106 protein-coding genes are annotated in these 85,676 nt (G+C 64.6%); 30 read left to right on the top strand and 76 right to left on the bottom strand.

From position 1 onward, the window contains the following. Positions 1-414: 414 nt before the first annotated feature. Together QX070_RS31450 and QX070_RS31445 are read left to right on the top strand one after the other, a co-directional pair. Entirely contained in the window at positions 415-1,281 is an 867-nt protein-coding gene (locus tag QX070_RS31450) for a hypothetical protein (RefSeq protein ID WP_315713006.1), read from the top strand. A 218-nt stretch (positions 1,282-1,499) separates the two neighbouring features. After that, the gene (locus QX070_RS31445; protein WP_315741022.1) at positions 1,500-1,775 is read left to right on the top strand and encodes a hypothetical protein; all 276 of its coding nucleotides are present in this window, start codon (positions 1,500-1,502) and stop codon (positions 1,773-1,775) included. Positions 1,776-1,867: 92 nt separating this feature from the next. Here QX070_RS31445 and QX070_RS31440 read toward each other — a convergent pair whose 3' ends face one another. After that, positions 1,868-2,842, bottom strand: a complete 975-nt coding sequence (locus tag QX070_RS31440) for a quinone oxidoreductase (RefSeq protein WP_315741021.1) — start codon at positions 2,840-2,842, stop codon at positions 1,868-1,870. A 212-nt stretch (positions 2,843-3,054) separates the two neighbouring features. On the opposite strand from QX070_RS31440, the gene QX070_RS31435 reads away from it, so the two are divergent. The 3 genes from QX070_RS31435 to QX070_RS31425 all read left to right on the top strand — a co-directional run bounded on the left by QX070_RS31435 (position 3,055) and on the right by QX070_RS31425 (position 5,344). After that, complete coding sequence (locus QX070_RS31435) at positions 3,055-3,315, top strand: hypothetical protein (RefSeq protein ID WP_315741020.1); 261 nt, start codon at positions 3,055-3,057, stop codon at positions 3,313-3,315. 195 nt (positions 3,316-3,510) lie between these two features. Continuing rightward, positions 3,511-3,834, top strand: coding sequence for a multidrug efflux SMR transporter (locus QX070_RS31430; protein WP_315741019.1), 324 nt, complete (start codon positions 3,511-3,513; stop codon positions 3,832-3,834). A 1,288-nt stretch (positions 3,835-5,122) separates the two neighbouring features. Continuing rightward, entirely contained in the window at positions 5,123-5,344 is a 222-nt protein-coding gene (locus QX070_RS31425; RefSeq protein ID WP_315741029.1) for a hypothetical protein, read from the top strand. Positions 5,345-5,390: 46 nt separating this feature from the next. On the opposite strand, the gene QX070_RS31420 is transcribed toward QX070_RS31425, so the two are convergent. The 9 genes from QX070_RS31420 to phnG are packed head-to-tail and all read right to left on the bottom strand — an operon-like array spanning position 5,391 to position 12,349. Then, on the bottom strand, positions 5,391-6,002 hold the full coding sequence (locus tag QX070_RS31420; RefSeq protein WP_315741018.1) for a pyridoxamine 5'-phosphate oxidase family protein: 612 nt from the start codon (positions 6,000-6,002) through the stop codon (positions 5,391-5,393). Then, a complete protein-coding gene (phnN, locus tag QX070_RS31415; protein WP_315741017.1) occupies positions 5,980-6,621 on the bottom strand; it encodes a phosphonate metabolism protein/1,5-bisphosphokinase (PRPP-forming) PhnN in 642 nt (213 codons plus the stop codon). The genes QX070_RS31420 and phnN overlap by 23 nt, the downstream gene beginning before the upstream one ends. After that, a complete protein-coding gene (locus tag QX070_RS31410) occupies positions 6,618-7,775 on the bottom strand; it encodes an alpha-D-ribose 1-methylphosphonate 5-triphosphate diphosphatase (protein WP_315741016.1) in 1,158 nt (385 codons plus the stop codon). Before QX070_RS31410 ends, phnN begins: the two co-directional genes overlap by 4 nt. A 14-nt stretch (positions 7,776-7,789) precedes the next feature. Then, positions 7,790-8,488, bottom strand: a complete 699-nt coding sequence (gene phnL, locus QX070_RS31405; RefSeq protein WP_315741015.1) for a phosphonate C-P lyase system protein PhnL — start codon at positions 8,486-8,488, stop codon at positions 7,790-7,792. Positions 8,489-8,507: 19 nt separating this feature from the next. After that, complete coding sequence (gene phnK, locus QX070_RS31400; protein WP_315741014.1) at positions 8,508-9,302, bottom strand: phosphonate C-P lyase system protein PhnK; 795 nt, start codon at positions 9,300-9,302, stop codon at positions 8,508-8,510. Then, a complete protein-coding gene (locus QX070_RS31395; protein WP_315741013.1) occupies positions 9,295-10,179 on the bottom strand; it encodes an alpha-D-ribose 1-methylphosphonate 5-phosphate C-P-lyase PhnJ in 885 nt (294 codons plus the stop codon). Before QX070_RS31395 ends, phnK begins: the two co-directional genes overlap by 8 nt. Then, complete coding sequence (locus tag QX070_RS31390; RefSeq protein WP_315741012.1) at positions 10,176-11,279, bottom strand: carbon-phosphorus lyase complex subunit PhnI; 1,104 nt, start codon at positions 11,277-11,279, stop codon at positions 10,176-10,178. The genes QX070_RS31395 and QX070_RS31390 overlap by 4 nt, the downstream gene beginning before the upstream one ends. Before the next feature lie 3 nt (positions 11,280-11,282). Next, positions 11,283-11,894 carry a phosphonate C-P lyase system protein PhnH gene (gene phnH, locus QX070_RS31385; RefSeq protein ID WP_315741011.1) on the bottom strand — a complete coding sequence of 204 codons (612 nt, stop codon included), beginning with the start codon at positions 11,892-11,894 and terminating at the stop codon, positions 11,283-11,285. After that, positions 11,894-12,349, bottom strand: a complete 456-nt coding sequence (gene phnG, locus QX070_RS31380; RefSeq protein WP_315741028.1) for a phosphonate C-P lyase system protein PhnG — start codon at positions 12,347-12,349, stop codon at positions 11,894-11,896. The genes phnH and phnG overlap by 1 nt, the downstream gene beginning before the upstream one ends. A gap of 118 nt (positions 12,350-12,467) precedes the next feature. Between phnG and phnF the strand changes: the two genes are divergently transcribed. Then, positions 12,468-13,193 (top strand): phosphonate metabolism transcriptional regulator PhnF, encoded by a 726-nt coding sequence (gene phnF / locus QX070_RS31375; RefSeq protein ID WP_315741010.1) that lies wholly within the window; start codon positions 12,468-12,470, stop codon positions 13,191-13,193. Positions 13,194-13,229: 36 nt separating this feature from the next. Here phnF and QX070_RS31370 read toward each other — a convergent pair whose 3' ends face one another. The 9 genes from QX070_RS31370 to phnC all read right to left on the bottom strand — a co-directional run bounded on the left by QX070_RS31370 (position 13,230) and on the right by phnC (position 21,607). Continuing rightward, the gene (locus tag QX070_RS31370; protein ID WP_315741009.1) at positions 13,230-14,072 is read right to left on the bottom strand and encodes a phosphodiesterase; all 843 of its coding nucleotides are present in this window, start codon (positions 14,070-14,072) and stop codon (positions 13,230-13,232) included. After that, complete coding sequence (locus QX070_RS31365; protein WP_315741008.1) at positions 14,069-15,130, bottom strand: ABC transporter ATP-binding protein; 1,062 nt, start codon at positions 15,128-15,130, stop codon at positions 14,069-14,071. Before QX070_RS31365 ends, QX070_RS31370 begins: the two co-directional genes overlap by 4 nt. Before the next feature lie 5 nt (positions 15,131-15,135). Then, complete coding sequence (locus QX070_RS31360) at positions 15,136-15,921, bottom strand: ABC transporter permease (RefSeq protein ID WP_315741007.1); 786 nt, start codon at positions 15,919-15,921, stop codon at positions 15,136-15,138. A 4-nt stretch (positions 15,922-15,925) separates the two neighbouring features. Continuing rightward, on the bottom strand, positions 15,926-16,741 hold the full coding sequence (locus tag QX070_RS31355; RefSeq protein ID WP_315741006.1) for an ABC transporter permease: 816 nt from the start codon (positions 16,739-16,741) through the stop codon (positions 15,926-15,928). Between the two features lie 52 nt (positions 16,742-16,793). Beyond that, complete coding sequence (locus QX070_RS31350) at positions 16,794-17,801, bottom strand: ABC transporter substrate-binding protein (protein ID WP_315741005.1); 1,008 nt, start codon at positions 17,799-17,801, stop codon at positions 16,794-16,796. 159 nt (positions 17,802-17,960) lie between these two features. Next, on the bottom strand, positions 17,961-18,809 hold the full coding sequence (phnE, locus tag QX070_RS31345) for a phosphonate ABC transporter, permease protein PhnE (protein ID WP_315741004.1): 849 nt from the start codon (positions 18,807-18,809) through the stop codon (positions 17,961-17,963). Next, the gene (gene phnE, locus QX070_RS31340; protein WP_315741003.1) at positions 18,806-19,690 is read right to left on the bottom strand and encodes a phosphonate ABC transporter, permease protein PhnE; all 885 of its coding nucleotides are present in this window, start codon (positions 19,688-19,690) and stop codon (positions 18,806-18,808) included. Before phnE (QX070_RS31340) ends, phnE (QX070_RS31345) begins: the two co-directional genes overlap by 4 nt. A gap of 95 nt (positions 19,691-19,785) precedes the next feature. Next, positions 19,786-20,718, bottom strand: a complete 933-nt coding sequence (gene phnD, locus QX070_RS31335) for a phosphonate ABC transporter substrate-binding protein (protein ID WP_315741002.1) — start codon at positions 20,716-20,718, stop codon at positions 19,786-19,788. Positions 20,719-20,797: 79 nt separating this feature from the next. Next, positions 20,798-21,607 carry a phosphonate ABC transporter ATP-binding protein gene (gene phnC, locus QX070_RS31330; RefSeq protein WP_315741001.1) on the bottom strand — a complete coding sequence of 270 codons (810 nt, stop codon included), beginning with the start codon at positions 21,605-21,607 and terminating at the stop codon, positions 20,798-20,800. Between the two features lie 181 nt (positions 21,608-21,788). Between phnC and QX070_RS31325 the strand changes: the two genes are divergently transcribed. From QX070_RS31325 to QX070_RS31295, 7 genes are all read left to right on the top strand, one after another. Next, complete coding sequence (locus QX070_RS31325; RefSeq protein ID WP_315741000.1) at positions 21,789-22,451, top strand: chloramphenicol acetyltransferase; 663 nt, start codon at positions 21,789-21,791, stop codon at positions 22,449-22,451. Further along, positions 22,448-23,632: an alpha-D-ribose 1-methylphosphonate 5-triphosphate diphosphatase gene (locus QX070_RS31320; protein WP_315740999.1), complete on the top strand. Its 1,185-nt coding sequence runs from the start codon at positions 22,448-22,450 to the stop codon at positions 23,630-23,632. Before QX070_RS31325 ends, QX070_RS31320 begins: the two co-directional genes overlap by 4 nt. Positions 23,633-23,638: 6 nt before the next feature. Further along, complete coding sequence (locus tag QX070_RS31315; protein ID WP_315740998.1) at positions 23,639-24,349, top strand: DUF1045 domain-containing protein; 711 nt, start codon at positions 23,639-23,641, stop codon at positions 24,347-24,349. 645 nt (positions 24,350-24,994) lie between these two features. Next, positions 24,995-25,549: a peroxiredoxin gene (locus QX070_RS31310; protein ID WP_315713058.1), complete on the top strand. Its 555-nt coding sequence runs from the start codon at positions 24,995-24,997 to the stop codon at positions 25,547-25,549. Between the two features lie 2 nt (positions 25,550-25,551). Next, positions 25,552-26,097: a carboxymuconolactone decarboxylase family protein gene (locus tag QX070_RS31305; RefSeq protein ID WP_315740997.1), complete on the top strand. Its 546-nt coding sequence runs from the start codon at positions 25,552-25,554 to the stop codon at positions 26,095-26,097. A gap of 503 nt (positions 26,098-26,600) precedes the next feature. Then, complete coding sequence (locus QX070_RS31300; RefSeq protein WP_315740996.1) at positions 26,601-27,518, top strand: sel1 repeat family protein; 918 nt, start codon at positions 26,601-26,603, stop codon at positions 27,516-27,518. A 103-nt stretch (positions 27,519-27,621) separates the two neighbouring features. After that, positions 27,622-29,967 carry an ABC transporter substrate-binding protein gene (locus QX070_RS31295; RefSeq protein ID WP_315740995.1) on the top strand — a complete coding sequence of 782 codons (2,346 nt, stop codon included), beginning with the start codon at positions 27,622-27,624 and terminating at the stop codon, positions 29,965-29,967. 13 nt (positions 29,968-29,980) lie between these two features. On the opposite strand, the gene modD is transcribed toward QX070_RS31295, so the two are convergent. Further along, positions 29,981-30,856: a ModD protein gene (gene modD / locus QX070_RS31290; protein WP_315740994.1), complete on the bottom strand. Its 876-nt coding sequence runs from the start codon at positions 30,854-30,856 to the stop codon at positions 29,981-29,983. A gap of 73 nt (positions 30,857-30,929) precedes the next feature. Between modD and QX070_RS31285 the strand changes: the two genes are divergently transcribed. Then, positions 30,930-31,493 carry a DUF2478 domain-containing protein gene (locus tag QX070_RS31285; protein WP_315741027.1) on the top strand — a complete coding sequence of 188 codons (564 nt, stop codon included), beginning with the start codon at positions 30,930-30,932 and terminating at the stop codon, positions 31,491-31,493. Between the two features lie 27 nt (positions 31,494-31,520). Here QX070_RS31285 and QX070_RS31280 read toward each other — a convergent pair whose 3' ends face one another. The 11 genes from QX070_RS31280 to nifH (QX070_RS31230) form a co-directional block, all read right to left on the bottom strand. After that, positions 31,521-31,727 carry a molybdopterin-binding protein gene (locus QX070_RS31280; RefSeq protein ID WP_315741026.1) on the bottom strand — a complete coding sequence of 69 codons (207 nt, stop codon included), beginning with the start codon at positions 31,725-31,727 and terminating at the stop codon, positions 31,521-31,523. 169 nt (positions 31,728-31,896) lie between these two features. Then, on the bottom strand, positions 31,897-32,193 hold the full coding sequence (locus QX070_RS31275) for a ferredoxin family protein (RefSeq protein ID WP_172112536.1): 297 nt from the start codon (positions 32,191-32,193) through the stop codon (positions 31,897-31,899). 41 nt (positions 32,194-32,234) lie between these two features. Next, on the bottom strand, positions 32,235-33,542 hold the full coding sequence (locus QX070_RS31270) for an FAD-dependent monooxygenase (protein WP_315740993.1): 1,308 nt from the start codon (positions 33,540-33,542) through the stop codon (positions 32,235-32,237). A gap of 22 nt (positions 33,543-33,564) precedes the next feature. Then, positions 33,565-34,671: an electron transfer flavoprotein subunit alpha/FixB family protein gene (locus tag QX070_RS31265; protein WP_315740992.1), complete on the bottom strand. Its 1,107-nt coding sequence runs from the start codon at positions 34,669-34,671 to the stop codon at positions 33,565-33,567. A 36-nt stretch (positions 34,672-34,707) separates the two neighbouring features. Next, a complete protein-coding gene (locus QX070_RS31260; protein WP_315740991.1) occupies positions 34,708-35,553 on the bottom strand; it encodes an electron transfer flavoprotein subunit beta/FixA family protein in 846 nt (281 codons plus the stop codon). 262 nt (positions 35,554-35,815) lie between these two features. Beyond that, positions 35,816-36,154 (bottom strand): nitrogenase stabilizing/protective protein NifW, encoded by a 339-nt coding sequence (gene nifW, locus QX070_RS31255; protein WP_315740990.1) that lies wholly within the window; start codon positions 36,152-36,154, stop codon positions 35,816-35,818. After that, positions 36,151-36,942 (bottom strand): serine O-acetyltransferase, encoded by a 792-nt coding sequence (cysE, locus tag QX070_RS31250; protein WP_315740989.1) that lies wholly within the window; start codon positions 36,940-36,942, stop codon positions 36,151-36,153. Before cysE ends, nifW begins: the two co-directional genes overlap by 4 nt. A 2-nt stretch (positions 36,943-36,944) precedes the next feature. Beyond that, positions 36,945-38,084 (bottom strand): homocitrate synthase, encoded by a 1,140-nt coding sequence (gene nifV / locus QX070_RS31245; RefSeq protein ID WP_315740988.1) that lies wholly within the window; start codon positions 38,082-38,084, stop codon positions 36,945-36,947. 315 nt (positions 38,085-38,399) lie between these two features. Beyond that, positions 38,400-38,894, bottom strand: a complete 495-nt coding sequence (gene irr, locus QX070_RS31240) for a Fur family transcriptional regulator Irr (RefSeq protein ID WP_315740987.1) — start codon at positions 38,892-38,894, stop codon at positions 38,400-38,402. A gap of 17 nt (positions 38,895-38,911) precedes the next feature. Continuing rightward, positions 38,912-39,646 (bottom strand): nitrogen fixation protein NifQ, encoded by a 735-nt coding sequence (locus QX070_RS31235; protein WP_315740986.1) that lies wholly within the window; start codon positions 39,644-39,646, stop codon positions 38,912-38,914. Between the two features lie 83 nt (positions 39,647-39,729). After that, positions 39,730-40,617: a nitrogenase iron protein gene (gene nifH / locus QX070_RS31230; protein WP_315740985.1), complete on the bottom strand. Its 888-nt coding sequence runs from the start codon at positions 40,615-40,617 to the stop codon at positions 39,730-39,732. 417 nt (positions 40,618-41,034) lie between these two features. Between nifH (QX070_RS31230) and QX070_RS31225 the strand changes: the two genes are divergently transcribed. Both QX070_RS31225 and QX070_RS31220 read left to right on the top strand, forming a co-directional pair. Continuing rightward, complete coding sequence (locus QX070_RS31225) at positions 41,035-41,466, top strand: response regulator transcription factor (protein WP_315741025.1); 432 nt, start codon at positions 41,035-41,037, stop codon at positions 41,464-41,466. 1 nt (position 41,467) lies between these two features. Next, positions 41,468-41,887, top strand: coding sequence for an ArsC/Spx/MgsR family protein (locus QX070_RS31220; protein WP_315740984.1), 420 nt, complete (start codon positions 41,468-41,470; stop codon positions 41,885-41,887). Between the two features lie 19 nt (positions 41,888-41,906). Here the strand turns inward: QX070_RS31220 and QX070_RS31215 are convergent, their stop codons facing one another. The 3 genes from QX070_RS31215 to QX070_RS31205 are packed head-to-tail and all read right to left on the bottom strand — an operon-like array spanning position 41,907 to position 42,877. Continuing rightward, positions 41,907-42,269, bottom strand: a complete 363-nt coding sequence (locus tag QX070_RS31215) for a (2Fe-2S) ferredoxin domain-containing protein (protein ID WP_315740983.1) — start codon at positions 42,267-42,269, stop codon at positions 41,907-41,909. After that, entirely contained in the window at positions 42,266-42,595 is a 330-nt protein-coding gene (gene grxD / locus QX070_RS31210) for a Grx4 family monothiol glutaredoxin (RefSeq protein WP_315740982.1), read from the bottom strand. Before grxD ends, QX070_RS31215 begins: the two co-directional genes overlap by 4 nt. A gap of 48 nt (positions 42,596-42,643) precedes the next feature. Then, positions 42,644-42,877: a BolA family transcriptional regulator gene (locus tag QX070_RS31205; RefSeq protein WP_315740981.1), complete on the bottom strand. Its 234-nt coding sequence runs from the start codon at positions 42,875-42,877 to the stop codon at positions 42,644-42,646. A 271-nt stretch (positions 42,878-43,148) separates the two neighbouring features. Here QX070_RS31205 and QX070_RS31200 point away from each other — a divergent pair, with 271 nt between their 5' ends. From QX070_RS31200 to QX070_RS31185, 4 genes are all read left to right on the top strand, one after another. Further along, complete coding sequence (locus QX070_RS31200; RefSeq protein WP_315740980.1) at positions 43,149-43,640, top strand: hypothetical protein; 492 nt, start codon at positions 43,149-43,151, stop codon at positions 43,638-43,640. Positions 43,641-43,732: 92 nt separating this feature from the next. After that, a complete protein-coding gene (locus QX070_RS31195) occupies positions 43,733-44,095 on the top strand; it encodes an iron-sulfur cluster assembly protein (RefSeq protein WP_315741024.1) in 363 nt (120 codons plus the stop codon). Between the two features lie 37 nt (positions 44,096-44,132). Next, a complete protein-coding gene (locus QX070_RS31190) occupies positions 44,133-44,891 on the top strand; it encodes a dienelactone hydrolase family protein (RefSeq protein WP_315740979.1) in 759 nt (252 codons plus the stop codon). A 26-nt stretch (positions 44,892-44,917) separates the two neighbouring features. Next, positions 44,918-45,160 carry a hypothetical protein gene (locus tag QX070_RS31185; RefSeq protein WP_315740978.1) on the top strand — a complete coding sequence of 81 codons (243 nt, stop codon included), beginning with the start codon at positions 44,918-44,920 and terminating at the stop codon, positions 45,158-45,160. 253 nt (positions 45,161-45,413) lie between these two features. On the opposite strand, the gene QX070_RS31180 is transcribed toward QX070_RS31185, so the two are convergent. The 20 genes from QX070_RS31180 to QX070_RS31085 all read right to left on the bottom strand — a co-directional run bounded on the left by QX070_RS31180 (position 45,414) and on the right by QX070_RS31085 (position 56,133). After that, a complete protein-coding gene (locus QX070_RS31180) occupies positions 45,414-45,872 on the bottom strand; it encodes a group II truncated hemoglobin (RefSeq protein WP_315740977.1) in 459 nt (152 codons plus the stop codon). 16 nt (positions 45,873-45,888) lie between these two features. Further along, positions 45,889-46,056: a hypothetical protein gene (locus QX070_RS31175; RefSeq protein ID WP_315740976.1), complete on the bottom strand. Its 168-nt coding sequence runs from the start codon at positions 46,054-46,056 to the stop codon at positions 45,889-45,891. Between the two features lie 12 nt (positions 46,057-46,068). Beyond that, the gene (locus QX070_RS31170; RefSeq protein ID WP_315740975.1) at positions 46,069-46,383 is read right to left on the bottom strand and encodes a DUF6156 family protein; all 315 of its coding nucleotides are present in this window, start codon (positions 46,381-46,383) and stop codon (positions 46,069-46,071) included. 38 nt (positions 46,384-46,421) lie between these two features. Continuing rightward, positions 46,422-46,634, bottom strand: coding sequence for a hypothetical protein (locus QX070_RS31165; RefSeq protein ID WP_284423618.1), 213 nt, complete (start codon positions 46,632-46,634; stop codon positions 46,422-46,424). A gap of 12 nt (positions 46,635-46,646) precedes the next feature. Then, positions 46,647-46,955, bottom strand: coding sequence for a 2Fe-2S iron-sulfur cluster-binding protein (locus QX070_RS31160; protein ID WP_315740974.1), 309 nt, complete (start codon positions 46,953-46,955; stop codon positions 46,647-46,649). Positions 46,956-46,991: 36 nt separating this feature from the next. Then, positions 46,992-48,206 carry a DegT/DnrJ/EryC1/StrS family aminotransferase gene (locus tag QX070_RS31155; protein ID WP_315740973.1) on the bottom strand — a complete coding sequence of 405 codons (1,215 nt, stop codon included), beginning with the start codon at positions 48,204-48,206 and terminating at the stop codon, positions 46,992-46,994. Positions 48,207-48,208: 2 nt separating this feature from the next. Further along, positions 48,209-48,469, bottom strand: coding sequence for a hypothetical protein (locus QX070_RS31150; RefSeq protein ID WP_315740972.1), 261 nt, complete (start codon positions 48,467-48,469; stop codon positions 48,209-48,211). Positions 48,470-48,488: 19 nt separating this feature from the next. Beyond that, positions 48,489-48,845 (bottom strand): DUF3024 domain-containing protein, encoded by a 357-nt coding sequence (locus tag QX070_RS31145; RefSeq protein ID WP_315740971.1) that lies wholly within the window; start codon positions 48,843-48,845, stop codon positions 48,489-48,491. A 15-nt stretch (positions 48,846-48,860) separates the two neighbouring features. After that, complete coding sequence (locus tag QX070_RS31140; protein WP_315740970.1) at positions 48,861-49,100, bottom strand: nitrogen fixation protein NifZ; 240 nt, start codon at positions 49,098-49,100, stop codon at positions 48,861-48,863. After that, positions 49,097-49,420, bottom strand: coding sequence for a nitrogen fixation protein NifZ (locus QX070_RS31135; protein WP_315740969.1), 324 nt, complete (start codon positions 49,418-49,420; stop codon positions 49,097-49,099). The genes QX070_RS31140 and QX070_RS31135 overlap by 4 nt, the downstream gene beginning before the upstream one ends. Beyond that, positions 49,417-50,190 (bottom strand): 4Fe4S-binding leucine-rich repeat protein, encoded by a 774-nt coding sequence (locus tag QX070_RS31130; protein ID WP_315740968.1) that lies wholly within the window; start codon positions 50,188-50,190, stop codon positions 49,417-49,419. Before QX070_RS31130 ends, QX070_RS31135 begins: the two co-directional genes overlap by 4 nt. Continuing rightward, positions 50,183-50,716 carry a hypothetical protein gene (locus QX070_RS31125; protein WP_315740967.1) on the bottom strand — a complete coding sequence of 178 codons (534 nt, stop codon included), beginning with the start codon at positions 50,714-50,716 and terminating at the stop codon, positions 50,183-50,185. The genes QX070_RS31130 and QX070_RS31125 overlap by 8 nt, the downstream gene beginning before the upstream one ends. Before the next feature lie 11 nt (positions 50,717-50,727). Then, on the bottom strand, positions 50,728-51,057 hold the full coding sequence (locus QX070_RS31120) for an iron-sulfur cluster assembly accessory protein (protein WP_315740966.1): 330 nt from the start codon (positions 51,055-51,057) through the stop codon (positions 50,728-50,730). Between the two features lie 11 nt (positions 51,058-51,068). Then, the gene (locus tag QX070_RS31115) at positions 51,069-51,293 is read right to left on the bottom strand and encodes a YfhL family 4Fe-4S dicluster ferredoxin (RefSeq protein ID WP_006609676.1); all 225 of its coding nucleotides are present in this window, start codon (positions 51,291-51,293) and stop codon (positions 51,069-51,071) included. A gap of 55 nt (positions 51,294-51,348) precedes the next feature. Beyond that, positions 51,349-52,911 carry a nitrogenase cofactor biosynthesis protein NifB gene (nifB, locus tag QX070_RS31110; RefSeq protein WP_315740965.1) on the bottom strand — a complete coding sequence of 521 codons (1,563 nt, stop codon included), beginning with the start codon at positions 52,909-52,911 and terminating at the stop codon, positions 51,349-51,351. Between the two features lie 264 nt (positions 52,912-53,175). Next, positions 53,176-54,042, bottom strand: coding sequence for an SIR2 family protein (locus QX070_RS31105; protein WP_315740964.1), 867 nt, complete (start codon positions 54,040-54,042; stop codon positions 53,176-53,178). Then, entirely contained in the window at positions 54,042-54,263 is a 222-nt protein-coding gene (gene nifT / locus QX070_RS31100) for a putative nitrogen fixation protein NifT (protein WP_315713133.1), read from the bottom strand. Before nifT ends, QX070_RS31105 begins: the two co-directional genes overlap by 1 nt. Beyond that, positions 54,263-55,474 (bottom strand): cysteine desulfurase NifS, encoded by a 1,212-nt coding sequence (nifS, locus tag QX070_RS31095; protein WP_315740963.1) that lies wholly within the window; start codon positions 55,472-55,474, stop codon positions 54,263-54,265. The genes nifT and nifS overlap by 1 nt, the downstream gene beginning before the upstream one ends. A gap of 9 nt (positions 55,475-55,483) precedes the next feature. Continuing rightward, the gene (locus QX070_RS31090) at positions 55,484-55,774 is read right to left on the bottom strand and encodes a NifU family protein (RefSeq protein WP_315740962.1); all 291 of its coding nucleotides are present in this window, start codon (positions 55,772-55,774) and stop codon (positions 55,484-55,486) included. 38 nt (positions 55,775-55,812) lie between these two features. Then, on the bottom strand, positions 55,813-56,133 hold the full coding sequence (locus QX070_RS31085) for a HesB/IscA family protein (RefSeq protein WP_257170758.1): 321 nt from the start codon (positions 56,131-56,133) through the stop codon (positions 55,813-55,815). Positions 56,134-56,457: 324 nt separating this feature from the next. Here QX070_RS31085 and QX070_RS31080 point away from each other — a divergent pair, with 324 nt between their 5' ends. Continuing rightward, positions 56,458-57,066: a hypothetical protein gene (locus tag QX070_RS31080; protein WP_315740961.1), complete on the top strand. Its 609-nt coding sequence runs from the start codon at positions 56,458-56,460 to the stop codon at positions 57,064-57,066. 71 nt (positions 57,067-57,137) lie between these two features. Here QX070_RS31080 and QX070_RS31075 read toward each other — a convergent pair whose 3' ends face one another. Then, positions 57,138-57,557, bottom strand: coding sequence for a Rieske (2Fe-2S) protein (locus tag QX070_RS31075; RefSeq protein WP_315740960.1), 420 nt, complete (start codon positions 57,555-57,557; stop codon positions 57,138-57,140). Between the two features lie 197 nt (positions 57,558-57,754). Here QX070_RS31075 and QX070_RS31070 point away from each other — a divergent pair, with 197 nt between their 5' ends. The 3 genes from QX070_RS31070 (at position 57,755) to QX070_RS31060 (ending at position 59,470) form a co-directional block, all read left to right on the top strand. Further along, positions 57,755-58,213 carry a hypothetical protein gene (locus QX070_RS31070; RefSeq protein ID WP_315740959.1) on the top strand — a complete coding sequence of 153 codons (459 nt, stop codon included), beginning with the start codon at positions 57,755-57,757 and terminating at the stop codon, positions 58,211-58,213. Positions 58,214-58,279: 66 nt separating this feature from the next. Continuing rightward, entirely contained in the window at positions 58,280-59,122 is an 843-nt protein-coding gene (locus QX070_RS31065; protein WP_315740958.1) for a sulfurtransferase, read from the top strand. 30 nt (positions 59,123-59,152) lie between these two features. Beyond that, a complete protein-coding gene (locus QX070_RS31060) occupies positions 59,153-59,470 on the top strand; it encodes a hypothetical protein (RefSeq protein ID WP_315740957.1) in 318 nt (105 codons plus the stop codon). A 273-nt stretch (positions 59,471-59,743) separates the two neighbouring features. Here QX070_RS31060 and hspQ read toward each other — a convergent pair whose 3' ends face one another. From hspQ to nifH (QX070_RS31010), 10 genes are all read right to left on the bottom strand, one after another. Continuing rightward, positions 59,744-60,070 carry a heat shock protein HspQ gene (gene hspQ, locus QX070_RS31055; protein ID WP_315740956.1) on the bottom strand — a complete coding sequence of 109 codons (327 nt, stop codon included), beginning with the start codon at positions 60,068-60,070 and terminating at the stop codon, positions 59,744-59,746. Positions 60,071-60,089: 19 nt separating this feature from the next. Then, the gene (fdxB, locus tag QX070_RS31050; protein WP_015665404.1) at positions 60,090-60,377 is read right to left on the bottom strand and encodes a ferredoxin III, nif-specific; all 288 of its coding nucleotides are present in this window, start codon (positions 60,375-60,377) and stop codon (positions 60,090-60,092) included. A 23-nt stretch (positions 60,378-60,400) separates the two neighbouring features. After that, positions 60,401-60,601: a CCE_0567 family metalloprotein gene (locus QX070_RS31045; RefSeq protein ID WP_012045814.1), complete on the bottom strand. Its 201-nt coding sequence runs from the start codon at positions 60,599-60,601 to the stop codon at positions 60,401-60,403. Positions 60,602-60,618: 17 nt separating this feature from the next. Beyond that, positions 60,619-61,089 (bottom strand): NifX-associated nitrogen fixation protein, encoded by a 471-nt coding sequence (locus QX070_RS31040; protein WP_315740955.1) that lies wholly within the window; start codon positions 61,087-61,089, stop codon positions 60,619-60,621. 10 nt (positions 61,090-61,099) lie between these two features. Continuing rightward, positions 61,100-61,495 (bottom strand): nitrogen fixation protein NifX, encoded by a 396-nt coding sequence (nifX, locus tag QX070_RS31035; protein WP_315740954.1) that lies wholly within the window; start codon positions 61,493-61,495, stop codon positions 61,100-61,102. Positions 61,496-61,520: 25 nt separating this feature from the next. Beyond that, the gene (gene nifN / locus QX070_RS31030) at positions 61,521-62,918 is read right to left on the bottom strand and encodes a nitrogenase iron-molybdenum cofactor biosynthesis protein NifN (RefSeq protein WP_315740953.1); all 1,398 of its coding nucleotides are present in this window, start codon (positions 62,916-62,918) and stop codon (positions 61,521-61,523) included. A gap of 10 nt (positions 62,919-62,928) precedes the next feature. Next, the gene (nifE, locus tag QX070_RS31025; protein ID WP_315740952.1) at positions 62,929-64,602 is read right to left on the bottom strand and encodes a nitrogenase iron-molybdenum cofactor biosynthesis protein NifE; all 1,674 of its coding nucleotides are present in this window, start codon (positions 64,600-64,602) and stop codon (positions 62,929-62,931) included. A gap of 127 nt (positions 64,603-64,729) precedes the next feature. After that, complete coding sequence (gene nifK, locus QX070_RS31020) at positions 64,730-66,289, bottom strand: nitrogenase molybdenum-iron protein subunit beta (RefSeq protein ID WP_315740951.1); 1,560 nt, start codon at positions 66,287-66,289, stop codon at positions 64,730-64,732. Positions 66,290-66,372: 83 nt separating this feature from the next. Continuing rightward, positions 66,373-67,875, bottom strand: a complete 1,503-nt coding sequence (gene nifD, locus QX070_RS31015) for a nitrogenase molybdenum-iron protein alpha chain (RefSeq protein WP_315740950.1) — start codon at positions 67,873-67,875, stop codon at positions 66,373-66,375. Positions 67,876-67,949: 74 nt separating this feature from the next. Next, entirely contained in the window at positions 67,950-68,837 is an 888-nt protein-coding gene (gene nifH / locus QX070_RS31010) for a nitrogenase iron protein (protein ID WP_315740949.1), read from the bottom strand. 449 nt (positions 68,838-69,286) lie between these two features. Here nifH (QX070_RS31010) and QX070_RS31005 point away from each other — a divergent pair, with 449 nt between their 5' ends. Next, positions 69,287-69,679 carry a response regulator gene (locus tag QX070_RS31005; RefSeq protein ID WP_315740948.1) on the top strand — a complete coding sequence of 131 codons (393 nt, stop codon included), beginning with the start codon at positions 69,287-69,289 and terminating at the stop codon, positions 69,677-69,679. 46 nt (positions 69,680-69,725) lie between these two features. After that, positions 69,726-70,187 carry a SufE family protein gene (locus QX070_RS31000; RefSeq protein ID WP_315740947.1) on the top strand — a complete coding sequence of 154 codons (462 nt, stop codon included), beginning with the start codon at positions 69,726-69,728 and terminating at the stop codon, positions 70,185-70,187. A 264-nt stretch (positions 70,188-70,451) separates the two neighbouring features. Here the strand turns inward: QX070_RS31000 and QX070_RS30995 are convergent, their stop codons facing one another. The 7 genes from QX070_RS30995 to QX070_RS30965 form a co-directional block, all read right to left on the bottom strand. Beyond that, a complete protein-coding gene (locus QX070_RS30995) occupies positions 70,452-71,693 on the bottom strand; it encodes a cysteine desulfurase (RefSeq protein WP_315740946.1) in 1,242 nt (413 codons plus the stop codon). Between the two features lie 3 nt (positions 71,694-71,696). Continuing rightward, positions 71,697-73,022 carry a Fe-S cluster assembly protein SufD gene (gene sufD, locus QX070_RS30990; protein ID WP_315740945.1) on the bottom strand — a complete coding sequence of 442 codons (1,326 nt, stop codon included), beginning with the start codon at positions 73,020-73,022 and terminating at the stop codon, positions 71,697-71,699. Between the two features lie 19 nt (positions 73,023-73,041). Further along, entirely contained in the window at positions 73,042-73,803 is a 762-nt protein-coding gene (sufC, locus tag QX070_RS30985) for a Fe-S cluster assembly ATPase SufC (protein WP_315740944.1), read from the bottom strand. 37 nt (positions 73,804-73,840) lie between these two features. Continuing rightward, positions 73,841-75,358, bottom strand: coding sequence for a Fe-S cluster assembly protein SufB (gene sufB, locus QX070_RS30980; protein WP_315740943.1), 1,518 nt, complete (start codon positions 75,356-75,358; stop codon positions 73,841-73,843). A gap of 38 nt (positions 75,359-75,396) precedes the next feature. Then, on the bottom strand, positions 75,397-75,591 hold the full coding sequence (locus tag QX070_RS30975) for a 4Fe-4S dicluster domain-containing protein (protein WP_006609648.1): 195 nt from the start codon (positions 75,589-75,591) through the stop codon (positions 75,397-75,399). 535 nt (positions 75,592-76,126) lie between these two features. Next, a complete protein-coding gene (gene nifA / locus QX070_RS30970) occupies positions 76,127-77,866 on the bottom strand; it encodes a nif-specific transcriptional activator NifA (RefSeq protein WP_315740942.1) in 1,740 nt (579 codons plus the stop codon). Between the two features lie 425 nt (positions 77,867-78,291). Beyond that, on the bottom strand, positions 78,292-79,140 hold the full coding sequence (locus QX070_RS30965) for an SDR family oxidoreductase (RefSeq protein WP_315740941.1): 849 nt from the start codon (positions 79,138-79,140) through the stop codon (positions 78,292-78,294). A 396-nt stretch (positions 79,141-79,536) separates the two neighbouring features. On the opposite strand from QX070_RS30965, the gene QX070_RS30960 reads away from it, so the two are divergent. Next, complete coding sequence (locus QX070_RS30960; RefSeq protein ID WP_315740940.1) at positions 79,537-80,391, top strand: xanthine dehydrogenase; 855 nt, start codon at positions 79,537-79,539, stop codon at positions 80,389-80,391. A 65-nt stretch (positions 80,392-80,456) separates the two neighbouring features. Beyond that, entirely contained in the window at positions 80,457-80,699 is a 243-nt protein-coding gene (locus QX070_RS30955; protein ID WP_315740939.1) for a bacterioferritin-associated ferredoxin, read from the top strand. Positions 80,700-80,781: 82 nt separating this feature from the next. Here QX070_RS30955 and QX070_RS30950 read toward each other — a convergent pair whose 3' ends face one another. The 4 genes from QX070_RS30950 to QX070_RS30935 all read right to left on the bottom strand — a co-directional run bounded on the left by QX070_RS30950 (position 80,782) and on the right by QX070_RS30935 (position 83,866). Further along, a complete protein-coding gene (locus QX070_RS30950; protein WP_315740938.1) occupies positions 80,782-81,642 on the bottom strand; it encodes an SDR family oxidoreductase in 861 nt (286 codons plus the stop codon). 268 nt (positions 81,643-81,910) lie between these two features. Further along, positions 81,911-82,066, bottom strand: coding sequence for a hypothetical protein (locus QX070_RS30945; RefSeq protein WP_315740937.1), 156 nt, complete (start codon positions 82,064-82,066; stop codon positions 81,911-81,913). Between the two features lie 59 nt (positions 82,067-82,125). Continuing rightward, positions 82,126-82,314 (bottom strand): DUF2934 domain-containing protein, encoded by a 189-nt coding sequence (locus QX070_RS30940; RefSeq protein ID WP_315741023.1) that lies wholly within the window; start codon positions 82,312-82,314, stop codon positions 82,126-82,128. Between the two features lie 205 nt (positions 82,315-82,519). After that, positions 82,520-83,866, bottom strand: coding sequence for an ATP-binding protein (locus QX070_RS30935; protein WP_315740936.1), 1,347 nt, complete (start codon positions 83,864-83,866; stop codon positions 82,520-82,522). A 154-nt stretch (positions 83,867-84,020) separates the two neighbouring features. On the opposite strand from QX070_RS30935, the gene QX070_RS30930 reads away from it, so the two are divergent. Together QX070_RS30930 and fghA are read left to right on the top strand one after the other, a co-directional pair. Next, positions 84,021-84,641 carry a response regulator transcription factor gene (locus QX070_RS30930; protein ID WP_315713180.1) on the top strand — a complete coding sequence of 207 codons (621 nt, stop codon included), beginning with the start codon at positions 84,021-84,023 and terminating at the stop codon, positions 84,639-84,641. Between the two features lie 85 nt (positions 84,642-84,726). Beyond that, positions 84,727-85,572 carry an S-formylglutathione hydrolase gene (gene fghA / locus QX070_RS30925; RefSeq protein WP_315740935.1) on the top strand — a complete coding sequence of 282 codons (846 nt, stop codon included), beginning with the start codon at positions 84,727-84,729 and terminating at the stop codon, positions 85,570-85,572. The last annotated feature ends 104 nt before the right edge of the window (positions 85,573-85,676 follow it).

The following is an 85,676-nucleotide window of genomic DNA, read 5'->3' as shown; positions in this document are numbered from 1 at the left end:
CCGCTCTTGAACGGCCGATTCGTCATGCCCCCAAATCTTACCGTGAACACTGAGTTCTTGCCCAGCCTCGACGGGCATGACGCCTTGCCACCAGCCGCGCCCGGCGCCCGGATCAGTCCTCGACCCGCAGCTCATCGCCATGGACGTAGCAGTCGGCATTCGGAGGCGGCGGTGGGACAGGCTGGTCTTCCGCTATCTCGGCTCCAAGCGGGGACCCGCCCCGACGATACACGCGCCCGCCAGCGAGCCGGACCTGCTGCGCCGTCGCCTCATCGCCGATATCCGGCCGACGTTGCCGACGTCGCGCAAGCGGATTGATCCCGATCAAGGACCAGGCGCCGCGCCGGAGCAAACTCATCGTCAACCTGTGGCTGCACAGGCGGGACATGGGGAAACGCCATCATGGGAAACGCCATGCGGAGATATCTTCTTGCCTTTACCTTGGTGATCGCCGCACTCGGCTTTACGTCGTCGGCGCGTGCGGGATGCTGGCCGAACGAAAACTTCCACCTCGTGTGCTGGCTGGATACCTATGGAACGGCGTGCGAAGCGCACCACGCGCTGACCAGCGTCAGAGCCGTGCTGTATCCAGAGCCGCGCTACTCGTACTATGAATTCGAGGTTTCGCACTGGTGGACGGCCCACAAGACCGTGGCCTGTCCGCCGAATCAAAAGACGACGTTCAGCGGTGTCTGGGACCGGGAAACCGGAAAGGCGGAGGAAACGGCGACCACCGGCATTTCGTCGGTGACGAGGCGAGTCTATTGCAGCAACAATCCCTGGACGGGCCAGGGGCCGCCGACGGTGCCGATCTGCTCATATCCGGCCGATGATCCGAACGTGGGACTGCCCGTCACCTCGGCGATGCTCACGCAAAGCCAGCGAGACGATCTGCTTCGCGTTCAGGAGCCGTTGCATACCCGTTGCCAGCAGATCAAGCCACTCGAGGACGAGGTGTCGTGGCTGAACGGCCGCCCCATCGTCGAGGTGGTCGCGTCCCATCATGAATATCAGAAGCTCGAATGGCATCTGTGGTTCATGGACTTCGGCGAGTTCGGACCGTGGCATGAGGTCGCGGCACCGAAGCCGAAGGGCCCCTTGATCTGGAAGGGCACGACCTATACCGAGCGCCGCATTGCGACATCGAGGCACAGATATTGGCTGAACAAGCCCGGCCGCTGGAAGGTGGTTGCGAAGCCGAAGCCGACCGCGGCGGCGGCGCAGGGGATCCCCATCAGCGTGACCACCGAATGTCCCGGCGCGACGTTCAACGTGCAGTGATGGGCGATCACGCGGTCCTCATGGCGTGCGGGAACATGCTTCCGCACGCCACGTCACATCGCCTGGACTATTTCTGCGGCCGATGCCGGTGTGGTCATGGCCGCGCAGGCGGAGGATGGAGTCGGCTGAGGCGAGGGTGGACCGAATCAGCCTTGACAAAATTCTGATTTAAAGAAATAATGGAGCATCACAGTCAGCCGAAGGCGAACCGGCGCTCCATGCAGTATTTCGTCGTGATGATCGACTACGGCCGGCGCGGACGCGAGGCCGTGGTCGATCCTGAAATGACCCGGCGCGACGTCGTTGCGCGTATCGCGTCGGGGGAATATTCGAACGTCAGCTTCATCCACGAGATCGTCGACCGGTCGGTTGCGGACGTCACGGCCGATATCATGTCCGAAGCCGCCCTGCCCGAGATCGATGGGCGGGACGCCGACCTGCAGGCGGTCCAGTTCGATCACCTTCGCGATCTGCGCAAGCACGAGCAGGTTTGACCGGACTGCGCCGGCCCGTGCCACATGGTGCGGCGACGACGAAACAGGTGAGCCGGCACCTGCAGCAGGCCCCCCCGGAAGGGCACGTCGGATCAGACCAGAAAGACGGTCGAGCCGGTCGTCTTGCGCGCCGCGAGATCGGCGTGTGCCCGGGCCGCGTCCTTGAGCGGATAGGTCTGATTGACCTCGATCTTCACCGCGCCCGACTTGACCACGTCGAACAGCTCGTTGGCCATCGCGACCAGGCTCTCACGCTTGGCCGCGTAGGTGAACAGCGTCGGCCGGGTCACGAACAGCGAGCCCTTTTGCGCGAGCAGCCCGAGATTGAGCGGATCGACGGCGCCCGAGGACTGGCCAAACAGCACGGCGTAGCCGAGGGGCGCGAGGCAATCGAGCGACTTCAGGAAGGTGTCCTTGCCGACGGAGTCATAGACGACAGGCACCTTCTTGCCGCCGGTGATCTCGCCGACGCGCGCGACGAAGTCCTCGCGCGTATAGATGATGGTATGCTCGCAGCCATGCGCCCTGGCCAGCTGCGCCTTGTCATCGCTGGATACGGTGCCGATGACGTGAACGCCGAGATGCTTGGCCCACTGGCCGAGGATGAGGCCCACACCGCCGGCGGCGGCATGCAGCAGGATGGTCTCGCCCGCCTTGACGCGGTAGGTCTGCCGGATCAGGTACTGGGCGGTCAGGCCCTTGAGCATCATCGCCGCGGCGGTCTTGTCATCGATGTCATCGGGCAGCTTCAGCAGCAGCGCGGCCGGCATCAGCCGCGCCTCTGAATAGGCGCCGAGCGGCGACGAGCCGTAGGCGACGCGGTCGCCCACCTTCAGGTCCGTCACCCCTTCGCCCAGCTCCTCGATCACACCGGCGCCCTCGCTGCCCAGTCCGCTCGGAAGCTGGACCGGATAGAGCCCGGAGCGATTGTAGATGTCGATGAAGTTGAGCCCGACCGCCGTATGGCGGATGCGCGCCTCGCCGGGGCCGGGCTTGCCGACCTCGATCTGCTCCCAAGCGAGGACCTCGGGACCGCCGGTCTTGTGGAAACGAATGGCGTTCGTCATGGGTTGTCATCCTCCCTGTCGGATTGCGCGACGCCGCGCCGCCCGGCCGCGCCGGCGCCGTTGCGGGCCGTTCGAGCCCTTGTTCTTCCGCGGCCGAACCTCGGTCATCCGTAGCCGCTGTCGGCTCGGTTTGGCAATCGGCTTTGCCAGCCGGCACAGGAACAACGTTTGCCGTTCCAGCGTTCATGGCCATAGGCATGGAGTCCGAGCCCATGGCGCCCAAACGACGCAGCGCAGCGGTCAATCTGGCCATGCTGATCGAGCTGGCCTCCCACACCTTCATGGGCATCGCCATGGGGCTCGGCTTCGCCTTCGCGCTGATCCAACTGGATGCGTTCGGCGTCTCGACCCTGATCGCCCACAGTCTCGATCCGCATGTGACGTTCGTGATCTTCGTCGGTGTGTTGACGCTGTCCTTTGCTGTCGGCGCAACGCTGACGGGATTCGTATTCACGATGATGGAGGAGAGATAGACCCGACGCACGCCGATGACTGCGTGGCGCTCGCAGCTGTCATATGCGCGTCGCGCAAACCATGCAGATGGACGGCAGGTTCGACCGGCGCGGAGATGACGAAATGGCCGGACTGCTGGATGCAGGCGATCCGCGGCTTCGCGAGGTCGGCCTCGGATCCGTGGGTGATGCCACGCCATTGGGTGCGCGGCCCTCATGAACGGCTGGCTTGCTCTGTTCGCGGCGGGAGCTCTCGAGATCATCTGGGCGCTCGGCCTGAAGCATTCCGACGGCCTGACGCGCTTCTGGCCCAGCGTCGCCACCGTGATCGCCATTCTGCTCAGCTTCGCGATGATGTCGCTCGCGCTGCGCTCACTGCCGTTTGGCACCGCCTATGCGGTATGGACCGGGATCGGCGCGGCCGGGAGCATTCTCGCCGGCATGATCCTCTACAGCGAGCCGGCGGATCCGACGCGGCTGTTCTGCCTCACGCTGATCATCACCGGCATGATCGGGCTGAAGCTGAACTCGCCGGTCTGACACGGGCGACGATCTCCGGCAGGATCGCGAGAGTTCGACGCTGCCGAACACGGCGAGGGCGAGCACGAACGGCAGCAGATGATAGAGCGCACGGAAGATCAGCAGCGCCGCGAGCAGCCGCTCCTGATCGCCGCCCAGGCCCAGCAGGATCGTTGCATCGAACAGGCCGATGCCGGCCGGGGCATGGCTGGCAAATCCAAGCAAGGTCGCGGCAATGAAGACCGCCATCAACCGCGCGAGATCGATGCCGAGTTCCGCCGGCATGAGGACGTACATTGCCAGCGCCGCGGTGCTGAGCTCGACCAGTCCGACCAGGATCTGCAGCAGCACAGCGGGCCCGGACGGCAATCGAACGGGCCAGCGGGCGCTTCGCCGCCCCGGCCAGCTCCACACGACGAAGGCGGCAACGGCGCAAAGCAGTCCCGCGGCAACGAGACGGTTGAGCGCCGGCGGCCAATACTCCACCCATCCGAAGGCGTCCGGATCAATCATCAAGCTCAGGCCGAGCGCGGTGAGATTTCCGAGCCAGAAGGTCAGTCCGGTGAGGAAGCTGATATTGGCGATGTCGATCGCACCGAGCCGGTACGGCGCGTAGATCCGATATCGAACCAGCGGCGAGATCAACGCGACCGCGCCGATGCCGTGCGCAATCGGGTAGCTCGCGAAGCTGCCGAGCGCGGCCGCGCGATAGGGAATGTCCCGCCGGCCAATCGTCCGCAACGCGAACAGGTCGTAGAGCGTGAGGCTGGCGTAGGAGAGGACGATGAACGCCAGCGCCATCGCGATCAGATGAAGGTCCGTGGCCTCGACGATCGACAGAACATGAACGAAGTCGAGCTTCTTGACGGCGCGTGCCAGGACATACACGGCCACAGCCGCAATCGAGAGGCTCAGGGCCAGTCCGCCCAGGCTGCGCAACCAGATTCTGCGGTTCGACTGCAGCGGCGAAACGTCGGTCAGGTCAGCCATTCAACGTGTTTCGTTTCAAACATGCGCCGGCCGATTCGAGCAGGACGATGGCGCCGTTTGACACACCGATGTGACAGCGGCGTTACCGTTGTGCGCCGCCCACACACCTTAATTATCTGTTAACGCCGGACGATCGTTCACCGCTACCAACACGGCGAGCTGCAATGCAGCACCACATTCGCGATCATTCAAATTTGAATTAATCGCCGGTGGGTTCGAGCGTAATGACGTGAACCGTATCAGTACGGATGCATGAAGGTCGCATCTTCGTCACGCGGACTTTCTAAGACGGGTGCGGGACGTCAACATTCGAGGCAGCATGAACGCGGAAATCGAACACGAGCTCACGCCGGACCAATGGGAGACGCTGAAGGCGCTTCGCATTCCCGCGCGTGAACGCCGCAGGCTGAACGGCGTGATTGTCGACGAGCTCACTGCATTTGGACTCGTCGCAATCGACAATGGCGCCGCGACGCTCACCGTCGCCGGGCGCAAGGTTCTCATCAGAGGATCCTCACGCCTGCTCGACGTCGCAGCCTGATCTTTCGGAGCCCGGCCTTCCCTTTTTGAAGAGCCGCGCGCCGAATTCACCACAAGGATTTCCGCGCGCGCTCGGGCCACTCGCGATCGTACGCCGCGCTGTCGATATCGTTGGCCGTCATCGCCGCAAGAATCTGTCCCGGCGTCGGCAGTTGCCGCGGGTCGACGCGCTTGTCAGGGTTCCAGAGATCGGCACGAACGATCGCGCGGGCGCATTGGAAGTAGATCTCTTCCACCGCCATGACCAGGACGGAGCGCGGCGGCTTGCCTTCCATCCGGAACGACTCCAACAGATCGGGAGCCGTCGACAGATGACCGTGTCCGTTCACACGCAGTGTATTGCCCGATCCCGGAATCAGGAACAGCAGACCGATCCGCGGATCGCGCACGATATTGCGCAGGGAATCCACGCGATTGTTGCCGCGGCGATCCGGCATCATCAGGGTCTTGTCATCGTGGATACGGATGAAGCCGGGAAGATCGCCGCGGGGCGAACAGTCGAGACCTTCAGGACCGCAGGTCGCGAGCGCCACGAACGGCGACTTCTCGATCATGATCCGGTAGTGCGGCGTCACGCGATCAGCCACCTTCGCCGTCGATGCCAGCCCCGTCTCGCCATAGATCGCCTCGAGCTGCTCAATCGTGGTGATGATCGACATGGCCGCCTCCTCCCTCGGATCCGATCGGTTCTGCGTCGATCGGTCGCTTGATGATTTCCGCCAGCCTGTGACCGTGCGGCTCGGGATCGCCGACATTGACGATCGTGACATCCGCCACGGTGTCTTCGCTCACCGCCCGGTGAAGACGCTCACCGATATCGCCGTCACTCGGACGGTGCCGCTTGCCGAGCCGTTCGGCGAGAACATCTGCCGGCGCAGTGATGGCGACGACGATGACGTCGGCATAGTCCCGGCGCGCGGCGGGAATGATCGTTCGCGAGACGTTCACGACCACGATGCGGCCGGCCAGGATGTCATTCTTGATCGCGCGCGGCACGCCGTAGTCATGTCCGTGGGCCTCCCAATGCAGCGCGAACTCACCGGCGCTGAGCGCCTCACGAAAAGCGGACGCGCTCATCTCGAGATTATCCTCGAAAGCCGAGGCCTCGCGCGTGACGATCCGCCGCGGAAAAACGATCCGGTCATCGCTGGCGCATTCGCGGCGCGCCACGTTGAGCAAGGTGTCCTTGCCCGCGCCGCTCGGCCCGACCACCAGGATCAGGCGGCCGGGACCGAGCTTCTCGGATGTCTTCGCCGATGCAACCTCGGTTCCGCTCATGCCACCCGCTGCCCTTCCCGCCAGACGCTGCGCACGACCGACAACTGTCCCGCGACATGAACACGGATCAAGTCCGCACGCTTGCCTGCGGCGATCTCACCGCGATCATGCAGGCCGACGGCATCGGCGGGCGCCTTGGTGACGGTGCGGACGGCTGCGGCAAGATCGATGGAGGGCACCCGCTGCGGCAATTGCAGCGCGCCCATCAGCAGGCTCGACGGTACGTAGTCCGACGACAGAATGTCGAGCAGGCCCTCGCGCGCGAGGTCCACGGCGGCGATATTGCCGGAGTGAGACCCGCCGCGCACGACGTTGGGAGCGCCCATCAGAATGCTGATGCCCGCCTGGTGAAGGCCCCGCGCGGCTTCCATCGTGGTTGGAAACTCCGCGACTGCGATGCCGTCCTTGATCGCGTCCGCGACGTTCTCCTCAGTGGTGTCGTCATGACTGGCCAGGGGTACGTCATGGGTCTTCGCCAGCGCAACGATGTCGCGCATGTTCGGTGCCGCATAGGCCTGCTGATAGGCGAATCGCCGCGCGAACATCACGTCGAGCTCTGCATCGGTCTTGCCGCCGCTCTTGCCGCGATAGTAGTCGCGCAGCTTGCCTTCGTCGCGAAACTGGCGCTGCCCGGGCGTATGATCCATCAGCGACATCAGCCGCACATCCGGGCGCCCGGCCAGCTGCCGCGCCTCCTCGACCACGGTCGGCATCGGCACCTCGCAGCGCAGATGCAGAAAGTGATCGGACCGCAGCAACCCGCCGTCGCGCGCCGTCGCGATCGCATCCGCGAGCACATTGGCCTGGCCGTCGACGCCCTCGGCGCCCTCTTCGCTCCACACCCGCAGCGAATCCAGCACCGTCGTGATGCCCGCGGTCGCAAGCTGCCCGTCATAGGAAATGACGGCAGCAACGGGATCCCAGTAGACCTTCGGGCGCGGCACGAAATGCGCTTCGAGGTGATCGGTGTGCAGTTCGACCAGGCCGGGCATCAACAGGTCGCCGCCGGCATCCAGGCTGCCAACCGGCGCTGTCCCCTCGCCCAGTTCGGCGATCCGGCCTCCCGCGATCGCCACCCAGCCCTGCTCGACGACGCGGTCGGCGAGGACCAGCCTGGCATTTCCTATCACGAGATCGGACATGTTCGCGCTCATCTGCAATTGTCCCTTTACGCCGCCGCGGCGAATGTCATGACGTCGACCATGCGATCCGCAATCTGCGCGCGGATCTCGTCATCATGCACGATCGCGAGCATCGCCACTCCGTCCTTCTTCTTCGCTGCGATCAGGTCGACCACAACCGCGCGGTTCGCCGCATCGAGCGACGCGGTCGGCTCGTCGAGCAACAGCACCGGAACTTCGGAGATGAAGCCGCGCGCGATGTTGACCCGCTGCTGCTCGCCGCCCGAGAAGGTCGACGGCGGCAGCGACCACAGCCGCTCGGGAATGTTCAGCCGTCGCAGCAGCCCACCTGCCCGCACCCGCGCATCGTCGCGCGGCAAGCCGGCCGCGAGCAGCGGTTCGGCAACAACATCGAGTGCAGGGACGCGCGGCACCGCGCGCAGGAATTGGCTGACATAGCCGATGGTCTGCCGCCTCGCATTCAGGACCAGGCGCGGCTCGGCGCCGGCGAGATCGGTCATCTCGCCCTGGTGCCGGACGCCGATGCGGCCGCCATCGCAACGGTAATTGCCGAAGATCATCTTCAGGATCGACGACTTGCCAGCGCCCGACGGTCCCGACAACACGACGCATTCGCCCGCCTTGACCTGGAACGACACGCCGCGCACCACGGGCAGCGATATGCCGCCCTGCAGATGCATGGTGAAGGTCTTCTCTGCATTCTCGACATCGATCATCACGGTCATCGCATTGGGCCCAATTGCATCATGGCGGCAGGATCGAGGACACGAGGAGCTGCGTGTAAGGCTCGCGCGGATCATCGAGCACCTGGTCGGTGAGACCGGTCTCGATCACCCGCCCCTCCTTCATGACCATCACACGATGAGACAGCAACCGCGCCACGGCCAGATCGTGGGTCACGACGATGGCGGCGAGGCCAAGCTCGTTGACGAGGCTGCGCATCAGATCGAGCAGGCGCGCCTGCACGGACACGTCGAGCCCCCCAGTCGGCTCATCCATGAACACGAGCCTGGGCTCGGTCACGAGATTGCGCGCGATCTGCAGCCGCTGCCGCATGCCGCCGGAATAGGTCCGCGGCGCATCGTCGATGCGGGCGACGTCGATCTCCACGCGCGCGAGCCATGACGAGGCGGTCTGCCTGATCCGGCCATAGTTATTCCAGCCGACCGCCATCAGCCGCTCGCCAACATTGGCGCCCGCCGAAACCGCCATGCGCAGGCCTTGCGCCGGGTCCTGATGGACATAGCCCCAATCGGTGCGAAACAGAAAACGGCGTTCGGACTCCCCGAGCCCGGCAAGATCGCGCAGCACCCCGTCACGCATCCGATAGGACACGCGGCCAGCCGTCGGCGCCAGTTGCGCCGACAACATCTGCAAGAGTGTCGATTTGCCCGAGCCGGACTCGCCGACAATGGCGAGCACCTCGCCGGGATAGAGCACGAACGAGACGTCGCGGCATGCCGCCAACCGGCCGTAGCTCTTTGCAAGCCCCTCGGCGACGAGCAGCGGCTGATCGGAGGCGCTGATCATCTCAGCCATGGGCGCTCTCCCTGTGCGGGGCGGCGCTCTGCGCGCCACGATGTCCGGACGCCTGGCGGCCCTCGCAGTAATCGGTATCGGAGCACACGAACATGCGGCTGCCCTTGTCGTCGGTCACGATCTCGTCCAGATAGGAATCCTCCGCGCCGCACAGCGCGCAGGGCGCGTCGAACTTGTAGCGCGTAAACGGATGGTCCTCGAAGTCCAGCGAGACGACCGATGTAAACGGCGGAATGGCATAGATTCGCTTCTCGCGTCCCGCGCCGAACAATTGCAGCGCCGGGCAATTGTCCATCTTGGGATTGTCGAACTTCGGCGTCGGCGACGGATCCATCACGTAGCGCGCATTGACCTTGACCGGATAGGCGTAGGAGGTCGCGATGTGACCGAAGCGTGCGATGTCCTCATAGAGCTTGACGTGCATCAGTCCATACTCGGCCAGCGCATGCATGCGGCGGGTCTCGGTCTCGCGCGGCTCGAGAAAGCGCAGCGGCTCCGGGATCGGCACCTGATAGACCAGCACCTGCCCCTCGTGAAGCGGCGCCTCGGGAATTCGGTGACGGGTCTGGATCACGCTCGCCTCTTCCGTCGACGTCGTGGTCGCGACGCCCGCAGTCTTGGCGAAGAATTTGCGGATCGAGATCGCATTGGTCGTATCGTCCGAGCCCTGGTCGATGACCTTGAGCACGTCGTCGGGACCGAGAATGGCGGCGGTGACCTGCACGCCGCCGGTGCCCCAGCCATAGGGCATCGGCATCTCGCGGCTCGCGAACGGCACCTGATAGCCCGGAATCGCGATCGCCTTCAGGATCGCGCGGCGGATCATCCGCTTGGTCTGCTCGTCGAGATAAGCGAAGTTGTACGTCGGCGCGTTCATTCCGCAGCTTCCTTCAATTCAGGAGCGGCATTGGCCTCGGCGAACTCCTGGCGCAGCTTGCGCAGCAGGCCGAGCTCGGACTGGAAGTCGACATAGTGCGGCAGCTTCAGATGCTCGACGAACCCGGTCGCCTGCACATTGTCGGAGTGCGACATCACGAACTCCTCATCCTGCGCCGGTGCAACCATATCCTCGCCGAGCTCGCGCGCGCGCAAGGCTCGGTCGACGAGGGCCATCGACATCGTCTTGCGCTCGCTCTGCCCGAAGGCGAGACCGTAACCGCGCGTGAAGCACGGCGGCTCGGTGGCCGACCCCTTGAACTGGTTCACCATCTGGCATTCGGTCAGCTCGACCGATCCGAGCGGCACCGCAAAGCCGATCTCCTCGGCCAAGAACTCGACCTCGACTTCGCCGAAGCGGATCTCGCCGGCGAAGGGATGATTGCGGCCATAGCCGCGCTGGGTCGAGTAGCCGAGCGCGAGCAGAAACCCCTCGTCACCGCGTGCGAGATTCTGCAACCGCAGATCACGATCGGCGGGAAAGCCTAGGGGATCGCGGGTGAGATCGCCGACCGGCGCGCCAACCTCGGCTTGCGGCGACGGCTCGATCAAGCCGTCCTGGCCGAGAATGTCGGTGACACGTGGCGTCGGCGCATTCGGCGCCTCGGCACGGGCCGGCGGCTCCGGCTCGGCGCCTGCCGCCAACTGCGGATCGAGCAGCCGATGCGTATAGTCGAAGGTCGGCCCGAGCACCTGGCCGCCGGGAATGTCCTTGAAGGTCGAGGAGACGCGCCGCTGCACCCGCATCGCGCCGGTGTCGACCGGCTCGCTTGCGCCGAAGCGCGACAAGGTCGCGCGGAAGGCGCGCACCAGGAAGATCGCCTCGATCAGATCGCCACGCGCCTGCTTGATTGCGAGCGCCGCGAGCTCGCGGTCGTACAGCGAGCCCTCGGTCATCACGCGATCGACGGCAAGCCCCAACTGCTCGGAGATCTGCGCCAGCGACAGCTCCGGCACGTCGCGATCACCCCGGCGCTCATGCGCCAGCAGCCGGTGCGCGTTCTCGATGGCGCGCTCGCCACCTTTCACGGCGACATACATGCCTTACTCTCCTGCGGAAACGAGTCGGGTCGTCCGCGGGATGGCGACGATGGACGAGCCATCGACGAGCACCACATCGACACCACGCGGAAACAGCTTCTCATTGATCGACAGCCGCTCGAACAGGTCGGCGGGCGCGACCGTTGCACGGAACAATGTCGTCCCGTCGATGCCCGGACCGCGCAGCTTGAACGCCGGCCCTCCGGACAAGCTCGGCACCTGCAGGATCAGCGTCGTCGAGCGATCGGGGTACTCAGCACTGCCGAGCGCGAATGAATTCAAATCAGGCAGCGCTTCGGGGTCCGCCGCCACTGCAAAGCAGGCGAGCGCGGCATTGGCGACGATCGGCGCCCCGGTGTGAAACTTGAGCCAGGCGCCGACCTCGGGCGTGCCGGCGAGCGGCGCATCGAGCCAGATCGGCGTATCATGATCGAACAGCGTCAACGCGATCGCGGCAGCACCAGGCATCATGGACGAGGGCCGGCCGACATTGACCTCGACCTGCCGCACATTTCCCGGACGCGCCATGGCCTCCATGACGGTACGGAAGGTCGATTGCGCGGACAGGACATTGTCGGCGAAACCAGGCTGCAGATCGGAAGCGGCGGCAGCCATCAGCCTTCTCCTCGCACCATCGTATAGAAATCGACACGCGTGGCCGCAGCCTCCTCTGCGCGGTGCTCGCGCGAAGTGCGCATCTGCGCCTGCAGCGGCGCAACCACCTGCGTCTCGATCGATCGCGTGTGGCTTGGTGACTGGATCATCGCGTCACACAGCGCCATCAGACGCGCCTTGGCGGCGTCGCGTCCGAGCACATAGCCGAACCCGACCTCGCCGCTCTCCAGCCGTACCGCGGCGCGCGACACCGTCGCCTCGCCGACATTGAACGGCGCTCCATCACCGCCGATCCGGCCCCGCAGCATCACGAGGCCATTCTCCGCCGGGCGCAGGTCGCGATGCTCAGGCAGCGCGAGGCCATCGAGCCTGGCGCGGATGTCCGCATGCGAGGCATGCGCCAATACCCGCATCACCGCCCTGCGCCGGTCCTGCATCGCCGTCTCGCCGTCCATCTTCATCCCGATCTTGCCGATACGAAGTTGTCTATGTTAATAGACAACTTCGTATCGAAGCGCCATGACTGTTTGATGACATGGACGTGATTTCGAGGCCGGACAGCGGGGAGCCGCGATGAGCATGCAGGGCGCCGATTCGGGCGTGGCGCTGTGGCGGCGGGTGGCCGACGGCATCGAGCGCGACATCGCCGACGGCCGCTTCGCCGCCGGCACGCGCCTGCCCGGCGAGACCGAGATCGCCGAAACCTACCGCGTCAACCGTCATACGGTACGGCGCGCGCTCGCGACCTTGGCGCAGCGCGGCCTCGTGCGCGCCGAGCGCGGCAGCGGCACCTATGTCGAAGCGCCTCGTCTGTCATATCCGCTGAGATCGCGAACCAGGTTCTCCGAGATCGTGGGCGCCGGCGGGCGTGAGCCTCGTGGGCAGTTGATCGCAGCGTCCGAAGAGCCCGCAACGCGCGAACTCGCGCGCGAGCTGCGATTGAAGACGGGTGCTCCGCTGGTCCGAATCGAGGCACTGCGTCTTGCCGACAAGACCCCGATCTGCGTCAGCACGTCCTGGCTGTCGTCCGAGCGATTTCCCGAGGCCGGTCACATCTTCGCGTCGGTCCGCTCGATGACGGCGCTGCTCGCGCATTACGGCATTCGCGACTATCGCCGCGGCACGACCAGGATCACGGCAGCCATCGCCGACGCAAGCGACGCCGCACGGCTCGACCTCGCGATTGGGCGCCCGGTGCTAGTCGTCGACAGCACCGACATCGATGCCGATGCGACGCCGCTCGTCAGCAAGCGCTCGCGCTTCGCCGCGGAGCGCGTGACGTTCGAGGTCGAGAGCTAGACCAGACATCCATGGCTTTGTCGCGTCCTTGCGCGCTCAGTCGATGAGCGTGCCGTCTTGATTGAAGAACGGATGCGGCCCGTCGAAATCCCCGATCGGCACCTGATGCGTGACGACCGTTCCGAATCCCGGTCCTGGAAACCAGGCATGAAGGTGAAAGGCCGGCGGCTCGATCCGGAAGGATGGGGGTCGAAGCTCGGCCAGGTCGAGAGCGACGGCATGGTTCGGTGCCGGGCAAATCGCACAGGGAATGCCGGCAAACCGGGTCAGTGCCGCGCGGTGGACGTGACCGCATCCGATCAGTTGCACCCGCGGATGGCGCGTGAGGATGGCCGCGAGATCGTCGGCGTTGCGCAGGTTCTGCCGGTCCATGTGCCAGATGCCAGTGGCGAACGGCGGATGATGCAGAAACAGCAAGGCCGGCTTTTCGCTGGAGGCGGACAGCGCGGCGTCGAGCCATTGGAGACTCGCCTCATCGAGCTCGCCATGCGGATGGCCGGGCACGCTGGAATCGAGCAGAAGCAGATCGAGATCGGCCAACGCCACATGCCGGTTCAGCGGACCGGTAGGTCCACCATGGAGAGTGCCCGGAAACGCCGCGCGCATCAGCTCGCGTGAATCGTGATTGCCGGGCACGGCGGCGAATGGAATCTCGAGTTCGCCGAGAAGATCCTTGAGATGATCGTACTCGGCCGGCGACGGCGTATCGGCGAGATCGCCCGAGATCACCACCAGATCGAGCTTCGGCTCGAACCGGTTGAGTTCCGCGATGCTACGGGCCAGCGCACGCGCCGTATCGACCCGGCGGTAGGCGAGCCGGCCGGGCGCCTTGATGTGCAGATCGGAAATCTGTGCGATGGTGACGGGACGCCTAGTCATGCTGATCCGCCTTGCTCCGGCAGCAGACGAATGGCGCTCGGCTCAATCGACAGGCCGATCCGCTCACCCGCGCTGACCCTGATCGTATTCGGTGCGTCCACCGTCAGTGGAACGGCGGCGGCGTCGCGGACGATGATCCGCTGGCGATCACCGGCGAAGCGGACGCTGTCGACGAGGCCGGTCAGGCACGATGCCGCCGCGTCGACGATGCCGATCGTTTCCGGCCGAACCATCGCCACCGCCTTGCTGCGCGAGCCGGGCTCAGCGATCGGCTGTCTCCCTCCGGGCAGAACGAGGTGAGCGCAGTCGACCTGAGCCTCGATGATGTTGGCCGCGCCGACGAACTCCGCGACGAAGCGGTCGGCGGGCGTGAAATAGATCTCGCGCGGCGTCCCGACCTGGGCGATGGCGCCCTTGCGCATGACGACGATGCGGTCGCCGAGCTCCATGGCTTCGGCCTGGTCATGCGTGACGTAGATTGCGGTGATGCCGAGCGTACGCAACAGGCCGTTGAGCTCGCCGCGCAACCGCTCGCGGAGCGCTGCGTCCAAGGCTGTGAGCGGCTCGTCGAGCAGCAGCACGCTCGGCCGGATGGCGACCGCGCGCGCGAGCGCGACGCGCTGGCGCTGACCGCCCGAGAGCTGATCGATGCGCCGATCTTCGAGGCCGGCGAGGTTGGTCAGCGCGACCAGCTCGGCGACCCGCGCGGCGCGCTCCGGCTTGGGCACGCCGCGGATCTTGAGCCCGTAGCCGATATTGTCAGCGACGGTCATGTTGGGGAACAGCGCGTAGGATTGAAACACCATGCCGACATTGCGTTTCTCGATCGGCTGCCTCGTCAGATCCTTGCCGTCGAAAAGCACGCGCCCGCCCGCATCGGGTGTTTCGAGCCCGGCCACGATCCGCAGCAACGTGGTCTTGCCGCAGCCGGACGGCCCCAACAGCACCAGCGTCTCGCTCTGCGCGATGTCGAGCGTGGCGCGCGCGAGCGCGCAGGTCCCGTCGGCAAAGGTCTTGCCGCAATTCTCGACCTTCAGCGCGGCTCCATGCCGGGTCATCGGGCTCACCGCAGGCTCCCTCTCTCGCCGATCCATTGCATGGCCACCAGCAGAGGGATGATCATGACGAAGAAGATCAGCGTGTAGGCGGATGCGACCTCCAGCCGCATCGATGCGTAGCTGTCGGCGAGGCCGACCGGCAGCGTCTTGGTCAGCGGCGTATGCAACATCCAAGTCAAGTTGAATTCTCCGAGGGATAGCGTCACCACCATGAGGCTGCCGGCCAGGATCCCCGGCGCGGCATTGGGAACGATGACATCGATGAAGCGGCGCCATGGCGCGGCTCCGACCGACGCGGCGCCCTCATCGAGCGACTTGACGTCGATGGTCGCGAACACAGCCATCACGGAGCGCACCATGAAAGGCATCGTGAAGATCACATGGCCGGCGAGGATGAACAGCCATGAGCGACGGAAGCTGCCGAAGCCACCATAGGTGAGCAGCAGCGCCAGCGCGATGGCGAGCCCGGGAATCGCGAGCGGCAAGGTGATGATCTCCTCGACCAGCCGCGCCAGCCGTCCGCCGCGAACGTAGAGCGCGTAGGCAGCGGGAACACCGACCACGAGCGTGACCGCCAGCGTGCCCAGCGCGATCAGGATCGATGCCATGATCGTGCCCGCGTAGAGCTCCCAGACCTGGGCCACCCACTGCAGCGTCACGCCGGACTGAATGCCGCGGAAGTAGTTGACGGTCACGCCCGCGGCGATCGAAAGGCCGGCCGGCACGGCCAGGAAGGCGGCGACCAGAAGTGTGAACAGTAGTTGAAGGATGAAGATGACTCTGTCGCGCACGTGCCTACCCTGCCGCTGCCACCGAGCTGCCGGCGAAGGAGCGCGCCAATGCGAGCATCAGCCAGGTCATCAGGCCAAGGCCGACCGAGAGCGCCGCCGAGGTGGCCAGGTTTCCGGCCAGCGTGAACTCCGTGTAGATCAGCATCGGCAACACGTCGATGTTCGTGGCCAAGGTGAATGCCGTTCCGAACGCACCCATCGCCGTCGCGAACGCGATCGCGCCGGACGCGATCAGCGCCGGGGTCAGCGCCGGCAGGATCACGTCGCGCAGCACGGCCCAGGGGCTCGCGCCGAGCGATCGGGCCGCCTCCTCCAAACCGGGGTCCAGCTTCTGCGCGGCAGCCATAATCGTGAGGATCACCCGCGGAATCGAGAAATAGAGATAACCGAGGAACAGCCCGTAGATCGAATAGGCGAATACGAGCTTGTCGCCGGTGAGCCGGGACGAGACCTCCCCGATCATCCCCTGGCGGCCAGCCAGAAGGATGATCATGAAGCCGACCACGACGCCCGGGAACGCGAGCGGAAACGTCAGGATCGCGACCAGGACCGCGCGGCCCGGAAACCGGTGACGCTGCAGGAACAGGCCGGCGATCGTCGCAATGACCAGGGTCGCGATCGTGGTGGCCGCCGCCAGCGTCAGCGTGTTGAGAAGTGTCGCGCGGTAGCGCGGCTCGAGGATGATGGCGAGATATTCGGCCAGACCGTGCGGTCCCTCGGCGCCGGTGACGAGCAGCCTCGCCATCGGCAACAGGAAGAATGCAGAGGTGACGGCTCCCAGGGGCAGCAAACAGAGCCGGACGAAGGATTTGTGCGACATGTGATCAAGTGCACCTCCGCCGGATCGTCTCCGGCGGAGGCGCGGCGCTCCTTTAGCGAACCTCGGACAGGTAGCGGTCGACGAAGCCCTTTTGTGCGGCTTCCATATCGCCCCAGTTCACGCTCTTGGCGCGAGCGTAGTCGCTGTCCGGCAGGAACTTGTTCTTCACCGATTCCGGCAGCTCGATCGGGCGCGCCGGACGCAGATAGGCATTGGTCCAGATCGCCTGGCCCTTGTCGGAGAGCAGATAGTCGATGACCTTCTTCGCCTTGTCCTTGTCGGGCGCGTTCTTCACCAGGCCGACCACATAGGGGAAGACCACCGAGCCCTCGCAGGGAATGACGAACTCGAAATTGCCCTTCTCGGTATACTTCGCGCGGTAGGCGTTGAAGTCGTAGTCGAACAGGATCGGGATCTCGCCCGAGACGACGCGCGCATAGGACGTCTGCTTCGGCACGATCGGATCATTCTTGCGCAGATCCTTGAAGAACGTAAGGGCCGGCTCGAAATCGGCCTGCGAACCGCCGAGCGCGAGGTTGACGGCAACGGCGCCGACATAGCCGACGGCCGCCGAGCTCGGATCGAGATAGCCCACCATGCCCTTGTAGTCGGGCTTGAGCAGATCCTTCCAGCAGGCCGGAACAGGCTTGCCACCGAGCGCGTCCTTGTTCACGAACAGGCCGAGCGTGCCGGAGTGGATCGTAGTCCAGTAGCCATCCGCATCCTTCAAGCCGGCGGGGACCTGATCCCAGTTCGCGGGCTTGTAAGCCTCAAGCGCGTCCTGCGCCTTCGCCTTCATGCCGAAGGTGACGCCGAAATAGCCGATGTCGCCGACGGGGTTGCTCTTTTCGGCGAGGATCTGCGCCAGCGCCTGGCCGGAGTTCTTGTTGTCGTGTGGAATGTCGTAGCCGAGATCGGTCTTGATCGCCTTGAGCATCGAGGCCCAGTCGGCCCATTCCGGCGGGCAGTTGTAGCAGATGACGTCCGCGGCCTTGGCCGGCTGCCACAACGCGGCAACACACAGCGCGAGAAGAGCGAGAACGAGGCGGGTGACCTTCATGAAGACAGACTCCGTATTCCCTGGCACGGCGGCCAGTTCCGGAGCTTCCCCTAACGGCCGCACATGAAGGATTTGCGACAGAAAGTGCAGTGCACACAGCCAAAGCCGCACCTTGATCGTTCGTCAACGAACGATCGCAACCTTCAGATGCCGCGACGTTCAAGCGACGGCGCGGCGACCGATGATCGCAAAGCGCAGCTTGCCCGAGATCCAGTCGATCGCGGCCACCGCCACCAGGATCATCAGGATCAGGAACGACACCTTCTGCCATTCCAGCACGCGGATCTGCTCGGCCAGTTGTAGCCCGATGCCGCCCGCGCCGACGATGCCGATGATCGTCGCCGAGCGCGTGTTGGATTCGATGAAGTAGAGCACCTGGCCGGCAATCACCGGAAGAACCTGCGGCAGCAGGCCGAAGCGGATCTCGTGCAACGCGCTGCCGCCGGCCGCACGCACGCCCTCAACCTGCTTCCGGTCGGCGCTCTCCATCGCCTCCGAGAACAGCTTGCCGAGCGCACCGAAATCCGAAACCGCAATCGCCAGCACGCCGGCGAAGGGCCCGAGGCCGACGACGTTGATCCAGACCAGCGCCCAGATCAGCGTGTCGACGCCGCGAATGGTGTCGAACAGGCGACGCACCGGAAAGCGGAAGACGGCCGACGGGACGATATTCCTGGCCGCAAGCAGGCTGACCGGAAGCGCGAAGACGGCCGCCAAGGTGGTGCCGAGCACCGCGATCGAGAGCGTCTCGCCGAGCGCCTTGAGATAGATCGGAAGCGACGAGCCAGGATCTGGCGGCAGCATCATTCGCGCGATCCAGCCGAGCTGGCCGAGGCCGGACAGCATCCGCGACGGCGAGAAGTCGAGATCGACGAGACCAAAGACGAAGATGGCCAGAGCCGGCAGCAGCACGACCGGCGTTGCGAAACGTGCGGACAGGGACCGATTGAAAATATGCGGGTAGCGCTCGGCAAGCTGCTTCGCGTCCGGTGAGCCGGAGATGCTCATGTGCGGGCCTCCGAGCCGAACAGGCGGCCGCGTAGCCAGCCGGTGCCGATATCGATCAGGAACACCGTGACCACGATCATGACGAGTATGGCGCTGACGTCGGAATAGTAGAACTTGCGGATCGCGACCACGAGCTCCTGGCCGATGCCGCCAGCGCCGACGAAGCCCATCACGGAAGCCTCGCGCACGTTGATCTCGAAGCGCAGCAAGGTGTAGCTGGAGAAACCCGCAATAACCTGAGGGAGCACGGCAAATCGCATGCAAGACAGCCAGCTCGCGCCGGTGGCGCGCACGCCCTCGACCGGCTTCATGTCGGCATTCTCAACGACCTCGGAGAACAGCTTGCCGAGCGCACCGCTCGAATGAAGGGCGATGGCGAGCACGCCCGGGATCGGCCCAAGCCCGAAAGCAATGACGAAGATCAGGGCGAACACGACGCTCGGAACGGTGCGGGCGAATTCCAGGAGCCGGCGCACCGTGAAGCGGATCCACGGCGCGGGCGAGGTGTTCTCGGCGGCGAGGAAGTTGAGACCGAATGCGACGAGCATTCCGGCCATCGTGCCGACGTAGCTGATCAGCAGCGTCTCTGCCAGCAGCTTGATCCACTTCTTGAAGCCCCAGAACCATTCGGGCAGATTGGTCCAGACCCGCTGCCCGTCGTCGAGCGTGAAGATGCGATCGAAGTAGCTGATGAAGTTGCCGAAGTAGGTATAGAACGTCCGCAGATTGACCTCGGCACCGATGGCCGCGGCGAAGAGCACCGCCAGGAATACCATGGCGGACAGGGCAAGACGCAATCGACGGCGCGAAACGGCCCGCCGATAGGTCTCGTTCAGAGCCGCAAGCTGCTGGCTTGGGAGGATCGAAACGGCAACAGCCATCGGGCTCGTGCTGCTCTTGGTTCGGACGTGTGAGGGATTCTTCAACGGACGAGCCGGGCCCCACGGGACCCGGCTTACCATCGATGGATCGTCGATCAGGACGCCTTCTTGCGCAGGCTGTCGACGAATTTGATCAGGTCGATCGTGCCGTCCCAGTCCTTCGTCGTGGCAGGGTGGAAGCCCTTCTTCTGGCCGTCGGAGAGACGGTCGAAGGCGGCCTTGTCCTTGATCGGCGCATCGAAGAAGGCCTTGGCGATCGCCGATTTCAGATCGTCCGGCAGGTCCGTGTTGTAGGCGTAGGGGCCGTTGATGATCGGCGCCGACTTGTGAATGATGCGGAAGTCGTCCTTCTTCATCGGCGAACCGTCAGCGTTCTTCAGCATGCCCTTGGTCAGCATCTGGGCCAACGTCGAATCGTTGTCGCTCGTCCATTGGTTGGCCGCGATGTCGACAGTCCCCTGGGACAGGGCCAGCACCGCGTTCTCGTGGCTGCCGGTGAAGACAACCTTGCCAAAATACGTCTCGGCGTCGGTCACGCCCATCTTGTTGAGCTCGAAGCGGGGCACGTTGTTGCCCGACGTTGAGTTCGGATCGACGAGGCCGAGATTCTTGCCCTTGAGGTCTTCGACCTTCCGGTACGGGCTGCTCGCCTTGACGAAGAACACCGAATAATAGCCGGTGCTGCCGTCGGAGTTGATGTCGTTGGCGAAGGCATCGGTCTTGACGCCGGTGAGCCGGGCGCGGGCAAACGACGCCGAGCCATAGCTCGCGATGTGGATGTTGCCGGCGCGCTGACCTTCGATCACGGCCGCGTAATCGTTGGCGATACGCAGCGTCACCTTCACGCCCAGCTCTTTCGAGAGATAGTTCACGAAAGGCGTCCAGCGCTCGGTGACACCCGAAGCGTTCTCTGCCGGGACCACGGCGAAGGTCAGCTCAGGATACTTCGCCTTCCAGTCCTCGGCTGACGCCGAGGCCGTGAAAGCCAGCGCAGCGACGCCCGCCAGAACGATGCGACGATTGATCATAACATGCCCTCTTGTTGCAGTAAGGAACAGGTCTCGCCCCCGCGCCATGCGGAAGCTCGAGCTTGCAGAAATCCGCGTCTCAGGCCACGGCGGCTTCGCCGAGTGCCGGCACCGTTGCCGCCGGTGCCGGATGGATCGAACCCATCACCTCGTCCGCCTCGAGATCGTAGAGCTCACGTGCGATCTGCGCCGTCAGCGCCGACGGCACGTCGTCGAACACGATCCGTCCGGTCGCCATGCCGATCAGGCGATCGCAATAGCTGCGCGCCAGATCGAGCGAATGCAGGTTGCAGACGACGGTGATGCCGAAATGCTTGTTGATGCGCAGCAGCGCGTCCATCACGATCTTGGTGTTACGGGGATCGAGCGAGGCGATCGGCTCGTCTGCGAGAATGATCTCGGGGTTCTGCACCATCGCGCGCGCGATCGCGACGCGCTGCTGCTGCCCGCCCGAGAGCTGATCGGCGCGCTGCGCTGCGAGGGAGGCCATGTCGAACTGCTCGAGCGCGGACAGCGCCATGGCGACATCCTCCGCCGGCCAGAGCTGCGCCAGCGAGCGCCACGACGGGATTTCGGCGAGTCGCCCCATCAGCACGTTCGTCAGCACGTCCAATCGGCCGACCAGATTGAACTGCTGGAAGATCATCGCCGAGCGCGCACGCCACTGCCGCAGATCGCGGCCGCGCAGCGCCGTCACGTCGAGATCCTTGAAGAGGATGCGGCCGCCGCTCACCGGGCTCAGACGATTGATGGACCGCAGCAAGGTCGACTTGCCGGCGCCGGAACGCCCGATCACGCCGACGAAGCTGCCGGGTGCAACTGAGAAGGATGCATTGTCGACTGCGGCTTTCATGCCAAAACGGCACGTCAGGCCATCCACCACCAGCATTGAATTCTCCAGACGCCTCGCTCTGGCCTATCGCTAGCGTCTGGATTCTACAGTTATGTGACAGCGACACCGCAGCGCCGCACTCGTCCACACGCCGGTCGCAGTCATGCAGATGTCACGCGCCTGTCATAGGGGAGATCCGACACCTTCACAGATGTAGAGAGTAGAGTCAGGACGTGAGATGGCCGGCAAGTCGCTTTCAATTGAACCAACCGTTGACCCTTCGGCCAAGCTCCAGGACGTGACGCTTGGCGCCTATTGTGAGGTCGGCGCCCGCACCATCCTGCAGGAGGTGACGATGGGCGACTACTCCTATGTGGTCAACGATTCCCAGATCACCTACACGACGATCGGGAAGTTCTGTTCGATCGCGGCGATGACCCGGATCAATCCGGGCAACCACCCGATGCAGCGGGCGACGCAGGCCCATTTCACCTATCGCGCCAGCGCCTATTTTCCAGGAGAGCCCGACGATGTGGAGTTCTTCGCCTGGCGGAGAGAGCATCATGTCCAGATCGGACACGATGTCTGGATCGGCCATGGCGCGATCGTGCTGCCGGGCCGCAACATCGGCACCGGCGCGGTCGTGGCGGCCGGAGCCATCGTGACCAAGGACGTTCCGGCCTATACCATCGTCGCCGGCAATCCGGCGCGGCCGATCAAGCGCCGGTTTCCGCGCGAGGTCGAGCAGCGGCTGCTGGATCTGGCGTGGTGGGATTGGAATCACGAGGCGCTGCGCGCGGCGCTGCCGGATTTCCGCAAGCTCGCGATCACTGCGTTTCTCGACAAATACGAAGCTGCCCTCGACGCGCGCGTCGCGGTGCGGCAGAGTGCCGCCCCATGACCGATATCTCCATCTCGCGGGGCCGCTGCCTCGTCGATACCGACCTCGTAGACACTTCCTTGATCATATCCGGCGGCGTGATCGCAGGCATCGGGACACCGGGACGCCGGTCGGGTCTCGAACTCGATGCGGAGGGACTCACCGTGCTCCCCGGCATCGTCGACATCCACGGCGATGCGTTCGAGCGCCAGATGATGCCGCGCGCCGGGGTCGACTTCCCGACCGACGTCGCGCTGATCGACAGCGACCGCCAGGCCATCAGCAATGGCATCACCACGGTCTTTCACGCGACGACCTGGTCATGGGAGCCGGGCCTGCGCAGCGCCGACAATGCGCGGCGCCTGCTCGAATCGATCGAAGCGCTGCGCCCGCGGCTCGCGGCCGACACGCGCTTCCATCTGCGCCACGAGACCTTCAATCTCGACGATGAGGAGGAGATCGGCCGGTGGCTCGCCGACCGGCGCGTTGACCTGTTCGCCTTCAACGATCACATGGATTCGACGGTGGCGAGTCTGGACAAGCCGCACAAGCGCCAGCGCATGGTCGACCGCACCGGCCTGCCCGGCGCTGAGTTCGACCGGTTGGTCGCGCGCATCGCCGCTCGCGCCGATGCCGTTCCGGCCTCGATCGCGCGGCTGGCCGAGATCGCACGCAAGGCTGGTGTCCGCATGCTGTCGCACGACGACGACAGCCCGGCCATGCGCAAGGCGTTTCGCAGCCAGGGAGTGACCATTGCAGAATTTCCGGTCAACGAGGAGACTGCACGCGAGGCCGCTCAAGGGGGCGACGCGATCGTATTCGGCGCGCCCAACGTCGTCCGTGGCGGCAGCCATACCGGGTGGACGAAGGCCAGCGACATGATCGCCAAGGGCCTCTGCTCGGTGCTGGCCTCCGACTACTACTATCCCGCGCCGCTGCTGGCAGCGTACCGGCTTGCTGCCGACGGCGTTCTTCCGCTGGTGCGCGCCTGGGATCTGATCTCGGGCGGCCCTGCACGCGCAGCCGGGCTGGCGGACCGCGGCGTGCTCGCCGAGGGCCGCCGCGCCGATATCATTCTGGTCGACGACCGCATGCCTTTGCGCCCCCGCGTCGTCGCTGTGATCGCGTCCGGCCGGCTGGTCTATCTCACCGAGATGGACCGGCTGAACGCCCGGCCGGCGCGTGCCATGGCGGCGGAGTAGCGAACCATGGCCAATTTTCCGCGCTATGCGATCTACTATGCTCCACCAGCGACAGCCGACCTGGCGGAATTCGGCGCGAGCCTGCTCGGTTACGACGCGTGGAGCGGCGATGACCGCAGCTTTCCGAGCGAGATCGTCCGCGCGGTTCCAGACTGGGCTGAGCTGACCGCAGACCCGCGCAAATACGGCTTTCACGCGACCTTGAAGGCTCCGTTCGAGCTGGCGGATGCGGAGAGCGAAGCCGCGCTCTGCGCCGCTTGTGCTGAGTTCGCGGCCACGCCGCGAGCCGTCCCGGCCATCCGTCCGATCGTGGACGCGATCAGCGGATTCATCGCGATGATCCCTGGCGAGCTGTCCCCCATCCTGCAGCAGTTCGCGGCCGATTGTGTCCAGGCCTTCGAGCCGTTTCGCGCACCGATGACCGCCGACGACCGTGCTCGGCGCAAGCCGGATCTGCTGACACCACGGCAGCGCGATCATCTCGATCGTTGGGGTTATCCCTATGTCATGGAGGATTTCCGCTTCCACATGACGCTGACCTGCCGGCTGTCCGACGAACGGCGCCGGCCGATCCTGACGATGCTGCAGGAGAGATTCGCGGTACTGTCACTGACAGAGCTCCGGATCGACAGGATTGTGTTGTTCCGCCAGCCCAATGCCCACCAGCGTTTCCGCATCATCGGAGACTGGCCGCTCATGGCCATCCAAGGCAGCTAGCGAGCGCGGCTGAGGTCGCGAGAAATCATTGTCGATCGATCGACAGGCTCGCGCTTGAATTTGATGCCGAGACAGTTTCGCTCATGGTGATGAAAATCTGCGAGGAGACTATGGTCAGATCATCGCGCAGCAAGGCGAAATAACAGACGCGATCTGCTGAAAAGCTGACAACACTGTGCGCTGTGCCACACCTTGCATCGTGCCGCGCCGTGATCTGCCGACGGCTTGTCGCCTTGCTGCCGCTTCAGGAGTCGCCGTGGTCAAACGTGCATCGCTACTAAGGCGATAATGTCAATTTTGCCACTTCGGCCGCACAAAGAAATTGCACGTCGGCCGCCGTCGAGACCGTCAACACGAGGTCGCATGGCACTCCGACTCAGCGGGACATCAACCTCCTTTTGCCGTGGCGACGACGCGCGCGCTCCAGCTGTCGTCGCTCGATGTCCGATCGCAATGTCACGAAGCCGACGCTCTAAGCCAGCTCCATCCACAAGCTCCCCATCGCCACGACCTCGCACTTGCAGCATGTTGCCGCCAAGTGTCGGGTTTTCGACAATCCACTGCTACTAAAAACGAATGGCATATCGCTTGCAATGCACAATGAGCCTCGCTATTGCAGCGCAATAATTTTCTTGGAGTGCCCCAATGCTCGGAATCGGAAGCAAGCTGCCATCGTTTGAAATCGTCGGCGTGAAACCCGGCTTTCATCTTCAGGAAGAGAAGGGCGAGAGCGCCTTCGAGACCCTGACCGAGACCAGCTTCCCCGGAAAATGGAAGATCATCTTCTTCTATCCGAAGGACTTCACCTTCGTCTGCCCGACCGAGATCGCCGAGTTCGCGCGCCTTGCGAAGGATTTCGCGGATCGTGACGCCGTCGTGCTCGGCGGCTCGACCGACAACGAGTTCTGCAAGCTGGCTTGGCGGCGCGACCACAAGGATCTGCACAAGCTGCCGATCTGGCAATTCGCCGACACCAAGGGCGCATTGGTCGACGGCCTCGGCGTCCGCTCGCCCGACGGCGTCGCCTACCGCTACACCTTCATCGTCGATCCCGACAACACGATCCAGCACGTCTATGCGACCAACCTGAATGTCGGCCGCGCTCCGAAGGACACGCTGCGCGTGCTCGACGCGCTGCAGACCGACGAGCTCTGCCCGTGCAACCGCGAAGTCGGCGGCGAGACCCTGAAGGTCGCCTGATCATGTCGATCGAGCAACTGAAGGACCAGATCCCGGACTTCGCCAAGGACATCAGGCTCAACCTGTCGTCAATGGCCTCCGACGAGACGCTGTCGCCGCAGGCCAAATATGGCCTGTTCGTCGCGTGCGCGATTGCGACTCGCAATCCGAGCGTCGTGGCGGCGTTGGAATCGGTTGCGGCCGCGCAGCTGTCGCCCGCCGCTCTGGCGGCGGCGAAATCGGCCGCCGCGATCATGGCCATGAACAACGTCTACTACCGCTTCGTGCACCTTGCCTCGAACAAGGAGTACGCGACGATGCCGGCCCGGCTGCGGATGAACGTCATCGCCAACCCCGGCATCGACAAGGCCGATTTCGAGCTGTGGTCGCTCGCGGTGTCCGCCATCAACGGCTGCGGCACCTGCATCGATTCGCACGAGAAGGTCCTGCAGGACGCGGGCGTGCCCGCGGCCACGATCCAGACCGCCGTACGCTTTGCCGCCATCATCCAGTCGGTTGCCGTTGCGATCGAAGCCGCTTGTGTGTCCGTCGCGTTGGCGGCGGAATAAAAATCGATCGGATATGTGAATGCGGCCGGCATTGTCCGGCCGCATTTGTTTTTCGCCCTTTCTCGCCTGAGTTGCAGAGTTTCGCGGCGCGCCTGCAACTCCTCGGTCCGCTAAGCCCCTGACCTCGCGGCAAAGTCGAGATGACTGCGGCATCCTGATACTCCAGCCGATCTTTCCGCAAAGCGCAGAACTCGGCCTCGGTCTCGCGCATCGCGAGCAATCACCGATGCGGCGCGCCGGGAAATTTCCATCAAATAGCCTTACCTACTCACCCTTCCCGACAAGAACATTGATCAGCTTAGGGACCAAGCAACATCGATTGTGACCAGGGCGCGCGAAAACGATGGCGTGCATGTCGGAAGGAAACCGGACCTGTCGGTCTCGACGGAAGCGTTGATGCAATGTCCCCGATGTCGCATCATGCGCGCTTCGGTTGGACCGCGCGCGCCCGACGTCCTGAAGCTATCTCCCACGACACGTTCGTCGGAGACAGGAGGCTAGTGATGAGTGCTCCAGATCAGAACGATCCGGCGAAACCAGCGCCGCCCTGGGCGAACGAAGAGCTCCGCAGATATGCGCCGCGCCGCCGCCAGACGGAGGCCGGCCCGACGGCATTCGATCCGCCCGCCGACGGCGTCCCCCTGCCGCATCATCTGGTGTCCCGGCCAAGCTTCCTGCCGGCGCGGCCAGCGGCCCTTGACCTCGACGATGAGGAGGTGCACCGCGCCTGGAGCGCGAAGCTCGATCCCGTGGTGATGCCCCTGCCGCCGGAGGATCCGGACAAATCGTTGCGGCTGGGCAGCATCATCAAGATCGGCGCCGCCGTCGGCATCGCGGCCTCCATCGCCCTGATGGTGGTCAACATGGTCTCCTTCGAGAACGGCGGGCCGACGCCGGGCGGCAAGAGCCCGATCATGCCGACCGCCGTGCTGGAAAGCCTGGCCCAGATCGATCCCGCGGAAGCCAAGGTCGCCCAGGAAGACCCGCCGCAGACGGTCGCCGCGCTCGCGGCTCCCAGCAGTACAGAACTGACGATGCGGCCATGGCCCTCGGCGCCCACGTCGCCTGCGCCGGCCGCGGCAGCACCGACGGTCTCGCCCCCCTCCCCTGCGCTCCCGATGGCCTCGCCTCGCCCGACCGTTCCGTTGCCGCGAGACGAGGTCGATGCCCTGATGAAGCGCGGACGCGACCTGCTCGCCGCGGGCGACGTCGCCAGCGCGCGCCTGATCCTGACGCGGCTTTCCGACGCCGGGATTGCGGACGCCTCCCTCCTGCTCGCGCGCACCTATGACCCGGCCGAACTGACGAAATCGCGGTTGCTCGGTGCCGTTCCCGACGCAGCCAAGGCGCGCGCCTGGTATCTCAGGGCTGCGGAGCAAGGATCGCCGGAAGCCAGCCGACGCATCTCGGCTGCGCGCTAACGCATAAATCTCGGAGCGCTCGAGACGCGCCCCCGACCGCTCCCTGCGAGACGGTCGGCCGCGATCTGCTGCGCCCGAGAACCAAATATCGATGGGAGGACTGATGATGAACGGCATCCATGCTGCAGTTCGCGCCTGCTTGGCCGCCAGATGGAGCCGACGTCGCAGACCACGGGATGCAAAGAACAGCCCCCCTCGAGCAGCCGCATGCCTCGCGCTGGCTCTGTCCGCTCCGCTGGCGCTGACCGGACATCAAGCGGTCGCCGCGGACAACGAGATTCGCATCGGCAACACTATGCCCTACAGCGGCCCGGCTCTCGCCTATGGCGTCATCGGCAAGACGATCGCGGCCTACTTCAACAAGATCAATGCCGAAGGCGGCATTAACGGCCGGCGCGTCAACTTCATTTCCTACGACGACGGCTATGCGCCGCAGAAGACGGTCGAGATGACCCGCAAGCTCGTCGAGGAGGACAATGTCCTCCTGATGTTCGCCAGCCTGGGCACGGCTCCCAACCTGGCGGTCCGCCCTTATCTCAACGCCAACAAAGTTCCGCAATTGTTCGTGGCATCCGGCTCCTCGCAATGGGACCAGCCCCACGACTTTCCGTGGACCATGGGCTTTCAGCCGAGCTACCAGGCCGAGGCGCACGTCTATGCCCAGTACCTGCTGGAGACCCACAGCCGCGGCAAGATCGCGCTTCTCTATCAGGACGATGATTTCGGCAAGGATTACGTCAAGGGGTTGAAGGACGGCCTGGGTGGCAAGCTTCCGATCGTCGCAGAAGCGACCTACAAGGTGACGGACGCCAACGTCAATCAGCAGATCGCCACGTTGAAGGCATCCGGCGCCGACATCTTCTTCGACGTGACCACGCCCAAGTTCGCCGTGATGGCGATCCGCCGCGCGGCCGAGCTCGGCTGGCGTCCGGACCACATCATCTCGACGGTCTCGGAATCGGTCTCCGCCGTGATGCAGCCGGCCGGCCTGCAGAATGCCGAAGGCATCTTGTCCGCGGGCTATTACTACGAGGGCGAGGAGGCCGCGGCTGCGGGCGATCCATCCTACCGCGAATGGTCCGCCTTCATGGACCGCTATTTGCCCGACGTACCGAGAAGCAATGGTCTTGCGACCTTCGGCTACCTCGCGGCAAACGCGATGGTCGCAGTGCTGCGGAGTTGCGGCGACGACCTGTCGCGCGACAATATCATGAAGCAGGCGGCATCCCTGAAGAGCCTCAAATTGCCGATGCTGACGCCCGGCATCACCGTCAACACCAGCACCCATGATCACGCGCCGCTGGAGCAGATGCAGATGATGCAGTTCACCGGCGGCAAGTGGCAGCGCTTCGGTCCGGTCCGGAGCGGTATCGATCCCGGCAGCGTCAGCGATTCCTTCAAGACCATCTTCCGTTACGGCACGGCGAAGCGCGATCTGGCCAACCAGCTGAATGCCAATACCGTCACGCTGATGACCGGCTCATTCGGCAGCACCTACGCCAACATGGGCGCGGACCTCGCATCCGCGCTCGACAAGGGAACGGAGCTGCGCATCCTTCCCGTGATCGGCCGCGGCTCGGTGCAATCGGTCGCCGACATCCTGCTGCTGCGCGGCGTCGACGCCGGCATCATCCGCAAGGACACCCTGGCCTTTCTCGAGCGCAAGGACTTCGCCAACAATATCCGCGAACAACTGGTCTATGTCGCCAAGCTGTTCAACGAGGAGATGCACGTGCTGGCGCCGAGATCGATCGCCAGCCTGAACGAGCTCGACGGCAAGACCATCGCCGTCGACCTGCCCGACGGCGGCACCTTCGTCACCTCGATCAACGTGTTCGAGCGCCTCGGGATCAGGCCGCATCTGCTCTATATCGAGCCGCGGCTGGCGCTGGACATGCTGCGCAAGGGCGACATCGACGCGATCATCACGGTCGAGGGCAAGCCGGTGCAATGGCTGAGCCAGGTCAGCGATCCCAATCTGCATCTCGTGCCCGTCGACTACGACAAGGCTCTGCACGACGACTATCTGCCGGCGCAATTGTCCGCCGAGGACTATCCGAACCTCGTCGGCGCCTCGGCGTCGGTGAACACGATCGCGGCCGAGGCCGTGCTGGCGTCGTTCAACTGGCCGGCCGGCAGCGACCGTCACCGCCGGCTGTCTCTGCTCGTCGAGGCCTTCTTCAGCAACATGCAGGCGCTGCAACGGCCGCCATACCACCCGAAATGGCAGGAGGTGGCGCCGCTGGCTCCGATCGCGGGCTGGACAAGATTCAAGACGGCACAGGACTGGCTCGATCGCAATACACCGCCCGCCCAGATGCTGGGGGCGAATGCACAGGCCAACGATCTGCAGGCGAGCGGCGTTTCGGCCGATCCCCGGCTGTTCCGTGAATTCATGGAATGGCGAGCCAACCGCCAGAAGCGCGCCACTCCGCGGCACCCACAGTAGGCGGGTCGCGCGGTCAAGCCGTGGCCGAGGCAGGGCTGATCCGCACCTGCACGTCGCAGGGACGCGCGAGATAGGGCGCCGAGGTGACCAGCACGTCTGCCCCCGCCGCAGCATAGGCAGCGGCGTTCTGCGCATTCACGCCACCCGCGGCCGCAATGATCGGCCGCCGCGGCAGCGCCGCGCTGATGGCGATTCGCTCCGTCAGCGCAGCGATGTCGGCAGGCGAAAATTTCTCGGCCTGGATGACGTCGAAGCCGGCCACGGCGGCGGCGACGGCCTGCTCGACCGTGGTGACCTCGATCACGAGCCGCTTCTCCGGCGCACTCCGCCGCAACCGCTCGGCGACATCGGCAAGCGGCGCATCGCCGAGAAACGCCCGGTGTTCCGGAAACACCAGCACCGTCTCCGACAGGCCGAGCCGATGCATCACCGCGCCACCCGCCTTCACCGCGGCAACGGCGAACGGCTTGGCTCCGGGGACGCTCTTGCGCGTGCAGGCGACCGCAATGCCAGGCTTGATCGCGCGCGCCACGCCGACGATCGCAGCCGCCCCGGTGGCGACGCCGGACCAGATCTCGATGAGCGTCTGCGCCACCTTCCAGCTCCGCAACAGGCCAGCCGCCGCGCCCTCTGCACGGAGGATCGGGGCCCCCTCCTCCAGCACCGTTCCGCTGCCGGCAAACAGTTCGACATGGCAGCCCGTGAGCTCGATCAAGGCCGCCGCATCCTCGGCCAGGGCCAATACCATGCGGTCGCGCGCAGCGAAGTGCATCAGGCCCGGCTCGGCGCCGATCCCTAGCGTCTCCGTCGTCAGGTCGCCATAGGGGACATCGTCGCGGAGCAGCGCTTCCAGATCATGGTGCGTAGCGGTGGTCGGCGCGCGCGACATCTGCTCTTTCTCCACAGGCTGCATTCTCTATATAAACCCTGGTCGCCGCCCGCCCCCGATCGCCAGGCCCCGTATGATCCCGCACGATCTTCCTACTTCCGCTGAGCCCAATCAGCCCCGTCTCGCCGCCATTCTCTACGGACCGGGCGACGATGCCGATGCCTTGCTGGACGCCTTTGCCCAGGAGCTGCTGCAACGGGGCGTCCGCGTCGGCGGCATCGTTCAGCGCAATACGAGAGACGAAGTCGGCAAGAAAAGCGGAATGGACGTGATCGATCTCGCCAATGGCGACACGATCTCGATCTGTCAGGACCTCGGCACCGGATCGACCGCCTGCAAGCTCGACACTGCAGGCCTTGCCGAAGCCGGCATGGCCGTTCACCGCGCCATCGCGGCCCACGCCGACCTCATCGTAATCAACAAGTTCTCCAAGCAGGAGGCCTCGGGAAGCGGGTTGCGTGGCGAGCTGGCCGACGCAATCACGTCGGGGATTCCGGTGCTAACGGCCGTGCCGCAGAAATGCATCGACGACTGGCGGACCTTTGCGGGCGACTTCGGCACGCTGCTGCAGCCGTCACGTTCCGCGATGGAAACCTGGTGGCTCGACCTGCGCGCGCGCCACGCGTCGACCGGCTGATCGGCGCAGCGATTCGGCACCACGTTCCTATTTTCCGATCATCACATCCGACGACTTGATGACGGCGGAGACGCTGTCGCCGACGGCAAGCGCGAGCTCCTCCACCGCCTCGTTGGTGATCGCCGAGAAGACCGTGAGTCCAGGGGCGAGCTCCACCTTGACGTGGGCCGTGGTCGCGCCCTTCTCAACAGAGATGATTTTTCCCGGCAAGACGTTTCGTGCACTCAGCTTCACGTGCTGTTCCTCATCCATTGCAGCGTCGTTGCTGCAACGAGATGTAAACAGAAAGCCCGACCGAACTCAATGACCTATATCAGTCACGATATAGCATTGACGACCGGCGGCACGTTTGTCGCATTTGCGACAGCACGCCGCCCCGGGGGCGCTCTCAGGCGGCCGGACATCAGCCGAACTTGAACAGCACCCCGTAGCCACCGCGCGGATAGCTCCACTCGATATCGCCGCTGGCCTCGCCGATGACCCGGCAGGTGCCGCATTCGATGCAGCCGTCCACCGTGATCTCGACCTGGCCCTTGTCGTTGAGCTCGTAGCAACGTGCCGGGCAGGCCTTGAGAAGCGCCTTTAACTGCGGCGTCGGCGTCGTATGCGGACGGACCTTGATATGGGCCCGGCCGGGATCGACCTGATAGCGATTGTAGAACAGCTTGTCTTCGACCCTGACTGCGACGTCCGTGCTCATGTCTGATCTCCCTCGCCTAAGCTGTTTCGTTCATTCACCAATCATCGCCACGCCCGAGCAAACCTGAAGGCGTCGCCGAACAGGCCGGTCCATGACCTTGCATTCACGAAGGAGCGCACGGTGCTGCTCTCCTTCTCCTTCTTCGGTGTCCCGTCGACGCGCACGAAGTTCTGCATCGCCTTGGAGACGAGCTGCGGATAGGTCAGGAAGAAGTTCTGCGACTGGTTGTGCAGCAGCGCCGGCATGTCCTTGTATTTCTTCAGATCCTTGATGACGAAGGAGTCCTCCAGCATCTTCTTGTAAAGTGAGAGGTTCTCCTTGGTCATCGGATCGCGGCGCGACTTGACCTGGAAGATCGCCTCAGCCGCGATGCGTCCGGAAGTCATCGCGAGATTGGAGCCCTCGCGGTGAACAGCATTGTTGAGCTGGGCGGCATCGCCGACCACGACCCAGCCATCGCCGCAGAGCTGCGGGATCGCATTATAGCCGCCCTCGGGAATCAGGTGCGCCGAGTACTCCTTGACCTCAGACCCCTCGATCAGCGGCGCCACCGACGGATGCTGCTTGAACCGCTCGAGCAGGCCGTATGGCGTCTCGCCGGTCTTCTGGAAGTCGGAGACGAGGCAGCCGATGCCGAGCGAAATGCACTCCTTGTTGGAATAGATGAAGCCCATGCCGGTCATGCCGCGGGAAATCGTGCCGACGGCCTCGATGACGGCGCCTTCGTCGCCCTTCAGGTTGAAGCGCGCCTCGATCGTCTCGCGCGGCAGGAAGTGCATCTCCTTCACAGCCAGCGCGACGTTCTCCGGCTTCGGCCGCTCACGCAGGCCGGCGCGAGTCCCGAGCAGGCCGTTGACCCCTTCCGCGAGCACGACCACGTCGGCATGGATCTCGCCATCGCGCCGGTCGGTCTTGACGCCGATCACCTTGCCATAGGCATCCTGCGCCAGCTCGGTCACGGTCGTCTCGCACAGCACGGTGGCGCCGGCTTCCTTGACCTTGGACGAGAACCATTTGTCGAACTGGGCACGGATGATCGTGTAACGGTTCGGCTTCTCCTCATTGAAGTCGTCCGACTTGTAGTGCAGGCCGACATGCGACTTGTCGTCGAGCATCCAGAAGCGCTGCTCGACCAGATGCCGCTCCAGCGGTGCTTCCTCGCGGAAGTCCGGAATCAGCTTCTCCAGCATGTCGGCGTAGAGGATCGCGCCCTGCACGTTCTTCGAGCCGGAATACTCGCCGCGCTCGAGTTGCAGCACCTTCATGCCGCGCTTGGCCATGGTCAGCGCAGCAGCATTGCCGGCCATACCGGCCCCCACGACGATCGCGTCGAACCGTTCCTCGATCATTGCCCTGCTCCCTCTCTGGTGCCTAGCTCGCGATGCGGTCGCGCGAATGCGGCGACAGACGTGCGCGGAATGCCTCGGTGAGCGCCGGCAGCAGCCGGATCGCATCGGTGACGATGCCGACATGCGCGAAGTCGAAGATCGGCGCGTTCTTGTCGGTGTTGATGGCAACGATCAGGTCGGCGCCCTCGACACCGACCCGATGCTGGATCGCGCCGGAGATGCCTGCGGCGATGTAGAGCTTGGGCCGGATGGTCTTGCCGGTCTGGCCTATCTGCCGATCGGAGGTCACCCAACCCTTCTGCACCAGCGGCCGCGAGCAGCCGAATTCGGCGCCGAGCACCGAAGCGAGCCCCTTGACGAGCTGGAAGTTCTCCGGCGAGCCAAGCCCGAGCCCGCCGGCCACGACGATGTCGGCATAGGCAAGATTGGACTTGGCCGAATCGCGATCCGGAATGAAGGACAGCACCTTGGTGACGATATCCTCTTCCACGAGACCGAGCTTGTGCTCGATGATGCGGCTCGCGGGCTTCTCGACGCGGTCCGGCATCGGCATCACGCGCGGGCGGACGGTCGCCATCTGTGGCCGATAGTTCAGCGTGTAGATCGTGCAGAGCAGCGAGCCGCCGAAGGTTGGCCGCGTCGCGGCCAGGGAGCCGTCGGCATCGACGTCGAGCTCGGTGCAGTCGGCGGTCAGACCGGTGAGCAGCGTCGTCGCGACGGAGCCCGCGAGGTCGCGGCCGAGCGTGGTGGCGCCGAGCAGCAGGATCTCAGGCTTGAAGGTGTTGACGACGTCGGTCAGCGCCTTGGTGTAGGCTTCGTTGCGATAGTCGGTGAGAACGCCGTCCGCGACGATGTAGGCGAGATCGGCGCCATAGCAGAACGACTCCGCGGCAGCGTGCTGCACGGCTTCTCCGGGAGGCCCGATCACGACGGCCGCGAGATCGACCTTCAGCTTGTCGGCAAGCTTGCGTCCGGCGCCCATCAGTTCCCAGGACACCGGGTGAACCTGCCCGCGCTCCTGCTCGATGAATACCCAGACGTGCTTGTAGGCCTTGAAATGCTCCGGCAGCTCCTTCTTGGTCGCGGCGCGACCGGCTGCGGCGGGCGGTGCTTTGGTGGGTTCGCTCATGATCGTCGTCCCTTGGTCCGTCAAAAGCCGTATGGATCAGAAGCCGTGCGCTGACGTCGTCAGTTCGGCTTCGAGCTTCGGCTGCCGCTTGAACAATTCCTCGATCAGGGCGTCGGCCGGCGCGCGACTCGAGAAGTCAACCATGGTTGCCTTCTCCGCCCGGGCCGACGGCGCGAAGACCCGCTTCACGATGGTCGGCGAGCCCTTCAGGCCGCACTTCGAGATGTCCTCGACGCCGGCGTCCTTGGCGCTCCAGGTGACGATCTGCGCGCGCGCTGCACGGAGCGCATCGGCCATGGCGCCGCGGCGGATCTCGTTGGTCGCCTCCAGCATCGTCACCAGGCACGGCAGCTTGGTCTTCAGCACCTGAACACCACCCTCGGAGCGACGCTCGGCTTCGATCGTGCGCGCCACCGGATCGACCTCGCTGATCTTCGCCACATAGGTGAGTTGCAGCAGGCCCAGCCGCTTGGCGATGCCCGGGCCGACCTGCGCGGTGTCGCCGTCGATCGTCTGCTTGCCGGTGAACACGATGTCGGGCGCGCCAAAGGTCTCGCTGACCTTGCGAATGGCTGTCGCCAGCGCATAGGTGGTCGCCAGCGTATCGGCGCCGGCGAAGAAGCGATCGGTCAGCAGCACGGCGCGGTCGGCCCCGTAGGTCAGCGCTCTGCGCAGCGAGTCCTCGGCGGACGGCGGTCCCATGGTCAGCACGGTCACTTCACCGCCGAACTTGTCGCGCAGTTGCAGCGCCGCCTCGAGCGCGAACAGGTCGTAGGGGTTGATGATGGTCGGCACACCCTGGCGCATGATAGTGTTGGTCACCGGATGAACGCGGATCTGCGCGGAGTCCGGAACCTGCTTGATGCAGACGACGATATGCATGCGATCACTCCGGTGTGTAGGTCTGCGATCAGGACAGCAATTGTCGTACCAGTTTCGGCCGCAATGATTATCGGCACGGATTCAACACCTTGGCGCATGAACCTGATCTCTGTTGCTGAGAACTCGCCGCCAAGGCCCGACACGTCGCAAGCAACACGCGTCGGGAATGCGACAGGAACTTGAAAGCGCACGGCTCGCCTGAAAGCAGAAGCGCCGCCAGTCGTGCTGGCGGCGCTCGTAGGAGTGATCCTCAGTTCGTCCGTTACTTGAGCGTCGTCAGTGACACGAACGGCTTTGGAGCCGGTTTCGGCGGCGCCACCGCCTCCTTGAGCACCTTGAACACCCGCTGATCGAGCGGCGTGGAGACGAGGAAGTCCTGATAGGCCTGCTCCAGGAACGACTTGCAGCGGGCTGCGACATCCTCGTTGGAAACGTCGGAGAAGTCCTCGCTGACGAGATACTGCCCCATTCGCCGGAGGATATGCAGCCGGCAGACGTTGAGCACCTTGGGATCGTAGTCGACACCGAGCAGCTTGAAGAACTCCTCGGCGGCAGAGGTCTTCTTCAGTTCGTCCAGAACGTTCGGCGATGCCGCAGTCATTGCTTTGCTCCTTGGCTCAAAATCGGATCAACCTCGCAGAAAGAGGTCGGCGCCGGAAGCGGCGGTCCCTGGCGCATCTTTTGCCTGATGTGAGCGAGCTGCGCTTCGAGGAATTCGATCCGGTCCAGCATCACGGAAAGTGCCTCACCGACCGGATCAGGCATCAAATGATGATCCAGGTCGATGCGTCCGACGGTTCGACGATGGGTGAACTCCGGCCGCACCACCTTGGCGGGGATGCCGACCACGGTGACATCGGGCGGCGTGCTCTGAATGACGACGGAGTTGGCACCGACGCGGGTGCGCGGTCCGATCGTGATCGGTCCGAGGATCTTGGCGCCGGCGCCGACGACGACGCCGCTTTCCAGCGTCGGATGCCGCTTGCCCGGCGACCACGACGTGCCACCCAGGGTGACGCCATGATAGAGCGTGACGTCGTCGCCGACCTCTGCCGTCTCGCCGATCACGACGCAGGCGCCGTGGTCGATGAAGAAGCGGCGCCCGATCTCCGCGCCCGGGTGGATATCGACATTCGACAGGAAACGTCCGAGCCACGACAACAAGCGTGCCGGAAAACGCCAGCCGCGAATCCACAGCCGATGCGCCAGGCGGTGCCAGATCAGCGCGTGAATGCCGGGATAGGTCAGCAGCGTCTCGATTTCGCTGCGCGCCGCCGGATCGCGCGAGCGGACGCACGCAATGTCCTCGCGGATCAGGCGGAGCAGCGAGGGCCGGCTCAGCTCGGCGACGATCGGCTTTGCAATGGGTGTGTCGACGATGTCGCTCATGATCAGGCAAAGCTCGCCAGCGGGTGATCGCAGACTTCGCGCCAGATGGCCGCAACGGCCTCTTTCGGCACTGGCCCCTTGTGAGTGACGGCATGCCTGCGCACGCGCGCCAGGATGCGCTGGGCCTGGTCGACGCTCGCCGGCAGGCGTAGATCCGACAGCAGCGAGGTGATCGCCGACAGCCCGGAATGCTTCCCGATCACGATCCGGTTGGAGCGGCCGAACAGTCCCGGATCGAGGGCCTGATAGGTGCGCTGATCCTTCAGCAGCCCGTCGACGTGAATGCCGGATTCATGGGTGAAGACGTGCTCGCCGACAATGGCCTTGTTGAGTGGAATGGCGCGCGCCGCGGCGGCCGCCACGACATTGGCGACGTGATCGAGTTCGGCCAGCACGATGCCGGTCTCGCGCCGGTAGAGCTGCCGCAGCGCGACCGCGACCTCCTCCAGCGGAGCATTTCCGGCGCGCTCGCCGAGGCCGATCACGGTGACCGATGCATGGGTCGCGCCCGCCTTGACCGCCGCCAGCGTGTTGGCGGTGGCAAGACCGAGATCATCATGGCCGTGAAACTCGATCTCCAGGTCCGTGGTCGCTCGCAAGGCGCCGACCAGCGCTGACGTCGCGTCGGGATCGAGCACGCTCAGGGTATCGGCGACGCGGAAGCGCCGGGCGCCGAGCGACTTCGCGGTCGCGATCACCTCGGCGAGAAAGCCGACATCGGCGCGCGACGAATCCTCACCGCCGACGGCAACGGCCAGTCCGCGGCTCCGCGCATAGCCGACCACGCGCTTGACCAGCTCCAACGCGGCGCTGCGGCTGCCGCCGAGCTTGGCAGCGATCTGCACATCGGATGTCGGGACGGAGACATTCACCATCGAGACGCCCGCCGCGATCGCCGCATCGACATCCGCCTCGCGCATCCGGCACCAGCCGATGATGGTCGCCGGCAGACCGGCCTCGACGATCGCCCTGATCGCAGCGATCTCGTCGGCCCCCATCGCCGGGGTGCCAGCCTCGATCTCGGGAACGCCGGCACGGGCAAGCGCACGGGCGATCGCGACCTTCTCTCCGAGGGCGAAGGCGACGCCCGGCGCCTGCTCGCCGTCGCGGAGCGTGGTATCGTTCAGGATGACCCGGGGCATCGGGCTCCCCGAGACCGTGCCCCCGCGGGCAGAGCCGGCCTCTCGGGCATTCCTGGGCCCGCGCTGTCCGGAGACGTCTTGCATTCACTCGCTCCGTCGCAACCTGTGTGCGGCCGCCAGAAGCACGACGCTCCATCACGGCCAGCAATTCACTCAGCAACGGCCATGCCACCGCCGGACCAGATGCCAATCAATTGAATTTACTATGCTTTTTCACTAACACGGATTGTCGGATTCGTAACAGGGTCGGGAATCAGACGTCGAGGTGAAGTGACTCGGTCGCCCAGCGCCAAGCCGCGGCGACCTGCGCTGCCGTCAGGCGTGGCGTCTGCGGCGCAGATGGATGACGATGTCAATCCGCTCCATGCGATAGCCCGGCAGCGGCTCCGGCAGCTGCTCGAACGCGACATGCTCGGGCACATCGACGAGCTCGCCTTCGTCCTCATAGAAGAAGTGCGGATGCACGGTCGTATTAGTGTCGAAGAACGATTTCGAGCCGTCCACGCCGATCTGCCGCAGTAGCCCGAGCTCCACGAACTGATTGAGCGTGTTGTAGATGGTGGCCTGCGAGATCTTCATGCCGGTGGCGACGGCGGCGCCATAGAGCGCATCGGCGGTGATGTGGCGGTCACCGCTGCCGAACAGAATCCGGCTCAGTTGCTGACGCTGCTGGGTGGGACGCAACCCGGCCCGACGCAGCGCATCCTCGCATCGACGCATCAGGATCTCGCCAGCTTCGCAGGTCCCTGCCTGGGGACAAGGTCCGCCGTCGGAGTTGCACGGGGATCGAAGCTGGCTGTCCATCAACATCGTCACGGTCCTCGAACTCACATCGCGGCGCCCGCCGCCTCCTGCAGCGCCACCTCGCGTCGCCGCTCGGCCATCCGGCTCTCGCCGCTCTCCTCGCCGAAACAGAGCGCGAAATCGTTGCACTGGGTGCAGACCGGCGTCGTGCACATGACGAAGCCGTCGTCCTCGCACAGCATGCGGTAGAAGAAGCGCTTCCAGCGCATGTTCCTGGTGTTGCGGCTTGCGAGCGGCGCGAAATGACGCGTCAGGAGCCGCGACAGCTCGGAGCGCTCGCGCAGGCCCAGGTCTTCCCAGAGATGGTTGGGCTCCATCGCGCGACGCGCCACCATGGCTGCGAGCCAGCGGCCGACCTCGCCGTCCGTGGAGCGCTGCGCGGCGAGCAGATCGCGCACCATCGCGATTTCGTCGTCGTCCGGCGCGGCCACGGCCCCGGTGATCGGCAGCCATGAGGAGTCGATCGAGGCTGCAGGAAACAGCTGCGCCAGCAGTGCGATCAGCTCGACGGTCGAAAGCCCGGCTCGCTCCGCCAGCGCGCCGTGCTCCATCGCGGAAACGGCGAGGATCGATGCGATGACGTGACGGTCGAAACCGATGTCGCTGTCGATCAGCGCATCGTCGGGATCGACGCCGGTCAGCAGGCGGTAGATCTGGCGGCCGTGGTGCCGCCTGTCCTCTTCGAAGGAGCCGTTGCGCGGCGACGGTTGCAGGCCAGCGGCAACGGACTCCGAGACGCCCACGATTGCGATGGTCATAGCGTGATCCCCTGCCGCCTGCCGGCGGGACATGCAATGAGGTACCGGCCTTCCGACGGGAGGAAGGCCGGTACCAAGACTGCTTAAGCCGTTGCGGCGAGATCGGCGGCAGTCTTTCCGATTTGGCTCTCGTCGACCGCCTTCATGATGCCGTGCTCCATCAGCATGTCTTCGAGCTCGTCCATCGTGATCGGGGTCGGGATGATACCCTTGCCGCCGTTGGCGTGGATCTTCTGCGCCAGCGAGCGATAGTGGCCGGCCTGAACCGAATCCGGCGCATATTCCAGAACGGTCATGCGGCGCAGCTCAGCGTGCTGCACGATGTTGTCGCGCGGCACGAAGTAGATCAGCTGGGTGCCGAGCTTCTTCGCCAGCGCCTCCGCCAGCTCCAGCTCCTTGTCGGTCTGGCGCTCGTTGCAGACCAGGCCGCCCAGGCGCACGCCGCCGGAGTTGGCATACTTCAGAATGCCCTTGGAGATGTTGTTGGCGGCATACATCGCCATCATCTCGCCGGACATCACGATGTAGATTTCCTGCGCCTTGTTCTCGCGGATCGGCATCGCGAAGCCGCCGCAGACCACGTCGCCGAGCACGTCGTAGGACACGTAGTCGATGTCCTCATAGGCGCCGTTCTCTTCCAGGAAGTTGATCGAGGTGATGACGCCGCGGCCGGCGCAGCCGACGCCCGGCTCCGGACCGCCGGACTCGACGCAGCGAATGTCGCGATAGCCGACCTTCATGACCTCTTCGATCTCGAGGTCCTCGACGCTGCCCGCGGCAGCGGCCAGACTCAGGATGGTGTCCTGCGCCTTGGCGTGCAGGATCAGGCGGGTCGAATCCGCCTTGGGATCGCAGCCGACGATCAGGATCCGGTGACCCATCTCGGCCAGCGCGGCCAGGGTATTTTGCGACGTCGTCGACTTGCCGATGCCGCCTTTGCCGTAGAATGCGATTTGTCGCAGTGATGACATTCTGCTCTCCATCAACCGATTGCCTATGTCGCGCCCGCTTGCAGCAGAGCGTGACCGCGTCCTCTTTGTGTCCGAACCGGCAGACGGGTTGTTGGGAAGGAGAGCATCGCTCGTCCGAAGCGTCGGCGTGCACTCAGCCCTCAACCATTGCCTGAGCGCAGTTTTGCAACCGCTGTGCCAGCACGCGCACAGCGCCAAAACGATCATGTTTCAAAGGAGATGCCGAGCAATCCGGACGCGATTGCGGCTTGTTGCAAACCCGACATCGGAATGCTTCGCAAGATGCGACGACACGCAGCCCTGTCTGAAACGACACAACGGCTGCGCCGTTTCAGCCGTGCAGGACCCGGAACGAGATTTGCTAGATCCCCTCCGCAGCCCTGCGGCACAGACGCTGACAACGTTGAGGAGGATGCAATGCAGATCGGAGTGGAAACGGCCAAGGCGGTGGACCAGCGGCGCGTGTTCGTGATCGATGACGACGAGATCACGCGCGCGGCCCTGCAGTTCATGTTGCACGATGAAATCGAGACACATGAATTGGCGACGCCAGAGGAGGCGTATGAGAAGGGCGTCGATTGGCTGGCACCGAACGTAGTGCTGCTCGGGGTTTCCTTCTTGAAGCAACGCGGCCCCGAGCTCGTCCGCGAAATCCTGGCGAAGTTCAAAGGCGTGCGGATTCTGATCGTGACCGCCAAGGCCGACGAGGCGATCGCGATCGAAGGTCTCAAGGCCGGCGCGCATGGCGCCGTGGTCAAGCCGCTTACGATCGAGTCGGTGCGCAAGAAGGTCGACACCATTCTCGGCCGCGCCGGCGGCGCGCAGCTGGTCCAGCTCGGCGGCGCCTGACGTGACGACCGTCGTCTTCTATGAGAAGCCGGGCTGCGGCACCAACGCCCGGCAGAAGCTGATGCTGGCGCGCGCCGGCCACGATGTCGTCGCCAGGAATCTCTTGACCGAGCCCTGGACCGGCGAGCGGCTGCGGGCGTATTTCGCCGGGACGCCCGTCTGGAGCTGGTTCAATCCAGCCTCGCCGCGCGTGAAATCGGGAGCGATCGAGCCAGAGACAATCGAAGCCGTCGCAGCGATCGACCTGATGCTCGAGGATCCGCTGCTGATCCGTCGGCCATTGATCGAAGCCGGCGGCCGGTGCTGCGCCGGCTTCGATCGTGAACCCGTGATCTCGCTGCTCCGGCAGGGCGACGATCTGGACGATGTCCAGGGCTGCACGCGTCCGGAGGGGTCGACACCTTGTCCGGAGCCGCGTTGAGCGGCTCCGTTCTGCAAGCTCAGCGCTTCAACACCATGACCAGGCGATCGACGCGCTTGCCCTGCTTGAAGTGGGATTCGACGATCTCGTCGATATCCTCGGGCCCGGTCGGCCGATACCAGACGCCGTCTGGATAGACCACCATCATCGGTCCCGCGCTGCAGAAGCCGAAGCAGCCGGCCGCGGTGACACCGACGTCCGTCAGCCGCTGCGCCTCGATGGTCTTGGTCAGCCGATCCCACAGCGGCTGTACGCCGAGCGCGCCGCAGCTGCCGCGCGGATGTCCGGGCGGACGCTGCGTCAGGCAGACGAAGGCGTGGTATTTGTAGAGCTGCGGAATCTCGAATGAATCATCCGCCTCGGCAACATCAGCATCGCTCATGACGCAGGCGCCTTGATACCCTTGTCGGCGAGCAGCGTCGCGAGCTCACCGGCCTGGAACATCTCGCGCACGATGTCGCAGCCGCCGACGAATTCGCCCTTCACATAGAGCTGCGGAATGGTCGGCCAGTTGGAGAACTCCTTGATGCCCTCGCGAATGAAGGGATCGGCGAGCACGTTGACGCTCTCGTAAGCCACGTCCAGCTTGGCCAGGATCTGCGCCACCGCGGCGGAGAAGCCGCATTGCGGCGCGGCCGGCACGCCCTTCATGAACAGCACGACATCATGGCTGTCGATCAGCTTCTGAATGCGTTCGGATGTCGACATAGACTGGATCCTTTCCCTGAATGCGACCGATCAGCCGGATCGCAACGATCACTTCGGCAATGACGTCTCGAGCGCCAGCGCATGCAGCACGCCGCCCATCTGGCCCTTGAGAGCCGAATAGACCATCTGATGCTGTTGCACCCGGCTCTTTCCAACGAAAGCCTGTGAGGTGACGCGCGCCGAATAATGGTCGCCATCGCCTGCCAGATCCTCGATCAGGACGACGGCATCCGGGAACGCCTCCTTGATCAGACGCTCGATATCCGTTGCTGCCATCGCCATCGCTGCCACTCCCGCTGGATTGATGAAGGCCTCATGCAAGCTCCGAACCAGTCATTTGCGGGCGGCAATCGCCGGCTCGTCGGCATCTGACGACTTGTCCAGGCCAAACCGCCCGCGTTGCGTCGTCTTTGCTACATCAGCCACGGGGCAGCGAAGAGGCCGCGTTCAAAATCCAACATCGGCCCGTTCTTCCACCCGCCTTGTACCGACTCTGGCGCCGCCGCACCCGCTCGAAAACGGTCCGCGTCTTGCAGTGATTTGATCGAGGTCAATGCAGATGCTCGAACTCGTCAGCGAACCCGACACGATCAACTTCGGCGATCTGCCGCAGGAGATCGATGCGCTGCTGCAACAGGGCGTGGCGGCGTACCGCCGCGACCACGCGCAGGCGGACCGGCTGTTTCGCCAGGCGCTGGCGACCGCTCCGCAGCAGCTGCCGACCTACTTCTGTCTGTATAAGATTCACACCTATCAAGGCCATCTCGACGAGGCAGAGGCGGTCGCCGAGCTGGGCCTTGCGGAAGCGGCGCGCCAAGCCGGCTGGCCACGTGATTGGCGGCACTGGACGCCGCATGATCCGCTGCCGGATGGCGCCGGCCGCTTCGCGCTCTACACGCTGAAGGCACTCGCCTTCATTCATCTGCGCAAGACTGATTCCGAGGGTGCTGCCGAAATGCTCGCGGCGCTGCGGCGACTGGATCCCGCCGGCGCCGTCGGATGGCCGGTCGTCGCCGCGCTGGCTGAGGGGCTCGGTTCGGATTGAGGCAACGCCAAGCATGAGCAAAGCGAACATGACACGAATTCCAACGACCATCCCCCGGTGCGAACCAGGATCATGAGAGGAACCAACGCATGATGACGATGCACGCCCCGCCCTCTCCTTCCCCGGCACAGAACGCCGTAGCGAGCGGCTCCCGGAATGCCGCCGAGAGCGTGATTGCCGCGTTGCGGACGGTCTACGACCCGGAAATTCCGGTGAACGTCTACGATCTCGGCCTGGTCTATCGAATCGCGCACGAGGGCGGCGGCGTCGTCGAGATCGACATGACCCTGACGGCGCCTGGCTGCCCGGTCGCAAGCGAGATCGTCCGCATGGTGGAGGACGCCGTACAGGCCGTCGACGGCGTCGCGTCGGTGAAAGTCACGCTCGTGTTCGAGCCGCCATGGGACAAGTCGCGCATGTCCGAAGAGACCGCGCTGGAGCTGGGTTTGTTGTAACGCGCGCGAGCCGCGCCAACAGGAGCAGGAGCATCACATGCCTACGGAGAGCACGATCAAGCTGACCGCCAGCGACGGCCATACCTTTCAGGCGTTTCGTGCCGATCCAGCCGATGCGCCGAAGGGGGCGATCGTCGTCCTGCCGGATGGCACCGGCGCTGCCGGCAAGCTGCGCAAGGTCGCCGATGCCTTTGCGGCCAGCGGATATGTCGTGATTGCGCCGGAGCTGTCGCCTCCTGCGGCGATCGACGCGGCAACGGAGGGCGAGCCGGCCAAGACCGTGCCGGACCCGGCAGCGCCGCTGCTCGCCGAGATCCAGTCAACGGTCGACAGCGTCAAGGAATGCGGCAAGGTGGCGGTGGTCGGCTTCGGCGCCGGGGGCGGTCTCGCCTACGACGCGGCCAACCGCGTCTCCGGTGTGGCCTGCGCGGTGAGTTACTACGCGACAGGTGTCGTCAACGCGGCCGGCGCCAAGCGCAAGATTCCGACGCTGCTCCATTTCGGCGAGGCCGACATCGTCGTGCCGTTCGCGGAGGTGACCATGTTCCGCGCCTATCATCCCGAGGTCAGCGCGTTCTCCTATCCGAATGCCGCGCATGCGTTCGACGGTGACGGCCAGACTTATGATGAATCCGCAACTGCGCTGGCACATGACCGGACCCTGGCGTGGATCTCGCAATATGTCGTAGGGCAGCCGCCGATCACGCTGAAGAACGCCGGCGCCTACGCGCTCGCCAAGACCGACAAGAAAAAGAAGAAGAAAGCCGACGACGACATGGGACCGCCGGCTGATTGACAATCTGATGGAGTGAGAGCGCCGCGATGCTGCCGACCACCATCCTCATCGACGAGCGGCCACGTTGCGTCGTGCGCCCCAACGACACCAAGGATCTCAACCGCTTCATCCGCAACGGCAAGCCTTTTCTGCTCGCCGAGGTGCCGGACGGCAGGATCACGCATCGCAATGCCAGCGAGGCCGAGATGATGCAATGGCAGAACGCCCTGGCGCTACACCGCGCCTGGGGCGGCGACGACGAGAACTTCTTCGGCGTGCCATTGTATTAGCTCGGCCCTTCCAGAGCCGTAGGGTGGGCAAAGGCGCCACCGGCGGCAATTGCTAGGCTTGCCCGAAGCTCGCCGTGCCCACCATTCCATCGGCTATCATCGGCTGATGGAGTCGCGGTGGGCACGCTTCGCTTTGCCCACCCTACGCGCCGCGCAGTCTCCGTCATTGCGAGCGCAGCGAAGCAATCTAGCGCAACACGACGATTCTGGATTGCTTCGTCGCCTTGCTCCTCGCAATGACGCAACCGCAGGCCTATGGCCGCGCGGCGCGAGCATCGTGCGGGTTGCCGGCCTGGTTGCGCATCCAGTCGGCGAGCTTCGTCATGGCGGCGTCGACGTCGTGCCGCGCCTGGACGTCGGTCACCGTCTCCTCGAGCGCGCCGCGCATGCACAGCAGCCAGGCGTCGCGCTCGGCATTGCCGATGGCAAAGCCCATGTGACGCTGGCGCAGCCGCGGATGGCCTTTCTCGGGCGAGTACAGCTTGGGGCCGCCAAGCCATTCGGAGAGATAGCGCTTCAGGATGTGCTTGATCGGCCCGAGATTGCTGCCGTGCATGTCGCGGATACGCTTGGCATCGGGCAAAGTATCCATTCGATGGTAGAAGGATTCGACGAGACGGTCGACCACGACGGCACCGCCGATCCGCTCATAGGGGGTCGCGACCGGCCCTGCGCCCGGAGTTCCAGTCTCTGAAGTCCCAGCGTCCGCCATCCGGCCGTTCCTGTCTCTACTCGTCCAAGCTCGGCTGCAGGATGACCTCAGCCGGGGCGCCGGGTCCCTGCTCGTCCACAAGCTCCAGCGTATCGACACGCGACAATCCGCCGCCGCTGTCCATCAGCACGATAGCGTCCTTGGGCATGCTGGCAAGGACCTCGATCAGCTTGGCGACGGTCACGATCCCTCCTCCTCACGCAGCGGCCTGTCCAGCGACAGGGACGCCTTTCTCGTCGAAATTGAGCGTCACCGGATCCTCGTCGAGCATCACGATCTCGGCCCGGCTCAGCGCCCCATTGGCATGGTAGCTGTAGCGATGCGTGAGCTCGATCTCACCATAGACGATCTTTTCGAATCCGGTGAGCGCACCCGCGGCATCGAAATAGCCGCGGATGAAGGTGTTGCGGTTCGACAGCTGCTCCGGCGCGATCGCCGTGACCAGCCGCAGCGGCAGCTTGATGCCCGTATACGAGACGAAGAACCGGCAATCCCGCCCTGTATCCGTCATTACGCAGCCGCTTCAAGCATGAGTCCGCAGTGCAGCCGTCACGACACGGCTGCGGTCTTCAAGGCCTCGATCTGGTCGCGCGCCACCTTAAACACGCCGCGGCCGCCGGCGAAGGTCTGATAGGCCTTCATTCCGATCGCCTCACTCAACTTGTCGAACCATTGCTGCGGCGTGAGGCCGACCGGCCGCTCGCTGATTTCCGCCACCGTGCCGTCATTGGCAAAGCGGACATGGAGCGTCACATTGTCCATCTGATCCTCCTGTTACAGACCCGAGCCAAAGCCGAGCAACTCGATCTTGACGTTCTCGGTGCCCAGGATGGTCGCCTGGCACGCGAGCCGGGATTTCGAGCCGACGCCGACGATGGTGTCGAGCTTCTCGTTCTCCAGCTTGGAGACCTTCGACACGCCCTTGCGTCCCTCCTGCAGAAAGATGTGACAGGAGCCGCACTTCGCCTGGCCCTCGCATTTGTGCTGGATGTCGACCTCGGCGCCGAGCAGCGCCGCGAGAATGGTGGTGCCCTCGCCCACCTCGATCGTCTTGCCTGATGGCATTACCGTCAATGTCGCCACTTGGATTCTCCTCTTCCAGTTTGAGATCAGAACTCGTCAGTAGATCGCCGCGCCCGCTCCGACATTGACCGATGCGTCCTTCATGGTCGCGACGATGAAGGCGATCTGGTCCGTGGTCAGGTGGACGTGGAACGGCAGGGCTACGACGCGATCGGCGACCTTCTCGGTCACGAGATAGTCGCCCCGCCGATAGCCCATGTTGAAATAGTGTCGTTGCAGATGCAGCGGATTGGAATAAGCGATCGCCTCGACCTGTTCGACCCTGAGATCCTCGACGATCGAATCGCGGCTCGACTTCGAGAACCGCGTGCCCAGATGCACCTGATACAGGAACCAGTTCACCTCGGTGACATCAGGCCCGACATAGGGATCCTTGATTCCCTCGAACGATTGCACTTGGCTATAATAGATCTGCTCGATCAGCTTGCGGCGTTCGAGGATCTCGTCGACTCGCCTCAGTTGTGCGAGGCCCAGCGCCGCCGTCACGTCGCTCATGACAGCCTGGTGGGACGGGCTGCTGCTGACCACGACCGAACCGCGCTCGTCCAGCCGGTGCAAGCGGTGGCGACGTACGGCGACCGCAATGTCGACGTCATCCGTGACGACCATGCCGCCCTCACCGCAGGTCAATGCAAAAGGCTGCGAGAAATCGAACACCGACGCGACGCCGAAGGTGCCGACCAGCGCGCCCTGATATTTCGAGCCGATCGCCTCGGTCGAATCCTCGATCAGGGGCAGATTGTGCGCCTTGGCGATCGCCTGCAGCTCCGACCATTTGGCCGGATGCCCGTTGGTGTTGCCGGCCAGGATTGCCTTGGTCTTCTCAGTGAGGCGCGCCTCGATCTTGCTTGGCGCCAGCGTGCCCGAATAGTAGTCGATATCGACGAAGACCGGCTTAGCGCCGACGATACTGATCGCGTGCGCGACCTCGCGGAACGAATAGGACGACGCGATCACCTCGTCGCCGGGGCCGATCCCCATAGCCTTGAGGACGAGCACCAGGCCCAGCGTCCCGCTCGGCACCGCGATGGCATATTTGCGGCCGAGATAGGCCGCGAATGCCGCTTCGAATTCCTCGACGAGCGGACCGCAGGACAGCCGCGGCGACCGCAAAGTCGCCTCCACGGCGGCGATCTCCGCCGTCGTGATGTCAGGATCGGACAACGGGATGAAGTCGAAACCGACCGGCGTCAACTCAGCCTCGTCCTGCTCCTGTCGATCGGCGTCATGCACCAGATAGGGCTTGGTCATGATCAGCTCCGCCTGGCCAGGATCAGGCCGGTGGCCTTCGCGGGATCGTCGGTCACGCCGGCGCAATGGTCGCTGGCATCGAGCAGATGCAGGTCGAACGCCGCGTAGCTGCGGAACGGCTGTTCGGTTACGTCGGAGGCATCGCAACGCGTCAGGACCAGCTTGGGGAAGCGACGGCGCAATTCGCCGAACGCCGCGCTGCCGGCATCGGGTCCAGTGAGGACCTGCTCGATCTCATTCAGTTCCTGCTCGGCAAGTGCCATGTCACCCGTCCTCTTCGTCCTACTGCCAGAATATCCGCTCAGGGTCGGCGTTCAGCTCGTCGACCGCCGCGGTCAACCGCTTGTGCACGCTGTGCAGCTCCCATGTTCCCTGGCCGTGATCTCTCCAGAACAGCTTCCACATCGCATTCGCCGGATCGTGACGCAGCAAAGCGACGTCGATCACCCCGCCGTCCTTGTCGATGTTGCGTGAGCAGCACGGGCTCCTGACGTGATACCCCTCGTTGACCGGCAAGACCGTCGGCTCGACATAGCGATAGCGCTTGCGCGACTTCAGCGCGCGCTCGATCCGCCTGCGATCCAGCTCGTTGGGATGTGCGGGCAGAATGACCCTGGGCTTGAGCGCGGTTGCGGCCATGGCTGATCATCTCCCTTAGACCGGGACGATCTCCTCTTCGAGACAGCCCACCACCAGCTGCTCGCCGAACTCGACGAGATAGATCGGCATATTCGCTTCCGTATGGGTGCCGACCTGGACGATCTCGCCCAAGTCGCCAACGCCGACGAGCTTGGCCTCGGCCGGCGCATTCGGGAACGAACCGTCGTTGACGAGATCGATCAGCGCCTTCACGCGCTGACCCCATTGATATTTCGGCAGGCGCGGCTCGATCATGACTTGTATGCTCCCGGCAGCGGCAGCTCGTCCTCGGCCTCCCCGCGGGGAACGGTGGACTCGAGCTCCTTGCGTTTCATGCCGACGCGGTTCCCGCTTTCGAGAAACTCGACGCCGTAGATGTAGAACTGCTGCAGGAAGGTCCCGATCGACACGACGTAACCGATCTCGCCCTTCTTCGCGAGGACCTCGCCGATCTCCTTGCCTGCATAGGTGCCGTCGTTTCGGATCGTGCGCTTCGCCTTGACCTTCTCGCCAAACGTGAAATACGGCGGCGCTGACAACTCCACGACCTCGCTGTCACGAACGATGTTGCTCATGCCGGTTTCTCCATCGCAGCTCCGAAGCGGCTCGCGAGCCGGCCGCGCGCCATCTCCTGCACCAGCGGGTCCTCGTCGCGCACCAGCTCCGCGAGCTCACTGAGCGCGATCCGGCTCGCCACCTCGTGACGCACCCGCCAATCGGCGTCCTTGCGCATCGCGGTGAGGAGATCCGGCGCGAGGCGCTCGGCGATCTCGAGCCGCACCCGCGGATCTGGGTCGCTGATCATGCCGAGCAGCCAGTCGCTCGGGATGCGCCGCGCGACGACGCGGCGGACCTCGGCCTCCGGGTCCCCCATCATGCGACCCAGCACGGACGGCACGATGCGGCGCGCCACGACGAGACGGACGTAATAGTCGTCGTCCATCATCATCGGCATCAGATCTTCCGGATCGAGCACCGTCGCGATCCGGATGCGGACCTCGCGATGCGGATCATGGCGCAGCCGCAGCACCAGCCGCTTCGGCAGCCGCCGCGCGGCATTCCAGCGCACCGTCTCCTCGGGATCATCGAGCAGCGGCGGCAGAAAGAACGGGCTGGCATGCTTGGCCGCGATCGCACGCACCTCGAAGTGCGGATGCTTGACGTAGCCGTTGGCGAGCGCCGGATTCCAGTTGAAGAAGCGGTCGATGCGGCGGGCGTAGCGGTCGTGCACGCAGGCGTGCCGAAGGCGACAGCCACCCGATGCGTTGAGCTGCGCGTGTTCGCAGCCTGCACAACTGATCTCGTTGCCCTGCCAGTCGATGGCCTCGTCGATGTCGTCATTCATCATCGAGCTCCACCCGGTCGACCACCTCGAGCAGGACGCGTGCGCCGATCTTGTCGCTGGGATCGAGCTCGAGCAGCTTTTGCACCGCGAGCCGTCCCTCGACGAGATTGCCGAGGCGCATCTGCAAATAGGCGTATCCCTTCAAGGTGAACATGAAGAAACGCGGCAGCATGTTGTCATAGCTGCCGAACTCGGCATGACCGGCGCGAACGTCGCGCCAATGCGGCGGCAAGCGGTTCTCGACGGCTGCCTTGGCGAGGCACCGCTTGGCGATGCGCAACGCGTCAGCGAGCCGTCCCTTGTAGAAATAGAACCGGTAGAAGCCGATCAGGACCGCCGCATGCCCAGGCGCCAGCGCTTCCGCCTTTTTCAGATGCGTCTCCGCGACATCGTCGAGATGATAGCTCTGGCCCGCCTGCCACAGATGATACTCGGCCTCCTCCGGCAGGCCGCCGCCGAGCAGCGCGTCGGCAAGCAGCGCGTCCTCGATGGCGGTCTGAGAGCTGGGCCGGGCGTCGGTGGGCATGGCGAGCTGTCCTAGTGCTCCAGCGCCTTCAAGGCATGGGTCGAGCACGAGACCTGCTTCGGATCATGAAACACGAGGCCGGTCTGCGTCGCGGTATCCGCGAAGTCGATGGTGACGCCGTCGAGCAGCAAACGGCTCTCCGCCGGCAGGAACAGCCTGACGCCATCGCGTTCAACCACCGCATCGCCGGGCTGCGGCGTCGCGAGGACGGTGATATCGGCGGCAAGTCCCGAGCAACCGCCGGGCGACACCGCGAGACGGAAACCAGAGCCCGCAGTGCCGTCAGCCCGCAGCATCATGCGCATGAACTTCTGCGCGGCTGGCGTGAGCGTGAAGTTCATCTCGGTCTCCCTCAAGCCGGCGGCTGATAGCGCGGGAACGAATTGTCGATCACGCAGGTGTTGTCGACCGGGCAGACCGCCGCGCATTGCGGCTCGTCGAAATGGCCGATGCATTCCGTGCACTTCTTCGGATCGATCACGAAGGTGCCGTTCTTCTCCGAGATCGCCACGTTCGGACATTCGGGTTCACAGGCCGAGCAGCTCGTGCACTGCGAGGCAATGATCTTCAAGGTCATCAAAGGCTCCTGTCGAAGGGGCCCGGCGACGCGACGGCGCCGCCGGGGTCTGATGTCACGCTGCCGAGATCAGGGCGCCCTGGCGAATTTCGGCGTCACCGCGCACGACGTGCTGGATCTCGCCACTGTTCACCTTGTCGAGGTAGCCCTTGAACCAGGCGATCGCGGACTTCTCGATGAACTCATGGGCGAACTGATCGACCGGCTCGATGCCCGCGGCCTGCAGGTCGCTCTTCGGGCAGCCGCCGATCTTGGCCACGAACACCGCATGGCAGTCGTTGATGGCGCGGATGACGGTCTCCAGGCTGTCCTCATCGCCATAGCCGCCCTGGCAGTACAGGTCGACGCGGCGGTGACCGACGAACTTGGCTCCGGCCGTGGAAAGCTCGTAGACTTGGAACTCCTTGGCGTGTCCGAAATGCTCGTTGATCAGGCCCGAGCCCTTGGTCGCGACCGCGATCAGCAGCTTGATGTCGCTGGACTGGCCGGCGAGCGAGGCGAGCTCCTCCTGCTTCGCCACGACCTTGGCGACACGCTCCTGCTCGACCGCCTCCTGATAGGCCTTGCGGCTGTCGATGTCGTAGTTCACCTCCATCGCCATGATCTTGTCGGTGGTGAATTCGGCGGAGCGGTCCTCGCCGAGCAGGCCCACGGCGTCGGCGCGGCATTGCCGGCAATGCCGCATCATGTTCATCTCGCCTTCGCACTCGTCCTGTAGCGCCTTCAGCTCCTGCGCGGTCGGGCCGCGCTGGCCGGTCAGGCCGAACACGGTGCCGTGCTCCGGCGAGGAGATCAGCGGCATGATGTTGTGCAGGAAGGCGCCACGCGACTTCACCGCCTTGTTGACCTCGACGAGGTGCTTGTCGTTGACGCCCGGGATCATCACCGAGTTGACCTTGCAGAGGATGCCGCGCTCGGTCAGCATCTCCAGCCCCTGCAGCTGCCGATCGGTGAGGAGCTTGGCGGCTTCGACGCCGGTGTAGCGCTTGTGCTTCCAGAACACCCACGGATAGATCTTGGCGCCGATCTCGGGATCAACCATGTTGATGGTGATCGTGACGTGATCGACGTTGAAGCCGGCGATGGTGTCGACGTGATCGGGCAGCGCGAGGCCGTTGGTCGACAGGCAGAGCTTGATGTCGGGGGCGGTGCGAGCGATCAGCTCGAAGGTCTTGAACGTCTTCTCCGGATTGGCGAGCGGATCGCCCGGACCGGCAATGCCCAGCACGGTCATCTGCGGAATGGTCGAGGCGACAGCGAGCACTTTCTTGGCGGCCTGTTCCGGCGACAGCTTCTCGCTGACCACGCCCGGACGCGACTCGTTGGCGCAGTCATATTTGCGGTTGCAGTAGTTGCACTGGATGTTGCAGGCGGGCGCGACGGCGACGTGCATGCGCGCGTAGTGATGATGCGCCTCCTCGCTGTAGCAGGGATGGTTCTTCACCTTCTCCCAGATCTCCGGCGGCAGGTCGTTCTCGCCGGCGCCCGAGCCGCAGCTCGCCTTGCCGCTGCCGCCCGAGGTGCCGCAGCCCTTGTGTTCCGCGATGGTCTGCATCACCGAGCTCAGCTTGTCGCCGTCCGGTATCGTCGCCTGTTCGTGCTGCACTGACGCGTCCATGTCCGCTCCTTACGTTGCTGGCGAGCCGCAAACCGCCTTGGGCTAGGGTTCAGCAACTCGCGTGCCACGCCGCGGACAAGATCATTTCGTCAGACTATCAACGCCTTAGCCAGATCATCGCGCCTGTCGCCTTGCCAACATGCGAAAGGCTCTCGTTTCGGGCGTTGTTAGAAACGTTACAGACTCGAATTGGGACACAGGAACGAACGGCAAAACAGCGCAGCTTGCGGCCGCGCTGTTCGATTTACGGTGTCGTGGTTTCGCTCAGCCGCCGATGATGATCTCGGTCGCGCGGGCCAGCGGAATCGCGATCGGCGTCAACCGCTCGGCGATGAAGAACTTCAGCTCGTTCTTCGACAATGAGTCAGGCTCGACCAGGACGTAATGCTCGGCGCCGGAGCGCTTGATCACCTGACGGCCATAGGTGCGCAGCAACTGGTCGTTGAAGCGGCAGCCGATGAACAGGAAGCTTCGGTCGGTGCGCCGGTCCTTAACCGTGTCGGGTATCGGCGTCTGGATGTCGATGTCGGTCAGGACCTCGACATAGTCGGCGTCTGTGATCAGGAAGTTCTTGGCTGGCGTGGTCCCGCCATGCGGCTTGTAGAGCAGCGTGGTCCAGCTTCCGGCCTTCTCACGATCGCTCTCGGCGCCCGCAGCGTCGTAGAAGCGATACCAGCGGTCCTCGCCGATTCCGGCCCGCGTGATGCCCTGCACCTCGCCCCAATCGCCGCGCCCGGCGAGCGCCGTCCGCATCGCGCCGTCATACCAGCTGTCGACGACCATCGGCAGCGGCAGCGACGCCAGATACTGCTGCAGCGGTGTCGGCGCGACGGGCGCGGCAAAGGCTTCAGCCATCAGCGCCGTCACCGTCGAGCGGTGGCGCGTGCTCTCGATGTGCTGCGCGGAAGCCCACGCATTGCCCTTGGCGCGGCGCGGCAGCGCCACCTTGGTGCCGAAGAACGCGGCCAGCGCTTCAGGATTCATCGGCACCGCCGCGCCGGATTGCTCCGAGACGCCGGGACCGAGATACGGAACGACCTTGCCGGCCTTCAGCCGGGCCACGACGTCCTTGAGCAGGGCTTCGGCATCAGCCTGTCTGACGATGTCGATATGAGGAAGCGGCGCATTCATCACTCGTCCCCTTCGCCACCGCGCTTGCGCGCATTGATCGTGATCGGCAGCCGCGTGTCGGCGGCCATCTGCGGCAATTCGAGCACCCAGCCATTGGCGATGCGAATCCAGCCACCCCACAAGGACTCGTGCTCGGACTCGACGATGGGCTCCTCGAGGTCCTTCTTGGGGACGTAGATCGACAGGCCCGTTTCCGGCGAGCGGCGGATCATGACTTTCATTACGTGAGCTCCGTGGATCGAAGGGGGGCCGCCGATTGTGAAGGATGATGCTGCAGCCAGGCCGGCGAGGTCTCACGCAGCCTGGCGACGATGTCGGGCAGGACCTGCAGCACGCGCGTGATGTCGTCGTCGGTGGTGTCGCGCGATAGCGAGAAGCGGACGGCGCCGCGGAGCAGATCCGACGGCACGTTCATCGCGCGCAGCACATGCGACGGCTCCATCGAGCCGGACGCGCAGGCCGAGCCGAGCGAAGCCGCGATGCCCGCCTGATTCAGGCGCATCACGATCGGCTCACCTTCGAGATGCTGGAAGGCGATGTTCAACGTGTTGGGCAGCCGGTGCTCGATATCGCCCAGCACGGCGCAATGGCCGACGTCCTGGATGATGCCCTGCTCCAGCCGGTCGCGCAGCGCGCGCACCCGGCCCTGCTCGTCGGCGAGATGTCGTCCGGCGAGGTCGGCCGCCTTGCCGAGACCGATGATCGCGGGAACGTTCTCGGTGCCGCCACGGCGGCGGCGCTCCTGCGGGCCACCGCGCACCAGCGGCGCGAACGGCGTGCCCTTGCGGAGGTACAGCGCACCGATGCCCTTGGGGCCGTGCAGCTTGTGACCCGACAGCGACAGCATGTCGACGCCGGCCGCTTTTACATCGATCGCGATCTTGCCGAGGGCCTGCACGGCATCAGTGTGAAACAGCGCACCGGCGTCATGTGCGAGCTTCGCCAGCTCCGGAATCGGAAACAGCGTACCGGTCTCGTTGTTGGCCCACATCGCCGAGGCGATCGCGGTACGTGGCCCGAGCGCGCGCTTGTAGGCGTCGAGATCGAGACAACCGGCCGCATCGACGCCGATCAGATGCACCGTGAGGCCGCGCTTGTCCCTGAGATATTCGACCAGCGACAGGATCGCGGGATGCTCTACCGCCGTGGTAACGATCTCGTCGCGCGCGTCTTGCGTCTCCAGCGCCGACAGGATCGCGCTGTTGTCGGATTCCGTGCCGCCCGACGTGAAGACGATCTCGTGGTCGAAGGCGGCCCCTAACAGCGCCTGCAGGCTCTTGCGCGCCCGCCTCACGGCGCCCGCCACCTCGCTGCCGAACGCATGCGAGGACGAGGCATTGCCGAACTGGTCCGAGAAGAACGGCAACATCGCGGCGACGACCTCAGGATCCGCACGGGTCGTCGCGTTGTTGTCGAGATAGACCGGACGCAAGACCGCTCCTTAATGCCGCGCCTTGGGTGCGCCGGCCACGGGAACGAGGCGAACGAACTCGCCGAGCTTCTCGATCATACGGGCCTGGATGCCCTCGAGCGTCGCGCTGGCGAGCTTGCAGAAGATGCAGGCGCCGGCGAGCCGGACCATGATCTTGTTGCCATCGATCTCGACGAGCTCGCAATCGCCGCCGTCACGCTTGAGGTTCGGGCGGACCTCCTCGATCACGGCCCGGATGATCCGCTCGCGCTCGCTCATCTGGGCCGGCGCTTCGACGATGCCCTGGGATTCGACCAGCATGGTTTCACTTCTCGCGTGTTGAATGATCGAGCGAAGAATCAAGCGAACGACTTGCCGCAGCCGCAGCTTGACTTGGCATTCGGATTCTCGAAGGTGAAGCCGGAGCCCTCCAGCGCGATGACGAAATCGATCGTCGTGCCTTCGAGATATTCGAGGCTCTTGTGATCGACCAGCACGCGCACGCCCTCGCGCTCGATCACGGTGTCCTCCGGCTCGCTGCCGCTGACGAGGCCCATATTGTATTTGAGCCCGGCGCAGCCGCCCGCTTCGACCATGATCCTGAGGCCGTCGACCGGCTTGTCGGAGGTCGTGATCGCGTTGCGAACCGCGTTGATGGCGCTGTCGGTCAGGTTGATCATCATCATCTTGCCTTTCCCATTCGGCTGTTGCGAACAGGAGTGGCAAGTCTCATGCCATGCAGCAATTAACTGAAACGACACGGCTTTTCGCAAAGTCGCTGTGGCGTTTCCGACGCATGTCGGGTTTCCGACACGGATGATTTGCGCCGGCCTCGGACGTGCCGAAAGGATGTCGCGGCGGAAACCCGACAATGCTCTGAGGTCGCGGGCGAAAGACCAAGTAAATCAAGACGCAGCACACATCGGCAGACAATTTGCATTCCAGCCCTTTTCGACCGCGCCGTGCGGCGAGACGGCTCACCAGGACATGCGAGGGGATTGCTGATGACGACATTGGAGAAGACGGTTGCGATCGAGACCACCGCGCTCGCGCAGCTCGACAAGGAAGGACGGCTGCTCAACGCCGTCCTCAAGGCGCCGACCACCAAGCCGGGACGGTTCGGCTTCCGCGGCGACATCGCGCTGAAATTCCAGACCCAGGTCGCCGACGAGAAGCGGCCGCCGGACTTCTCGATCGAGCAGGTGCTGACGATCGTCAACGACGGCGAGGCGACCATTCCGGTGCTGGTCGGCTACATCCACTCGCTGGCCTATCTCGAGACGGCGGTCGAGGTGCTCAAGAACCTGCTGCAGCCGAACGGCAAGTACTTCATGTTCTGCAACAACATCGACCTCCTGGCGAAGTATCGCATCAAGATGGGCGACGTGACGTTCTATGTCCTGCCTTGCGACGAATCCACGGTGTGGAAGGAGATGCTGGACCTGCTGTCGATCGACAAGAACGACATCAAGAAGCTCGATACCGCAGGCAAGCTCGACTACGTGCTCGACACCGCCAAGGACTTCAGTGAGAATTACGATCTCGTGCCTTACGCGGATGCACTGGCCAGGATGGAGCCGGTCAAGAACCGCAACGAGAACCGGCCTGTCTGACATCGTCCTTTTCTTCATATGCAAGATGAAGTCCCGGCAGTTGCCGTCGGGACTTCGCCGGGATCGCAGCCTCAGCCTTCCTCGCATTGCAGGCCGGTCTCGTCCTCATTCTCTTCATCCTCGACCAAGGTTACGCCGGTCACGCAGATGTCGCCATCGAGGACGCTCAACGCCACCGGCGTCAGGCTCTCGCCCTTGCACGGGCCGTCGACGCAGAGCCCGGTGCCGATCTCGAACAGCGAGCCGTGCTTGCCGCACAGGATGCGCAGGCCGTTGCCGTCCAGAAACTGATTTCGCTCCCAGTCGAGATTGACCTTATCGTGCGGGCACATGTTCAGATATCCGAACACCTGCTTGCCCCAGCGGATCACGAAGATCGGCCACGGACGTTGCGTTCCGTCCTCGGCTACGATCATGAGCTGAAAGCCCATGGCGCGGCGGCTCGGGATGTCGTTGAAGCTGCAGATGGCGTAGGCGACGTCGGTCGTCATGTCGGGCCTCATCGATGTCTGGCGCATCTCCGACACGGCCGCTTCAGCGCAGCGGGAGCGGCGGTCGGCTCGCCTGCGGAACGCGTTGCAAGATTCGCGCAACTCCGCCCGTCCGCCTGGCTTTCTTCGCTGCTGCGAGAGACTGGCACAGAACTTGAAAATTTCTCCTGCGAGTACGGCTTTGTAAGGAGATCGACATGAACGTGGCACTGGAATTCGTCGAGAGCTCGCTCGACGACATCAAGGCGGCATTGGAGGGCGGCACGCTGACGGTCTACTCGGTGGCGCGTCCGATCACCGCGGACAAGCCGGTCGACCGCAGCGGCGTGCTCGCGACCTTCACGTTCGGCTCGCCCGCCTTCGGCCCCGCGGTGGATGGCCTCGAGCAGCCGAACTTCGTCGCGACGTCCGTGCCGGCGGCCACCGTCGGCACGCCCGGCTTTGCGCGCGCCCGCAAGGCGGACGGCACCACCGTCGCCGATTTCTCCGCCGGCCCAGGCGAGCGCGAGATCAAGTTCACCGAAGTGTCGTGCTCGCCCGGCGCGCCGGTTACGGTCGCGACCTTCAAGATCATCGCCGAAGGCGGCTGGCCGGAGCGTCCGGAATACTACGACACGCATCCACGCCCGGGCTATCCGATGCCGAAGACGCTGTGACGGCGGACGCCGTCACGCCTTGGACCTGGTCCCTCCTGTTGGTTTAACGACATCGCGAGCGAATGCATGAGCACAGACTTCTCTGACGCCCTGGTCAGCTCCGAATGGCTGGCGCAACATCTCACCGATCCCGCCACCAAGATCCTCGACTGCACCTGGCATCATCCGAGCACCAATCTCGATGGCCGTACGCAATATCGCGGCCGGCATCTGCCGGGCTCGGTGCATTTCGACATCGACCAGGTCGCCGATAAGTCGAGCCTGCTGCCGCACATGCTGCCGTCAGCGGAGGATTTCGCCCACAAGGTCGGGCTGCTCGGCATCAGCAATTCTGACCGCGTCATCGTCTATGACCGCCACTATGGCGGCTCCGCCGCGGGCCGCGTGTGGTGGATGTTCCGCGTGTTCGGGCACGACAACGTCGCCCTGCTCGACGGCGGCTTCGGCAAATGGACCAAGGAGAAGCAGCCGGCCGAGATGACGCCGGTGCGCCCGGTGCCGGCGAGTTTCAGCGCAAGCTTCAGGCCGGAGCTTGTGACCACCTCGGCCGCCGTGCAGAGTGGCGGCGCGCAGCTGGTCGACGCCCGTGGGCCCGGCAAGTTCGATGGCACCCAAGCGGACGTGTTCACGTTCAAGCGCCAGGGCCACATCCCCGGCGCGATCAATCTGCCCTGGGCCGATCTGGTCGACCCGGACACGGGCGTGCTCATGGCGCCCGACGCGCTCGCAGCCCGATTCGCGAGTGCCGGCGTCGATCTGGAGAAGCCGATCGTCACCACCTGCGCCTCGGGCATCACGTCATGCATGCTGGCGCTGGCGCTCTATCGGCTGGGACGTCCGGATGTTGCCGTCTACGACGGGTCCTGGGCGGAATGGAGCCAGCTCGACGACACGGCGGTGGCGGCGTGATGTGCACAGACGAATGACGGGAGCACGAGCATGGCAAGAACCCTGGTCAAGACCACGCAGGACGGCCGCAAGGTCGAGGTGATTGGGCTGGCAATCTGTCTCGAAGGCGAGCTCGAGGCGTTCGAGCTGGTCGAAGTCAAGCTGCATCCGAACCGACGCAAGATCTGGGAGGCCGCGCCCGACGCGACCCACATGGCCGGCCGCATCACTTTGACCAAGGACGAGGCCGCGACCGTCGAGGGTGCGTTCGCTGCGGCCCAGGCCGAAATCCTCGCCAACCCCGCCGCGATCAATGAGCGCTTCCGGATCGCCGCGATGTGGAAGGCGCGGGAACAGGGGATCGAGTAGGCATCGATTCGTAGGGTGGGCAAAGCCAGCGGGCGACGCGCAGCGGCGTCCGCTGGCGTGCCCACCATCTTCGTCCCGCACGCCGAAAAATGGTGGGCACGGCGCATTGGCTGAATCGGCGTGGAAAAATCGCCCAGGCGCCTTTGCCCACCCTACCAATCCATCGCCGTCATCGCGAGCGCAGCGACGCGATCCAGGTCCACGCGAGGACTCTGGATTGCTTCGTCGCCTGCGGCTCCTCGCAATGACGGCCGCTCTCGGCTTTCCAAGATGTTATTGAAAAACCCGCCCGCGGTAGCGGTAGCTGCCGGCGTCGTCGACATCGAACAGCTCGCCGATATCGGGATGCTTGACCGGCTCACCCGTGACGTCCGCCACCAAGTTCTGCTCCGGCACATAGGCGATGTAGCTGCTGTCGCCGGATTCGGCGAGCAGGTAGTAGAACGGCTGCTCCTTGTCGAGCCTGGTGTCCATGGTGATGGCGCGCCAGCCCTCTTCTTCCGAGAATGACAGGTCGACGTCGAACACGACACCGCGCAGGTCGTAGACGCGGTGCCGGGTCACCTGGCCGATCGTGAACTTTGCCTCCATCCGCACCATGACAGCACGCTCGATGATCTCACGCCGCCGGCGAATGGGTCTGGCAGTTGGTCGGGCAGACGCGGGCGCAGGCGCCGCAGCCGATGCAGGCGCCGGTGTCGTGCATGACCATGATCTTCTTCTCGACCTCGTCATCCTCGTCGTCGTCGAGCTCGACGAACTCGCCCTCGTCGTTGATGCCCTTCAAGGTCATCACCTCGCGACCGCAGACCTTGTAGCAGCGGCCGCAGCCGATACACTTTCCGGCGTCGATGGCGACCAGATAGTCCGGCCGCCAATCGCGGCCGTCACGGGTTGAATTGGACATGATGACGGGTCCTCAAATCGGGCTTAGGCGGTCTCGAGCTTCTTCAGCTCGGCTCGCTTCTTCTCCAACTCGGCAAAGGCTTCATGCGCCTTCTGCGCCGTCGGCAGGATCTGGTCCCAGTTGATGGGCAGCTCCTCCGACAAGTCGTGCAGGTTCATCTTGGCATCCATGGCACGTGCCGACAGCTTCTTGATCTCGGCCTTCAGGGTATCCAGGTCGCTCATTGTCTCATCCTCGCCGTTTAGTAATTCGCGACGTCCTTGAACTTCTCGATCATCTCGACGCCGGCGTTGACGAACTTGTCGCCCTCGTCGGCCAGCTTGCCGAGATTGTCGAAGCCGAAGCGGTGCACGTCGCGCAGCTGCTTGTTGACCACGATCAGCCGGCCGCCGATCAGCACCATGCGGCCAAAGCCCTCGTGGCTCATCTTCAGCATCGGCGAGATCATCACGCCGGTGGCCTTCTCGATCGACAGCGCGACCGCGTTGAAGAACAGTTCGAGCCGCCAGATCGTCTCCGGATCGGGATCGCCGATGATCGGCAGCGCCCGCCGCTTCTCCTTGTCCAGGATGTAGGGCTCGAGCAGGTCGATGTCCTTCTTGCCCTCCCAGGCGCCGTGGGTGTCCTGGGCGCGCCAGACCTTGATGAGTTCCTTGACGAAGGGTCGCTGCTCGGCGGGTACCGTTTCGACTGCTACCGCGGTATCGGACATGTTGGTTTCCTCATTCCTCGAAATCGAGAACGCGTTCCTGGCCCTTGGCGAGCGCCTTGCGCAGCCAGGGCGGCGGCGTGCCAGCCAGAACGGCCTGCAGCTTGCCCAGGAGATCGCTGATCTCCTCGGGCTGATTGACCTTCATCGGATGGATGTTGTTGGCGACGACACGCGCGGCGCCGGAGCCGCCGATCGCGGCGACATAGAGGATCGCGCAATCCTTGATCGCCTCGATCTTCGGCGCCAGCTTGTCCTCGTTGCCGTCCTCCTTGAGATCGCCGTCGAACTCGATGCTCTCGACGAAGCGGTAGCCCTCGGGATCGAGGTCGTAAATCGCGATGTTCTTGGCCCAGCCGAAATGGGCGTCGACGCGTTTCAGATCCTGGGTAGCGAATGCGACTTTCATGTCGTCGGTCCTTTCTCCTGACACGTCAATGCAGTGGCGCCACGACGGCGGAGTCCAGCGGCGCCTGTTGGGAATCGGCCCAGGGATCGAGCCAGGTGTCCGGCGTCGGCTGATGGTTGTCCTCGCGATCGGCGATGATGAGATTGGCGAGCGCGAAGATGAGGTCGCGCGTGCCGCGATAGCCGACCGTCAGCAAATGCCCTGCCCCGAGCCGGTCGAACATCGGGAAGCCGATCCGATAGAACGGGATTTTGAGACGCGCCGCAGCCTGGCGGCCGTGCGAATGCGTCATCATGAGACCGCAGTCGCGCGCCTTGGCGAGCGTCTCCAGGTCCTCGAGATCGCCGATCAGCACCTCCTCGCACGGCATGCGTTCGAGCACCGGCGACTGGGTCGTGGTGACGGCCACGGCAATTTGTGCACCCATGTCATGCAGCATGCTGGCAACGTCAAACAGCAGGTCCGGCTCGGCGCCGATGGCAAGCTTGCGGCCGCCGATGTGGAAATGGGCATCCAGCATGGCATCCGCGAGCTGGCCGCGCTGCCGGCGATATTTTGCCGGCACCGGACGCCCCGAGATATCGCTCAGGAACGCCATGAACTCGTCGTTCGGCAACAGCCCGCAGAGCCGCTCGAACAGCCGGTACGGCACGCCGGTTCTCGCCTGCATCGCCTCCGCCGCACGCTTCATCTGCGCGCCGATCGCGATCGTCCAGGACGCGCTGCCCATGGTCGCGATCTCTTCCAGGCCGATGCCGCCGATCGTGGTCGGCGTGAACTCGTCGGGAATGTGACCGTCGAGCGAGCCGCCGATATCCGGCAGGAACGACGGCTCCAGGCCGAAATCCTCGAAGATCGTCCTGAGCTCCTCGATGTCGCCCGGCGTCAGATGGCAGCCGGGCAGCACGTTGACACGCGCCGGATCGCGCCGCGTCGAGGTCGGCTTGTCGACCAGCACCTCGACCATCTTGGCGACCGTCTTGTCCCAGCCGTCCTGGAACGCGTCCTTGAAGTCGGGCGTCGAGACATAGACCAGCGGATAGGTCGCGAGCTCCGGATGCTTCTCGCGGATCAGCCTGATGTAGCCGTCGACATCGTCGCCCTTGGTCTCGGTGACCCCGGTCGAGCAGATACCGATGATCTCCGGCTTCTGTCTCTTATGGATGTTGAGGATCGCCTGCTCGACATTCTCATAGCCGCCGAGCACGGTGGCGACCTCGCTCATCGCCGTCGTCTGCATCGGCACCGCTTCCTTGAAGTGGCGCACGAACAGTGTCAGCCCGAACGAGGTGCAGCCCTGCGAGCCATGCAGCAGCGGCATCGCGCCGCGCAGGCCGAGGAAGGCAAACGATCCGCCGATCGGCTGGCTCATCTTGAGCGGATTGACCGCGCAGGCTTTCTTTCCAATGGTGACTTTGGCCATGTGCGCCGCCCTATTCCGCCGCCTGCAGCAGCTCGGCCGGCGCCTTCTGTGCCGCCAGGATGTCCTCGACCCGGCCGGCGCATGCCCCGCAACCGCCGGAGGCGTTGGTGTGAGTGCGGACGCCGGCGACGTCGGTCAGGCAATGCGCTTTGATCGCATCCTCGATGGTGCCGAGATCGACCGACTTGCAGTGGCAGATCTTCTTGGCGCGGCGCGCGGCTTCCGCGGCGACTGGATCGGCGGCGAGTGCCGCGGCTTCCGCATTCGCCTGCGCGATCGCCCTGGCCTGCCAGTTGTTGTCGGCGGTCTCCCAGGGCGCGCGCTTGCGCAGTTGCGCCCACATCGGGTTGTAGATCGCCTTGTCGATCTCCGCGACCAGCTTCACCATGCCGATATAGCCCATAAAGGCGTGCGAGCGCTCCTGGTTGATGTCGAGCCAGGGCATCGCGGCCTTGAGTGCCACGAACTGCGACTTGCCGCCGGACAGCATGATGTCGGCCTTGGCGTCCTTGAGCATCTTGTACATTTCGCGCGGCGCCATATCGTCGATCATGTGCGCGTCCTGGCCCATCAGCTCCTTGATGCGCTCCTTGTCCTCCTTGGTGGACTTCTTGACGGAGGTGCCGACCAGCTCCATGCCGGCCTCCTGCAGCGCCGCCACGACTGACCACGACTTCACGCCGCCGGTTATCAGCAGCACCTTCTTGCCGGTGAGCCGCTTCTTGAACGGCTCGATCGCCGCCCAGGCCTTGGCTTCCTCGCGCGCGATGACAGCCTCGGTGCGGTCGAGCAGATCGGCCGGCGCGCCGCGCTCGACCAGCAGGCGCGCGATCTCGCGCAGCGAGTCCGAGGAGTCCTGGATGCCGTAGAACGAGCCCTCGAAGAACGGGATGCCGTAGCGCTCCTCCATCTTGCGGGCGACGTTGATCATCGCCTTGGAGCACACCATCATCGCCGCACGGGCGCGATGCGACGACGCCACATCCCTGTAGCGGCCGTCGCCGGAGATGCAGGCGGAGATGCGAATGCCGAGCTCGTCGAACAGCGGCTTCACCTGCCAGAGCTCGCCGGACAGATTGTATTCACCGATGATGTTGAGATCGTAGGGCGTCGTGACCTCCGGCTCTACGGTGCCGATGACGTGGTCGAGCAGTGCCTCGCCGGCGAGCTTGTTGCCGAGGTTCTTCGGGCCGACGAAGCCGGGCGAATTGACGGGAATGCAGGGCTTGCCGAACTTCGCGGAGGCCGCCTTGCAGACCGCGTTGATGTCATCGCCGGTCATGGCGGGCACGCAGGTCTGGTAGACGAAGACCGCCGGCGGATCGTACTTCTCGATGATTTCCTTGATCGCCTTGTACAGGCGCTTCTCGCCGCCGAACACGACGTCGGTCTCGTTGATGTCGGTGGTGAAGCCGGTGCGCCAGATCTGGGATCCAGAGGAGGCTGCACCGCGGTTGTCCCAGGAATTTCCTTCGCAGGCGATCGGTCCGTGCACGAGATGCGCGACGTCGGTCAGCGGCTGCAATGCGACCTTGGCGCCGTCGAAGGCGCAGCCACCGGCCGCGCCGCCCGGCTGCAGCTGCTTGGTGCAACCCTTCTTGCGCTCGGCCTCGGACTTGTTGGCGTTCTTGCCGCAACCCGGCTCGTTGAAGACGTTCTGGATCGTGGCCGAAAGCGAGCTCATTGGCTTCTCCTGTTGACGACCGATTGCGCGTCTTTCGAAAGACAAGGCTCAGGCACGACATGCCTCCCCTTGAGCCCTGCTCCCAACATCGAAACGCGGCGGCCCCGGAAGGCCGCCGCGCCGTCACTCAGCGAATGATGTCGAAGCTGTAGTCCGACTTGGCCGGCACGTTGGTGTTGCGGTCGATCTCGTCGAAGATCTTGTCGAGGATCGTGACCAGCACGTTCAGGCCGCCTTGATAACCCCACACCGGATAGCGGTGCTTGTGGTGGCGATCGAAGATCGGGAAGCCGATGCGGATCAGCGGGGTGCCAGTGTCGCGCTCCAGATACTTGCCGTAGGTGTTGCCGATCAGGAAGTCGACCGGCTCGGTGAACAGCAGCGAGCGCATGTGCCACAGATCCTTGCCAGGATACACGTGGCAGTTCTTGCCGAACGGCGACGAGTCGAACACGGCCTGCACCTTCTCGGCCCACTCCTTGTTGCCGTTGGTGGCGAGCACATGGGTCGGCTCGGCGCCGAGCTCGAGCAGGAACGCGGCGAGGCCGAGGCAGAGATCCGGGTCGCCGTAGATCGCGAACTTCTTGCCATGGATGTGCGCGCTGGAGTCGGCGATCGCGTCGACCAGGCGGCCGCGCTCGAGGGCGATCGATTCCGGGATCTCCTTGCCGGTGATGCGCGACAGCGCCATCACGAAGGCATCGGTGCCGGTGACGCCGACCGGATGGTGGAACGAGACCACTTCCTGGCCGTGGTTCTTGATCAGCGGCAGGGTCTTCTCGGTGCAATAGTGCTGCATCGAGATGGTCGCCTTGGCGTGGACGGCGTTGGCCGCGTCCTCCAAGGTCGTGCCGCCATCATACATGCGGAACTCGCCGTCGGTCGGGGTGTCGAACACGTTCGAGTTGTCGCCGAGGATCGTGTATTCGATCCCCATTTCCTCGAAAATGTGCTTGACCTCGCGGATGTTGCCGACGGTGTAGCCGTCGAAGCCGCCGATGAAGTTGATCTTCTCGTTCGGAACGCGCTCGAGCTTCGGCGCGGTGCCGGCCTTGCCGTCCCAGAAATGCTCGAGAATGCCCTTCATGGCGTTGTCGTAGCCGGTGACATGGCTGCCGACGAAGGCGGGGGTGTGGGCGAAGGGCACGTCGAACTCGGCCGGAACCGAGCCCTTTTCCTTCGAGGTCTTGATGAAGGCGTTGAGGTCGTCACCAATGACTTCCGCCATGCAGGTGGTGGAGACCGCGATCATCGACGGCTTGTACATGTTGTAGGCGTTGGCGAGGCCGTCGATCATGTTGTTGAGGCCGCCGAATACCGCTGCGTCCTCGGTCATCGACGACGACACGCAGGAGCTTGGCTCCTTGAAGTGGCGCGACAGATGGCTGCGGTAGTAGGCCACGCAGCCCTGCGAGCCGTGCACGAACGGCAGCGTCTTCTCGAAGCCGACGGCGACGAACACGGCGCCGAGCGGCTGGCAGGCCTTGGCCGGATTGACGGTCAGCGCCTCCCTAGCAAAATTCTTCTCGCGATATTCGGGCGTCTTGGCCCATTCGCGGATGCGCTCGACCTCGGCGGGATCGCGCGGATTCTCGAACATCTTCTTCTTGTTCGCCAGCATCTGCTGGTATTCGGGACCACGGAAAAGCTCGAAGTGATCGAGCACATGTTCGGCACTCTGCGTCATGGGATAACCCTCTCTATTTTCCTGTGTCGATCAGGGAGCGCTGGCTCTCCGCCGAAGGAGAGCCAGGCCGTGGGTGGTGGTGCTTACTCGGCAGCCTGGAGCAACGGCTTGGGCACCTGCTTCCAGGGCGCCTTTGCCATCTTCCAGACCGGCGAGTTGATGGCCATGTCCATGTCGCGGGCGAAGATCGCAAACCCGTCGTAGCCATGGTAGGGACCCGAGTAGTCCCAGGAGTGCATCTGGCGGAACGGCACGCCCATCTTCTGGAACACGTACTTTTCCTTGATGCCCGAGCCGACCAGGTCCGGCTGGACCTTCTCGACGAACTTCTCGAACTCGTAGCCGGTCACGTCGTCATAGATCAGCGTGCCATCCTTGACGTAGTGCTGGGCGGTGCGCTGATAGTCGTCGTTGTGGCCGAACTCGTAGCCGGTGCCGACGACCTCCATGCCGAGGTCTTCATAGGCGCCGATCACGTGGCGCGGACGCAGACCGCCGACGAACAGCATCACAGTCTTGCCTTCGAGGCGCGGCCGGTACTTGGCGATCACGGCGTCCATCAGGGGCTGGTACTTCGCGATGACGCGCTCGGCACCCTCCTTGATCTTGTCGTCGAAATAGCTGGCGATCTTGCGCAGCGATTCGGCGATCTTGCTCGGCCCGAAGAAATTGTATTCGCACCACGGAATATTGTACTTCTCTTCCATGTGACGCGAGATGTAGTTCATCGAGCGGTAGCAGTGCAGCACGTTCAGCTTCGCCTTCGGCGTCGCCTCGAGCTCGGCCAGCGAGCCGTCGCCCGACCACTGGGCAATCACGCGCAGACCCATCTCCTCGAGCAGGATGCGCGACGACCAGGCGTCGCCACCGATGTTGTAGTCGCCGATGATCGCAACGTCGTAGTCCGACGGCTCGAAGCGCGGCGCAGCGTCGGCCGGGATCTTGTCGAACACCCAGTCCCGGATCGCGTCGTTGGCGATGTGGTGGCCGAGCGACTGCGACACGCCGCGGAAGCCTTCGCAGCGGACGGGAACGATGGTCTTGCCGTCATACTCCTTCGACTTGACCTTGGAGACCGCCTCGATGTCGTCGCCGATCAGGCCGATCGGGCATTCCGACTGCACGGTGATGCCGTTGTTCAGCGGAAACAGCTCCTGGATCTCGTCCATGATCTTGGCGAGCTTCTTGTCGCCGCCGAACACGATGTCCTTCTCCTGGAAGTCGGAGGTGAACTGCATCGTCACGAAGGTGTCGATGCCGGTCGTGCCGATGTAGTAGTTGCGGCGCGCCGCCCAGGAGTACTGGCCGCAGCCGACCGGGCCGTGGCTGATGTGAATCATGTCCTTGATCGGGCCCCACACCACGCCCTTGGAGCCGGCGTAGGCGCAGCCGCGAATGGTCATGACGCCGGGGATCGACTTGATGTTCGACTTGACGCCGCAGTCGGACTTGCCGTTCTCGTGCACGTTGAGGTGCTTGGCGCGACGCTTGGCAGTCTTCTCCGGATAGACCTTCAAGACCTCGGCGATCAGTTCCTTGTTGCGTGCCTTGATCTCGGCCACGCTTTGTTTCTCGATGACGCTCATCTGGCTTTTCCTCGATGATCGGTTGCGGGGGTCATCCGGCCCTTAGAGATCATGGGCCGGATGACCGGTGGCGGTTACGCCGTGGCGGCGAGCTCGGAGGCGGTCTTGCCGATCTGGCTCTCGTCGACCGCCTTCATGATGCCGTGCTCCATCAGCATGTCCTCGAGCTCGTCCATCGTGATCGGGGTCGGGATGATGCCCTTGCCGCCGTTGGCGTGGATCTTCTGCGCCAGCGAGCGATAGTGGCCGGCCTGGACCGAGTCCGGCGCATATTCCAGAACGGTCATGCGGCGCAGCTCAGCGTGCTGCACGATGTTGTCGCGCGGCACGAAGTAGATCAGCTGGGTGCCGAGCTTCTTCGCCAGCGCCTCCGCCAGCTCCAGCTCCTTGTCGGTCTGGCGCTCGTTGCAGACCAGGCCGCCCAGGCGCACGCCGCCGGAGTTGGCATACTTCAGAATGCCCTTGGAGATGTTGTTGGCGGCATACATCGCCATCATCTCGCCGGACATCACGATGTAGATTTCCTGCGCCTTGTTCTCGCGGATCGGCATCGCGAAGCCGCCGCAGACCACGTCGCCGAGCACGTCGTAGGACACGTAGTCGATGTCCTCATAGGCGCCGTTCTCTTCCAGGAAGTTGATCGAGGTGATGACGCCGCGGCCGGCGCAACCGACGCCCGGCTCCGGACCACCGGACTCGACGCAACGGATGTCGCGATAGCCGACCTTCATGACCTCCTCGATCTCGAGGTCCTCGACGCTGCCCGCAGCAGCGGCCAGGCTGAGGATGGTGTCCTGCGCCTTGGCGTGCAGGATCAGGCGGGTCGAATCCGCCTTCGGATCGCAGCCGACGATCAGGATCCGGTGGCCCATCTCGGCGAGTGCCGCGAGGGTGTTTTGTGACGTCGTCGACTTGCCGATGCCGCCTTTGCCGTAGAATGCGATTTGTCGCAGCGCTGCCATGATGCTCTCCATCAACCGATTGCCAATGTCTCGCATGCACCTTGCATCGCGAGACCGCGTCCTCTCTCCAGAACCGGCAGACGGGTTATTGGGAAGGAGAGCATCGCTCGTCCGAAGCGTCGGCGTGCACTCAGCCCTCAACCTTTGCCTGAGCCCAGTTTTGCAACGGCTGTGCCAGAGCTTTGGAATCGTTAAAAAGGCCATGTTTTGAAAGAGATGCGGCCAAGCTCGGCGCTAGGATGTACTTGTTGCAAATCCGACATCGGGGGTTTTCACCCGACGCTCCCGCGCCGTGCTGTCCGAAACGACACATGCCGCCGCGGCTCCGAGCGGCGCTTCCGTAGAGAACACCGGGGAGCGCTCGCGTGAGGCCGGCCAGGAGCGGCGGTACGGAGTTTGCTTGATGTAGATCAAACCCGCTTTCGAACGGGCCAGCAGGAGTACTATTGATGGCGAGCAAGACGCGCGTCTTTGTCATTGAAGCCGATCAGGTGATCCGCTCGGCGCTCGGCTACATTCTCAGTGAGCGTCACGAGACCTTCACCTTCGCGGAGACCGCCGACGCATTGACCAAGGCCGCACGGACCACGCCCCATGCCGTCCTCATCGGGATGAGCATCCTGGAGGACGACGGCGCCGAGACGGTCGGCATGCTCGCCAGGACGATGCATCAGGCCGGCATCATCGTGGTCGCAGGATCGACCAAGTCGCCGCTCGCGCTGGCCGGCCTGCGGCAGGGCGCGGAAGCCATCATCGCCAAGCCGATCACCTTCGACGGCGTCACGCACGCGGTCGATTCCGTGCTGGCGCGGCGCGGTAGCGAGCCGGGCCTGACGGCATAGCTGGCCCTGGTATCCACGGAGATCAGCCGATGACGAGGAGGGGATGATGTTGAAGATGACCCAGACCGCGACGCCGGGGGCACCGGACATCGAGGACATCGTCGAGAATTTCGCGCTGCTCGACGACTGGGACGACCGCTACCGTTACGTGATCGAGTTGGGCCGCGGCCTGCCGCCGCTACCCGATACCGACCGCAATGATGGCAACAAGGTGCAGGGCTGCACCAGCCAGGTCTGGCTTGCAACCACGGTGCGGCACGACGCCGCAGTGCCGGCGCTCGACTTCATCGGCGACAGTGACGCCCACATCGTCCGCGGCCTGGTCGCGATCCTGCTCGCGATGGTGTCCGGCCGCACCGCATCCGAGATCTTGGCCGCCGATCCGATCGCGCTGTTCGAGAAACTCGGCCTGCGCGAGCATTTGACCCCGCAGCGCTCCAACGGCTTCCGCTCGATGGTGAGCCGCATCAGAGCCGACGCCCAGGCGGCGCTGGCGGCGGCGGCGTAGGTTTGGTTGTTTGATTGCTGCTTTGACTGATCGCGCGTATCGCGGCGAACTCGGTGCACCCTCTCCCCTTGTGGGAGAGGGGGGAGGCCGAAGGCAGCCGGGTGAGGGGTCTCTCGGCGCACCCAGAAGGTCATGGCTCGCGGAGACGACCCCTCACCCGAGCGATTCCAGGGCTGGTAGCGGTGCTGCCCTCTCCCACAAGGGGAGAGGGCGCATCAACGAGCAGCGCTTCTTCGCGATCACTGCGTGTAGGAAAAGGCGCCTCTACGAAAAGAATTCCTGCGCCTTCTTCAGCGCCCGCACCAGCACGTCGACCTCTTCCCGCGTGTTGTACATCGCGAACGACGCCCGGCACGTCGCCGTGACGCCGAAGCGCTCCAGCAGCGGCATGGCGCAATGGGTGCCGGCGCGGACCGCGACGCCGGAGCGGTCGATGACGGTGGCGAAGTCGTGGGCGTGGGCGCCCTGCATCTCGAACGAGACGATCGCCCCCTTGTCGGCGGCATTGCCGATGATGCGCAGCGAGTTGATCTCGCGCAACTGCTCGGTCGCATAGGCGACGAGATCATGCTCATGCGCGGCGATGCGCTGCTTGCCGATGGAGGCGACGTAGTCGATCGCTGCCCCCAGCCCAGCGGCTTCCACGATCGGCGGCGTACCGGCCTCGAAGCGATGCGGCGGGTCGCCATAGGTGACCCAGTCCCGCGAGACCTCGCGGATCATCTCGCCGCCGCCGTTGAACGGCGGCATCGCGGCTAAGAGCTCGCGCTTGCCGTAGAGCGCGCCGATGCCGGTCGGGCCGTAGATCTTGTGCCCGGTGATGCAATAGAAATCCGCATCGAGATCGCGGACGTCGACCTCCATGTGCACGGCGGCCTGCGAGCCGTCGATCAGCACCGGGATGCCGCGCGCATGCGCGATGCGGATGACCTCCTTGACCGGGACGACCGTGCCGAGCACGTTCGACATCTGCGTCATCGCTACCATCTTGGTGCGCGGCGTCAGCAGCTTTTCGAATTCGTCGAGCAGGAAATTGCCGTCGTCGTCGACAGGAGCCCATTTGAGCACCGCGCCCTGGCGCTCCCGGAGGAAATGCCAGGGGATGATGTTGGCGTGGTGCTCCATGATCGAGAGCACGATCTCATCGCCCGGCCCGATCCGCTCGCGGCCGAAGGTCTGCGCGACCAGGTTCACGGCTTCCGTGGCGCCGCGCGTGAAGATGATCTGCTCAGGGCTTTCGGCATTCAGGAACGACGCCACCTTGGCGCGGGCGCCCTCATAGGCCTCGGTGGCGGCGTTGGCGAGATAATGCAGCCCCCGATGCACGTTGGCGTATTCGGACGTATAGACCTGGTTCATCCGGTCCAGTACGGCCTGCGGCTTCTGCGCCGAGGCGGCGTTGTCGAGATAGACCAGCGGCTTGCCGTGCACCTGCATGCCGAGGATCGGAAAGTCCGCACGGATGCGGCCAACGTCATAGCCGCTTCCGTTCACCGCTGCATGCATCACCTACTCCCGTTGTCCGAGCCAGCCCAGCATCGCTTCGGTCAACGCCGCCCGCACGCTCTCATCGGCGGCGCCTTCGATGATCTCGCCAACGAAGGCCTGGATCAGCAACGCCTTGGCTTCCTTGGGCGGAATGCCGCGCGCCATCAGATAGAACAGCAGCTCGTCGTCGATTGCGCCGGTCGTGGTGCCGTGGCCGCACTGCACGTCGTCGGCGAAGATCTCGAGCTCCGGCTTGCTGTCGGCCTCGGCCTCGTCGGACAATAGCAGCGCCCGCGACATCATCTTGGCGTCGGTCTTCTGCGCACCGGGACTGACCGTGATCTTGCCCTGGAAAACCGCGCGCGCGGTGTCGCCGACGACGGCCTTGAAGGTCTCGCGGCTCTGGCAGTTCTCGGCTGCATGCTCGATCGCCAAGGTCGTGTCGGCATGCTGGGCGCCGGACAGCAGCGATCCGCCGCGGATGTCGGCCACGGTGCCCTCGCCAGCGATGTGCACGAACAGCTGGTTGCGCACCAGGCTGCCGCCGGCGACGAAGCCAAGCTGATTGAAGGTCGCACGCGCGCCGATATTGGCGAGCAGCGAGGAGATGTGCAGCGCGCTGTTGCCCTCCCGGGTCACCTTGACATGGTCGATCCGCGCCTCGTCGCCGACGACGAGCTGCATCGCGGTGTTGACTTGATATTCGCTTCCGTCGGGCCCCTGATGCGACTCGACGATGGTGGCGCTGGCCCCAGTTCCGATATTGACCAGCGACCGCGTGTACATCGAGGTTGCGACCCAGTTCGTCGTGACGAACGCGACGTGGATTGGTCGGCTCAGTGCCGTGCCCGGCGCCACCAGGATCACGACGCCATTGGCAGCCAGTGCGGTGTTGAGCGCCAACGCCGGATCGTCGTCAGGCACGACGGGGCCGAGACGCTGCGACAGCAGCGGCTTGTCGGCGGCGAGCGCGTCGGCCATCGGCTGGATGGTGAGGCCCGGCTCGAGATCGGCGAGGTCGGACAGCTCGGGCACGAAGGCACCGTCAACGATCATCAGCTTGCGGAAGCCGGCGCCCGCGAACAAGTCGCTCGCCTCGCGCGCCTTGGTTTTTGCCGCGTCGTCGGGCAGCGAGGCGAGCCGCTTGGCCTCCTTCATCTGCGTGCGCAAATCGGTGTAGCGCCACGCCTCGACGCGCCGGTGCGGCAGGCCGACCGCATTGAAACGGTCGAACGCAGCAGCGCGCACCGCGGTGATCTCCTCGCCGCCCGGCAGATAGCGGCGGGCGCCCTGATACAGATCGGCCAGTCCGAGTTCGGCCTTGGTCTTGCGGATCACGACGCCCATGTTCGTCCTCCCCGGCGCCTTACGCCGCTTCGCTCTGGTACTGGGCGTAGCCGGTCGCCTCGAGCTCGCGCGCGAGGTCTTTGCCGCCGGTGCGGACGATGCGGCCCGCCGCGAACACATGGACGATGTCGGGCACGATGTAGTCGAGGAGCCGCTGATAGTGGGTGATCACGATCATGCCTCGCTCGGCGGAGCGCAGCGCGTTGACGCCGTTGGCGACGACCTTCAGCGCGTCGATGTCGAGGCCGGAATCGGTCTCGTCGAGCACGCAGAGCGACGGCTGCAGCAGCGCCATCTGCAGGGTCTCGTTGCGCTTCTTCTCGCCGCCGGAGAAGCCGACATTGAGCGGCCGCTTCAGCATGTCGGCATCGATGTTCAGCGTCTTGGCGATCTCGCGCACCCGCTTGATCAGGTCCGGCGAGGACAGCTCCTCCTCGCCGCGCGCCTTGCGCTGGGCGTTGAAGGCGGCCCGCAGGAAGGTGAGCGTCGCGACGCCGGGGATCTCCAACGGATATTGGAACGCGAGGAACACGCCCTTGGCGGCGCGCTCGTCGGCGGACATCGCCAAGAGGTCCTCGCCATTGAGATAGACCTCGCCGGCCGTGACCTCGTAGCCGGGCTTGCCGGCGAGCACATAGGACAGCGTCGACTTGCCGGCGCCGTTCGGGCCCATGATGGCGTGGATCTCGCCCTTGTTCACGGTCAGGTCCAGGCCCTGGATGATCTTCCGTCCGCCTGCGATCTCGGCATGGAGCCCCTTGATTTCGAGCAAGGCCGTCATCGAACACTCCTTCTGATGCTGTCGCGGCGCGACGCCGTCATCCAACCGATCCTTCGAGGCTGATCGAGATCAGCTTCTGCGCCTCGACCGCGAACTCCATCGGCAATTGCTGCAGCACGTCCTTGACGAAGCCGTTGACGACGAGGCCGACCGCTTCCTCCTGGGAGAGCCCGCGCTGGATGCAGTAGAACAGCACGTCCTCGGAGATCTTCGACGTCGTGGCCTCGTGCTCGAACACCGCGGAGGAGTTCTTGGCCTCGATGTAGGGCACGGTGTGCGCGCCGCATTTGTCGCCGATCAAGAGCGAGTCGCAGGCGGTGAAGTTGCGCGCGCCGGAGGCCTTGCGATGGGCGCTGACCAGGCCGCGATAGGTGTTCTGCGACTTGCCGGCGGCGATGCCCTTGGAGATGATCCGGCTCGACGTGTTCTTGCCGAGATGGATCATCTTGGTACCCGAGTCGACCTGCTGGAAGCCGTTCGAGATCGCGATCGAATAGAACTCGCCGCTGGAATTGTCGCCGCGCAGGATGCAGCTCGGATATTTCCAGGTGATCGCCGATCCCGTCTCGACCTGGGTCCAGGAGATCTTCGAATTTGTGCCGCGGCAGTCACCACGTTTGGTGACGAAATTATAGATGCCGCCGACGCCTTCGGAATTGCCGGGGTACCAGTTCTGCACCGTCGAATATTTGATCTCGGCATCATCCAGCGCGACCAGCTCGACCACGGCGGCATGCAGCTGGTTCTCGTCGCGCTGCGGGGCCGTGCAGCCTTCGAGATAGGAGACGTAGGCGCCCTTGTCGGCGATGATCAGGGTGCGCTCGAACTGGCCGGTGTTGCGCTCGTTGATGCGGAAGTAGGTCGACAGCTCCATCGGGCAGCGCACGCCCGGCGGGATGTAGACGAACGAGCCGTCGGAAAACACCGCCGAATTCAGCGTCGCGAAATAGTTGTCGGTGGTGGGCACCACCGTGCCAAGATATTTTTGGACGAGGTCGGGATGCTCGCGTAGCGCTTCGGAGATCGGCATGAAGATCACGCCGGCCTTCTTCAGTTCCTCCTTGAACGTCGTCGCCACCGACACCGAGTCGAACACGGCATCGACGGCGATCTTGCTGCGCGGCGCCGCGGCCTCGCCGTCGACATCCGCTTCCGCCGCCGCAGGCCGTTCGACGCCTTCGAGGATCTCGACCTCGCGCAGGGGAATGCCGAGCTTCTCGTAAGTCTTCAGGATCTCCGGATCGATCTCGTCGAGCGAGGCGACCTTCTTCTTCGGCTTCGGCGCCGCGTAGTAATAGAGATCTTGATAGTCGATCTTCGGGTATCCGACGCGCGCCCAGGTCGGCTCGGTCATCGTCAGCCAGCGGCGGTACGCCTCCAGCCGCCATTCGAGCATCCAGGCCGGCTCGTTCTTCTTGGCCGAGATGAAGCGGATCGTGTCTTCCGACAGCCCCTTCGGAGCCTTCTCGGACTCGATGACGGTCTCGAATCCGTAGCGATATTGATCGACGTCGATGCCCTTGACCCGATCAATGGTCTCCTGAACCGCTGCCATCTCTCACTCCGCTTGCAATGTTTCCGTCGTGGCCCGCGTCAGGCGGGCACGCAGGTGTCCGGCACCGGACAGACGGCAGCGCATTGCGGCGCGTCGAAGTGGCCCTCGCACTCCGTGCACTTCTTCGGATCGATGATGTACATGTCGTTCTTCAGCCGGATGGCCGCATTCGGACATTCGAACTCGCAAGCCCCGCAGACCGTGCATTGTGAGGCGATGATCTTGTAGGTCATGTGCAGCTCCCCGCGATCCCTGCGACATCGGACGACGTCATTCACGGGGTATCTTTCAAGCCGCGTGCCAGAGAGCATTTGGTTGATTTCTAAGGAGGATTCTAAAGATCGCCACGCCGGTCAGCTGTCGCTCTCCCGACAGCATGTCGCAAGTGCGACAGGGCGCATGAAGTCGCGTGCGCGTTTGGGTCGAGCCCCCGCCACGAGGGCAGTGAGCTCCCCTCCCCCCTGCGGGGAGGGGTCGGGGGCGGGGGTCCACGAGCACGCTGCACGTGATGCGCGCTAATGCTGTCACCAGCGGAGTGACGATGTGTGATGTAACGAGCAGCTCAGCGGACGTGAGTACAGCGAGCGAACTCACGACGATCAGCGCCCGGAGACCCCCACCCCCGACCCCTCCCCGCAAGGGGGAGGGGAGCCGACCGTCGCCGGGGCGCGATCTCGAGTTTCACGACTATCGTTACGCGGGCGACAGCATGCACGTGAAATAAAAAAGGGCGCGCCATCTGCGCGCCCCTCATGAGACCCAACCCGCTCAGAACCGCTTGACCTCGATGTTGTGCTTCTTCAGCGCGTAGCCGATCTGGCGCGGCGTCAGGCCGAGCAGGCGTGCGGCCTTGGCCTGGACCCAGCCGGACCGCTCCATCGCCTGCACGATGCGGTCGCGCTCCGGCACCGCGCCGCCCTCCGTACTCTCGGAATACTCGCCATCATCGGCATCGATGGCCGGCAACTCGACGGGAGCCTCGATCGGCGCCGACGTCCGCGGCAGGATCGGCAGCGGCACCATGGGCTGGCCGCGCGGCGGCGGCGGGGTTACCGTGTTACCCTTCCACAGGATCGCCGACATGCACTCGTTGCGGCTGCAGGCGAAGTCGTCCATGCTGATCGCCGAGCCCGTTGCCATGGTCGCGGTCCGTTGCACGCAGTTCTCCAGCTCGCGCACATTGCCGGGGAAGCCGCAATGCATCAGCACCTCGATCGCGCTGACGTCGAACGTCAGGTCGCGCTCGTTCTCGCAATTGAAGCGGCGCAGGAACTCGCGCGCCAGCTGCGGAATGTCGCTGCGACGCTCGCGCAACGGCGGCAATTTGATCGGCACCACGCTGATCCGGTAGTAGAGGTCGGCGCGGAACTCGTTGCGCGACACCGCCTCCTCGAGGTTGCGGTTGGTGGCGGTGACGATGCGGACATCGACCTTGATGGTCTGATTGCCGCCGACGCGCTCGAACTCCTGCTCCTGCAACACGCGCAGGAGCTTGGCCTGGAACGCCGGCGAGATCTCGCCGATCTCGTCGAGGAACAAGGTGCCCTTGTCGGCCAGTTCGAAGCGGCCCTTGCGCGCGTTGATCGCGCCGGTGAAGGCGCCCTTCTCATGGCCGAACAGCTCCGACTCCAGCACCGTCTCTGGCAATGCGGCGCAGTTGATCTTGATGAACGGCCGCTTGGCGCGATTGGACAGTTCATGGATCGCCTTCGCCACCAGCTCCTTGCCGGTGCCGGATTCGCCGCGCAGCAGCACCGGCGCATTCGACTTGGCGACGACGTTGATCTTCTCCAACAATGCGCGCAGCGCCGGGCTGTCGCCGACGATGCCGTCGACCAGCACCTTTTTGCGATCCTTCGGCGCCGGCTTCAGCTCCGACAGCTCCTTCTGCAGCCGGTGGCTTTCCGCCATCAGCCGCTCGCGGTCACGCGCGACGACCCGATGAAGCTTGATGGTCTGGCCGATCAGGTTGGCGACCATGGTCAGGAAGCGAACGTCGGAATCGAGCCGGAACACGGCGCGGCCGTCCCAGACACGGTCGATCGTCAGCGTGCCGACGACGCGCTGGTCGATGCGGATGGGAACGCCAAGGAAGGACACCCGGGTGTCGGCACCGACGCCGAGCGTCACCGCGTCGACGGCGCTGAAGGCGGGATGATCGGCGACGTTCTCCGCGATCAGCGGCACGGCGGTGGCGACGATCTGGTCGATCGCCTTCTGCGGCAGCCGTTCGCGATAGCGCTGATCGCTGCCTTCGCTCCACCCGGCCCCCACCGCAAGATCGGGAATGCCGTCATCGGCGAGCAGCGACACCACGCCGTGGCGCATCTGCATGAAGGACTGCAGCAGGTTGACGACATTGGCGAGGGTGATCTCCAACCGCGTCGGCGCCGCCAGGATCTTCGAGATTTCGAAAATGCCCGTCAGGGCGATCTCGCTGAGCGGGATCGGAGCGGCGTTGGACCTGACGTCCTGAGCTTCGACCTGACGTGTTTCCGTTTGGACCATGGCCGCTTCTCTGATCGTCACGAACGCCTCGGTGAAGCCGCCCGTGATTGTAGATGTTCTAACATCCTCCCCCAACTGCAGATGATTGTCGTGCCTAACTTTGCTGCATTGCCGCAGAAGTAGTGTGCAACGGACAGAGCAGAAAAGCTGCAGGCTTTCATGATGTTAACAAATGAGTTTGCACCCGTCACGATGCGTGCATTGCACGTCCGCGCGGGCGACAAAAACGGTGTGCCTAACGATTTCGCGTTGTCTTCTCGACACCTAATATCCGCGCATTCGTCGGCCTGTTTGCGACCGGATCGCAACGGACAACACTGAACACCAACTTTCCACCGTCGGCCCGCCGCTCGTCGCCTTCGGCTGCAAGCCATGGGTATGACGTGTTCACATCCGCGTGTCGGCAGCGCGCGGCTGTGATCAACCTAGAGGTGCTGCCCCCCGTTGATCTGGATCTCCTCGCCGGTCACGTAGCTCGCCGCATCCGAGCACAGGAAGAACAGCACCTTGGCGACCTCCTCCGGAGCGCCGATCCGGCGCATCGGGATCAGCGGCGAGAACCGCGCCTCGGTCTCCGGGGACACCATCTCGGTCTTGATCTCGCCGGGCGCGATGGCGTTGACGCGGATGCCATGCGGCGCGAAGTCGTGCGCCATCTCGCGGGTCAGGCAGGCGAGCGCCGCCTTCGAGGTCGCATAGGCGGTGCCCGCAAACGGATGGACGCGGGTGCCGACGATCGACGTCACGTTGACGACCGCGCCCTGCCCGCGCTTCAGCTCCTCGAACAGCCCGCGCGCGAGCAAGATCGGTCCGAGAAAGTTGACGTGAAAGACGGTCATCCAGGTCTCGACCGAGGTCGACAGCGAATCCAGCCGGCCGCCGTCGCCGGCCTTCGGAGAGATCGCGGCATTGTTGATCAAGGCATGCAGCGGCGCGCCGTCGAGCCGCTGCTTGATGTCGGCAATCGCGCGCGGGATCGCCTTGCGATCGCTGAGATCGACCTGGACGTGGTTGTCGGGACCGGCGTCCCACGGACAGCGAGCACCGTCGAACGGCTGGCGCGAGCAGGTGATGATGCGCCAGCCGGCGTCGGAGAACAGCTTTGCGGTCGCATGACCGATTCCGCGCGAGCCGCCGGTCAGCACGAGCGTTTTCTGCTCGGTGCGCGCGGGCCGCTCGGCGGCCGCCATGTCTCGATGGAACGGGCACGCCGCGATGGTCTCGGCCGTCGCCATGGCGGGCTCGCGGACGTCCTGGTCGAGAACGAGACTCACGTCATCCGTCCTGATCCTGCGCCGCAACGCCACCAGGACGCCGGCTGCCAAGCTTCGGCTGCTGCCCTTGCCTCAGACGTGGTCTGGGCGCAGGCTCCGCGACGATCGGAAATATCAGCGGTATTGCCATGCGCCGGTTGTGCAGATTCCGGGCCAGCGAAAACGGCGGGCAAAGCAGCCCTTTTCTGTCGGGTTCGCGACAGATTGGCGCGTTCTGGACACATCCAGCGTCGGCTTTGTGCTTCGTCCTTTGCAAGACCTTCAAAGAGCGATCGTTTTCAAAACGATGGCTGATGGTCCAACTCTTGCTCGACGGATTTGATCATTCGAACGGGAAGACGGCTTGCCAGCCGCACGACGACAGCCACGAGACGCCAACGCCGTATGAACCGGGACATGGGGACGAATGCAGTGCGCTTCGCCGTGGTCCTCGGGACCAACGACGTCGCGTCCGCGATCGGCGTGCATCTGCATCGTGCGGGCTTCTGCGTGGTGCTGTCGCATGATCCCAATCCGCCGGTCATGCGCCGCAAGATGGCGTTTCACGACGCCCTGTTCGGCGACACCGTCCGCATCGAGAACGTGACCGGCGAGCGCATCGAGAGCACGATGGAGGTGTTCAAGGCGCTCGGCGATCCCCGGCACGTCCTGGTCACCCCGCTCGGGCTGCTCGATCTCCTGCCGGTCCGTACCATCGACGTCCTGATCGACGCGCGGATGCAGCGGCGCGAGGTGACCCCGAATTTGCGCGGCATGACGCGGCTCTCGATCGGCATCGGTCCGGGCTTCTCGCCAACAGCCAATTGCGATATCGCGATCGAGACCCGGCCGGACCGGCTCGGCCAGATCGTGCGCGAGGGCTGGACGCTGGCAACGGATGATGTGGGCGCGCTCGTCGGCGTCGAGCGCCTGGTGCGTTCGCCGCATGAGGGCCGATGGCATACCCCGATCGAGATCGGCACGCGCATCTACAAGGGCTTCGTGATCGGCCATCTCTCCGGCGCACCGGTCACGGCCCCTTATGACGGCATCCTGCGCGGCATCGTCCGCGACGGCAGCGACGTGCCGGCCGGCATCGCGCTCGCCGAGATCGATCCACGTGGCCGCCATGCGCAGTGGACCGGGATCGATGCGCAGGGACAGGCGCTCGCCCAGGCGACGCTGGCCGCAATACGGCTGCACGCCGCAAACTGCATCAGGACGAGCGCGAGCGTGCCCGCCGATCAGATCGTTTCGAACGATTCTGATTAGCCCGTATCCGGCGCGCCGGCCTTGGCATCCCGGTTGCTTATCGTTTGCAGGAGCGAGCAACAGCCATGATCATCTGTTCCTGCAACGTCATCAGCGACACGGCCATTCGCAACATCGTCACGGCGGCCGACATCACTTTCGGCTCGCCGGCGCAAGTGTATGATTGTCTCGGCTGCACGGTCCAATGCGGCCTCTGCTCACGCTCGGTGAAGCGGATCCTCGACGAGCGGCAGGGTGATAGGGCCGCTGCGGCGGTGTGGCCGGTGCAGGCCGAGCCCGCGCCGTGCGCGATGATGTCCGCCGCGTAGCACCGGCACGGCTTATGACGTGCCGACGTCACGCACTTGTCGGATGTCGGACAAATGCGACAGCAGACGATGTGCACCGGTCTCAGATGAACGGCTTGCCGCCGGTGACGGCAACCGTCGTCCCCGACGTGTAGCTCGACAGGGGATCAGCGAGCATCACATAGGCGGTCGCCAACTCGGCCGGCTGACCGGCACGCTTCATCGGCACCTGCTGGCCAAAGCTCTTCACCTTCTCCTCCGGCATGGTCGAAGGGATCAGCGGCGTCCAGATCGGACCGGGGGCCCCGGCGTTGATCCGGATGCCCTTCTCGGCCAGCAACTGCGCAAGTCCGCCGGTGAAGTTCTGAATGGCGCCCTTGGTGACAGCATAGGCCAGCAGACCGGGGTTGGGCATGTCGGCATTGATCGACGCGGTGTTGACGATCGCGCTGCCCGGCTTCATGTGCGGCACCGCCGCCTTGGTCAGGTAGAACATCGCATGGATGTTGGTGCGGAAGGTCAGCTCCCACTCCTCGTCGGAAATGTCGCCGATGTCGCTGAAGGATGCCTGATGCGCGGCGTTGTTGACGAGAATGTCGAGGCCGCCCAGTTCGTCGACGGCGCGCTGGATGATGGCGCGGCAATGCCTGGCGTCCTGGATGTCGCCGGGCATCAGAATGACCTTCCGTCCCTCCTTTTCGATCAGCGTCTTCACCTCGCCGGCGTCATCATGCTCGCTGAGATAGGCGATGACCAGATCGGCGCCTTCGCGCGCATACGCGATCGCCACCGCGCGGCCGATGCCGCTGTCGCCGCCGGTAATGACGGCCTTCATGCCCGCGACCTTGCCTGATCCCTTGTAGCTGGTCTCGCCATGGTCGGGCCGCGGCTCCATCCGGGCTGTGGTGCCCGGCATCGGTTGCGACTGCGGCGGAAACGGCGGCTTCGGATAGTGATCGGACATCGCGGCTCTCCTGACGAATGCTGCAACGTCAATCGCAGCACGGCATCAGCGTTCCTGCTGCCGAGCTCGGAGGCCTCAGCTCGGTCCGCGCGTGCCGGGCAAACCGGATTCGGCGAGGATGACGCCGCAGCAACGGAAGCAGATCCCTCACGACCCGACCCAGGTCACACTGCCTGACCTGGAAAATCGGATTCGTCTGGCGAACTATCGACGGGAGAACCATCGGCACGCGCGACGCAGCGCGTGCCAACGGGTCTTGCTTTAGTCGTTAGTGGGTCTTGGTCTCAGCCCACTTCTCCAGATCCTTCTTGGAATCGGAGCGCTGCTCCTTCTCCGGGTTTCCTGTCCATGGCTTGTCGGTCTGCTTGATCGATCCTTCATCGGTCCGCTGACGCGGATCGTCCTTCGGTGTTTCCTTGCTCATCGGTTCGTCCTTTGATCGTTTGAGGATCGCTAGCCGGACCCCCGCGCTACGCACGGCGTTCAACCCGGCAGCATCGTCGGCGGCGGCGTCGTCGCTTCGTCGTGCAACTGCTCGATCTCGCGGATTTCGTGCTCGGCCTGGTGCCAGAACTCATCCTCCCGGCCCTGCGGCTGCCCGGCCTGCTCCCACAGCGCGTGAGCGCGCTTGCGGATGCGGTCCTCGAGGCCCAATTCGTCGATTTGTCCCATGGCTCGTCCCTGATTGCAGCAAGCTCTGTTCTCCTCGGACACGAGGAAGGCGAAGACGTGCATCCGGCGCACGTCCTGCTTGGGCAATGGAGAACGTGGGGCGATGTTCCACGGCAAGGCCGTGTTGACGATGATGCGCCGCAGGCGACGACAGTTCCGGTGTGGCACTGTCAACGGTGAGGACGGGCCGTCGTCTCGTTCCGGCCTAAGCCGCGTCGGCCGGCACCATGGCCTCGATCGTGACGCCCGTGCCGGTGGAGGCCACCGTCAGCGTGCCGCCGAGCGCCAGCAGCCGCTCGCGCATGCCGGTGAGGCCGAATCCGAGCTTGTGCTCCGGGCTGAATCCGCGGCCGTCGTCGCGGACGCGCACCCGCGTGTAGCTGCGGCGGTGGCCGGCCGTCGTCTGCTGCAGCGGCTCGATGGTGACGTCGACCGCGGTGGCCTCGGCGTGGCGGAACACGTTGGTCAGCGCTTCCTGCACCACCCGGTAGATCGTCAGCTCCGCCGTCTCATTGCTGCGCACGACCATGTCGGTGAACCTGGTCTCGATCACGACCTCCGGCCTTGACTCCTGCCACAGCCGCACCAATGCGCCGAGCGCCTCGCGCAAGCCCAGCTCGGCGAGACCCACGGGCCGCAGCCGCTCGAGGATGCGGCGGTTGAACTGCTGCACGGCGTTGACCTGGTCGAGGATCGCCTGGCCGTGCCGGCGCATCGCCGCGACGTCGAGCGTCGCAGCCTCCGGCAGCCGCATCAGCGCACTGGCATGGGCGCGCAGCGCGAACAGATGCGGCCCGAACTCGTCATGCAGCTCGCGCGCGATCTCCTTGCGCTCGTGGTCCTGCAACGACACCGTGCGCTCGGCCAGACGGCGCTTCTCCTCCACCGCCTCGCCGAGCGCGCCGGCGAGATGGTTGAGCTTGGCGCAGAGTGCCGCGAGCTCGGGCGCGCCGCCCGGCTTGACGCGGGTATCATAGGCGCCGGCCTCGATCCGGCTCATCGCCTCCGATAGATCCGCCAGCGGCGCCAGCGCGCGGCCGACCACGAGCATGGTGATCGCGAACAACGCCAGCCCGACCAGCGAGCCGACGACGAGCTGGGTGACGATGCCGTCCCAGATCTCCGCGATCTCGTCGTCGGGATGCGACGTGATCACCAGCGTGTCGCTCCGGCCGGCGACGATGACCGGCATGCTGACCGAGGTCTTGTCGGGATGCACCAGTGCGATGAACCATGCCGGCGCCGCGCGGCCGACGCCCGGAGAGGGCGGGGTCTGCGCCGGCATGCCCTGCCGTCTCACGCTGACGTGACGAAGCTGTCGGAGATCACCGACGATCCGATCGAGGCGCGCGCTCGGATCCGGCGCGTCGTTGACCTCGTCCATGATGGTCTCGACGAAGGCCCGCGTCAGGCGGATGACGCTCTGGTCCTCGGCCAGCACGCGCGGCGCCGCCTCCAGCACGAGACGGCCGATGTTGATGGCGAGGCCCAGCGTCAGCAGCAGCGCCAGCAGCACGTTGATGCGGGTCCGCAACGACCAATTCTGCCACATTCTCTCCGCCTCAAAGCCACCGGGTTTCACGCGTCCTCACATTGACAGACAAATCCGCCGGCGATCTAATTGCAACATGATGCCAGACCGCGCAGCATGCATCCATGATGCATCGCAACAATGACGCGAGTTGGAAGTCCGGGACCCCAAGGCCATGCGCGTACTGATCGTCGATGACCATCCCATTGTGGCATCGGGCTGCCGGGCCCTGCTCTCGACCGATCCGGACCTCGAGCTGCTCGAGGCCGCTGATGCCGAGAGCGGCGAAGCCAGCTTCATCGCGCGCCGGCCGGACGTCTGCGTCGTCGACATCAACCTGCCGACCGTCTCCGGCTTCGAGCTGGCGCGGCGCATCCTCGCCCACGATGCCAACGCCCGGCTGATCATGTTCAGCATGAACGACGATCCGGTGTTCGCGGCGCGCGCCATCGACATCGGCGCCAAGGGCTACGTCTCCAAGAGCGGCGACCCGAACGATCTCGCCGAGGCGATCCGCGAGGTCGCGCGCGGCGGCAGCTATCTGCCGCCGGCGATCGCGCGCAGCATCGCCTTCGCGGGCGCCGCGGTCGCGCAGAGCCCGCTGGCGAAGCTGACCTCGCGCGAGCTCGAGATCCTCCGCCTGCTCAGCGCCGGCAAGAGCCTGTCCGAGATTGCCTGGCTGATCCACTCGTCCTACAAGACCGTCGCCAACACCTCCTCGATCATCCGCCAGAAGCTCGGCGTGCGAACATCCGGCGAGTTGGTGCGTTTGGCGATCGAGAACGGCGTCGCTTGACTCGCCCCGATTGAACGACGCAGCTTGACACGCGTTGGCGGCACGCGCGCCAGCGGCCCGACATCATTGCCGAACAGGTGATCCCATGACCCTCACGACCGTCTCCCAGAACAAGTCCCATGGCGGCGTCCAGGGCGTCTATCGCCACGCCAGCCAGGAGACCAAGACCGAGATGACGTTCTCGGTGTTCGTGCCGCCGCATGCCGACGGCGCGAAGCTGCCGGTCGTCTGGTATCTCTCCGGCCTGACCTGCACCCACGCCAACGTCACCGAAAAGGGCGAGTTTCGTGCCGCCTGCGCCGAGCTCGGCCTGGTTTTCGTGGCGCCCGACACCTCGCCGCGCGGCGACGGCGTGCCCGGCGATCCCAACAATGCCTATGATTTCGGCCTCGGCGCCGGCTTCTATGTCGACGCGACCGAGGCACCGTTCGCGAAGAACTACCGCATGTGGAGCTACGTCACCGAGGAGCTGCCGAGCGTGGTCGCGGCGAACTTCCCGGTCGATCCGCGCCGCCAGTCGGTGATGGGCCACTCGATGGGCGGCCATGGCGCACTCACGGTGGCGCTGCGCAACCCGGACCGCTACCGCGCGGCCAGCGCGTTCTCGCCGATCGTCGCGCCCTCGCAGGTGCCGTGGGGCGAGAAGGCCCTGGGCGGCTATCTCGGCGCCGACAAGGCGGCGTGGCGCAAGCACGATGCGGTGGCGCTGATCGAGGATGGCGCGCGCGTCTCCGACCTGCTGGTCGATGTCGGCACCGCCGATCAGTTCCTGACCCAGCAGCTGCGCCCGGAGCTGCTCAAGGCGGCCTGCGAGAAAGCGAACATCCCGCTCTTGCTGCGCAAGCAGGAAGGCTACGACCACAGCTACTACTTCATCTCGACCTACATGGCCGATCACCTGCGCTGGCACGCGGCGCGGCTCGCACGCTGATATCAGCCGCGGACGTGATTTGCCCGACGAGGCTGGGCAAGAACTCAGTGTTCACGGTAAGATTTGGGGGCATGACGAATCGGCCGTTCAAGAGCGGCGAGAGC

It is taken from the genome of Bradyrhizobium sp. SZCCHNR1093, assembly GCF_032381175.1.
Classification (GTDB): Bacteria; Pseudomonadota; Alphaproteobacteria; order Rhizobiales; family Xanthobacteraceae; genus Bradyrhizobium.
The sequence above is the reverse complement of the archived record's forward strand: the minus strand, read 5'-3'. Positions and strand labels throughout refer to the sequence as shown.

Bases quoted from the DNA above. Each gene is read 5' to 3' on its own strand.
- QX070_RS31450 (WP_315713006.1), top strand. From the start codon at position 415: ATGCGGAGATATCTTCTTGCCTTTACCTTGGTGATCGCCGCACTCGGC.
- QX070_RS31445 (WP_315741022.1), top strand. From the start codon at position 1,500: ATGCAGTATTTCGTCGTGATGATCGACTACGGCCGGCGCGGACGCGAG.
- QX070_RS31440 (WP_315741021.1), bottom strand. From the start codon at position 2,842: ATGACGAACGCCATTCGTTTCCACAAGACCGGCGGTCCCGAGGTCCTC.
- QX070_RS31435 (WP_315741020.1), top strand. From the start codon at position 3,055: ATGGCGCCCAAACGACGCAGCGCAGCGGTCAATCTGGCCATGCTGATC.
- QX070_RS31430 (WP_315741019.1), top strand. From the start codon at position 3,511: ATGAACGGCTGGCTTGCTCTGTTCGCGGCGGGAGCTCTCGAGATCATC.
- QX070_RS31425 (WP_315741029.1), top strand. From the start codon at position 5,123: ATGAACGCGGAAATCGAACACGAGCTCACGCCGGACCAATGGGAGACG.
- QX070_RS31420 (WP_315741018.1), bottom strand. From the start codon at position 6,002: ATGTCGATCATCACCACGATTGAGCAGCTCGAGGCGATCTATGGCGAG.
- phnN (WP_315741017.1), bottom strand. From the start codon at position 6,621: ATGAGCGGAACCGAGGTTGCATCGGCGAAGACATCCGAGAAGCTCGGT.
- QX070_RS31410 (WP_315741016.1), bottom strand. From the start codon at position 7,775: ATGAGCGCGAACATGTCCGATCTCGTGATAGGAAATGCCAGGCTGGTC.
- phnL (WP_315741015.1), bottom strand. From the start codon at position 8,488: ATGACCGTGATGATCGATGTCGAGAATGCAGAGAAGACCTTCACCATG.
- phnK (WP_315741014.1), bottom strand. From the start codon at position 9,302: ATGGCTGAGATGATCAGCGCCTCCGATCAGCCGCTGCTCGTCGCCGAG.
- QX070_RS31395 (WP_315741013.1), bottom strand. From the start codon at position 10,179: ATGAACGCGCCGACGTACAACTTCGCTTATCTCGACGAGCAGACCAAG.
- QX070_RS31390 (WP_315741012.1), bottom strand. From the start codon at position 11,279: ATGTATGTCGCCGTGAAAGGTGGCGAGCGCGCCATCGAGAACGCGCAC.
- phnH (WP_315741011.1), bottom strand. From the start codon at position 11,894: ATGGCTGCCGCCGCTTCCGATCTGCAGCCTGGTTTCGCCGACAATGTC.
- phnG (WP_315741028.1), bottom strand. From the start codon at position 12,349: ATGGACGGCGAGACGGCGATGCAGGACCGGCGCAGGGCGGTGATGCGG.
- phnF (WP_315741010.1), top strand. From the start codon at position 12,468: ATGAGCATGCAGGGCGCCGATTCGGGCGTGGCGCTGTGGCGGCGGGTG.
- QX070_RS31370 (WP_315741009.1), bottom strand. From the start codon at position 14,072: ATGACTAGGCGTCCCGTCACCATCGCACAGATTTCCGATCTGCACATC.
- QX070_RS31365 (WP_315741008.1), bottom strand. From the start codon at position 15,130: ATGACCCGGCATGGAGCCGCGCTGAAGGTCGAGAATTGCGGCAAGACC.
- QX070_RS31355 (WP_315741006.1), bottom strand. From the start codon at position 16,741: ATGTCGCACAAATCCTTCGTCCGGCTCTGTTTGCTGCCCCTGGGAGCC.
- QX070_RS31350 (WP_315741005.1), bottom strand. From the start codon at position 17,801: ATGAAGGTCACCCGCCTCGTTCTCGCTCTTCTCGCGCTGTGTGTTGCC.
- phnE (WP_315741004.1), bottom strand. From the start codon at position 18,809: ATGAGCATCTCCGGCTCACCGGACGCGAAGCAGCTTGCCGAGCGCTAC.
- phnE (WP_315741003.1), bottom strand. From the start codon at position 19,690: ATGGCTGTTGCCGTTTCGATCCTCCCAAGCCAGCAGCTTGCGGCTCTG.
- phnD (WP_315741002.1), bottom strand. From the start codon at position 20,718: ATGATCAATCGTCGCATCGTTCTGGCGGGCGTCGCTGCGCTGGCTTTC.
- phnC (WP_315741001.1), bottom strand. From the start codon at position 21,607: ATGCTGGTGGTGGATGGCCTGACGTGCCGTTTTGGCATGAAAGCCGCA.
- QX070_RS31325 (WP_315741000.1), top strand. From the start codon at position 21,789: ATGGCCGGCAAGTCGCTTTCAATTGAACCAACCGTTGACCCTTCGGCC.
- QX070_RS31320 (WP_315740999.1), top strand. From the start codon at position 22,448: ATGACCGATATCTCCATCTCGCGGGGCCGCTGCCTCGTCGATACCGAC.
- QX070_RS31315 (WP_315740998.1), top strand. From the start codon at position 23,639: ATGGCCAATTTTCCGCGCTATGCGATCTACTATGCTCCACCAGCGACA.
- QX070_RS31310 (WP_315713058.1), top strand. From the start codon at position 24,995: ATGCTCGGAATCGGAAGCAAGCTGCCATCGTTTGAAATCGTCGGCGTG.
- QX070_RS31305 (WP_315740997.1), top strand. From the start codon at position 25,552: ATGTCGATCGAGCAACTGAAGGACCAGATCCCGGACTTCGCCAAGGAC.
- QX070_RS31300 (WP_315740996.1), top strand. From the start codon at position 26,601: ATGAGTGCTCCAGATCAGAACGATCCGGCGAAACCAGCGCCGCCCTGG.
- QX070_RS31295 (WP_315740995.1), top strand. From the start codon at position 27,622: ATGATGAACGGCATCCATGCTGCAGTTCGCGCCTGCTTGGCCGCCAGA.
- modD (WP_315740994.1), bottom strand. From the start codon at position 30,856: ATGTCGCGCGCGCCGACCACCGCTACGCACCATGATCTGGAAGCGCTG.
- QX070_RS31285 (WP_315741027.1), top strand. From the start codon at position 30,930: ATGATCCCGCACGATCTTCCTACTTCCGCTGAGCCCAATCAGCCCCGT.
- QX070_RS31275 (WP_172112536.1), bottom strand. From the start codon at position 32,193: ATGAGCACGGACGTCGCAGTCAGGGTCGAAGACAAGCTGTTCTACAAT.
- QX070_RS31270 (WP_315740993.1), bottom strand. From the start codon at position 33,542: ATGATCGAGGAACGGTTCGACGCGATCGTCGTGGGGGCCGGTATGGCC.
- QX070_RS31265 (WP_315740992.1), bottom strand. From the start codon at position 34,671: ATGAGCGAACCCACCAAAGCACCGCCCGCCGCAGCCGGTCGCGCCGCG.
- QX070_RS31260 (WP_315740991.1), bottom strand. From the start codon at position 35,553: ATGCATATCGTCGTCTGCATCAAGCAGGTTCCGGACTCCGCGCAGATC.
- nifW (WP_315740990.1), bottom strand. From the start codon at position 36,154: ATGACTGCGGCATCGCCGAACGTTCTGGACGAACTGAAGAAGACCTCT.
- cysE (WP_315740989.1), bottom strand. From the start codon at position 36,942: ATGAGCGACATCGTCGACACACCCATTGCAAAGCCGATCGTCGCCGAG.
- nifV (WP_315740988.1), bottom strand. From the start codon at position 38,084: ATGCCCCGGGTCATCCTGAACGATACCACGCTCCGCGACGGCGAGCAG.
- irr (WP_315740987.1), bottom strand. From the start codon at position 38,894: ATGTTGATGGACAGCCAGCTTCGATCCCCGTGCAACTCCGACGGCGGA.
- QX070_RS31235 (WP_315740986.1), bottom strand. From the start codon at position 39,646: ATGACCATCGCAATCGTGGGCGTCTCGGAGTCCGTTGCCGCTGGCCTG.
- nifH (WP_315740985.1), bottom strand. From the start codon at position 40,617: ATGTCATCACTGCGACAAATCGCATTCTACGGCAAAGGCGGCATCGGC.
- QX070_RS31225 (WP_315741025.1), top strand. From the start codon at position 41,035: ATGCAGATCGGAGTGGAAACGGCCAAGGCGGTGGACCAGCGGCGCGTG.
- QX070_RS31215 (WP_315740983.1), bottom strand. From the start codon at position 42,269: ATGAGCGATGCTGATGTTGCCGAGGCGGATGATTCATTCGAGATTCCG.
- grxD (WP_315740982.1), bottom strand. From the start codon at position 42,595: ATGTCGACATCCGAACGCATTCAGAAGCTGATCGACAGCCATGATGTC.
- QX070_RS31205 (WP_315740981.1), bottom strand. From the start codon at position 42,877: ATGGCGATGGCAGCAACGGATATCGAGCGTCTGATCAAGGAGGCGTTC.
- QX070_RS31200 (WP_315740980.1), top strand. From the start codon at position 43,149: ATGCAGATGCTCGAACTCGTCAGCGAACCCGACACGATCAACTTCGGC.
- QX070_RS31195 (WP_315741024.1), top strand. From the start codon at position 43,733: ATGACGATGCACGCCCCGCCCTCTCCTTCCCCGGCACAGAACGCCGTA.
- QX070_RS31190 (WP_315740979.1), top strand. From the start codon at position 44,133: ATGCCTACGGAGAGCACGATCAAGCTGACCGCCAGCGACGGCCATACC.
- QX070_RS31185 (WP_315740978.1), top strand. From the start codon at position 44,918: ATGCTGCCGACCACCATCCTCATCGACGAGCGGCCACGTTGCGTCGTG.
- QX070_RS31180 (WP_315740977.1), bottom strand. From the start codon at position 45,872: ATGGCGGACGCTGGGACTTCAGAGACTGGAACTCCGGGCGCAGGGCCG.
- QX070_RS31170 (WP_315740975.1), bottom strand. From the start codon at position 46,383: ATGACGGATACAGGGCGGGATTGCCGGTTCTTCGTCTCGTATACGGGC.
- QX070_RS31165 (WP_284423618.1), bottom strand. From the start codon at position 46,634: ATGGACAATGTGACGCTCCATGTCCGCTTTGCCAATGACGGCACGGTG.
- QX070_RS31155 (WP_315740973.1), bottom strand. From the start codon at position 48,206: ATGACCAAGCCCTATCTGGTGCATGACGCCGATCGACAGGAGCAGGAC.
- QX070_RS31150 (WP_315740972.1), bottom strand. From the start codon at position 48,469: ATGGCACTTGCCGAGCAGGAACTGAATGAGATCGAGCAGGTCCTCACT.
- QX070_RS31145 (WP_315740971.1), bottom strand. From the start codon at position 48,845: ATGGCCGCAACCGCGCTCAAGCCCAGGGTCATTCTGCCCGCACATCCC.
- QX070_RS31140 (WP_315740970.1), bottom strand. From the start codon at position 49,100: ATGATCGAGCCGCGCCTGCCGAAATATCAATGGGGTCAGCGCGTGAAG.
- QX070_RS31135 (WP_315740969.1), bottom strand. From the start codon at position 49,420: ATGAGCAACATCGTTCGTGACAGCGAGGTCGTGGAGTTGTCAGCGCCG.
- QX070_RS31130 (WP_315740968.1), bottom strand. From the start codon at position 50,190: ATGAATGACGACATCGACGAGGCCATCGACTGGCAGGGCAACGAGATC.
- QX070_RS31125 (WP_315740967.1), bottom strand. From the start codon at position 50,716: ATGCCCACCGACGCCCGGCCCAGCTCTCAGACCGCCATCGAGGACGCG.
- QX070_RS31120 (WP_315740966.1), bottom strand. From the start codon at position 51,057: ATGAACTTCACGCTCACGCCAGCCGCGCAGAAGTTCATGCGCATGATG.
- QX070_RS31115 (WP_006609676.1), bottom strand. From the start codon at position 51,293: ATGACCTTGAAGATCATTGCCTCGCAGTGCACGAGCTGCTCGGCCTGT.
- nifB (WP_315740965.1), bottom strand. From the start codon at position 52,911: ATGGACGCGTCAGTGCAGCACGAACAGGCGACGATACCGGACGGCGAC.
- QX070_RS31105 (WP_315740964.1), bottom strand. From the start codon at position 54,042: ATGAATGCGCCGCTTCCTCATATCGACATCGTCAGACAGGCTGATGCC.
- nifT (WP_315713133.1), bottom strand. From the start codon at position 54,263: ATGAAAGTCATGATCCGCCGCTCGCCGGAAACGGGCCTGTCGATCTAC.
- QX070_RS31090 (WP_315740962.1), bottom strand. From the start codon at position 55,774: ATGCTGGTCGAATCCCAGGGCATCGTCGAAGCGCCGGCCCAGATGAGC.
- QX070_RS31085 (WP_257170758.1), bottom strand. From the start codon at position 56,133: ATGATCAACCTGACCGACAGCGCCATCAACGCGGTTCGCAACGCGATC.
- QX070_RS31080 (WP_315740961.1), top strand. From the start codon at position 56,458: ATGACGACATTGGAGAAGACGGTTGCGATCGAGACCACCGCGCTCGCG.
- QX070_RS31075 (WP_315740960.1), bottom strand. From the start codon at position 57,557: ATGACGACCGACGTCGCCTACGCCATCTGCAGCTTCAACGACATCCCG.
- QX070_RS31070 (WP_315740959.1), top strand. From the start codon at position 57,755: ATGAACGTGGCACTGGAATTCGTCGAGAGCTCGCTCGACGACATCAAG.
- QX070_RS31065 (WP_315740958.1), top strand. From the start codon at position 58,280: ATGAGCACAGACTTCTCTGACGCCCTGGTCAGCTCCGAATGGCTGGCG.
- QX070_RS31060 (WP_315740957.1), top strand. From the start codon at position 59,153: ATGGCAAGAACCCTGGTCAAGACCACGCAGGACGGCCGCAAGGTCGAG.
- hspQ (WP_315740956.1), bottom strand. From the start codon at position 60,070: ATGGTGCGGATGGAGGCAAAGTTCACGATCGGCCAGGTGACCCGGCAC.
- fdxB (WP_015665404.1), bottom strand. From the start codon at position 60,377: ATGTCCAATTCAACCCGTGACGGCCGCGATTGGCGGCCGGACTATCTG.
- QX070_RS31045 (WP_012045814.1), bottom strand. From the start codon at position 60,601: ATGAGCGACCTGGATACCCTGAAGGCCGAGATCAAGAAGCTGTCGGCA.
- QX070_RS31040 (WP_315740955.1), bottom strand. From the start codon at position 61,089: ATGTCCGATACCGCGGTAGCAGTCGAAACGGTACCCGCCGAGCAGCGA.
- nifX (WP_315740954.1), bottom strand. From the start codon at position 61,495: ATGAAAGTCGCATTCGCTACCCAGGATCTGAAACGCGTCGACGCCCAT.
- nifN (WP_315740953.1), bottom strand. From the start codon at position 62,918: ATGGCCAAAGTCACCATTGGAAAGAAAGCCTGCGCGGTCAATCCGCTC.
- nifE (WP_315740952.1), bottom strand. From the start codon at position 64,602: ATGAGCTCGCTTTCGGCCACGATCCAGAACGTCTTCAACGAGCCGGGT.
- nifK (WP_315740951.1), bottom strand. From the start codon at position 66,289: ATGACGCAGAGTGCCGAACATGTGCTCGATCACTTCGAGCTTTTCCGT.
- nifD (WP_315740950.1), bottom strand. From the start codon at position 67,875: ATGAGCGTCATCGAGAAACAAAGCGTGGCCGAGATCAAGGCACGCAAC.
- nifH (WP_315740949.1), bottom strand. From the start codon at position 68,837: ATGGCAGCGCTGCGACAAATCGCATTCTACGGCAAAGGCGGCATCGGC.
- QX070_RS31005 (WP_315740948.1), top strand. From the start codon at position 69,287: ATGGCGAGCAAGACGCGCGTCTTTGTCATTGAAGCCGATCAGGTGATC.
- QX070_RS31000 (WP_315740947.1), top strand. From the start codon at position 69,726: ATGTTGAAGATGACCCAGACCGCGACGCCGGGGGCACCGGACATCGAG.
- QX070_RS30995 (WP_315740946.1), bottom strand. From the start codon at position 71,693: ATGCATGCAGCGGTGAACGGAAGCGGCTATGACGTTGGCCGCATCCGT.
- sufD (WP_315740945.1), bottom strand. From the start codon at position 73,022: ATGGGCGTCGTGATCCGCAAGACCAAGGCCGAACTCGGACTGGCCGAT.
- sufC (WP_315740944.1), bottom strand. From the start codon at position 73,803: ATGACGGCCTTGCTCGAAATCAAGGGGCTCCATGCCGAGATCGCAGGC.
- sufB (WP_315740943.1), bottom strand. From the start codon at position 75,358: ATGGCAGCGGTTCAGGAGACCATTGATCGGGTCAAGGGCATCGACGTC.
- QX070_RS30975 (WP_006609648.1), bottom strand. From the start codon at position 75,591: ATGACCTACAAGATCATCGCCTCACAATGCACGGTCTGCGGGGCTTGC.
- nifA (WP_315740942.1), bottom strand. From the start codon at position 77,866: ATGGTCCAAACGGAAACACGTCAGGTCGAAGCTCAGGACGTCAGGTCC.
- QX070_RS30960 (WP_315740940.1), top strand. From the start codon at position 79,537: ATGGGGACGAATGCAGTGCGCTTCGCCGTGGTCCTCGGGACCAACGAC.
- QX070_RS30955 (WP_315740939.1), top strand. From the start codon at position 80,457: ATGATCATCTGTTCCTGCAACGTCATCAGCGACACGGCCATTCGCAAC.
- QX070_RS30950 (WP_315740938.1), bottom strand. From the start codon at position 81,642: ATGTCCGATCACTATCCGAAGCCGCCGTTTCCGCCGCAGTCGCAACCG.
- QX070_RS30945 (WP_315740937.1), bottom strand. From the start codon at position 82,066: ATGAGCAAGGAAACACCGAAGGACGATCCGCGTCAGCGGACCGATGAA.
- QX070_RS30940 (WP_315741023.1), bottom strand. From the start codon at position 82,314: ATGGGACAAATCGACGAATTGGGCCTCGAGGACCGCATCCGCAAGCGC.
- QX070_RS30935 (WP_315740936.1), bottom strand. From the start codon at position 83,866: ATGTGGCAGAATTGGTCGTTGCGGACCCGCATCAACGTGCTGCTGGCG.
- QX070_RS30930 (WP_315713180.1), top strand. From the start codon at position 84,021: ATGCGCGTACTGATCGTCGATGACCATCCCATTGTGGCATCGGGCTGC.
- fghA (WP_315740935.1), top strand. From the start codon at position 84,727: ATGACCCTCACGACCGTCTCCCAGAACAAGTCCCATGGCGGCGTCCAG.